Raw genomic sequence first — 115,343 nt, 5'->3', positions numbered from 1 at the left:
GCGGTCGTTCGCCTACGTGGATGCTCGAACGGCGCCGTTAATGCTGCTTGCGTCCGGTGTGGATACTTAATTGTAGCCGCAGCGCGGCGGCTTCGCTTGGCAGCACCGCTTCAACGCGCCCGCACCGTGCGCGTGTACGAAGCGATCATGGTCGCGAGCTCCTGCGCGGCGGGCGTGAGCGGAATGGCCGCGCGCTGCAGCAGGCACACGTTCTGTTCGACCGCGCGCTCGCGCACGGGAATGGACGTGAGCGTGCCGGCAAACGGCCCACGCTTCGCCACGATCGACGACTCCAGCGACAGGCAGTCCGTTGCGCCCACCAGATGCAGCGTCTCGTACAAGCCTTCTACCGTCGCGACGATTTTCGGCGGCGGCAAGCCGTGGCTCTCGAACAGATGGCTCAGGCGATTGACTTGCGGATCGGCCGTGAGATTCGGCGAGCGCGTGGCCACCCACGTGCAGTCGACCAGTTCGGCCAGCGAGGTCGCGCCGGCCTTCGGATGCCCTTGGCGGCAGACGACCACCGGATCGGACGGATAAAGCGGCATGACCGATAGATCGGCGGTATCCGTGTGCTTCGAGACGAGGGCAACCGCGAAGTCCAGCGTGCCTTCGCGAATCCACGAAATCATCATGCGCGAGGTGCCCGTACGCAGATGCACCGCGACCCGCTCGAAGCGCGTGTGGAATTCCATCAGCACCGGCGCGAACGCATCGACGAGCGGTTCGGTTGTCATGCCGAACGTGACCTCGCCGACATAGTCGCCGCGCAGTTGCTGCACGTCCTGCTCCGCGCGTTCGCATTCGCCGATGATCGCGCCGGCCCGCTGCAACAGCCGCTGGCCGAGTGCGGTCAGCGCAATGCCCCGATTCGTGCGGGTAAAGAGCGTGGCGCCGAGCATCGATTCGAGGTTCTGCAATTGCTGCGTGATGCCGCTTTGCGCGATACCGAGCGCACGCGAAGCCGCGCGGATGCTGCCGTGCTCGGCCACGGCGGTGAATGCGCGAAGCTGGGAGATGGTCAACGCCATGAGGGCTGTGCCGTCCGGTGATCGGTAAAAGTGATCATGATAGTCTCAACGGGGCTTCTTTGATGCGCGGACGCGGCATAGGATGACGCGGTAGTTATCCGCCCACCCCACACTCCGTCCTCCCATGAAAATTTCGCTGATGATCTTGAGCGCCGCGCTGGCTTTCAGCAGCGGCGCGTTTGCTGCTGATTCCACCACGCTGCGCCTCGGCATCGATCCGACCTATCCGCCGATGGACTCCAAGGCGCCCGACGGCAGCTTCAAAGGCTTCGACGTCGATCTCGGCAACGAAATCTGCAAGCGCATTCACGCGCGCTGCCAGTGGGTGGAGCTCGAATTTTCGGGGATGATTCCGGCGTTGCAGGCGCGCAAGATCGACGCGATCCTTTCTTCAATGGCGATCACGGAAAAGCGCGAACAGCAGATTCTGTTTTCGTCGAAGCTGTTCCAGTTCAAATCGCGGCTAATCGCGCGCCAAGGTTCCGCGCTCGCGGGCGGCTTGAACGCATTGCCAGGCAAGCAAATCGGCGTGCAGTCGGGCACGCAGTTCGAGGGGTATGCGCTGAAGAACTGGGCGCCGCTCGGCGTGCATGTGGTGGCGTATAAGAGTCAGGAGGAAGTCTTCGCCGACCTGGAGAACGGGCGTCTCGACGGCGCGTTGCTCGGTTCGGTGGAGGCGGACTACGGATTCTTGCGCACACAGGCGGGCAAGGGGTTTGCGTTCGTGGGCGAACCGCTCTCGATGGGCGATCGCGGCGTGGGCATCGGCTTGCGCAAGGATGAGACCGCGGTGCAGGCCTCCATCAACGAGGCGATCGCCTCGATGCGCAAGGACGGCACGTACGCGCAGATCGCAAAGAAGTACTTCGACTTCGATCCGTACGGAAACTGATTCTCCGACTTTCTTTTAAAGACTCCCGCTCATGAACAGGCAATCCATTCCGCTTCTCTCGCCGGCTATCGGCACGCACCGCGAACTGGTGTCGTTTCATTTCGGCCCGGCGAATAGCGGGCAGAAGATTTATATCCAGTCGTCGCTGCATGCCGATGAAACGCCGGCGATGCTGACGACGGTCTTGCTCAAGCGTCGTTTGCTCGAACTGGAAAAGCAGGATGCGCTGAACGCGGAAATCGTCCTTGTGCCGGTAGCGAATCCGGTCGGGCTCGGCCAATACGTGCTCGGTCAATTTCTTGGCCGCTTCGATCTGGGCAGCGGGAAGAACTTCAATCGTCACTTCCTGCAGTTTCCGAAGCTGGTGGCGCAAGCCAAAGAAGCGTTGGGTTCCAATGCCGCCGAGAATGTGCGGATTGTTCGCCGGTTGATTGCCGAGGAACTGGCCGCTCAGAAACCGTTGACCGAATTCGAATCGCTGCAACTGGCGCTGCTGAAACTCTCGTTCGACGCGGATGTAATTATCGATCTGCACTGTTCGCTCGAAGCGGCAATGCACCTCTATACCAGCGAGGCCGCGTGGCCCGAGTTCGAACCGTTGTCGCGTTATCTTGGAGCGCAGGCGTCGTTGCTTGCCACCAATTCAGGCGGCGAAGCGTTCGATGAAACGCACAGCCTGTTATGGTGGCAGTTGCGACAAGCTCTGCCGGCCGACAAGCCGGTGCCTGACGGTGCGATTGCCGTGACCGTGGAGTGCCGCGGCCAGCGCGACGTTTCCTATGAGGTTGCTCAAGAGGATGCCGACGCACTTGTCGATTATCTGGTGTGGCGCAAGGCGATTCAGCTCGACGCCAGGCCTTTGCCGCCGTTGTTGACGCCCGCCACGCCGCTCGCCGGCAGTGAGCAGTTCTATGCGCCGGTGAGCGGGATTCTCATTCACCGCGCGAAGATTGGCGACACGATTCGCGTGGGGCAGGCGCTATTCGATATCGTCGATCCACTGACGGACGAGACGACGACGATCGTCAGCAAGACCGAAGGCGTGTTTTACATGCGCCGCGCGATTCGCTTTGTAACGGCCGGCGCACCGCTTGGGCGTGTGACAGGCACGCGGCCTTTCAGGACTGGCGTTCTGCTGGGCGCCTGACGTTCTTCTTTCGATTGGCGCGTGCCGTTTTTCAGGCCGCGCCTTACTGCTTCCTTCCCACCAGATACGTCACACCATTCGGGCCATAGCGCTCCGAATGCGGTTTGTGGGGCAGCAAGTGGAAGACGTCGCCGACGTGATACGCGCGTTCCTCGTCACCCACGCGTATGCTCATTTCGCCTTCGAGAATCAGGGCTTTCGCTTCGAACGGATGCTCGTGAACAGCCATCTCGGCGTTCGCCTCGCGCGTGACAACCACGGCGTCGGGGAAGCCTTCTTTCGTCAGGCTTTCGGTGAATGCGTTACGGTTCATTACGGATTCCTCGGCAATCGATTGGGGGTACTTCACTTTAACGCTGCGCGCGATTTTCTGCAGGCGAGGCTTCGAATGTCATGCCGATACGGTTGCAGTCGTGCTGACGTTTCAGTGCAGTTGGGTGCGCTTGCGACAGTCGCCAGTCAAGTCGTAAACTTCCCGGAATTCACTTCGACAAGCTAACTATTTAGTCGTGCGGCATTGGCTGCCACGCGCTCATGCTGGACAAGGCGGCGATTGCCGACTGACGGTCAGCCCGGATAGGCTGTCTTCATGATCGTGCCTGGATCGGCGTCCCAGGAAAGGTTGCAGGGCGCCACCTTTTTTATCACGCACATGCTCGCCAGATAGCCGGTCTCGTTCTCAAGGAACGTCGCCGGATTGTCGATCTGCGTCTGGGGGATGATCGCCGCCGGGTTGCTCTGGGCGCTGGTCACGACCTCGAATCCGGTGAACTGGTTGAAGATGCCATGCCAGCCGAACTTCGAGAAGCGGTAAAAGTCCCACGGCGCATCATGCACCGGCCACGACTGATGAGACTGGATAAAGCCGATACCACCGGTCTTCATCACCTTGTTCATCTCGACCGCGACTTTCCACGGCATCATCAGGTGTTCAAACGTGGAGATCGTGTAGATGTAGTCGAAGTGATTGGCAGGAAGTGTCTGAGAAAGGAAATGGGCATCGCCGACTATGTCGACGTTTTCGCCGGCCACGATGTCGAAACCCACATAGCTGGCCGAAGCAGGGAAGAGCGCACGGCGATTGTTGCCGCTGCGGGCGCGTGAGCCGATCTCGAGAATGGCAGGATTGTCGGCAGCTCGCACCGATTCGAAGAAAGCCGCCTCGGCAGCGCTTGATTCCGCGCAGTCCGCGTTAAGCACCTCGCGCGCCGGATCATCGACACGGAGTTCCGTTTTGCCGTCCGACAGGATCAGGCCAATTCTTCCATACCATCCGTCTCGCGCGTCGATGCGACATGACAGTCTGAATCCCCACTTTTCAGCACCTCGACCGAACGCGGCTGCGACGTCCGGCCGGTTGACGGCGGTGATGACAGGCTGATAACGCTTGCCGTCCAACATTACCGAGATCGATCCGCGACGCTCCGCAAGGCCGGAAAACCAGCCTTCACAGAATACGTGCGAACGAAAAGTTTCCAGACGGTCAATCGCATACGCCATCTTGTCGTCTCCGTTTGATTCTTTCAATGGCTGCTGTGGGGGCATATCGCAGCTCATCCTCGGGCTTGAGCCGTCCCAGACGACGGCATGACCGGCGCGACCTTATTGCCGGACGAGGTACGCGAGGATCGGGCGGGTCGGATTTGCGAGCGAGCACCGAGTTTAGCAAACACACCCGGGTGGCGTCGGCACGATGCCAATGCCGTCGTGAACGAGAACCTTCACGCGATCGGTGAAGGGAGAAGTCTGATTCGATACGCGCGTCGAATACTATGCCCCTCGCTAGAGGCCAGAGCGCTGAACGCCGGGCTATAAAAAAACGGTGGTGCCGTTGTCCGACCGGCGCCTTCCTCCATGATGGAGTTCACGTGTCCACCTATTTCAGGTGGACACGATGCTTCCAGGTCTTTCAGTGCAACTCAAGACGGTTTCACTTCCGCTTACTCTTAAATCGCCACCAGCACCGGCGCAACCGCCGCCGGATCACTAATGCTCGGCCGCCCATTCTCGACGTGACCCGCAAGACGGCGCGAGAAGCTCGCGTCGTCATTGCTCGTCACCGTCAAGTCGTACCAGTGATGGCTCGACGCCAGCACCCATGCTTCTTCGATTTGTGCGCCGGCCGGCACCAGCACCGGACGCGGACGGGCACCGTATGCGTTGTCGGTCACCGTCAACCGCGCAATACCGCCGCCCTTGTTGCTGAACTTGAGGAACACGTTGCCGTTCGCGACGTCGTATTGCACCTTTACTTCCGGTTCGGCCGGTTTGTTGTTGCCGTGGCCGCCGCCGAACTGCGCGTTCTGTGCCTTCGGCTGCTGCGTGTTGCCTGCGAACTTGCGCACGAAACCATTCGGGCCGAACACTTCGAACGTGTACACGCCGCTCGTCACGGTCAGATCGAATGTCTCGCTGAGCGACTTGCCCGCTTCGACCGTGTAACGCCACGGACCGTCCGTGCGGTTCATCGAGTACACGTAGAAATGCGCGCCCTGATCGCCGGTGTTGCCGATCGAGAGTTCGAACGTGTTCTTCTTCGAGTCCGCGTGTCCGTTCACATGCAGTTCATACGGCAGTGCGCGCGCGAAACGAATGCCGCTTTCCTGCGGATCGATCGCGCCCGGCGTTGCGGGAACGGTCGGCTTGGGCTGCGTCGCGCACTGGTTGTCGGCAATGCTCTTGTAGTTGCTCGTGTCCGGCAGCGGCGGCACCTTCGAGTCCGGCGTGCGGAAGTCGAATGCCGTGGTCAGGTCGCCGCACACCGCGCGGCGCCATGCCGTGATGTTCGGCTCATACACGCCAAAGCGCGCTTCGATGAAGCGAATCACCGACGTGTGGTCGAACACCTGCGAGCACACAAAGCCGCCCTTGCTCCACGGCGACACGATCGTCATGGGCACACGCGGGCCGAGGCCGTAGGGCAGGCCGTCGGCAGTGTAGCTGCCGCCGCGCAACGGATTCACCACGTTGTGAATCTCGCCTTCGGTGCTGACCGTGGACTGGCCTTGAGCGCCTGTCGTTGCGGGTTGCGGCGGCACGAGGTGGTCGAAGAAACCGTCATTCTCGTCGTACATGATGAATAGCACGGTCTTGCTCCAGACCTCCGGATTCGACGTCAGCGCTTCGAGAATCTGCGACGTGTATTCCGCGCCGTATGCGGGCGTATAGCTCGGGTGTTCCGAGTACGCGGCCGGCGGGCACAGCCACGACACTTGCGGCAGCTTGTTGGCCAGCACGTCGGCCTTCAGGTCGTCGATGGTGCGCACGGTTTGCGCGCGCTCATACAACGGCGAACCCGGCTGCGCGTTGATGAAGTTCGTGAAATTCTGCAGGATGTTGGTGCCGTAGTTGCCGTTCAGCGGATCGGCGCCGGTCAGCCCTTGCTGATACACCTGCCACGAGATACCCGCGGCTTGCAGGCGCTCCGGATACGTGGTCCACGAGAGCAATTGGTAATTCGGCGGGCCGTCGCCGTCGACGAAATCGTTGTTGTCGAGCAGCGGGCCGCCCAGCGTGCCGGACGGATCGACCATGCCGGTCATCAGATACGCGCGGTTCGGGTGCGTGGGCCCCGGCAGCGAGCAGAAGTAGGCGTCGCAAACGGTGAACGCATCGGCCAGCGCGTAGTGGAACGGAATGTCGCTGCGCAGGTGATAGCCCATCGTCATGTCGGTCTTGTTGGCGGGCCACTGGTCGTAGCGGCCGCCGTCGATCGCGGCGTGGGTCTTGTACCAGGAGTGATCCAGATCGCCGACGCATTGCGCGCTGGTGGTCGCCGTGTTCAGATGGAACGGCAACACAGGCTGAGCCGGATTTTCCTTCGACGGTTGATACCACACCGGCTTGCCGCTCGAGAGCGGAATCGGGAAACGGTCGTTGTAGCCACGCACACCGCGCATGTGGCCGAAGTAGTGGTCGAACGAGCGGTTCTCCTGCATGAACACGACGATGTGCTCGACATCGCGGATCGTGCCGGTGCGCGAAAACGCGGGAACGGCAAGCGCATTACGAATCGACTCGGGCAGCGCGGTCAGTGCGGCAGCAGCGCCGGCGGATGAAGCCACGGTCTGCAGGAAACGGCGACGGCTAGTTGATGTCATCGAATATCACCTTCTGCGTGGGGGAAGAATAGCGCGCCTCGCGCGCCGGGAGAAACGGGTCAGTTGCTGCTCGCGCTGTCGCCGGGTGCGTAATGCATGACGGGTGAGACTTGCTGGCTGTCCGCGGCGAGACTGGCTTGCATGTTCTGCGTGATCGGATCGGAGGCTGCGGCCGGGTTCGCCGCGAGCGTCGAGGATGCATTGAGCATTGCCGCGGCGGGCGCCATCGCCGCATCTGGCGCGGCATCGTTATTGGCAACGGCCGGCGATGAAGACGTTGCAGAAGGCGCGGAATCATCGGCACCGCAACCGCTCAACGCTACAGTTGCAAGCGCAACCAAAGCGGCACTCGCGAGGCGTTTGTCTCTTCTCATGTTTGCATCCAGTTTCGTGAAGGCGGATGCAGTCTCTAATCCTTTCAAGAAATAATTGTGAAACGTTTGCGAGTGGTAAAACTTGCGTGTTTGAGTTGGTCTTTCGAAAGGCAGTGGAAAGTGAGAAGTAGGAGAATGGTCACTGCAACGCCATGTGACCGGTAATCTTGGGCACACCGAACGATCGACGGCTATGTACAACCGGTAAGTTCATGACACGCATCGAACGACCTTTCGACATCACGCGTCTCGAAGACGAATGGCTGGAAGCGGACGGCTTCGGCGGTTTCGCGTCGGGCACTGTCGGCACGCTGCGCACGCGCCGTTATCACGCGTTGCTGCTCGCCGCAACGCGGGCGCCCGGCGGGCGCGTGGTGCTTGTCAACGGCGTGGAGGCGTGGCTTGAGGCGAACGGCAAGCGTTATCCATTGAGCATGCAGCGCTACGTGCCGGATCTGATTTATCCGGACCTGACCGCGAGTCTTATTGCATTCGACACCGTGCCGTGGCCGACATGGCGTGTGCAACTCGACACGCATCTCGCATTGACCGCTGACGTGTTTGTCGGCAAAGCGACCCGCGAAACGGTTTTGCGCTGGCGTCTGCAGAGCGCTGGAGATACGGCTGCAACAAGCGCGCTCACATTGAAAGTCAGGCCGCTAATATCGGGCCGCGACTACCACGCGCTGCATCATGAGAACACCGCGTTCAACTTCACCGCGCAGACGAGCGGCGATCAGGCGTGCGTAAGCTGGCAACCGTACGGCGATCGGCCGGTGATCCAGTGCGCGACGAACGGCGTCTACACGCACGCGCCGGATTGGTATCGCAATTTCTGCTACGTTCGCGAGCGGGAACGCGGCCTCGATTTCAGCGAGGATCTGGCGACGCCTGGCGTGTTCAGCTTCAATCTCGCCGATGGTGCAGCGGTGATGATTCTCAGCGCTTCCAGTGCCACGAGCGGCACGCAATCGGCAGGCGCGAAACCGGCATTCGCGCACGCAACAGAACTGGCGCGCATCGAGCAACAGCGCCGCGACGCGCTCGGCTCGCGCCTGCAACGCTCGGCCGATGCCTACGTGGTAGAGCGCAACGAAGGCCGCACGATCCTCGCGGGCTTTCCGTGGTTCACGGACTGGGGTCGCGACACATTCATCGCAATGCGCGGTTTGCTGATCGCATCAGGCCGGCTCGACGACGCCGAAGCGATCCTGCTCGAATGGTCAGGCACGCTGTCCGAAGGCATGCTGCCGAATCGTTTCCCCGACTATGGCGACACGCCGGAATACAATTCCGTCGACGCGTCGTTGTGGTTCATCGTCGCCGTGCACGACTATCTGGCGACGCATCACGCGAGCGCCGCCACGCAGCAGCGCCTGCAGCAGGCAAGCGAAGCCATCCTCAGGGGCTACACGGAAGGCACGCGCTTCAACATCCAGGCATCCGCCGCTGACGGCCTGCTCAGCGCCGGCACACCCGGCGTGCAACTTACGTGGATGGATGCGAAAGTCGGCGACTGGGTGGTCACGCCGCGTATCGGCAAGCCAGTCGAAGTGCAGGCGCTCTGGATCAACGCATTGCGCATTGCAGCAAGTTGGAATCCGCACTGGCAGCCGGCCGCTGACCGAGCGTTGCAAGCGTTTCATGAACGCTTCATCGATCCGTCCACGCAAGCACTGTTCGACAACGTGGACGTCGATCATGTCAAAGGCGCGATAGACCGCTCGATTCGCCCCAACCAGATCTTCGCCCTGGGCGGCCTGCCGTTTCCGTTGCTCGACGGCGCGGCGGCGCGCGCGGTGCTCGACCAGGTCGAAGCGCAGTTGCTCACGCCACTGGGACTGCGGACGCTGGCGCCTTCCGATCCTGCCTATCGCGGGCACTACGGCGGGCAGCCGCTGGAGCGTGACGGCGCCTATCATCAAGGAACCGCGTGGCCGTGGCTGCTCGGTCCGTTTGTCGAAGCATGGTTGCGAGTCCACGGCGGCGCGGCGGATGCCCGCATGCAAGCGAAAACGCGCTTTCTCGACCCGCTCTACGCGCATCTCGATCATGCCGGTCTCGACCATCTCTCTGAAATCGCCGATGGCGATGCGCCGCACGCGCCCGCCGGCACGCCTTTCCAGGCCTGGTCGCTGGGCGAGTTGTTGCGCATGGAGATGCTGCTGGCCCGGTTGCCGTCCGCCGGCGCCTAAACCGCGCTACGATGTGTGTCCCACCGCCAAGCCCGATGCAAGGATGTAGTCATGCCACCGCTGCGCGCTGCCAATCTGCTCGCCACCATTGAGGGTTCACGGCTCCATTCGGCCGACTGTGCGCATTGGCAACGCTGGGGACCGTATCTCAGCGAGCGTCAATGGGGCACCGTACGCGAGGATTACAGTGCCGACGGCACCGCCTGGGACTCTTTTCCGCACGACCATGCGCGCAGCCGCGCTTACCGCTGGGGCGAAGACGGCATTGCCGGTTTCGGCGACGACAAGCTGAGCTGGTGTGTTTCGCTCGCGCTATGGAATCGCAAGGACGCGATCCTGAAGGAGCGCCTGTTCGGTCTCACGAATGCGCAAGGCAATCACGGTGAAGACGTGAAAGAGTTGTACTTCTACGTCGACGGCACGCCGACGCATTCGTACATGCGCATGCTCTACAAGTACCCGCACTCCGCCTTTCCGTACGACGACCTGGTTCAGGAAAACGCGCGCCGCGGCGGCGACATGCCGGAGTACGAAATTCTCGACACGGGCGTGTTCGACGATTTGCGCTACTTCGACGTACAGGTGGAATACGCGAAACACGCGCCGGACGACATACTCATGCGCGTGACCATCGAAAATCGCGCGGACCAGGAAGCTTCACTGGATGTGCTGCCGCAAATCTGGGCGCGCAATTCGTGGTCGTGGAAAGAGAACAGGGACAAGCCGTCGCTCGTCGCCGGTACGGACCGCAATGGCAAGGCGTATCTGGTCGGGCATCAGCATGGCCAGGAGCCGATCGTCGTCACAGCCTGGTCGAAAGACGCAACGGTGACGTGGCTCTTCTGCGAGAACGACACCAACGTGAAGCGTCTCTTCAACATGGACGGCGCGGGCCCGTTCAAAGACGGCTTCAACGATTATCTCGTGCACGGCGATGAACACGCGATTCGCCGCAACGCGGGCACCAAGGCTGGCGCGCATGCGTCGATCGAACTCGAACCGCATGGACGCGCCGTGGTGTACATGCGCTGGCGTCCCCAATCGAGCCCCGACGATGCGCAACTCGACGCTGAAGCGATATTCGCGCACCGCATTGCCGAAGCCGACGAATTCTATGGCGCGCTGCAACAGGACATCACCGACCCCGACGCGCGTTTAGTGCAGCGTCAGGCGCTCGCCGGCATGCTGTGGTCGAAGCAGTACTACCAGTACGACGTGCAGCGCTGGCTCGAGGGCGACCCGCTTCAGCCGGCGCCGCCTGCAAGCCGCAAACGCGGCCGGAATATGGACTGGCGGCACCTGTGTAACGCGGACATCGTGTCGATGCCCGACAAGTGGGAATACCCGTGGTACGCGTCGTGGGACCTGGCGTTTCATGCCGCCGCGTTCGCCTTGATCGATCCGGCGTTCGCGAAACGGCAATTGCTGTTGCTGGTGAAGGACCGCTATCAGCATCCGAATGGTCAGATTCCCGCCTATGAATGGGCGCTCGGCGACGCCAATCCGCCCGTGCACGCGTGGGCCGCGTGGCGTGTGTATGAAATCGACCGCGCTCTCACCGGCAAGGGGGATCGCGACTTTCTCGAACTGATCTTCCATAAACTGCTGCTGAATTTTTCCTGGTGGGTGAACCGCAAGGACGCCGACGGCCACAATATCTTTCAGGGCGGCTTTCTCGGGCTGGACAACGTCGGTATCTTCGACCGCTCGTCGCCGCTGCCGACCGGCGGCCATATCGATCAGGCCGACGGCACCGCGTGGATGGCCGCGTATGCGCTCGACCTGATGCGCATCGCGCTGGAACTTGCGTACGCGAATCATGTTTTCGTCGATATCGGAGTGAAGTTTTTTGAGCACTTCCTGTATATCGCCGAGGCCGTGAGTTGCGACGACGGCTGCGATACAGGCCTGTGGGACAGCGAGGACGAGTTCTTCTACGACAAGCTGCGTCTGCCGGACGGCAGCAGCGTTCCCATGCGGTTGCGCTCGATCGTAGGTCTGATTCCACTGTTCGCCGTGCACGTGCTGGAAGAGCGTCTGCATGGCGGCCTGCCGGGTTTGCGTGAACGGCTGATCTGGTTCCTCGAACATCGCCCCGACCTGGCGAAGCTGGTCTCGCGCTGGAACGAGCCGGGCAAGGGCAACGCGCTGCTGCTCTCGCTGTTGCGCGGGCATCGGATGAAAGCATTGCTGCGCCGTGCACTCGACGAAAGCGAATTTCTTTCCGATCACGGCGTGCGCGCGCTTTCGCGAGTCCATCGCGATCAGCCGTTCGTGTTCAATCACAACGGAGACAGTTTCACCGTGAAGTATTTGCCGGCCGAATCGGATACGCGGGTGTTCGGTGGCAATTCCAACTGGCGCGGCCCGGTGTGGATGCCGGTGAACTATCTGCTCATCGAGTCGCTCTACGAATTCCACCGCTACTATGGCGACGATTTCAAGGTCGAGTATCCGACCGGTTCGGGCGAGGCGTTCACGCTGAGCCAGATTGCCGACGAACTGGCGCGCCGGTGCACCATGCTGTTTCTCAAGAACAGGGACGGCGAGCGGCCAGTAATGGGCGCTTATCCTCTGTTGCAGACCGACCCGCGCTCGCGCGATCTGATCCTGTTTCATGAGTATTTTCATGGCGATAACGGGCGCGGTGTCGGCGCTTCGCATCAGACCGGCTGGACCGGGCTGGTCGCCTTGCTGTTGCAACCGCGCGTGATGGGGGTGTCGGGCAATGTACCGTTGGCGGGCGAACCGGATCGGGCGCCGGTGCCGACTTCCCCTTCGGCGCACGCCACAGTGGCAAGCATGCCCGAATCTGCTTCCGCACCTGAGCCGGCGCACGCATCGATGAAGTAGGGCGCGGCGGCGCGAGCGGGCGTGAGGTTGCTCAGGTTACGTTAGCCATACAACGTCGCGTGGCGAACAGGTCGCTTGGCCGTTTTTGAACTGTGTGGGTACAAGCGTGGTCTTTTATGTATCACCACGTTCGTTCCATCGGTTTCCAAAAGTGAATCCCATGTCGACTACACCGAATACCCGAGCAACCGATCACCCCGTCGCCAGTCAACCGCCGAGCTGCAAAGTCAGCATGAATCCGCAGCAGGCGCCGGCATCGCCGGCCGGCAAGCGGCCCGCGCCGCCTTGCACGCTGGTGATCTTCGGCGCCGGCGGCGATCTGACCAAACGGCTCCTCATGCCGGCGCTCTACAACCTGGCGGTGGATAGCCTGCTCGACGGCGGCATGAAAATCATCGGCGTGAATCATGGCGCGCGCGAGACGAGCGAGTGGCGCGACGAACTGCACCAGTCGCTCGAGCAGTTTGCCGCCGACAAGGCCAGCACCTTTCACGCCGGCAAGCTCGACGACCAGGCATGGGACTGGGTCGCGCAACGGCTCGAATACATGGCCGGCGAATTCGAAACCGACGACACCTTCGCGAAGCTCAAGCAGAAGCTCGAGCAAACGCCGGGCGGCAACGTGATCTTCTATCTCGCGGTCAGCTCGCGGTTTTTCGAGCCGATCGTCGAGCGCCTCGGCAACGCGGGTTTGCTGAAAGAGGGCGACGGCGGCGGCTTTCGCCGGCTGGTGATCGAGAAACCCTTCGGTAGCGATCTCGCTTCGGCACGCGATCTGAACGCGCATATCCTGTCGTTCGCGAAAGAAACACAGGTGTATCGCATCGATCACTTTCTCGGCAAGGACACCGTGCAGAGCATTCTCGCGGTGCGCTTCGCCAATGCGCTGTTCGAACCGATATGGCGGCGCGAATATATCGACAGCGTGCAGATCACCGCTTCGGAAACGATCGGCGTGGAAGGGCGCGGCAAGTTCTACGAACAGACCGGCGCGTTCCGCGACATGGTGCCGAACCATCTGTTCCAGCTGCTCGGCATGGTTGCGATGGAGCCGCCCAATTCGTTCGACGCCGAAGCCGTGCGCGACAAGAAAGCCGAAATCTTCGACGCGATCAAGCCGCTGACGCCCGACGACGTCGTGTTCGGCCAATACGAAAAAGGCCCGGCCGGTGTCGGCTACCGTGAGGAGCCGAACGTCGCGCCGGACAGCAAGACGGAAACCTACGCCGCGGCGCGCGTGTTCGTCGAGAACTGGCGCTGGGCCGGCGTGCCGTTTTATCTGCGCACGGGGAAACGGTTGGCCGGGCGTCGCACGGAAATCTCGGTGCAACTGAAACCGGTGCCGTTCCGCCTGTTTCGCGATACACCCGTGGACGCGCTCACACCGAATGTGTTGACCCTGCGCATCGATCCCGCACACGGCACGAGATTCGACTTCAATGTGAAAACGCCTGGCCCGGTTATGCAGATCGGTGCGGTGCAATCGTCGTTCGACTACGGCGACTTTTTTGCGGAGCGCGCCAACGTCGGCTATGAGACCTTGCTCTACGACTGCATGCTCGGCGACGAGACGCTGTTCCAGCGCGCTGACAGCATCGAAACGAGCTGGTGCGCGGTGGACGACGTGTTGCACCCCGAATCCGGCGGCGCGATGCCGGTGCATGGCTATCCGGCCGGCAGCGAAGGTCCGGCGGAAGCAGACGCGCTATTGGCGCGCGGCGGTCACGCATGGCGGCCGTTGCAACGGGATGTCGTGGAGAAAAAGTAATTCGACGAGCCGCACCAACACAACCGGGGGACACCGTGGCAGCACGTAAGACGAAAGTGACAAGCACTACCGAACGAATTCTGGCGATCGACGTTGGCGGCACGGGTTTGAAAGCCGCGATCATCGACGCGGACGGCAAGATGAAAACCGAACGCGTGCGGGTGGCGACGCCGCATCCCTGTACGCCGGATCAACTCGTGGACGCGTTAGCGAAGCTGGTTGCGCCGCTCGTCGCGCAGGAGCCGCCCACGCGGATGTCGATCGGCTTTCCGGGCGTGGTGCGCAACAACCGTATTCTGACCGCGCCGCACTTCGGCGTTGAAGGCTGGCACGATATTGCGCTGGCTGATTCGCTGGCGCAGCGCCTGGGCGGATTGCCGGTTCGCATGATCAACGACGCCGAGATGCAAGGTTTCGCCGCGATCTCGGGTCAAGGCCTCGAATTCGTGCTGACACTCGGCACGGGTGCTGGTACGGCAATGTTTCGCGACGGAGAGTTGATGCCGCATCTGGAGCTTGCGCATCACCCGGTCAGCAAGAAGGGCGTGGCGTACGACGAATATATCGGCGATGCTGCGCGTAAAAAAGTCGGAAACAAGCGCTGGAACCGGCGCGTTCAGAAGGTTATCGGGATTCTGGCGGCGCTGGTGAACTACGACAAATTGTGGATTGGCGGCGGCAACGCCGCGCGCCTCACGATCGATCTCCCGGCAAACGTGGCGACCGTTTCGAACGATGCCGGCATTGAAGGCGGGGCGCGTCTATGGCATGCGAGGTCCATGCGTGAGACGCGCCAATTGCCGGAAGCGAATGAGCGGACGGGCCGCTTCAAATGACCTTCACGCGGCGCGGTGCGGGTTGCGCGGTTGCCGTCGCAACAGGTGACTCCGCTTAACGCGCCGCGTCGCCCCAACGGTATTCCACGCTCGCTTCATCGAGTTGCGTCTTGATCTGCGGATCGAGCACGAAATCGGTAGCCGCGAGCGTATCGCTCAACTGCTCGGCGCGGCTCGCGCCGATAATCGCTGACGTGATGAGCGGATTCGCCAGCACCCAGGCGAGCGAAACGCGCGTCAGCGATTCGCCGGTTGGCGCCGCGATGGCTTTCAGCTGTTCGATCGTTTCGAACTCGCGTTTATGCCAATACCGCTGGTGATACATTGCACCCGCCTTGCCGACGGTTTCAGTGAAACGGCCGGGCGCCGGCGTGACATCCAGTTGATGTTTGCCCGTGAGCAGACCACCCGCGAGCGGGTTGTACGGCATCACGGCTAATTGCTCTTCGCCGGCGAGCGGCAGCAACTCCCGCTCGATCTGGCGAAACAACAGGTTATAGCGAGGCTGCACGGAGACGAAGCGCGCCACGCGCAAAACATCGGCGCGACCCAGGGCGCGCGCGAGTCGATAGGCAAGAAAGTTCGATACGCCGATATAACGCGCCTTGCCCGAGCGCACGATCACGTCCAGCGCTTCGAGCGTTTCGTCGAGCGGCGTGTTCGCGTCGTCGGAGTGAAGCTGGTAGAGGTCCACGTAATCCGTGCCGAGGCGCTGCAACGACGCGTCGATGGCATCCAGCAGATGCTTGCGCGAGGCGCCCTGATCCCACGCAGACGGTCCCATCTTGCCCACCGCCTTGGTCGCCAGAATGAAGCGGTCGCGCTTGCCCTTCAGCCAGCGTCCGACAATCTCCTCCGTGCGGCCGGCAATACCCTCGCCGCCGCCGAGCGGATACACGTTGGCCGTATCGATGAAATTCACGCCGGCATCCGCCGCCGTGTCCAGAATGCGATGCGAGACGTCTTCTTCGGTTTGCAGGCCGAAGGTCATCGTGCCGAGGCATAGGCGCGAAACAGTCAGGCCGGTGCGGCCAAATTTGCGGTATTGCATGGTCAACTCCGGGGATGAACGGAACAGTTCGATATGCAGTGTTGCAAAAAGGATAAACCGTAGCGAGATTTAGTGTCGGCGGCGATTGCCACAAGCTGTTAGTTATTTGAAAGATTTCAGGTGACGTATTTGTCCCTTACGGCTCTGAAAGCCTTTTGTTTTCATGCATGTCGGATTACAAACAAGTAATAATCCGTGACGAAACGGGCATCAAATATTACATAAACCATACATGCGTAAAATATAGAAACAATTCTGTTACGAGGGGTAAGCGACTTCGCGATTGATGCAGATTTATGCGTGTGGAATGATAGCGATTCTCATTTAACCACAGCCAGCCATCCCGTCATCGGTGCCGTGCGCACGAGACCGGCAGCCAGCCAATTTGCGACTTCGTCATCGATTCCATCTCAGGTATGCGAATCGGGCAAGCGCATCTCTGACGGGATTTCCCATGTTCAACCACACGCCGCTTGCGACTGCGTTAGCGCTAGCCTTTGCCGTTCCCTTTGCGACTCCGGCGGTCGCGCAGACTGCTCCGCAATCCGCGTCGCAGCCGTCAACCGCGAATGCAAATTCAACCGCGACGACTACCGCCGACAGCGGTACCTTGCCGGCCATCGGTGTCTCGGCGCAGGCAGAACAACAGGACTTCCAGGCAGAGCGTTCCACGGTCGGCGCAAAGACGCCCACGGCGTTGCGCGATATTCCGCAGACAGTCACCGTCATCAACAAGGCTGTATTGCAATCGCAAGGCGCCACCTCGTTCCAGGACGCGTTGCGCAACGCGCCCGGCGTGACCATCGGCGCGGCCGAAGGCGGCCAGATCGGCAACAACATCAACCTGCGCGGCTTCACCGCACAGAACGACATCTATCTGGACGGTTTCCGCGATCGTAACCAGTACTATCGCGACACGTTCGACCTGGAAGAACTCGAAGTGCTGTACGGTCCGTCGTCGATGCTGTTCGGCCGCGGTTCGACGGGTGGCGTGATCAACCAGGTGAGCAAGAAGGCGAACCTGAAGGACTCCGCGGAAGTCACCGGCATGATCGGCACCGACGATAAATATCGCAGCACCATCGACGTGAACCACAAGCTGACGGATACGTCGGCGATTCGCCTGAACGCATTCGGCCAGAGCCTGGGTTCGACGCGCGATGAGATGAAAAACAAGGATTACGGCATCGCGCCGGAAGTGCGCTTCGGGATCGGCACACCGACCGAAGTCACGATCTCCGCGCTGATCCAGCACAACTACGACATGCCCGACTACGGCGTGCAGGCCTTGAACGGCCACCCGTCGCCGGTGCCGAAGAATACGTTCTACGGCTTGACCACCGACCGCACGATCCAGGACGTGCAGACGGTCACCGCCGCGGTCAAGCACAAGTTCTCGGACAACCTGATCCTGACCAACCAGACGCAGTTCTCACACTCGATGACCGACGCGCGCGAAACCGCCCCGCAATCGGTGTTGACGGGGCCGCTCGCCACCAGTCCCGCGTTGAGCAACGGCAATTTCACGAAGCTCTCGCCTTCGCAACTGTTCATCAAGTTGCAAAGCCACGACCGGGTGATCGAGAACCACTCGTTGTACAACGACACGATGCTCGAATACAAGTTCGTCACCGGCCCGATCAAGCACGACCTGATCGCCGGTGTCGATCTCGGTCACGACAGCTATTCGAATCAGGCGTACACGCGTAACAACCTGCCGGTCGTTTCGATGGTGAATCCGGCGTATCTGTCGTCGCCCGCGGGTGTGACGACGACGGTCGGCAACTACGCGGACTCCGGATCGAACGAAATCGGTGCGTACCTGAACGACACCGTTTCGATCGGCCGGCAGTGGAAGGTGATTGGCGGTTTGCGCTGGGATCGCTTCCAGGCGCAGATTCACAACTCGATCAGCGCGCCGGGCTACGCGACCCAAACCAACTTCTTCACCAGCGTGCGCGCTGGCGTGATTTATCAGCCGACCGACTGGCAGTCGTACTACGTGTCGTACGGCACGTCGTTCAATCCGTCGCTCGAAGCGCTGACAGTGACCAATCTCACGCAGAACCTTGCGCCCGAGTCGACCAGGTCGTACGAAGTCGGCGGGAAATGGGATCTGCTCGGCGGCAATCTCTCGGTGACGTCGTCGTTCTTCCGCGAAGAAAAGACCAACGCGCGAACGCAGGTTTCGCCGACCGAATACGAGCTCGACGGCGACGTCCGTGTCGACGGCTTCCAGGCCGGCGTGACGGGCCACATTACCGACAAGTGGCAGGTGTTCGGCGGCTACACGTACATGGACGCCGTCATCCTGAGCGCGCGCGACGGCACGCAGGGTCACGTGCCGGCCAACACGCCGCGCAATACGCTGACGTTCTGGACCACTTATGCGCTCACGCCGCATTGGGAAATCGGCGGTGGCCCGACCTATATGTCGCCGCGCTATGCGTCGAACACGAACTACGTGCAGGTGCCGGGCTACACGCGCTGGGATGCGACCGCCGCGTATCACGCGAAGAAATACGACGTCCGCCTGAACCTGCTGAACCTGACCAACAAGCAGTACTACGACGCGCTGATTCCGTCGGACGGTGGCCGTTCCGTGCCGGGTATCGGACGCACGTTGCTGGCGACGTTCGACTACCGCTTCTGATACGCGCTGGGCACATGCGTTAGGCTTGCCGTTTTCGAACGCGGCAAGCCGACGCGAAGGAAACATCATGTTGCTGCATATCCCGAATGTACTGAATGCCGAGCAGTTGCGTATCGTGCGCGAGCGGCTCGACACGGCCGGCGACGCGTGGGTCGACGGCCGCGCAACCGCCGGCTATCAGGGTGCACCAGTCAAGCGTAATCAGCAGATCGCCGAGCACACGCCGATTGCGCGCGAGCTCGGCGACGTGATTCTCGCGTCGATCGAGCGCAACCCGCTGTTCATCAGTTCGGTGTTGCCGAACCAGGTGTACCCGCCGCTCTTCAATCGTTACGAAGGCGGCATGCAGTTCGGCAGTCACGTCGACGGCGCAGTGCGCGTGCTGCCCAACGGCGTGAAGCTGCGCACCGACGTCTCGGTGACGCTGTTCATTTCCGACCCCGCGGACTACGACGGCGGCGAACTCGTGATCGAAGACACGTACGGCGTGCAGCAGGTCAAACTGCCGGCCGGTGACATGATCGTCTATCCGGCGACGAGTCTCCATCAGGTCACGCCGGTCACGCGCGGTGTGCGGGTCGCCAGTTTCTTCTGGGTGCAAAGCCTGGTGCGCAGCGACACGCAGCGCGCCATGCTGTTCGACATGGACACGGCCATTCAAAGGCTGAATGCCACCAACGCCGACGACGCCGCGCGCCGCAGCCTCGTCGGCATCTATCACAATCTGTTGCGTACCTGGAGTGAACCGTGAGCGTACCCGAGGCAATCGACATTCAATCGCCCGCGGGCATCGATCACGCGTCGCGTGAACCGCAGCGGCTCGACGAGGGCCAGTTGAAAGCACGGCAGCAGCGCTCGCGCCGCGCCACCTTCGTCAAATGGTTGCGCAAAGTGCATGGCTGGATCGGCCTGTGGGGCGCGGCGCTGGGTTTGCTGTTCGGCACCACGGGGTTTCTGCTGAACCATCGCGGTGGCCCGCTGCGGGTATCGACTGGCGAGCCGCAAGTCGCGCTGTTGCAGGTGCCGTTGCCGCAACCGGCGCCGCAAACGCCGCGCGAGCTCGGCAAATGGCTCAAGCACGAACTGAAACTGGCGGGCACGCCGGGGCGCGTACAGAAAGAGCCGGCGCATCCGGTCGCGTGGGGCGATCGCAGCATCGTGCAGCCGGAGCACTGGCAGCTCAACTTCGCGTCGCCTCGTGAGAACACGTCCGCCGAATATTGGGTGGGCAACGGTTATGTGACCGTCAAGCGCAGCGAGAACACCTTTCTCGCGATGCTGACGAATCTGCACAAAGGCGTCGGCTTGAGCGTCGGCTGGGTGCTGCTGATCGACACGCTGGCCGGCAGCATCATTCTGCTGTCGCTCACCGGTGTGCTGCTCTGGACGGAGCTGAATAAACGCAAGACCGTCGGTGCGGTACTGGTGCTGGGGTCGATCGTCGCCGCGTTGTGTGTCGGGTTGATATAAAAGCCGCTGCGGGCAGGGCCTGGTCGGGAGAAATCGACCGCCCTGTCTGACCTGCGATCGGGAAGATCGCCAGGCCTGCGCCTTTGCGTCAAGGTACGTTTTACCGGTATTTCAGTTCGCTTCGCGGCATCTCTCTCCGCCGACGCCGCCCCGTTCTGCATAAGCCTTCGCCGCGTGCCGCGAAAGGCCGGCTCATCGGGCCGCGGCGTAACCTCTCACCTTCCTCCCTCATCCCGCTACGTGCGAGAATCGCGCTACATCGGTTGCGCGATGATCGTTGGCCATCCGTCGTATCAGGCATCGCTTTTGCAACGGCGGTTTGCACGAATATGAGCCGTCGCGTCGAGGAGATCGCGTTGAAAGAGCCGGACCGCTTCGTGTCGGATGCATTGCCCGACGGCTTTGCCGCGCCGTCCTTCCTCGCCGGCGGCGGCGAGCTGGGTGCGCTCATCCGCGCTTACGACTGGACGCAGACTGCGCTTGGCGCGCCCGAGAACTGGCCGCAAGGGCTGAAGATCGCGATCCGTATCATGCTCACGTCGCGCCAGCCGATCTGGATTGGCTGGGGCGACGAGCTGCTCTATTTTTACAACGACCCATATAAATCGATCATCGGCGGCAAGCATCCGGCCGCGCTCGGCCAGCCGACCAAAGTCGTGTGGCGCGAAATCTGGACCGATATCGAGCCGCTTCTGAACACCGCGCTGGCGGGCGCCGAAGGCATCTTCGTCGAACAGAAGCTGCTCATCATGGAGCGCAACGGCTTTCCCGAGGAGACGTATTACACCTTCTCGTACAGCCCGATTCCCGGCGACGACGGCGAACCCGGCGGCATCATCTGCGCCAACAGCGACGGCACGGCGCAGGTGATCGGCGAACGGCAACTGGCGTTGCTGAAGGAACTGGCGGCGGTCAGCCCGAACGGCCGCGACTGGCGCGAGGCTTGCGAACTCAGCGCGCGCGCCTTGCAGGCTAACCCGCAAGACCTTCCGTTCGCCCTGTTATATGCCGCCGAGCCGGGCAGCGACACGCTCGCGCTGGTCGGCGCGTGCGGCATCGAGCCGGGCCACGCGGGGGCGCCGCAAACCATGAAGCTCGACGGCGAGGCGCCTTGGCCCGTCGTCGACGTGCTCGATACGCAAGCGCCGCTGCGGGTGGGCGATCTGACACAGCGGTTCGCCACCGCGTTGCCGAGCGGTCCGTGGCATCTCCCGTCGCAGCAGGCGGTTATCCTGCCGGTGTCGCCCGGCAGCGAGTCGGCGCAAACGGTGGTTCTGGTCGCTGCGCTGAATCCTTGCCGTCTTTTCGACGACGCCTATCGCAGTTTCCTGAACCTGGCCGCCGGTCAGATCGGCGCGGCGATCGGCTACGCGCGGGCGTACGAGGAGGAGCGGCGGCGCGCGGAAGCGCTAGCCGAAATCGACCGCGCGAAAACCACGTTCTTCTCCAACATCAGCCACGAATTCCGTACGCCGTTGACGCTGATGCTCGGCCCACTCGAAGAACTGCTCGCCAAGCCGCAGCTTGCCGCAGGCGGCGACCAGGCGCGGCTAGGCAGCGACATCGAGGACCGCGCGCTGATCGAGATCACGCATCGCAACGGCTTGCGGCTGCTGAAGCTCGTCAACGCGCTGCTGGACTTCTCGCGCATCGAGGCGGGACGCATGCAGATTCACATGCAACCCACCGATGTCGCATCGTTCACGGCCGAACTCGCGTCGCTGTTCCAGTCCGCGATCGAAGCGGCCGGCCTGCGCCTCGAAGTGGAGATTCCGGCCGCGCCCGTGGTCGCGCAGCTCGACCGCGAGATGTGGGAAAAGGTCGTGATGAACCTGCTGTCGAACGCGTACAAGTTCACGTTCTTCGGCACGATTCGCGTCGCGGTTCGCGTGCTTGCCGGCGTTGGCGTCGAGGTCAGTGTGACGGATAGCGGCATCGGTATTGCCGAGGAAGAAGTGCCGCGCCTCTTCGAACGCTTTCATCGCGTGGCGGGCGCGCCGGGACGCTCGGTCGAAGGCAGCGGCATTGGGCTCGCAATGGTGCAGGAACTGGTCAAACTCCACGGCGGCGCGGTGCGGGTGGACAGTGTGCCCGGCGAAGGCGCGTGCTTCACCGTCTCGCTGCCGCACGGCGCCGTGCCGGTCCAACCTGATGAAGAAGCCGTGCATGCCGCCATGAGCAAGCACGCGCGCACCTATGTCGATGCGGCGTTGCGCTGGAGTCCCGAGAACGAGATCGTCGCCGACGCGCCGGCTGGCGCGACACCGGCTGGCGCGGCGCCGCCCGTGGTTGCGTCAGTCGCCGCCGCGCGGCTGCTGGTCGTCGACGACAACGCGGATCTGCGCGAGTACATGAGCCGTATCCTGCGCGCGGCGGGCCACGACGTGCGGCTTGCCACCGACGGGCAGGCCGCGCTCGAAGCCGCGCGGCAGGAGCGCCCCGATCTCGTGCTCTCCGACGTGATGATGCCGCGCCTCGACGGCTTCGGCCTGCTGCGCGCGTTGCGCGCCGATCCGGAGTTGCGCGACACGCCGGTGCTGATGCTGTCCGCCCGCGCGGGTGAGGAAGCGCGCGTGGACGGCATCGAGCACGGCGCCGACGACTATCTGACCAAGCCCTTCTCGGCGCGCGAACTGCTGGCCCGCGTGTCGGGCAACCTGCAACTCGCGCGCCTGCGCCGCGAGACCGAGACGAAGCTGCGCGAAGAATCGCGCACGCTGGAGATTCTCAATCGCGTCGGCTCGACGGTGGCCGCCGAACTCGATCTGAACCGCGCGGTGCAGATCGTAACCGACGCGGCCACCGAACTGACCGGCGCCGCGTTCGGTTCGTTCTTCTATAACGTGCTCGACGATAAGGGCGGCAGCTACATGCTTTACACGCTGTCCGGCGTGCCGAAGGAAACCTTCGAGCAGTTTCCGATGCCGCGCAACACGGCGGTGTTCGCGCCTACGTTCATGGGCGAAGGCATCGTTCGTGTCAGCGACATCACGCAGGATCCGCGCTATGGCCACAACGCGCCGCATCGTGGCATGCCGGAGGGTCATCTGAAGGTGCGCAGCTATCTGGCCGCGCCCGTGCAGTCGCGCAGCGGTGAAGTGGTCGGAGGGCTGTTCTTCGGTCATCCCGAGCCCGGCGTGTTTACCGAACGCGCTGAGCGGATCGTGGCCGGCATCGCCGCGCAGGCGGCCATTGCCATCGACAATGCGCGTTTGTACCGGGCCGCGCAAACCGAAATCGCCGAGCGCACCAAGGCGCAAAGCGCGCTGCGCGATCTGAACGAAACGCTGGAGCGCCGCGTGATCGAGACGGTGGCGGACCGCGACCGTCTGTGGGAGTTGAGCGAGGATCTGCTGGTGGTGGCCGATATCGAAGGCCGCTTGCAGCGCGTGAGTCCGTCATGGAGCAATGCGCTCGGTCACAATACGCATTGGCTGATGTCGCGTTCCTATGTCGATCTGGTTCACCCGGATGACGTAGAGGTGGTCCGCACCCATCTGGCCGAACTGCGGCGCACGGGCGTGCCGGTGCGTTATGAAAACCGCTTCAGGCGGATCGACGGCACGTGGCGCTGGGTTGCGTGGACGCTCGCGCTCGATCCCGACACGGCGCGCATTCACGGCGTGGGCCGCGACGTCACCGCCGACAAGGAAACCACCGAGGCCTTGCGGCACGCCGAAGAAGCGCTGCGCATGGCGCAGAAGATGGAAGCGATCGGCAAGCTTACGGGCGGCGTTGCGCACGACTTCAACAACTTGTTGCAGGTGATAGGCGGCAATCTGCAACTGCTGGCGAAAGACGTCGCCGGTTCCGAGAAGCCCGAGCAGCGCGTGCGCAATGCGCTCGCAGGCGTGGCCCGCGGAGCTAACCTCGCCTCGCAACTGCTGGCGTTCGGGCGGCGTCAGCCGCTGGCGCCGAAGGTCGTCAATCTCGGCCGCTTCGTGCGCGGACTCGACGACATGCTCAGACGCGCGCTTGGCGACGGCGTCGAAATCGAAACGATCGTGTCGGGCGGCTTGTGGAATACGCTGGTCGATCCGTTCCAGGTCGAGAACGCGCTGCTGAATCTGGCGATCAACGCGCGCGACGCCATGAACGGCCACGGCAAGCTCACCATCGAAGCCGGCAACGCTGCGCTCGACGACGCCTACGCCAAGCGCAACGCCGAGGTCACGCCGGGCCAGTACGTGATGCTGGCGGTCACCGACACGGGTGCCGGGATGCCGCCGGAAGTGCGCGAGCGCGTGTTCGAGCCGTTCTTTACGACCAAGCCCGAAGGTCAGGGCACGGGCCTCGGCTTGAGCATGGTGTATGGCTTCGTCAAACAGTCCGGCGGCCATGTGAAGATCTACAGCGAAGAGGGTCACGGCACGACGATTCGCATCTATCTGCCACGGGTGCGCCAGCAGGAAGACCTCGAAACGAATATCGACGCCGGTCCTGCCAAGGGCGGCACGGAAACCGTTCTGGTGGTCGAGGACGACGAGGAAGTGCGCACGACGGTGGTCGAAATGCTTTCCGATCTCGGCTACCGTGTGCTGAAAGCGAAAGACGCGCAAAGCGCGCTCGCGATCGTCGAAAGCGGTGTGCCGATCGACGTGCTGTTCACCGACGTGGTGATGCCTGGTCCGCTACGCAGCACCGAACTCGCTCGCAAGGCGCGCGAACGGTTGCCGGCGATCGCGGTGCTGTTCACGTCGGGCTATACGGATAACGCGATCGTGCATTCCGGGCGGCTCGACGAGGGCATCGAATTGCTCAGCAAGCCCTACACGCACGAAGCGTTGGCGCGCAAAATTCGCTACGTGCTGCAAACGCAGAATCCGCAGGCGGCTGAAATCGCCGAGGCCGGGCAGCATCTTCTAGAGATCGATCCGCTGGCTGTACCGGATAGCGCCGGCAGCGTCGCCGCTCAGCCGCGGCTGCGGATTCTACTGGTGGAGGATGACGAGCTGATTCGCGCAAGCACCGCCGAATTGCTGCGCATGTTCGACTTCGACATTCTGGAGGCCGAAGGGGAGCATGACGCGAAGCAGATTCTGAGCGAGCATGCGATCAGCGTGATGCTGACCGACGTGGGGCTGGCGGGTAAGTCGGGTGTGGATCTCGCGCTGGAGGTATGTGCCGTGCGACCCGATCTGCGCGTGATCTTTCTGACCGGCTACGACCTCGTGCTGACGCCGGCGCAGCGCAAGGTCTTGCCGCACGCTATCCTGCTGCGCAAGCCGTACGATCTGCTCGATCTCATCGACGCGCTGAAAACGCCGCTGCGCTAGAGCCGCTGCGCAAAGCTAGATCCACTGCGCAAAGCCGGTGAGGCCCGGCAGCGCTTGCCGGCCTCTCAGCGCACAAGTGCGCGCTCGCGCTAGAATTCCCGCAGACCGCCACATGCTCGCTCAGCCGGAATTCGCCGATGACCATACCCGCTAACGCCGTCGACACCGCGCTCATCACGCGGCGTTCCATTCGGGCTTTTCTGCCCACACCGGTGCCGCACGCCGATATCGAAGCCATTCTCGAAGCCGCCAGCCGCGCGCCTTCCGGCACCAATACGCAGCCGTGGAAAGTCTACGTGGTGACGGGCGAATCGCTCGCGCGTCTTTCGCAGGCCTTGCTTGCCGCTTACGACGATCCGCAGCGCGATGCGCTGTACCAGGAAGAGTACCCGTACTACCCGCATCAATGGGTTTCACCATACATCGACCGGCGCCGCAAAATCGGCTGGGATCTGTATGGCCTGCTCGGCATCACGAAGGGCGACAAGGCGCGCATGCATGAGCAGCATGCTCAGAACTACCGCTTCTTCGGTGCACCGGTGGGCTTGTTCTTTACCATCGACCGGGTCATGGAGCGCGGCAGCTGGCTCGACTACGGCATGTTCCTGCAGGCGATCATGACGGCCGCGCGCGGCCGTGGTCTCGATACCTGTCCGCAGGCGGCGTTTACGCAGTTTCATCGGGTGATTGCGGAGCATCTCGGCTTGCCGCCCGAAGAACAACTGGTGTGCGGCATGTCGCTCGGTTTCGCCGACGAAGGCGCGCTGGTCAACACGTTGCGCACCGAGCGCGAACCGGTTGAGCGGTTCACGCGATTTCTCGATTGACGGCAATTGATCGCGATCGAGGCAAGTCCCCACCCCCAATCGGACCTATATGAAAACATCGCGCCGCCATTTTCTGCTGCTGGGCGTGAGCGCGGGCTCAGCGCTCGCACTCGCCCGTACTGCCTTCGCCGAGCCTGCGAACACGCTCAGCGAAAGCGATCCGAAGGCGCAAGCCGTCGGCTATAAGGAGGACGCTTCCAAGGTCGACAAAGCGAAATTCTCCGGCTACGCCGCCGGACAAACCTGCGGTAACTGCTCGCTGTTCCAGGGTAAAGCCACGGACGCATACGGCGGTTGCACGCTGTTCGGCGACAAGCAGGTCGCCGCGCGCGGCTGGTGCAGTTCGTATTCGAATATGTGACGTGCAAGGGGCGACGTGCTATCCAGTTCGCTGCGCGTCGCATTCACGGCGCTCAGTTCAGCGCGCTCAGTACCAGTTCGTGTGAATGGCCGATCCATACGGCTGCGTCGCGGTGATCGCGGAGCGCGTCGCCGGTATTCGGGTGCAGGAAGATATCCAGTGCGCCGTGATTCAGCGTGAGCCAGCCCACCAGGTCGGCGAACTGCTCCTGCGTGAACGCGAGCTGATACGACCACATGGGATGCGGTCCCACCGGGCGCTCATGAAAGCGGCCCAGTTGCAGTTTGCCGCTCCAGCGCGCTTCGATCTGCTCACGCAAGGTCCAGGCGGCGTCGCGGCTGCTCGCATCGAAATACACGTGGGCATGCCAGCTTGCGATGGCGGAGGTGTCGCGAAAGGTCATAACAGGTCCGTTGCGTATCAGTCTTTATCCGACATTCATTCTGCTTCAATTTCCGTCGACGCGCGTGGCGCGCGGCTCATGTAAAACTGTCTGTCATCTTCGCCGACGATCTCGAAGCCGAGCCGTTCGTACAGGCGCTGCGCGGGATTGCCTTTGAGCACCTTGAGGGTGACTGGCAACGCGTCGGCTTGCGCGGCGCGCAACACCGATTGCAGCGCGCGTTCGCCGATGCCGCGCCCTTGAAGCGATGGCGTGATCTGCAATTGCACGACGACCCATTCTGCTTCCGTGCGATGCGCTTTGAGCAAACCGGCCGGCTCGCCGTCGATGCAAATCACGCGCGCCGTGTCATAACGATGCAGCAGACGCGCGCGATGCTCGATATCGTCCGATGGTTCGCCGACGCGCGCCAGGTGCTCCGTCATGGTCGCCTTGCGCAGATCGAACAGGAAGGCCTCGTCCGTGTCGAGTGCCGGGCGCAGGGTGAAAGCAGGTTCTTGAACGGACATGTGGGTCACGTTGCCGGTGTGCCGGCGGCTAGTAAGAATGGTCGTGAATTGTCGCGCCAGCAGCGCTTTTTTACCACGCGGTTATGTTTGTGCCTTTCGACCTGACTGTTCACCGGTCGCGCCAATGCCGAAAGTGGGCAGTCCACGCGGTTGCGGATTCGCATGCTCGCGCGCGCGCCGCCTCAGGCGCGGCCGATGTTTGCGGCGCGCCGGACGCGGGGCGCGGCCTGTTTGCGGTGTGCGCGCTACGGTTCATGCTGCGCGGTTTGCGTTGATTGGCATGTGCTTTGCTTTTGCCTCATCCGCGAATTGCTGGCGGTGTGGGCTCGAAGCCGAACCGTCAGGCAACGATGCCGGTCTGGCATAACAACGACACATGCTGCATACGACGAAACCACACATTGTCACGTACGGGGTTGATGGCGACGCGATGACGCTCGTCTTTTATCCCGACACCGGTTGTCTGCGCTTTGCCATGCGCGCGGCATTGCCACGAGCGCCGGCCGCCGTATTCCTGGTTCACGACGTTTTCCGCATGGCGAGGTGCGCACTGTGGCTTTGCGTAGCTATTCAGTTTCTTCCGGTGTCGTTCGTTCAACACGGCGAGCGGCTTAACGAACTTTGCGAGGTGGGCTATGGAGATTATCGAGCTCGAACCAAGCGTCTCGGCAGACGGACGCGCGGTGATTTTCCAGCTTTCGACGCGAGGACGGGATCTCGAGTGCGCCGTCACGCGTGAGGCATTGGAACAGCATTTCTGGTTGCAACGCGACGCCGGCGAGGAACGCGTCTTGAAGACGTTCGCGGACGGACGCAAGCGCATTACCGCCGTGGCGGAAAGAAAAATGCTGGCACGTCCGGGCGAAAAAGTGCTGCTGACGATCGCCGATTTTGCCGCCCGGGGTTGACGAGCCAGCTCGATGCGATCGCGCGTTTCGTTTGCGTTCGCGTGATATGTCGTCGTGCAACCGTACATCCCCGAGATTCAGCAAGCGACGGTGAAGGTGCCGCTGCTCGCTGAACCTTGCCGATTTTTGCCGGTTCGATCCACTTCCTATAGGTCCGGCCGCTGAAGTCGGCGGCAACGATTCCGCGCAGTAAATAGCCGCATTTATCGCTGTGGGCGGCGCAGCGCGCATCCGTTCACGTCTGAGGAAATCGGCCTGTTACGCCGATTCGCCAAACTGGCCTGCCAATTCCCCTCGCTTCGCGCAATTGCATTCGCAAGTGCGCGCATACACTGTTTTTCATGGAGCGACAGATGACCGAGCCCCATCGACGCGGTCTTCCCCCGCGTTGTTTTGAACCGTACCGTTGATGGCAGTTTGCCGCGGTTGTCGAACGCGGCGGAGCAGTAACGCAGTAGGTAGTAGAAGCAATGCGAATAGCGCGCGATCCATGCAATTAGCGCGTGAATCAGCAGGGGGTTGCAGCCAGGTGATGTTGAAGGCGAGGGACCAGGTTGTGATGCAGTGGCAGTTCAAGTAACAACAGCTTTGCAGATGTAGTTCAAGTAGCAGCTCTGATAGTTTGTGGTGGGTAAAAGTCGGCAAGCATCCACGCGCGAGTACGACTGTTCCATCCTGTCCGGCCCTGTTCCTTCGCGGGAACAGGGTTTTTTTCGTCTCGTTGCGCGGCACGACTTGCAATTGGCGGGTTCGAGCCGATATGCGGGCGTTGCATCGCGTTTTGCGGTTTTGTCGGTGAATATTCGACACCCGGCCGGCCGCGTGGTGTGAGACGCTGCACATGAACGGGACTTGATGTAGTTTAAGTCTGTCTTAATAGTTGCTTGCCATGATGGCTGCACAGACTCACATTAGGGCCTGTCAAGCCGCCGGCGTATCGGCGGCGTTTGCCACCGTAGAGCAAACGCATCCGGTGGCGAAGCCGAAAGCTAGAGAAGGAGTTTGAACCGATATGTCCAGTAAATCGCGAGTCCGCAGGCACAACCAGTCGGCCATGTCTCCGCTGTTGCGCGCGTTGACCTATAGCCGCACTGCCCATGAGCCGGTTACGTCGGCGATGCTTCTGCAGTGCTATACCGCCCTCGATGCATTCCGGCACGGCCACGGCTCGCGGAATCTGCATATGACCTTGAGCCGGCATTTGCTGGTGTCGCAAGAGCTCGCGCGGCTCGGCCTCGGCGAGGACGTGCTGTCAGACATCGAAAGTGCGCATGCGGCGATGGTTCAGATCGACACGCGTGAACACGGCGAAGGCGCATGGGCACTGCAACATGGCGAATACGCCCGCCTGTGCACGGCGCTGGCGATTCTCGACGGCCAACTGAGCGTGGCATCGTTGAGCGAGATTGCGAGCGCGGAAGCCAGGATGATAGAGGGATTGATGAGGTCCGCGCAGGTTCAGGCAATTGCGGAAGCCGTGGTCTGAGTCGCCCGCACGGGTTTCGCCTTTCTCCGGCACACAAATGAAACGCCCCACGTGGGGCGTTTTTTCGTTCAGCCGAGCAGATGCGCCGTTGCGTGGCGCTAATCGTTGTACTTCGTAATGTCGTAGAACGCGATCCCGTTCTGCCCGCCGCTCAATTGCACGAGCCGCGAATTCCCCGAGATCAGCGGCGGGAATGGGCAATTCGAGCAAGTCACCACGCCGAGCGAATCGACGCTTGCGCTCACCGTCGTTTGATACTGGCCGAACGTAGTGTTGTTCGGCGCGCCGACAGAAAAGCCGTCCACTTCCGTTACCGAACCCAAGGCCGTCAGACCGGTTGCCTGAATCTGCACGGACGTCACCGGATACGCGAGATCCCGTCCGTTCACGAGGCTCGACCACGTCACGCTCATCGCGTACTGAGTGCCCGCGAGCGAGCCGGCCGGCGTCAGGAATTCAGTCGCGAAATCCGGCAGCAGCGTCGGCCATGCGACCGAGCTGCCAGCCGCCGCGCTCAGCGGGCTACTTGGATTGATGATCGACGACTGGCCGAGTTGCGCGCCATTCCTGTCGTAGAACGTCACCGTGTAGGTCGAATAGAGCGGCACGCCGCTCGCATCGATTGATTGCGGCGAGTAATAGCCGCTCGCGGCAGGCGCCGTGAAGTTCGCCGTCGACGAAAGCGATTGCCATGACCAGCGGTACAGCGACGTGTTGCTGCTGGTCGTGGCAGGCGACACCGGCGCGGCGTTCAGAACTGCGTCCGAGAGACCCAGCGTGTTGCTGCCCACGGTATCGCGCTGCATCAGCCAGACCGGCGCGGCGAGACCGGGGCCGGTGACGGAGGCCGAATAAACCGTGGGATTCGACGCGGTCGGGATCGCGATCGTGAGGCCCGACTCATAACGGTTCACGTCGCTCAGTCTCGAATCGAGGAAAGTCCGCCGCGCGATCTGCGAGTCGATCGACACCGCGAATTGCGACTGATTGCCGATCAGATCCCAGTCAAGCTGCGTGCCGTCGGCTAGCGTGACGGGCGTCGCGCGTTGTTGCGCGATGCTGTAGAGCACGCCGGCCGCCGTGCCGCTCGCGAGCGTGAACGGCAATTGCACGAGCGCCAGCTGTTTGCCGTTGCGCGTGAAGAAGGCTAGCGTCTTCGGCGATCCGAAGACGGCGCCGGTCAAGGCCGCGTCCGTCACGCCGTGGCCGACGGCGAGATCGGTCGAGCCGTTTTCCAGATACGTGGCGTCGATGGCCGGCGAGCACGACGTGTTGAGCGTGCCGTTTGCCGCGCAGGCGGTGAGCAGCGTCGCGAGCGGGGCCAGATAATTCGCGGCCACTGGCGGCGCGGCGAGCGTTACCGATTGCGCGGTCTTGTTGTTCAGCGCCACGGTCATGCCCGGCGCGGCATTCGACAGCAGCGATAAGCCACCGTTAGCGGACGTGACGAGCGATACCGTGTCGATGACCGCGTCCGCGCCGGTATGGTTCGGTGTGAACGCTACGCCGATGGGATCGAAGCCGGCCAACTGCAAGCCGTTCTGCGCGAGGATGTTCGCCAGCATCGTGTCGAGCGTGATGGTCGCGATCTGCACGGCGGGCAATGTGACCTTGGTCAGCGCCGCGGTCGACGCAAGGTCGAGCGGGTTGCCCGAGGCCGTGAGCATCGCCGTAATCGCGGTGGTCAGCGTGGTGACGTTGACGACAGCCGGCGCGGTGCCGGTCGGCAACTGCGCGAGCACCGAGACGAGCGGGGCGGACAGACGGGCGGCGTCGCTCGCGATGATCAGGAACGGTGCGGTCATGCCCTTCACCGGGATCGAGTACGCGCCTTGCGCGTTGGTGGTCGCGGTGGCCTGCGCGCCGGTCGCATCGATCAGCGTGACGTTCGCGCCGACCAGGGCGCTGCCCGCGGCCACGGTCCCGCCGACTGCGGTCGCCGTAACGGCAGGCGGGTTCGACGATCCCGAACCGGAGCCGCCGCCTCCACAACCGCTGAGTTGGAAAAAGGCAAACGCCACAGCGGCGGCAACGCTGCTGCGCACTAACGATCGATGCATGAATTTCCCCGACGCTTTGATTATTCGATTGCTTGTGAATGGTTATAGATGGCCGGCAGCTTTTGCCGATGATTGCGCACGATCCGAATCGTGCGGCGTCGTTAAATTGAAAGCTGATTCCCCGCGCCTGCTAAAACGATAAAACGGCATTTTCACGACGCATCTTTAGCGCGAAGGGAGAATACTTCAACACGGCACTATCGTGTCGCGCGGTAAAAAAACATTGACTATGCCGCGCGGATATTACGGGTCTCCGTAAGGCGTCTGGCTGAGTGCCTCGCCAGCGCCGGATCAGGTTTGCCGGAGTCTTTCATGCTTGTTAGACTGCCTCTCGCCAACTCACCGCGAGCGCGATTTTTGCCTCTTACGCTTCCAGGGCGTTCACGTCTGCGGCGCGATCAAATCGGAGACGCCATGTCTTATATGCTGCTCATTGTCGAACCCCCGAATCAGCGCATTGAACGCGGTGAAACTGCGGGCCGCGAAGTTTACGACCAGATGGTCCGTTTCGCCGCCGATCTGAAAGCGCGCGGCAAACTGCTCGCGGTCGAATCGCTTACGTCCTCTAGCGACGCCGTGCGCGTACAGGTCCGCGACGGCCAGCCGAAGCTGCTCGACGGCCCCTTCGCCGAAGCCAAGGAAATGGTCGGCGGATTCTTCCTGCTCAATTGCGAGAGCCGCGAAGAAGCCGTGGCAATCGCGCAGGCCTGCCCCGCGGCAACGTGGTGCACGGTCGAAGTCCGCAAGCTCGGGCCTTGTTTCGCCTAGCCGGTTCGCGCATCCACAGCATGTGTTCTCGGGGTTTTCCCTGGCGGATCGACGCGCTTGTCGATCCGCCAGCGCATTGTTCGTCGTGTGAGTAAGAAGTCCAGCAACGTGCGCGGCTTTCCGTCTCACAACAAAAAGGAGTAACGGCGATGCGATTCATGATCCTCGTAAAAGCAACGGCTGCCAGCGAAGCCGGCGAGATGCCGGAAGCGTCCCTCATGGCCGCGATGGGCGCCTATCACGAAGAACTGGCCAAAGCCGGCGTGCTGCTCGACGCCACCGGCCTGCAACCGAGCTCGAAAGGCTGGCGCGTTCGCTACAGCGGCGGCCAGCGCTCGGTCGTGGACGGACCGTTTGCTGAAACCAAAGAGCTGATTGCCGGCTATACGCTAATCCAGGTGCGCTCGCGTGAAGAAGCCGTGGAATGGGCGCGGCGCTTTCCGGCGCCTTTTGGCGAGCAAGCCGACGGCGAAATCGAAGTGCGTCAGTTGTTCGAACTCGACAACTTCGAACCCGGCCCCGAGTTGGACCGGTTCCGCGAACTGGAAGCGGGCAAGCGCTGAGGCGCGACCGACCGGAACTCCGCTGAACGCGGCGCACGGCGGCTGAAGCGGCGCGACGCACTGGGCGTGGTGCGCTGAAGCCGTCCGGCTACAACCTCATCAACGGACTGCATCATGCATAAGCAGATCTACGTCAATCTCGCGGTGGACGATCTCGAACGGTCGAAGGCCTTTTTTAGCGCGATCGGGTTGAGCTTCGAGCCGCGATTCACGAACGGGCAGGCGGCCTGCCTGATCCTCGGGGAAAGCATCTACGCGATGTTGCTGGTCAAGGAGCTGTTCAAGTCGTTCACGCGCAAGTCGCTGTGCGACCCGAAGGAGAGCACGGAAGCGCTGGTGGGCCTGTCGTGCGAAAGCCGGCAGGAGGTGGATGCGCTGGTCGCCAGGGCGCTCGCCGCCGGCGGCACGGTCCCGCGCGCGCCGCAGGATTATGGTTTCATGTACGGGCACGGCTTCGAGGATATCGACGGCCACATCTGGGAGCTCATCTACATGGATCCGAACGCCAGGGCGGCGGGCTGAGGCTGTGACCACGACAGTCACTCACCGTGCCATCGAGGCAGTCTGGCGGATCGAATCCGCCAAGGTCATCGCCCACGCCGCGCGAATCGTGCGCGACGTGGGGCTCGCCGAAGAGCTGGCGCAAGACGCCCTGGTGGCCGCGCTCGAGCATTGGCCCGATGCGGGCGTGCCCGACAATCCGGGAGCGTGGCTGATGGCGACCGCAAAGAACCGTGCTCTCGACCGCTTGCGCCAGGAGGCGCTGCATGCTCGCAAGCATCAGGAGTTGGGTCACGATCTCGACGCGCGGGAGGCTCATCTCGTGCCCGATTTCGTCGATACCCTCGATGCCGCCCGCGCCGACGATATCGGCGACGACCTGCTGCGACTCGTGTTCACCGCGTGCCATCCGGTGTTGTCCGCCGACGCGCGCGTCGCGCTCACCCTGCGCCTGCTAGGCGGCCTCACCACGGAAGAAATCGCGCGCGCGTTTCTCGTGCCTGAGCCGACCATCGCGCAGCGAATCGTGCGGGCCAAGCGCACGCTCTCGGCGGCCAGGGTGCCGTTCGAGGTGCCCCAGGCGGATGCGCGCGCGCCACGGCTCGCCTCGGTGCTGCAGGTCATCTATCTGATTTTCAACGAAGGCTATTCGGCCACTGCCGGCGACGACTGGATGCGTCCGGCGCTATGCGAGGAAGCGCTGCGGCTTGGCCGCGTGCTGAGCGGTCTCGTGCCCGATGAAAGCGAAGCGCACGGCCTCGTCGCGCTGATGGAGATTCAGGCGTCGCGCACGCATGCACGCACGGATGCGCAGGGCCGCCCCGTGCTGCTGCTCGATCAGGATCGCGGCCGCTGGGATCCGCTGCTGATCCGCCGTGGGCTCGCCGCGCTCGACAGCGCGCATGCATTGGGCGGCGCGAGCGGCCCCTACGCGCTGCAGGCGGCGCTCGCGGCCTGCCACGCCCGTGCGCGTCGTGCGGACGACACCGACTGGGTGCAGATCGTGGCGTTGTATGACGCGCTGTCACAGGTGGCGCCTTCGCCGGTGGTCGAGCTGAACCGCGCGGTAGCGGTCGGCATGGCATGCGGTCCGGCTGCGGGTCTGGAGATTGTCGACGTGCTGGCAGCCGACGCCGCGCTCGCGAACTACCACTGGCTGCCGAGCGTGCGCGGCGACCTGCTGGCGAAACTCGGCCGCGAGGAAGAGGCGCGTGCGGAATTCGAACGCGCTGCCGGCATGACGCGCAATGCGCGCGAGCGCGAGTTGTTGCTCGAACGCGCGCGCGGCATTGCGCATCGAGATTGACGGCATGCGATGCAAGCGCAGAACGCCGTGTCAGACGGCGCACGCCCGCAGCAGATAAAACTCACGCGGGCCATACGCTTGCGGCGGGTCGCCGAGCGGCTCGACATAGCGGGTAATGCCGATCCGATCGAATCCCGCGGCCACGCAGGCGGCCTCCAGTGCCGCTGCGTCATGCACGGTGAAGTCGTACTCGGCGAAAGGCATCTCGATGGCGGCCTCTGGCGTGATGGCCGCGATTACCAGCGTGCCATCCACCTGCAACACACGACGAATTTCCGCCAGGCCGGCCGTCAGGTCGGACCAGAAATAGGTGCTGTTGATCGTGACTGCCTTGTCGAACGAGGCGGCTGCGAATGGCATGGCGACGACATCCGCCGTTTCGAGTCTGACCTGGCCGTCGCGCACGAAAGCCGCGTTGCGGCAACGAGCGACGGCGATCATGGTGGGCGACAGGTCGATACCGGTGAAGCGCAACCGCGCGGCCTGACCGAGCACGTAGGCGATATGGCCGCCGTTGCCGAGGCCAACTTCGAGAACACGCTCGTTTGCGTGCAGATCGAGCAGATCGAACGACGTTGCGATAACCGCGCGATTCGAGCGCTCCAGCATATCGCCGACCGCTATGCCGACCTTGCCCGCGGGGCAGCCGAGTTGGGGAAGGAGAATGCTTTCCTCGAGGTTGGCGGCCGCCACCTCGCCTGACAATTCAGTAGTTTCTCTCACAGCGATTCCTCCATGACAGATCGTGCCGGATGCGGTGCTCGCCGTGGAAGCGAGAACAGTAATACGGCATCCTTAATTTATGTCATGAAGCCGCGCGGCGCTTATCTATTTAATGCCCGCGTTGATCGGGGCGGGATGGCGTGCAAAACAGTATTAACACTCATCCATCAAGCATCCATCAAGCCGAGAAAAACGCCAGGGCGCCGGTGATCACGCCGGCTCCCGCCACCACGAACGAGAGATTGCGCAGCCATTTCTTGCGGGTCAGCAACGTGATCGCGCACAGGGCGATCGCCACCTGAATCAGCGTGGTGGCCTGCGCCCAGCGATGGTGGCCGTGCAGGAGCGCTTCACTTCTGGCGTCGTTATCCACGACTTCCTTTTCGATCGCTTCAGCCTTCGCGCGGATCGGCTCTTTCTGCTGCTTGTACTTGTCGACGTCGGCGAGGAATTTCGCGTGCGCATCCGCGTTGCCGGCGGACAGCGCGGCGCCGAGTTCAGCGAGATTTTCCTTCTCGCCCTTCGCCTGGTAATAGTTCCACTGGTTCGACGCTTCGGTCTTCCTGATGGCGGCCTCGTTCTTGTAGTACAGCGCGAGGTTTTCGCTGTTGCCGCTCTGATAGGCGCACAGCGCGCCGATCGTCGCGAGGATGGCCGTGATCACGGCCATGCGGCTCGCGAACGGATCCGCGTCATGATGGCCCGCGTGTTCCACGGCATGGTCGTGCGGACCATGTACTTCGTATTCTTCAGGCATCTGATTCTCCGAGGCAAAGCTTTTCTTGTCGTTCCCGGACGGCGCACGGGCCCGTCGGGGCTCAATCTTAGCGTGCGGCGCACGGTGACAGAAAAGGTGACGGCCTGGAGAGCCTGAAGACGCGGTCGCGTTGGCTCTTTTGATCAACGCGCTGAGCTCAACGCGAACGACGCGCGGCGGCATGCAGCGTGTCAATGAATGCCCGACGCCAGCCACGTGCGCACCAACGGAATCACATGTTCGCCGCCCAGCATACCGAGCAGTCCGACCAGCGCGATGGTCGGCGGAGCGGGCGATTTCACTTCCATCACGCTGTAGAGAAGGCCGACCACCACACCGGCGGCCAGCGAGATCAAATACGCTTTCATGACTGTTGTACCCTGGTGAGACGCCTCGTAAAAAAGCGGGCCGCCACGCCTGCCAATCGCGACGGCGATTACATCGTGATCACGACCCGGCCGCGCGTGCCGGCGGCAACGGCGTCGTACGCTTCGCGAGCACGTTCGAGCGGGAAGGCCTGCGCGATGACCGGTCCGGTCAGCTTGCCGGTTTCGAAGCCCTCGACCAGCGCCGTCATCAACGGCGCCGAGTCCGCAACGCCGAGCTTCGCGCTATCCACGCCGAGCAGTTGGGTCTCGTTGTGATAGAAGTCGATCAGATCGAATTCGACGCGGCGCTTGCCGGTCGCGCTGATTTCCAGCACGCGGCCGCGTCGCTTGACGAGGCTCAATGCGGTCTCGAAGGCCACGCCGCCGACTGTGTCGTACACCACGTCCGCACCAGCGCCGCCGGTCAGCGCCCTCAAGCGATCGGTGACGTTTTCGTCGAACGGCACGTAGTCGTCGATCAGGCGGCCCGCCGGCGTATCCGCGTCGAGCGGATGACGGTCCACGGCGATCACACGGGCGCCGCGTGCCTTGGCGATCTGGACCACCGCGCCGCCCACGCCGCCGCCCGCGCCGATCACCGCGATGGTTTCGCCCGCTTGCAGGTGCGCGTACTCGACCGTGCCGAGCCACGCGACCACGAAGTTCACGCCGATCGCGGAGGCTTCGGCGTGGCTCAGCGTTCTGGGTTTGCGCGAGAGTGCCGCGAGCGGCACCTTGATGAATTCGGCATGTGTGCCGTCGCGCGTGAAGCCGATGTCGCCGCCCGTGCCCCACACTTCCGCGCCGAGCCATGTTTGCGGGCCGTCCACCACCACGCCGCTGAAGTCGCGCCCCGGCGTGCGGGGTAGGACCGTGTGTCCGAAATGCCCGGAGACGTTCTTGACGTCGCTCGGATTCACCGAGGCCGCTTTGACCTGTACCACGACGTTGTCCGCATCGGCTTGCGGCATCGGCAGATCCAGGTGTTCGAGCACCTCGGGGCTGCCAAAAGTTTTGAACTGGATGGCTTTCATTGTATGTCGCTCCTTGCTGGATTCAGGGCTGTTTCGCGCAGCTGGTGAAACCTAGTCTAGATGACCGGCACTAAGGCATTAGGACAAAGACTTTCGAATTTCGGACAAGGCGGTTTGGTGATCCCTCGCGCGCGTGGCGGTGCGGATTGTGCTCGGTGCTACGGACTGCACAGGTGATCAGCGAAGACTGCTTTTCACCGGTTCGGGCGAGACGGCGTAAGCCGCTTCGCTCAGCGTGCCGCCCGGATCGAAGCCGGTCGGCGGCGCGCCCAGTTCGCGCCGGAACATGTCGCTGAAGCTGCTCGGCTGAAAACCGAGCGAGCGCGCGATGCTGCTCACCGGGCGTCCCTCGGCGAGCCAGGAAACGGCGACCGCCAGTTGCACCTGGCGGCGCCATTCGGCAAAGCCGACGCCCAGCTCCCGTGTGAAGAGTCGCGCCAGCGTCCGCACGCTCGCTCCGACCGATGCCGCATGCTGCTCGAAACTGATCGTGATCGACGGATTGTCGATCACCGCGCGGCATAGCGCTTCGAGCCGCCGGTCCGAAGCATCGGGCAGTGCGATGCGCAGCGACGAACGCGGCGCGTGCCCGAGTTCCAGCATGGCGAGACGGTAGGCGGTGTCCAGATAGGTTTGATTGCGCGCGCCGGTGCCTTCGTATTCCGCGATCGAGGTGATCAGTTCGCGCAGCAGGCCGTTCACCTCGAACACGTCGCTGCGCCGGCTCAGATGGCCGACGTTGCGCTCGTGAAGGTAGAGGTTGCGCATTTCCACTTCGCTCATCATGTGGATGGAGTGCAGCGTGCCGGCCGGCAGCCAGACCGCGCGTTGCGGCGGCACGACCAGCGCTTCGCGGCCGACTTCCACCCACATCACGCCCGATACCGCATACAGCACCTGCGCCCACGTGTGCGAATGCGGGTCGATGCGCAGCCCGCGCGGATAGTGCCGCGCGAGCGAACGGGCGTCGGCGTCGTCGTGGAGTTCGGGTGGGCGGGCTTTGGGCACGGCGGGTCGGTTCGGGCTTCGCGCGAGAAGGTCGCGGACCGCGGCGGTCCGTGTTCGAAGCATAACGCGAGGCGCGCGCCGCCGGATACTCGCGCGCCGGCCGGCGCGCTCAGATGCGCTCAGGTTCGATGGCCCATCAGCAGCAACAGCAACGACAGGGTCGCGATCGAGCCCACGGTCGACAGCAGGATCGTCCGCGAGGTGATGTGCGCTTCACGTTCGTAGAACTCGGCGAGCATGAACGGGCCGGTGCCGGTGGGCAGCGCGGCCAGGACGACCGCCATTTCGACCAGTGTGGGCGGGAGTCCGAATACGCGCGCCGCGAACCACCACGTCAGCGCCGGCTGCACCAGCAGCTTGACGCCGGTCAGCAACCAGGAAATGCCGCGAGCGCCAGCCTCCGACGGGCGTTTTTCCGCGAGGAACAGGCCGAGGCTCACCAGCGCGCACGGGCTCGCCGCGCCGCCCAGCAGCTTCAGGAAAGTCTCGACGCTGGCCGGCATCGCGACATGCAGACTGGCAAACAGCACGCCCACAATCGGCGACACGATCAGCGGATTGCGCGCCAGCGATCCCAGCACTTTCAGAGCCAGCTTATGCGGCGTGCGCTCGCTCTGCAGGCCCACCTCGATCAGCACGATCGCAAACGCGAACAGCACGCAGGCGACGAGGATCGTGGCGATCGTGGTCGGCGTCAGACTGGCCGGACCGAACGCGATCACGCCCAGCGGGAAGCCGATGTAACCGGTGTTCGGATACGAGGCCGCGATCGCATCCACGCTCGCATCGGCGAGATGCCGGCCGTTTATCAGGCGCAGCGCGAGAATCAGCACGAACACGCTGACGCACGCAATCGAAAATGTGGCGACGAAGGCCGGTTGATAGAGCTGCTGCCAGGTGGCGTGCGCCATGATGTCGAACAGCAACGCCGGCAATGCCAGCCAGACCACGAAGCGGTTCAGTTCCGACGCCGAGTTCGGCCCGAGCACGTTACGCCGGCGGCATGCAAAACCCGCGAAAATCAGGCCGAAGACGGGAAGCAGAATCTCGAGGGTGGCTAACATCGACGCGGGAAAATTTCGGAAAAAAATGGCAATCCGCCAGCTTAATGACTGGCGTTGATACAATCCAATACTGTTTTTCGCACCCGATAATACCTTTTTTGCATTGTCGTTTTCGCGTGAGTGCATCGTGATCGATATCAAGCCGCTGCGCTACTTCGTGACGCTTGCCGAGACGCGCCATTTCGGCCGGGCGGCGGCGCGTCTGAACCTGTCGCAGCCGCCGTTGAGCCGGCAACTGGCGGCGCTGGAGGCGAGCGTCGGCGTGACGCTGGTCGAACGCAGTCCCCGCAGCGTCACCTTGACCGCCGCGGGCGAGCGCTTTTACGCCGACGCGAAGGCGATTCTCGCCGCCGTCGAACAGGCGGTCAGTAACGCGCAAGCCGCCGCGCAGGGCGATGCGGGCAAGCTCGCCATCGGCTTCACAATGTGTGCGGCGTATAGCGCCGTGCCGGGCTATGCGCGGGCCTTCGGTGCCGCGTTTCCCGAAGTCGCGCTGAACCTCCGCGAGGTCGTCTCGAACGATCTCGCCGAACAGGTGCTCGCCGGCCACATCGACGCGGCCATCATGTTCCCCAACGTGCCGGACAAAGGGCTCGCCACGCGCACGATTGTCAGCGAGCCTTTGTGTGTCGCGCTGTCGCGCAGCCATCCACGCGCCCGGGCGCGGCGCCTGAAGATCGCGCAACTGGCGGGCGAGCCGTTCGTGCTCGCGTCGGCGGAAGTAGCACCCATTTTGCGCGCGACGATCCTCGAACATTGCCGCTCCGGCGGCTTCGAACCCGACATACGCTTCGAAGTGCAGTTGCAGCAAACGGTGCTGAGTCTCGTCGACGAAGGGGTGGGCGTGGCGCTCGTGCCGGCGTCGATGCGCAAGGCGCAGCTCGCGGGCGTGGTGTTCCGGCCGCTGGTCGATGCGCCGTTGATCGAGCAGGTGCTGGCCTGGTCGCCGGCGAATCGCAATCCTTGTCTGGCGCGTTTTCTCGAACTGGCGTGAAGGTGGTGCTGGTCAACTGGCGAGGTGGTTTGCCTCGCTCACGGTGTCGTCCGGATAGCGCAGCGCGTCGCGTTTGATGAGCCGGCGGCACCAGAAAGTCCAGGCCGTCAGGCCGGCATAGACGCCGTACCTCAGCACATTCGAGGCGATGGCTGAGCGCGGGTCGCCGGGCCATTGCCAGACGATCAGACTGCGCAGGACATTCTCGCCCGTCATGCCGATGCCCCACACGAGCGTCATCAGGCGGATATAGGCGACGAGCGTGGGCCGCTCGCGCCAATGCCGCTCGAAGCTCTCGACGCTACGATAATCCTCGCGTGACATGGTCGAGCGGGCGAGATAAAACACCAGTGGCCGCGGCAGCGCGAGCGATACCAGGAACGACACGCCGACCATGCCGGATACCATCGGTTCTTCGATCGCTCGCAGCCGGGTGTTGCCGGCGAGGCTGATGCTCATTGCCAGCAGCGAGAGCACGATGCCGACCAGCACGAGCGCGCTGAGCGCGTCGAAATGGCGATAGCGCAGCAGCTCCCAGCTCATCCACGCGAGCAGCGGCAGCGCCGATGCAGCCAGCGCGCCGAGGTGGCCCCAGTGCGGGAAGGCGAGCCGGTACACGAGCCAGGGCAGGGCGACGTTGACGATCAGCGCGGTGAGGTAGCGCGGGCGGAGTTTCATCGGCGGAGCGTGGTGAGCGGCGCAACGATGCGCGAGGCGCGCGACCCGTATCGATGCGCTTATCGCGCCGACCCGGTTGCGCAGACGTACCGGGGAGTGTATGGCGAAGTCTCCTCTCCTGCCATAGCTTGCGGCGTGCGCGATCAGGAATTTGGCCACGCCCCTCACGCGGAAAAAATCTGCGATCATCGAGCGCACTGCTTGCCGGGCCACTCCAACCACTATCCGCTCCTACGCAATGTCCACCCGTCCCCCGTTCCTCACCACCCCGCGCCTGTCCCTGCGTCCGCACACGCTCGACGATTTCCTCGATAGCTACGCGATGTGGTCCGATCCCGAGGTGATCCGCTACATCGGCGGCAAGCCCTTTACGCGCGAAGAAGTCTGGGCGCGTCTGCTGCGCTACGCGGGACATTGGACGATGCTCGGCTATGGCTATTGGGTCGTGCGGGACAAACAGAGCGGCCGCTTTCTCGGCGAAGTCGGCTTTGCCGACTACCATCGCGAGATCGAGCCGTCATTGATGGGAACGCCTGAGGTCGGCTGGGCACTGGACCCGGCCGTGCATGGCCACGGCTACGCAACCGAAGCCGTGCGTGCCGCGCTGGAGTGGGCCGATCAGCAATGGCCGGGCGGCGAAACGGCCTGTATCGTCGCGCCGGAAAACCTGCCGTCGCTGCGGGTTGCCCACAAGTGCGGTTATCGGGAGCAACTTCGCACCACGTACAAAGGCAAACCGACCATCGTGCTGCGTCGCCCGGCACCCGCGGTCTGAGCCGCCGCGCGACGGGCGACGCGGCTTGTTACGGCCCGATTGCGTCGAGCTAGCCGTTTGCCGGCCGGCTCGACACGCGCCCTATTACGCGTCGTTGCTCGCCGCTGCCCGCTGCTGTGCGATCAGATCCGCCAGCCGTTCAACCTGCTGGCCTTGCGCATCGAAGTTGCCGGCATCGAGCCAGCGCTCATAGCTGGACCGCAGCGCGGGCCATTCGCTGTCGATGACTGAAAACCACGCAGTATCGCGATTGCGCTCGCGATAGACGATCGCCTGCCGGAAGATCCCTTCGAACGTGAACCCGTAGCGTAAGGCCGCCGCGCGCGACGGACCGTTCAGCGAATCGCATTTCCATTCGAAGCGCCGATAGCCCAGTTTGTCGAACACTTGCGTCATCAGCAGGAACATCGCCTCGGTGGCGATGCGCGTGCGCTTCAGCCGCGGCGAATACGTAACGTGGCCGACTTCGATCACGCCGTTGGTGCGGTCGATGCGCATCAGCGCCAGCGTGCCGACTGCCTTGCCGGTCGCCAGATCGATTACGGCGTAGTGGAGCGGATCGGTGGACGCGGCGGCGCGCGTCAGATGCTCGCGATAGGCGGCGAGACTCTCGAACGGACCCACTGTCAGATAGGTCCAGTCGCGACCATCGGCGGCGGCGCTGTACGCCTCGTACAAGTCCTCGGCATGACGCTCCACGTCCACCGGCTCGATCCGGCAATAGCGCCCCACCAGCGGCTCGCGGCCGGGCGCCTGAGCGCCGTTCCAGCCCGGCACGGGGGCGCCGATCGGCTGCTCGAACGCGTTGCGTCTGGGTTGCATGGCTCTTCTCCTCTCGGTTGCGAATGATCGTCGTTGATGGAGAACGATACGGCAAACGTGGTATGTTAAAAAGATCCATCGCTAACCCATTTGATAGATCCAGCCACGATGATCGAGATCATTGGCCCGCTCACCAGCCCGCTACGATCGGCAGCCGCCGGCAGCAGTGCGAAGCCTGAGCCGCTGCAAAAACAGTTGATCGAGCGCTTGCAGCGGGCGATTCTCGCCGGGCGTTTGCCGGCCGGATCGCTGCTGCCTTCGTCACGGTTGCTGGCGGCGGAAATGGGCGTGTCGCGCAATACGGTGGTGATCGCATACGAGCATCTGGCCGCGGTCGGTTACGTGGTTGCCGACCAGCGGGGCACGCGCGTGAGTCCGCTCTCCAGCCCGTCCGCGCGTGGCGAGCCGCAAGCGCAGCCTGCCGTGCCGGACGTGGCCTACGCCGCGCGCGTCGGGCAGTTCGCGGCTACGCTCAGCTACGCCGACAACACCTTGCCGCTGACGCCGGGCACGCCGGCGCTGGACCGCTTTCCGGTGACTGCGTGGCGGCGCGCGCTCGAACGCTCGATGGAGCGCACGTTGCCCCTCGCGCTCGGCTACGGCACGCCGGCCGGCGAGCCGGCGTTGCGCGACGCGATCGCCGCGCACCTTCGCATGGCCCGTGGAGTGCGCTGCGAAGGCTCGCAGGTGGTGATCACCGAGGGCGCGCAGGAGGCGCTGAACCTGTGCGTGCGACTCTTCACCAATCCCGGCGAGGTCGCGTGGGTCGAGGATCCCGGTTATCGCGGCGCGAAGGCCGCGTTCAATCAGGGCGACCTGACCACGCTGCCCATGCCCGTCGACGCCGAAGGCATGGCAGTGCCGGCCGACGCGTGGCGCACGCAGCCGCCCAGGCTGATCTACACATCGCCCGCGCATCAGTATCCGACGGGTTCGGTGCTGTCCGTGGCGCGCCGCCTGGAATTGATCGCGCAGGCGCGGCAGAGCGGCGCGTGGCTGATCGAGGACGATTACGACGGCGAGTTCCGCCACACCGGCGAGCCGATCGCCAGCATGCAAGGGCTGGTCGAGGACGCGCCGGTGTTGTACGTCGGCTCGTTCAGCAAGACGATGTTTCCCGCGCTGCGCACCGGTTTCGTGGTGCTGCCGCGCGCGATCGCCGTGCATACCGCTGTCGCTTTGCAGGAGATGCTGCGCGGCGGGCACCGGCTGGAGCAACTGGCGCTTGCGCATTTCATCGAGAGCGGCGAGTTCGGGCGCCATCTGGGGCGCATGCGGCGCCTGTATCGCGAGCGCCAGCAGGCGTTGCGCGACGCGCTGACCGCGCATTTCGCGGCGTCGCAAATCCTTGGTGGGAATTGCGGCATGCATTTGACGCTGCGCCTGCCGGCTCGCATCGACGATCGAGTCCTCACTGAACACGCGCTTGCCAAAGGGCTCAATCCGCGCGCGCTGTCCGGCTTCGCGTTGCAGCCGCGCGCCGAGACCAATGGATTGGTGATCGGTTACGGCAATACGCCGGCCGAGCAACTTGCGCCCGCTGTGCATGCGCTGGCCGGGCTCGCGGGCGAGATGGACGGCAAGCCGAAGCGCCGGCGCACCGCGGCGCCGGCCGCGACGCTTCGCGTATAACTTTTGCGTTTGTCCGCGCGGCCCATGTCGCGCTATCGTGTCGCTTATGCGCGGCGATTTCGAGGTGTGCGAGATCGACGGATCGCCCGCAACTCATGCCGCGCGCGCCGCACTGCAACATCGCGTGACATGCGGTGCTCCCGAGGCGCTTCCTTGCGGCGTGCGCCCGCAGGCCGTGGTTGGCCTCGGCATGAAGAATGCCTTTGTTGTAGTTATCTATGACGATTTATCCGAACGGAGACGACATGAAGGAAATCGAACCGACCCCGTGGTTTGAGCTTGCGGCCCACACGCCCGTCCGTGAAGGCTGGTATGAGGTGCAATTGACGAGCGGGGACACGGCTTTTGCAAAGTTTGGCGACGGCGCATGGACCGAGAAACCGTTGCTCGTGTTTACGCACTGGCGCGGCTTGTCCGCTGATCCATCGAAAGCCGGCGATGGCGAAGCTGAGTCGATCGGCGCCGAGGCCACCGCCGCCCAAGGCGTGCGCGCCGCGTGGAACGCGTTCTTCCCCGGACTCGGCGAAGAACAGCACAAACCACTGGACGCCATACCCAACGGTAAAGCGCCCCACTGAGGGACGCCGGGCGGCGGCTCGCGGGTTGCCGCCCTGATTTGCCTTACGTGCGCTTGAGCGCCCCGGCAGCCAGTCTGCCGATTTCTGTATCGATGTCCGGCATCTCGCCCGTTTCGAGAATCCACGCCGCGGACAAACCGGACCACGCCAGTATCCATTGCAGCAAACGGTGCCGGTCGAGCCCTGCAATCCGCGCGACCCGTTCGACGCGACGCTCGAACCATCCCGGTATCAACGCCACCTCTTCGTCGGGATTGCAGAAAATGTTCGCGTAGTCGAATCCGCGTTCGCCGTAGAGACCTTTCGGATCGATGGCCAGCCAGCCGCGCGGGCCGAAATCGAGTACGTTCCCGTGATGGATGTCGCCGTGCAACACCACCGGGTCTTGCGGTGCGGCAAGCAGCGCTTGCGCGACGGTCGCGCTGTCCTGCAACCAGCCGCCGTAGTTTTGCCCGGCGGGCCGCAGACTCGCAAACCAGCGCGGCAAACCGGTCAGATCGGGCAGCGCCTTGCTTCGCGGCGCGTGAAGCCGCGCCGCGGTGGCGCAGAGAATGTCGATGGCGCGGTCGTCGGCATCGCTGTTGCCGGTGCGTGACAGGTCTGCCAGCGCGTGACTGTTTTGCGCGCGTTCGAGCAGTAGTGCGTCTTTATCGTGCGCAAGTACGCGGGCCGCGCCTTCGCCGTCCCACCACACCATCAACCGCGCGCCGGATTTCTCTTCGGGTTCCTGCGCGATTTTCAGCATTGCCGGTACGCCGTTCTGGCGCACGGGCAGCAGCCGGCTGCTATGCGTGCGAATCGGCTCGCCGTCCTGCCGCAGATTCCATTTGACGATGTATTCGGTGAACATTGCGTGTCAGCTCGTGAGCGCGGCGGCGAGAGCTGCTTCGCCGAATACGGCGATGTGGTTATCAGCGTTATGCAGGCGGACGACGGGCACGGCCTCTCCAACGAGCTTGATGGTGTTTCATTCTCGCCTGGATCGACGGGAATGGCACGCGCAGCGCGCATCGAGCCCCAACGCTACAATCGCTCTCATTCATCTGACGCGGAACATACGTATGAAAGTCACCCGAGAACCCGTGGCGTTGCCGCGGGCCACGCAGTTACTCAATCATGGACCGGTCACGATCATTACCAGTGCGTACGGTGGCCGGTCGAACGTGATGGCGGCGTCATGGGCAATGCCGCTCGACTTCAATCCGCCGAAGGTGGTCGTGGTTGTGGACAGCCGCACCCTCACGCGGCAACTGATCGAAGCGAGCGGCGTATTCGGACTGCAACTGCCGAGCCGTGGATTCGCCGCGCAGACGTTGGCGGTGGGCACGAGTGCGGGCACCGAGCTCGACAAGTTCTCCGCCTTCGGCCTGGAGACGTTCCCCGCGCAACAGATCGACGTGCCCATGCTCGCGGGGTGTATCACGTGGATGGAGTGCAAGGTGATTCCGGACGATAGCCAGCGTCACGATCTGATCATCGGCGAAGTTGTCGCCGCGTATGCGGATAGCCGCGTGTACTCGAATAACCGCTGGCATTTCGGCGACGATCCGGACTTGCGCACCTGCCACTATGTGGCCGGCGGGACGTTCTTTGCCACCGGCGACGCGTTCGAGGTGAACGCCGTGGCGAATGGCGCGGTGGATGAGTGAGGCCCAGACGAACTAACGCGCTGCTTACGCTTCACCCTCCGCAAACTTCTTGAGCGCATCTCCCGCCAACCGATAGCGCACCCATTCGCTTTGCGCGCTTGCGCCGATCGATTCGTAGAAGCCGATGGCCGATTCGTTCCAGTCGAGCACGCTCCATTCGAAGCGGCCGCAACCGGTGTCGCACGCAATGCGCGCGAGGTGGCGCAGCATCTGTTTGCCCGCGCCGCTGCCGCGCGATGCCGGCGACACATACAGGTCTTCCAGATAAAGCCCCTGTTTGCCGAGCCAGGTCGAATACGAAAAAAAGTAGACACAAAAGCCGATGGGCTCGCCGTTCATCTCGCAGATCAGCGCCTTCGCACTGGCGCTTGCGGAAAACAGACTCGCTTCGATGTCCTTCACGGATGCGACGACTTCGTGCTCCGCCTTTTCGTACACCGCGAGTTCGGTGATGAAGCGAAGAATCAATGCGGCGTCGGCTGCGTGAGCGGGACGAATATGGATAGTCAAGGTCAAGAGCTCGGTAGATCAGTTGAGTTGCAGACCCGGGTTTCGCGAACGTGCGTGTTCTTCGGGTCAGACATGCATCGTATCGTTTAACGTGCTGTTCTGGCCAGCAAGTGACGTTCTCGTTTGCCGATGGTGTCGAGCATCTGAGGCTGGCCGCGCGCCAAACCCGCGCGCACGCCTGAGCTCGCAGCTGAAAGCAAGCAGGGAAACGAGACCAGTGCGGATAATCGTCGGGCTCGGGTCGTACCCGTTGATGTCGGTCTATCCGCTCGAAACCCGTCACTCAGCGCAACAACCCTGCGGCGGATTCCAGAAAGCGAAAACGCGCAGATAAATCTGCGCGTTTTAACGTTATTCCCTCAACAGACCAGCGACGTCTGCACACCGCCCAATCAGCTGCACGAGACTGTAATCAATCCGGTCGATTTACGCGCCACCGAAAAATACGGGCTTCATTCCATCATTCGGATCGGGGCGAATGGAGCCTTGAATTTTATGTTCCAGGTGGGACACAGCGGTGCCGAACGAACGCAGGTGAGGATGGCTGCCTGACGCTGAAGTACCGTCAGCGACGCCGCCACGGCTAGTTTGTGCGGCCTGAACATTGGTCGGAGCGACCGCGTCGTTCGATTGGGCAAAAGACGACACGGCGGGAATTGCAAGAGCAGCTGCGACGATGAGCGATTGAACGAGTTTCATGATGCTTACCTCCAGACTTTGTTTGTCCGCAAACACCCGTTTGCGTTTCAGTGATTGCAGTCTAGGCCGGGGGCCGCTCGCAATTAAGTATCTGCAAAACAAAACAATGTTGTGGAAATAAGTACAAACCCTTAGAGCCGACCGCGGCGCGCGCAGCAGCTCGCGTTCGTCATCACACCAGTACTCCCTCGCCGCCGATGTTTGCCGGGCGCTTAGCGCTTAGCCTCCTCTGGCCTGGAGCCCGCGGTCGCGGCAATGCGGCCCTGCGCCGAGACGAGTTGATCATCAGTCGTCGCCACCAGCCACAGACGTGCGTGCTCCGCGATCTGGCGGTTATGGTCCTTCAGCGGGCCCAGCGCGGAGGCGGCCTTCCAGACCACCGAGCCGACGCGACTCTGCCTGCCCGACGGCGCGCCCACGAGCAGGCAGTAAGGTCCCAGCGGAAGCGATACAAACGGGAGTGCAGGGCTGATGCGCACGCGCCAGTCGATGAAGGGCGACTCGCTGATCAGCAGCGGTGTGGGCAAGCCGTAAAGCACGCTGAAATCGTACAGCGCCAGTTGTTCCGGCATGCCGGCGTAGATGCGCCGGATATCGTCGACAACGGCCGCGCGGATCTCGTCCTCGAACATGGGTTCTTCCGCGTAGCGGGCCAATGCCTCACGAGCCGCATGTTGATATGCGCTGAACAGGCCGAGTTCGATGCAGTCCTGCACGGCGCGTTGAACCTCCGCTACAGAACCGGCTTCCGCTGGCGTTCCCAACTGCGCGGCTCGCAGAAATCGGGCGAGTCCCGCTTCCTGGATCGCGGGACTATCCTTGGATGCATCGTCTTGAGCGTCCTTACCAACGGGCACGTAGGTGTATTTCTCGGCTGCGAAATGCGATTTCTTGCCTTCGTCGAACTTGATCTCGCCATCGACGCAGTCCAGATAGCGAGTGCCGATTCGTCCATGCTCCCAAATCCAGTTTTTCAGGAACGGGCGTAGTGGATGCGGTTTTTCGTGATCGGCCATTGGCACCTCCAGGTGTCCCAGTATAGTTCCAAGTTGAAGTCGGCCTGTGGAGGGCATGGCGATGGTTCAAACCGACGGCCTGGTTCTTTCCATCAAGTCAGGCGGGTTTTTCGCTCAGGCTTAGCGGCGGCCGGCGCTAAGGGCCGACATCACATCCTTTGCCGCAGCCTCAGGTGGCTTTCGTTAGAATCTGTTGTAGAAACTTATATTCGTCCATAACCGGAGACAAACGTGCCAGGCTTACTTCCCGATGTCGACCGCGAGGGGCTCCTCGAATATTCAGTCGTTTACACCGACCGATCACTCAATCATATGTCGCAGCTCTTTCAAGGAGTCATGCGCGATATTTCCAATTCTCTGAAGAAGGTCTACAACGCGAAGTCGGCCGTTGTCGTCCCCGGCAGCGGGACTTTCGGCATGGAAGCCGTTGCCCGGCAGTTCGCAACGAACAGGAAATGTCTTGTCATCCGCAATGGCTGGTTCAGTTATCGCTGGACGCAGATTTTCGACATGGGCGGCATTCCGTCTGAATCGATCGTGCTGAAGGCGCGCCCGGTCGAACAAGGCAGACAGGCCGCCTATGCACCGCCGCCGATCGAAGAGGTGGTCGCTGCGATCAGGGAAAACAAGCCGGATCTGGTCTTTGCGCCGCATGTCGAAACCGCATCCGGGATCATGCTGCCGGACGCTTATTTGCGTGCGGTGGCCGACGCTGTGCATGCCGTCGACGGTATGTTCGTACTGGATTGCATTGCGTCCGGTACGGTCTGGGTCGATATGAAGGCGAGCGGCGTCGATGTCCTGCTCAGCGCGCCGCAGAAGGGATGGAGCGCGTCGCCTTGTTGCGGGCTGGTTATGCTTAGTGAGCTTGCTCGTGAAAGAATCGAAGGGACGACTAGCACTAGCTTCGCTTGTGATCTTCGCAAGTGGTTGCAGATCATGGAAACCTACGAGAACGGTGGATTCGCGTACCACGCGACGATGCCCACGGACGGGCTTGCGACGTTGCGTGATGTTATGAGGGAGACTGAGGCTTATGGCTTCGATAAGGTGAGGGCGGAGCAGGTTGAGCTTGGGAGGCGGGTTCGGTCAGTTCTTGCGGATAAGGGGTTTAGGAGCGTGGCGGCTGAGGGGTTTGAGGCGCCGGGTGTTGTTGTTAGTTATACCGATGATGATGGGATACGGTCTGGGAAGAAGTTCGCTGATGCCGGGTTGCAGATCGCGGCTGGGGTTCCGCTTCAATGTGATGAGCCGCAGGATTTTAAGACCTTTCGGATTGGGTTGTTTGGGTTGGATAAGCTGCATGATGTTGAGGGGGCGGTGGGGAGGTTTGTGAAGGGGCTGGGTAGTATTCTTTAGGGTGAGTTTTTGCGGAGGATGTACGTGTTGTTCGTTATCGTAAACGGCTCGGGGAGGAACCCGAAACCTAGCGGAGAGGCTATGCGTAATATCCGGCCAAAGCGGTCGTTCCTCGTTTAACGGTGATCGCGATGAATGTCGGTTTTCAGGTTGTTTGGCGTGGGGCAGCAGTCGGCCATGAGCAGCCATTCGACGTCGGCGTCCACATCGCCGACAATCAACCATGACTCCCCTTGGAAGCCGAAGCTGTCGGTCCGGCATGGAGTGTGGTGCACCGGGACTGGGTCGTTGACAGGATGAGGGCATGGAACGGAAAGTTATGTCTCAAACTGATATCCTCGACCGCGTCTGACTGACTGAGGGATGGCTACGCTGGGTGTTAGTGGCAAAGTCCGTCTGATAACGCTGAAAGCTAACAAAATTCAATTTCCAAACATCGTGATTAATAGGCAAAAGATCTATTTCATTTCTTCGACATTTGCGGCGGCAACCCTGGCCGCTTGCATATTTTCCGGAAACTGTGTTTTCGAAATTCGCCAGCTTCCTGGTGTTTCGATTGCAGTTGTCGCGATGCTCTGTGCGATAGTTATCGCCGCGTCCTGTCTGTTCGCATTGTGGTTTTTTGTAAGATTATTTGGCGAATTCCTACGCGGGCGTTGGGTCGTCCCCGCAAAAACTGGATTCATATTTGCCTCATCTTTTTTTGCATATTTTGTCTTTGCTCTATTTGCCGCGAAAAAATATTGCGGCTAGCAATTAGAAGAGTAACGATTACAAACAGCAGACGCGCTATGACCGGAGTCATGAATCGCCCCCGCTGTGAAAACCCTCGGACTTGCCGCGCGTGCTTCTTTGTTTCTGTTCATGCTGTCATCTTGACGTGGGGCACACGATCGGGCGCGCTCGCTGATTGTCCGTTCTTTGAAAATGCGACCGGCGGACGGCCGACCGTCCGCCTGTGAAAATTTATTTAATGAACCATGCAAAATAGGGGGCTTCAAGTGACGATCCGGGTAGCGCCATCCAATTGATCAGTATGTCCTTGGGATCGGTGAGCAGACAGTCGGCTTCTCTGTCCCATTCGAATTGGGTGTCCTGAAGACGACCTGCTCCGCTAAACACCGAGAGTGCTCCGAAGCAAAAGTCTGTCCACGCCCCGGCAGGTCCGATCCGACCACGAACGTAAATCTCCTGTGTCCTCAAACTGCTGCGGAATTCAACCACCAATTGATCGTCGTACGCAAGAACGTCTGCCAAGGTCAATTTTCCGAGAGGAATGTCGGTGACAAATCCCGGGGACGAGCCCAAATAGACCTGATCTTGGATCAACGCGACAATGACGTCATTGACGGCGTCGTTGTCGTTAAAGGAAATCTCGACCTGAGTTTCCTCATAGCGGTAATAATTGTAATTCGTGGAGACAAAACTTGGGGTGCCGAGGATGTCGTATACGCGCTGTTTCGGTACACCCGGCTCTATGTGTTGCAGAAGATTCCTTGGAGTTCTCGCATGCTCGACTACCAAGTCCCCGGCGTCCTCCATTCTTCCTTCTGCTGATAAGCTGGCTATTCGTTCCCGCGTAATCGCTTCGTATCTAAGATTGACCATGAGTGGTCTAATTGTCCCGCCTTCCCAGGTCCGAGACGCTCGCTTTGTTTCTGTCTCGCGGTATGAATCCCAGGCCGATTGCGACTGCTGGAGCAGTAGGCGATCCTCTTCGCCGAATTCTCGCATCTTGCTAGTGACTATCGCTGCCAACTCGTCATCTGCCTGCGATGCCTTTTTCATCGACAGAATATTCATGTCCGTTTGCGTCAATGCACTATCCCAATCGGGGTCATGCTCCGCATTTTCGGCGTCTCCAACCAATTGTGAAGCGACTTCTGTATATTGCTGCGCAGTGACTACAGCAGCACTGGCTGTCCTACCGAGAGCCTTGACGCGGAAGTGCTGAAGTTCCTCCAGAGTTGTTCCACTCTTGTCGAGCTTTTCCTTAAGGTCGGCAAGCTGGTTTAGCTGCGCAATATTTTCTGTTTCCGGCTTTCCTTCTATCCTCCGCTCAACCAGATATTTCCCAAAAAGGTAGATTCCATAGACCGTTGGGATAGCCAGAACTTTGACCCAGTCATTTTGAAGAAACACGTTGATGTGCTTCTGGATTTCAGTGATTTCCAAGCCCGATCCCCATTTTTGCAGGCTGCTAGGTACCAGAACTATTGACGCAGACGACACGCCCGCATCCTTATTCAGGGCCTATTCGTAAAATTGGGGGAGTCGCGGTGTTCGCCACTCCCTGTCACCCAACGGTCTGCAGACCACTGGTCTCAAACCATGATCGGTCCGAACATGCCGGTCCAGATCAACGCTTCCCAGATCTTTTTGAGGGCTTGCCCTGCTTCTTGGTTGATGAACAACGATGAGCGGCTGCCGTGCGGGCGCCCCAGAAAGTAAGGGCGCATGGACTCCCATGTTTCGGCGACTTGAGCTCTCCAGACGCACGGCAGTTCTTTTTCCAAGAGTAGAGGCGCCGCGATACTCAACGGGATCGTGCCGTCTGGGTTTAGGGGCTTCTCCCATACGCATCTGACCAGTATCGGCGTACAACTTGGGTTGTAGAGCTTGACGTCGAGTCGCTCCGCAGTGATCTGCGCGATGGGATGGTATGGCAATGCATTCACCGAATCGAGCACTTCCTGTCCGTCGGTGTATGGACAGGTGATGAAGCCATTGACGAAGTACCGGGTGTGGTCGAGCCCGTGGTATCCACACTCAGGGCCTGGACGTGTGGCCGGGCTGCGATGGTCTTTGTAGTTTCGGACGAGTGGATGCCAGCTCGGATAGCTTTCAACTACGGGGCCGAGTGAATCGGCAAGATCAAGCAGTGTCTCGCGGCTGCGCGCCCTTCCATCTTCGTCGAGGTATTGGGCGCGCGGAACAAGATAGTCCAACACACTCGCGAGTCCCGCCCGCGCTGATTCGTCTGCCCGGAAAGCCATAGTCGGTCCCGTAATTGTATTGATTCATGCATGATATCACACGTCTGCGCATAATATTCATGTTTTATGCGCAGAATGATGATCTGTGGGAGGGTGGCTATAGCGGTGCCCGAAGCACGGGCGAAGCGCCTATTCTGGCGCTTCAATGATCTAGCCCGCGAACTCGCCGAAGCGAAAGACCTCAACGGATGCAGGTGTCGTCATGTGCATGCATTGCCACGGCATTGGGCGCTGAGTGACCGTTGATTATTCGACAGCGGCCACAACTAGTGCAATGACCTAACTGACCGAAACGGGTGGCGCGTGCAGCCGATCGTCGACAGGCAGAGACCGGCCGAGGGTGTGTGAAAACGCATTGATCGCCTAGACTGAATCAACGCACTGAGACCGGGTGACTCATGAAGCGATTCGTTGAAGGCGATGACCGCAAGCAGGTCGCACTACTTCCCGAATGCGTCGATGACTACATCGGCCAGGACAATCCGGTCAGAATCGTCGACGTGTTCGTAGACGAACTGGACCTCACGACGCTCGGCTTCAACGGTACCACGCCCGCAATCACCGGCCGCCCGTCCTACCATCCAGGCGTGATGCTCAAGATCTATATCTACGGGTATCTGAACCGCGTACCCTCCAGCCGGCGTCTTGAGCGCGAATGTCAGCGCAATGTCGAGCTGATGTGGCTGACAGGACGTCTGGCGCCAGACTTCAAGACGATCGCCGACTTTCGCCGCGATAACGGCCCAGCCATTCGCAACGTATGCCGTCGTTTCGTCGAACTGTGTCGCGGACTGAAGCTGCTATCCGGCGACATGGTGGCAATCGACGGCAGCAAGTTCAAGGCTGTGAACAGCCCTGACAGAAACTACACCGCAGGCAAGATCGACAAGCGTCAGCAACAGATTGAAGAAAGCGTTCAGCGATATCTCGACATGATTGAGACTGCAGACCGGACCAGTCCAACAGGTTTCGATGTTAAGACCGTGCGCCTGTACGAGAAGATCGCGATGTTGCGTCAGCGGATGCGTGAGCTCGAACAGATCAAACAGCAGTTGAAGAATGAACCGGATGGCCAGCTGTCGCTTACCGACCCGGATTTCCGCTCCATGACCAGCGGCGGCAAGAGAACCGGGACGGTCGGCTACAACGTTCAGGCTGCCGTGGATACGAAGCACCATCTGATCGTAGAGTACGAGGTGACGAATATTGGTAGCGATCACGGACAACTCAGCAGAATGGCAAGTTCTGCGAAGAGCGCGATGGGCAAGTCGAAGCTAAAGGTGCTCGCTGACCGAGGCTACTTCAGCGGTCCGGATATCCGCACGTGCGAACTGGCCGGGATCAAGGCGTATGTCCCGAAACCACTCACCTCGGCATCAAGGAAAAAAGGGCTCTTTACCAAACGCGACTTCATCTACGTTGCAAGGAACGATGAGTATCGATGCCCCGCCGGCGAGCGCGCAATTCTTCGATTCACGACCGTCGAGCATGACATGAATCTGCGGGTGTACTGGCCCAGCGCCTGCCCGCGTTGCGATCTCAAGGAGCGATGTTCGCCCAGCGACTATCGCCGTATCCGACGATGGGAGCACGAACAGCTACTGGAGGCCATGCAGCGTAGGCTTGACCGGAAACCAGATGCAATGACCATTCGCAGAAGTACCGTTGAACACGTATTCGGTACGCTCAAGCACTGGATGGGGGCCACGCACTTCCTGACTCGGACGCTCGGGCGGGTGAGCACCGAAATGAGCCTTCAGGTGCTGGCCTACAACCTCAAGCGCGTCCTGAATATACTCGGGGTTGCCGGAATGATGAAGGCGATGAGGATGGCGGCAAGCTGAGGCCCTGAGGGGCTTTTTTGCGCTCGCGATGTTCGATTAACGCAAGCTCGACGCATCTAACTTGATCGACCCGACCGGCAACCTCGCCCTCAGCGGCGAAAATGGAGTTTCTACACACCCTCGGCCATTTTGAGACATTCGACAACACCCCATCAATCGTCGACAATCACCGCGCGAGATTCCGATACCGATAAATGCAATCGAAAGGATACCGAAATAGATGGGCAAAAGTGTAGACGAGCTAGTCACCGACTTGGCCGAACAAGACATACATCTACCTAAAGGGTACGTTCGAGTTGGTGGATTTGGGGATTCGGAAGCACTTTCGGAGTCGCTGATCGCACTCATTCGTGCTGGCGTAAAACGTGGTACCTGCAGTCTGGCTTGGTCGTGGGACTTCGACGGTGAGTCAATTCCTGAGGCTGGAGACATTGAAATAGTGCTTGACTGGCATGGTCGACCGGCGCTCGTTTTACGAGTCACTGAAGTGCATATCGTGCCTTTCGATTGTGTCGGTGCTGAATTCGCGGTTAGCGAAGGAGAAGGCGATCTTTCACTAACGTATTGGCGGACGGAGCACTGGCGCTTCTTCACAGATGAGTGCAGCCGAATTGGTCGGGTGGCTGACAGTTCGATGCCTCTCATATGCGAGAGCTTCGAGGTCCTTTACACGCTTACGCCCATTCAGCGACGCGAATGACTGCTCACGGAGATACTGAACGTCCCTTCCGTCGACTACGGTCCCACGAGGCGCTCTAAAGCGGCCATGCGCAATCAACAGACAAGCCAGTTATGGATGACCGCTTAGGCTGGCATCGGTCCAAATGCACGAGCCCACGAACGGTAGGTCACGAACCGAAATCAAGCAATCGCCGCCGGCCTCTAATGGGCATCCATGCCGAGCAACCGGTCTTCGCGGTGAGTTGGTACAGCGCAGTCGATCCACCCACTTCGGCCTCCGCCGAATGCCAGCCATTCTCTTACCGTTACGCTTATCCTTCCGGCTAAATCAAACATTTAGCCTACTCAGTTGGCAGCAACCCGCCTGCCCTGATTTATAATTCCGAAGTCGTCGGGAAACACCCAGCGACCGGGTTTGACAGCCTGATTGTTCTAACCGCACACCCGCCTAGGCGGGTCGTGCGTCTACCTCTGCACGTCCATTTTCTATGGGCGGGCCTTGGTGGGGGAGCCGCAAGGCTCGCCGGCTCGTTATACATGGACGCCCCCAGTTTGCACAGCCGTCATTCGGTGATCGTTAGCAGATGAAGGATTGCAGCCATACATCCGGACTTGTGAGGACTTGCCTCTGTCCCTGATGGAATGTGCAGATCGGTTTCTCGTTAACCCATCGCGCTCGAAGCGCGTGGCAGACCACAGAATTTTCCCGATCCCGGTCTCACCTGTTTTGCCATCACGTCATGATTGCCCGCGCAATCGCTGGAAGCTACCACCTATTCATTAGTTAGTTATCCTGTATCATCTAATATCCGTGTCCATGTGTCAGACGACCGGTGCTGCGCGCCCATAGTCGGAGCAGAACTCCCGGTGATGTGCGAGTAAGGCCCAGGCGATGCGCGCATTGCGGTTGGCAAGTGCCACGGTTGCGATGTTCGTATGTCGCCGTGCAAGCAGACGACCTAGCCAGCTTGTGGAGGTGCCGTCTTTTTGGCGTACGGCGCTGATCACAGCCCGTGCACCGTGGACAAGCAGGCAGCGCAGATAAGCGTCCCCACGTTTGCCGATGCCGAGCAGCACCTGTTTGCCGCCACTTGAGTGCTGGCGCGGCACCAGACCGATCCATGCCGCTAGTTGCCGGCCGCTTGCAAAGCATCGCGCGTCGCCCACTGATGCGACCAGCGCAGTAGCGGTGATGGGTCCGACGCCGGGAATCTGCGCAAGTCTGCGGCTTGCTTCGTTCTCCCGATGCCAGGTCTTTATTTGCGCTTCGAGCAGTTGCACCTGGTGGTCCAACTCCCGCAGATAGTCGAGCTGACGCATGACCAGTTGCCGGAATACGCCCGGCAGTTCGTTACTGGCGTCTTCCAGAAGATCAGGGACATCCTGATGTAGATGATGAATACCTTGCGGCACAACCAGACCGTATTCTGCGAGCAGACTGCGGATCTGGTTGGCGTGGGCGGTACGCGCGGTAACAAATCCTTGCCGGACCCGGTGCAGTGCCAGTATCGCCTGCTGCTCGACGCTTTTGACGGGTACGAACCGCATGTTCGGTCGCGAGACGGCTTCACAGATTGCCTCTGCATCCGCGGCATCATTCTTGTTGCTCTTCACGTAAGGTTTGACGAACTGTGGCGCAATGAGCTTCACCGTATGCCCATACGCCTGCAGCTTTCTCGCCCAGAAGTGTGCACCGCAACAGGCTTCCATGCCGACAAGGCAGGGTTCCAGCGTGGCGAAGAATGGCAGCACCTGAATGCGTTTTAGCTGCTTCCTTAAGACGGGGACGCCGCGCGGGTCGACGCCGTGGACCTGAAAAACGTTCTTGGCAAGGTCAAGGCCAATGGTCGCGATCTTCATGATGCTCTCCTTCGCGCTAACGTTTGAGACCCTTACTTTGGCATATCCGTACCGCAGGAGAGGGGGCGTCCATTCCATTAACCCTACTTCGTGCCCGCTCACCCCTTTGCAAGCGAGTGTCGGGCGATCCAAGGAACCACCAGGGAGACGCACCATGACCAAGTCCATCAAAAACCAAGCAGCATCCCGTCCGCCCGTCGACGCCCTCCAATACGAAAAACTCGCCCTATCCGCATTCGACTTATGCGATCGACAAGTAGGTCAATTGGACACCTTGATCACACTTGCGTCCTCGATATGTAGGAATCCTGCCATCACGAGCGATGAGAGAAAGCGTCGTCAGACGCTCCTTGTCACGGATCGGCGTAATGACGCCGGGGATGATCGCCGTAATGGCGCCAGTTTGAAGTGAAGTAAAACGCGGATTCGAACGGACTCAAGGATGCGTTTTTTTGGTTGATTTCGCAAGTCGTGTCTGGTCGGGTTCAGGCATTGGCCTGGGCGTGCGGAAGCTGTCACCATCGAGCACGATACGATAGGCGCCGTGTCGCAGGCGATCGAGTGTGGCGGCGCCGAGGATGCGGTTGCCGGCAAACGCATCGCCCCATTCGCTGAAGTCGAGGTTACTGGTCAGGATCGTCGCAGCGGTCTCGTACCTTTCCGCGATCAGGTCGTGGAAGTCTTCATCTTGCGGCGAGCGCAGCGGCTTGAGCGCGAAGTCGTCGACGATGAGAACCGGTACGCAGGCAAGCTGTTTCAGTTTGCGCTCATAGGTACCGGTCGCGCGCGCTGCCTGCAGACTGTTCAATAGCCTGGTCTGCGTGGCGAACACGACATCACGTCCTTGCCGGGCGGCGCAATTGCCGAGTGCCTGGGCCAGGTGTGACTTGCCCGTACCTGTTGGCCCGGCAATGAGAATCGCGACCTTCTCATCGATATAGCGGCCGGTAGCAAGGTCGTGGATATGGGTACGATTCAGGTTCGGCAGCCGGTCGAAGTCGAACGTTTCGAGGGTCTTGCCCATTGCGAAGCCAGCGCGGGCCAGGCGGGTGCGCAGCTTCTTCTGGTCGCGCCGGGCGACTTCGTCGTGCAGCAGCATGGCGAGGAACTCCGTGTACGCGAGCTGGCCGTCAATGGCCTGCCGGTTGCGCTGCTCAAGGGAATCGAGCACGCCGGACAGGCGCAACTGCTTGAGGGTTGCGTTCAGTTCAGGACTGGGATTCATGGGCGTTTAGTGGATCAGCAGGGATTGGAGATTGCGACCGAAGCGGCCGCCGTTGACGTAGGTATCGGTGAGCGTTTGCGGGGACTCTGCGATGGGCTCGCTCTCCAGACCTTTGTCCAGAATCGTCTTGACGGTTCGCCACCTGGGGCTGGCATGCGCCAGCGCCCGTTCGCATGCGGCCTCCAGGCGCGCGTCACCCACCTTGCCGCGAAGCCGTACGATGCCCTGCGCACCGCGCAGGTTGACGAGCACCTCATCGTTGAAGAGCGCCAGAATCAGCGCGTGGCAGGCAGGACCGATTTCTTTGGCCTGCGCCAGACACCATTGCGGATCGTGTTCGAGCCACGCCTGTGCTGCCGGCGGCTGATGATCGCGGACGGTTGAGCGTGCGCCTGGCTTGCGCAGCCGGGGATGGGTGGCAACGAGTTCGTGCTGATGGAACAGCTGCACGACCGTGTCTGTCGCCTTCACCCACAGCGTCTTGCCGACCAGGGCGAACGGCACCGAGTAGAGCGCCTTGTGATGCTGGATGTGAGCGTCACGATGAACGTTGACCGTGGACCATGCGGCGAGCACGGGCGGTACATCGGGCAGCGCCGTCAATAGCGGCTTCTCGATGGCGAAGCGCGCCAGAGGCTGTTCGCGTGTCGTGCCGTGTTCACGAACACTGGCCTCCTGCATGATCCATTCACGCAACTGCCGGTTGGCGTCCGGCAGATCACGAAACGTGCGCAGCGGCATGAAGGACTTCTTGACGTATTTGACACCCGATTCGACGACGCCTTTCTTCTGCGGGTCGTGCGGCGGACAGGCATCGATCCTGAAACCGTATCCCTCAGCGAGGCCTGCGTAGGAACGCTGGACCTCGGGGTCGTACGTGCAGGCCCTGATGATCGCGCACTTCGCGTTGTCGATGATGATTCGCCCCGGGCAGCCGCCAAACCACTCGAAGGCGCGACGGTGGCAGGCAAGCCACGTCTCGACGGTCTGATCGAAGACGAGTTCGACGTACTGGTGACGCGACCAGCACAGCGTCATGACGAAGAACCACGTCTTGAGCGTATGACCTGATTCGTGGACGAGCGCGGGACCGGCGCCAAAGTCGACCTGCGCGGCATCGGCCGGCGGGAAGTCCAGAATCGTTGTCGCGGTGACGTTACGTTCGGCGCCCAGATGCTTCAGGAAGCGGCGCACCGCCGAATAGCTGCCGGTGTAGCCATGGTTGCGCTTGAGCGCGCTGTGAATCGACGTGCCCTGTACGTCAGCGTCAAACCAGCTACTGATCTGCTCGCGAAAGGGTTCGAGTGTCGACACGCAGGTACTGGGCAGGTGCGGCGTGCGGCCGAACTGACCTGCAATCACGGTGTCTTGCGGCAGGGGTTGCGCCGGATCGAGCCAGCCGAGCTCTTGCGCGGTGCGCCTTACGGCGGTGAGTTTCTTGCGGCCCATGAGCCCGGCGCGCGCTATGTCGCGGTCGGAATCGCCTTGCCGCATACGGACAAGGACTTGGCGGTACTCAAACAATTCGAACCTCCGGTTGGCCATGGGCGCTCCGCTCAGAAAAGAGCGAAGCGTACCCAGTTGGGAAAGTTCGAACCGCGTTCTGCTACACGGCGCAGGTGGCGCCTATACGCCGATCATCGGGTGGCGCCATTACGGCGATCATGGACTGGCTCCATTACGCCGATCCTGCGCTGGCGCCTATGCGCCGATCATCAATTGGCTCCTATACGGCGATCCGTGACACTCCTTGAATTGCTGGTGGACACGGCCGAGCAGTATCAGCAGGAACTCGAATGCGACCGCGAGTTATTCCAGGTAATCGCACTCGACGCGAAGGGCGTCCCGCATAGCCGCATCACCGCACGCCATGCAGCCAAGCTGCTGGCCGAAGCATCGCAGAGAGCGAAAGCCTCCGACGCCTCCGCCAACGCGCCACAGCCCAAAAGCGCATCATCAAAAAGTGCAGCGACGTTAAGACCCGACGCGATTCAGCAACCGGCCGCCGCGCCACACTAAGCGTCGCAAAACGTCAGCAATCGGCATGGGCGATAGACTGAACGATTAAAAGAAGGTGGCGCAACCGTACGCCACCGCTTGACCTGATTCGCCATCACGGCGAAGCCGCGGCCCGCATTGCCGGCGCGCGCCGCTTCGATCAAGGTGTTCAGCGCGAAAAGGTGGTCTCGCGATTGATCTCGTTGACATCGGGCGCGTGCATCGTCGTGACAGGCGCGCGAGTTCTTCAACTCTTCAACGGCAACCAGATCTCAAGCCCGCCCATCCCACTGACGGGATCGAACTTCCCGTCGTAGCGCTCAAAATTCGGCGCATCGGCGGGAATATGTCCCGATGCCGGCAGCCACTGATTCCAGATCGTATTCCACGTGCGGCGGATAGTCGAAACATGCTCGCGATGGCTAAACACCGCATACCGCTGCGGCGAAATGCGCAAACGGCTCAACTCCGCAGGCAAAGCCGAGAAGTCGCTGACTTCAACGCCACACAGATAATCGAGGTTGCCGTTGTCGTCCGCGTTATAGCAAACGCCATACGCCACATTGCCCATCTGCCCCGGCACCTTGCCGAAGTAATCACCCAAACGCTGCCACTGCGACGGAATCGCGGCACAGGTTTCGCTGGTGTAGCGCTCGCTCAGGCCCGCGACAAGAAACGCTTTGCCGTCTTCAAAGCGCGGTGGTTCGAGACGGGTAAGCAGGGTTTCGTCCATTTTGATCGGCTCCACGAGGGCGAGATTGTCGAGATGACCACGCGCGCGCAGCGCGTCGGGCGTGAGCCCGAATTGCTCGCGAAATGCACGCGTGAATGCCTCGTGAGAACCGTAGCCGGCGTCGATGGCGACCGCGAGGATATCCGGTGCGCCGCTCGCCAGCCGACGCGCTGCTTCGCTCAAGCGACGCCCGCGCACATAGCGCATCACCGAAAACCCCGTGGCCGCTTCGAAGGCGCGCGCCAGATGAAAGCGCGACACGCATCCGCAGTTGGCGATCTCGTCGAGCGTCAACTCGCGGGCAAAGTGGCTTTCGATAAACCAGAGCGCTTTTCCAACCGGGTTCATATGGGCTCTCATGTCAGCATGGAACCAGCATAGCGGGACGCGGGTAGCCGCGTTTGATCGGAATTGCGGTTTTCAAATGCAAAGCATGACGAATGACTGCCGTCACTGCGAAACTCGTCTGCATCGCGAGACGTCAACGTACCTGCTCATCATAAACGACGCGCGAGCCGTCTCTCTTTGAAGAAGTGCTGCTGCGGATTCCAGGCGTTCTGCCATTCCCAGAGTCAACGTCGTGATTCGGCCATCTCTGGCGGCGAGGGGACCAAGCTAAGTTTGTCGTAGCTGGCCGCTCAATAACTTTCTGTTGCAGTCTTATCTGTGGGCGACACTTGCTGACCGTGGCCAACTTCCTGAACCGCAGTTCCTCCTGCTCGCCCCGTCCGCAACAACACCCCACCCAAAATCCCCGCCGCCGCCGCAAAAATCGCCCCAAACAAAAACGCGACGTGATACCCGCTATTCAGCGCGGCCACGGCATCTCCAGACGACGCCTGCACCGCCTCACTCCGCGCCGCAGCGAGACTGGCCAGCACCGCGAGCCCAAGCGCCCCACCCATCATGAACGACGTATTGACGATCCCCGACGCGAGCCCTGAATCGCCAGGGTCAACATCGCTCATAGCCGCCAGCAGCATCGGATTAAACGCAATCCCTGCGCCGAAACCAAGCAGCATCATCCCTGGCATGACATCGAGCACAAAGCTGCCGCCAACCGGCGCGCGAGCGAACAACGCAAGACCGCAAGCCGCGACCAGCAGCCCTACGGCCAGCGGAACTCGCAGCCCGAAGCGCATCACCACACGCGCCGACAACCCAAGCGAAAAGAACCCCATGATCAGATTAGCCGGCAGGAACGCGAGCCCGACTTGCAACGGCCGATAGCCGAGCACCCGCTGCAGATACAACGCGGAAATAAAGAACCAGGCAAACATGGCAGCCGCCCACAGCACGCCGACCACATTCGCCGTCGCAACATTGCGCAAGCGAAATAAACCAAGCGGCATCAACGGATGCTGAACGCGCGATTCGATCACCAGGAACACAGCAAGCAGCGCCAACGCAGCGAACAGCAAGCCGAGCGTCTGCACCGAAGTCCAGCCGGCTTCATTCCCATTCACCACGGCGTACACGGCCAGCATCAGCGAAACGGTGACGGATACCGCGCCGGCCACATCGAGCTTCTCTCCATGTGCATGACCGCGCGCGGACGGCAACAGCGCGACGCAAAGTGCATACACGGCAATACCGATCGGCAGATTGACGAGAAAGATCCAATGCCAGCTCAGCAGATTGGTGAGCAGGCCACCAAGCAGCACACCGATACTGCCACCGCCCGCGCACACAAACCCGTACACGCCCATCGCTTTCGCGCGTTCGCCGGGTTCGGTGAACAGATTCATGATGAGCGACAACGAAACCGCCGAGACAATCGCGCCTGCCACACCCTGAACGGCCCGCGCACACACCAGCAGCACCTGCGAGTTCGAAATGCCGCAAGCAAGCGACGCCGCCGTGAACAACGTAATGCCGATAAGAAACAACTTGCGGTGCCCATAAAGATCACCGAGCCGTCCACCCAGCAGCAGGCAGCCGCCGAAGGTCAGCATGTACGCATTGACCACCCACACGAGCGACGTTTCGGTAAAGCCGAGATCCGCCGCGATGGACGGCAGCGCAACGTTCACGATCGTGGTATCGAGCACGATCATGAGCACGCCGAGGCACAGAACGATCAGTGCGATCCAGCGTTTGTTGCCGTGGATGGAATGGGTCATGCAGGCGGCTCCTTGGCCATGGTCGATCGGATGCCGGACGCGTTGCTGCTGAAATTGGCACCGCGCCGAAAGAGACGGAATCCGGCGCAATGCCGACCAACCGGCTGGCAACTCGTTGACGACAATGGGATTTTCCAGTCTAGCATCCGCGACTTTCGAGCGACAACTACGAGTTCCAGGTCGCCGCGGACGTCAATCGCCGCCGAGCAGTTCGTATTTGCCGCCGCGCTCCAGCGCCCGCTGATAAGCGGATCTCGCATGAATGCGCTTGAGAAAATCGACCACCGCCGGAATCTGCCCGTCCATCCCGCCGCGCGCCGTGGCGGCTTCGAGTGGAAAACTCATTTGCACGTCCGCCGCGGTGAAGTCGTTGCCGACAAACCAGCCGGTCTTGCTCAACTCCTGATTGATGTAGCCGAGGTGCAGCTTCAACTGCGGATCGATAAAACTCGATTGCAGCGTCGCGGCGATCTTGCGCGCAATCGGCCTGGCGAAGAACGGCATCGGCGCGCTGGCAATACGCAGCGCCACGAGTTTGAGCAGCAGCGGCGGCATTGCCGAACCTTCCGCGTAGTGCAGCCAGTAGGTGTAACGCAGCCGCTCCGGCGTGCCGGGCGCCGGCGCAAAACGTCCCTGCCCGTACCTGTCGATCAGATACTCGATGATCGCGCCCGACTCGGCGATCGTCTGGCCATCGTCGGTAACGACGGGAGACTTGCCGAGCGGATGCACCGCGCGCAGCTCGGGCGGCGCCAGCATCGTTTTCGGATCACGCTCGTAACGCTTGATCTCGTACGGAACGCCGAGTTCTTCGAGCAGCCATAGCACGCGCTGCGAGCGGGAGTTGTTCAGATGATGGACGGTCAGCATGGGTCGAGAGATGTTGGCCAATGGAGTGTCACATCATAAGGAGGTTGTGCAGAGGCAGGCCTCTAGTCGCAATTCATACGCGCGATTTGCCGCCCATCAATTGGTTCGACGGCAGCGTTTCGTCTAGCAGCTTGCGCGCGCTTTCGATGCCGGCAACCGGCAGTCCCTCGGGGTTCAGCAAGCCGACCTGCACGAGTACGGAAGCCTGATCCCAATAGATGTGCTCGTTATAGAGCTTGTCGCCGCGAAAACACACGACAGCCAGCATCGGCACCTCGAAATATTTACCGGTGGGCGCGACGCCGGGCAGCAACCAGTCGATCTCGCAGCTATGCGTGCAGCTAAAAATGAATTCATCGACGATGCGATCCGCGCCGATGGTGCGTGAAATCGGAATCAGCTTCGTATCGACGGGATTCGAGTTGACGAAGTGATGCGTATAGAAACGCTTGAGGTTGTCATGGCCGACACCGCCGGTCATAGTCGGAACGTGATTGACGTAGGGCTGCGCGACCATGGTCGGCATGACCGCATCCACGTCGCGCGTGGCGAACTCGTAATAGCAATGCGCTTCCCACAGCGCGTTGAGATCGTAGACCGGACCGAGCACTTTGCGCAGCAGCGCGAGCGTGCGCGAATACGCCATCATCGCGGCGGGCTTGTCGTATTGCGCACGCGCCGGTGCGGCGAACGCATGATCGCAACCTGGGTACACGTATTGCTCGATTTGCGGCCGCCTGCGCAGCGCGGGGCTGATCCGCTCGCGGGTTTCCGGCGGGCAGAGCGAGTCGTTTTCGGGGAAGTGAAACACCATCGGGCAGCGAATTGCCGGCACTTCGTCGAGATACGCTTCGAGGCCCACGCCGTAATAGCTGACCGCGCAATCGACATCGGTACGCGCGGCGCTCAGGAACGCGAGCTTGCCGCCAAGGCAGTAACCCACCGCGCCGACTTTGCCCGCCTGTTCGGGCAGGGCGCGCAATGCCGCGATGGCGGCGGCGATATCGTCGACGGCGCGGTCCGTGTCGAACTGGCTGAGATAGCCGAGCGCCTGTTTCATGTCGGCTTCGCCGTAACCGAGCGCGATGCCCGGTTTGATCCGCCAGAACAGATCCGGCACCAGCACCACATAACCTTCTTCAGCGAAGCGGTCGGCCATCGCCTTCATGGTGTCGTTGATGCCGAAGATTTCCTGCAGCAGCACGAGTCCCGGCCCGGACCCTTGCGCCGGACGCGCAACGTAGGCGTTGAACCGGCCGCCATCCTGGGCGACGACTTCGATGAAAGAGGCGGCCATGCGGTGTGTCTCCCATGCAAATGGTTGCCGCGGAAAACGCGGGCTAGGCAATCGTGCGCAACTCGAAGCGTTTGAGCTTGCCGGTTTCGGTGCGCGGCAGTACATCGACGAAAACGATCTCGCGCGGATATTTATACGGCGCCACGCTATTTTTCACGAAATCCTGCAGTTGCGCGATCAGTTTGTCGTCCGCGACGTAACCGGGATTGACCACGACGAACGCCTTGACGATCTGCCCGCGGGTTTCGTCTGGCGCGCCTATCACGCCGCATTCGGACACCGCGTCGTGTTGCAGCAGCACGCTCTCCACTTCGGGGCCGGAGATGTTGTAGCCGGCGGAGACGATCATGTCGTCGGCGCGCGCCTGGTAGAACACGTAGCCGTCTGCGTCGAGATAGACGGAATCGCCAGGCAGATTCCAGCCGTCGCGCACGAACTTCTGTTGCCGTTCGTCGGCGAGATAGCGGCAGCCGGTCGGGCCGCGCACCGCGAGTTTGCCGATAGTGCCGGGCGCGACCGGTCGCATGTCGTCGTCCACCGCCTGCACGACGTAACCCGGCACCGCGCGGCCGATGGCATGCGGGCGGATCTCGTCGCCGTGAGCCGAAATGAAAATGTGGATCAGCTCAGTGCCGCCGATGCCGTCGATCATGTCGATGCCGGTCGCGTCGCGCCACAAACGCCGCGTCGAATCCGGCAAGGCTTCTCCCGCCGAGACGGTCTTCTTCAAGGTCGAGACGTCGTGATGCGCAACCAGCGGCGCCATTTGCCGGTAGAAGGTCGGCGCGGTGAACATGATGGTCGCGTGAAAACGCTCGACGGTCTGCAATAAAGTCTCGGGCGTGAGCTTCTCGATCAGCACCGTGGACGCGCCCACTCGTAACGGAAAGCACAGCATGCCGCCAAGGCCGAACGTGAACGCGAGCGGCGGCGTACCGCAAAAAATATCGCTCGACGTGGGCTTGAGCACGTAGCGCGGGAACAGATCGCACATGGCCAGGACGTCGCGATGAAAGTGCATGCAACCTTTCGGTGCGCCGGTCGTGCCGCTGGTGAAGGCGATCAGGCAGACGTCGTCGGCGGCGGTGTCGCACGCGGTGAAGTGGTCGGGCTTGTTGATCGCGAGTGTGTCGAGCGAATCGGCGGCGTCGTCGTGGAACAGGCGCGTTTCTTTCAGGCCCGCGCAGTAGAACTCGTCTTGCGGATCGGTGCAGCGTGCCAGTTCGGCGGTCAGGCGGGCGTCGCACAACGCCGCGCCAACTTGAGCTTTGTCGATGATCTGCTTCAGTTCCTTGGCACGCAGCAGCGGCATGGTCGGCACCACGACGAGGCCGGCCTTGAGTGCCGCGAGTGCGGTTACGGCCATATGCAGCGTGTTCGGGCCGCGCAGTAGAACGCGGTTGCCGGGCCGCAGTCCCATTTCGTCGACCAGCACGTGTGCGCTGCGGTTCACCAGAGCCAGCAGTTCACCATAACTCGTGGCGCGCGGCGTGCCGTCCACGTCGGACCAGATCGCGGGATGATCGCGGTGACCCGCTTCGATGGTTCTGTCGAGCAGCTCCGTCGCGCAGTTCAGGCGCGCCGGATAGGCAACGTCGGGGTTGTCGAGCAGAAAGACAGGCCATTGATCCTGCGGCGGAAGATTGTCGCGCGCGAAGGTATCGACGTGTGCTGACGGTTCCATCATGGTCTCCCGGGCGTTGAGCCGGCTAGATGCGCTTCGGTTGGCTTGGTGGTTTGGCAGGTTCTTTTCGTGTGCTGTGTTGCTCGGTTACTGCGGGACCACGGCAGTCGCCTCGATTTCGACTTTCGCTTCGTCTTCGATCAGCGCGACGACCTGCACCGCGCTCATCGCGATGTCGTAGTCGCCGACCAGCTCGCGAAACGCGCGGCCAATATCCTTCAACGACACGAGATACTCGCGTTTGTCGGTGACGTACCACGTCATTCGCACCAGGTGCTCGGGCTTGCCGCCCGCTTCGTGCAGAACGGCGAGCACATTCTTGAGCGCCTGGATGGCTTGCGCGGCGAAGTCGGTCGTCTGGAAACGCGCCTGTTCGTCCCAGCCGATCTGGCCGGCAATGAATACCTGCATGCCGGTTGCCGCAACGCCGTTCGCGTAGCCACGCGGCTTGACCCAACCGGCCGGAAGAAGAGCTTTTTTCATGAGCGATGCGCCTCAATGGAATCGGGCTGCGGGGCGAACGTCGCGAGCGCGCTCGCGATGTCGGTGGGGATATCAATGGATGTGCCGCTTTCGAGCGAAGTCGTGACCAGCACCTGTTTCGTGCGAAAACGGGTTTCGCCGTTGCAATGGCCGACGATCTCGATGCCGATCGAGCGCCGGCCGATCGCTACGACGTCAAGCGTCAGCGTGATCGTTTCGCCCATCTGGCTCGGCCGTGAAAACTCGCAATCGAGTTTGACGATCGGCAAGCCGACGCGGCGCTGCGCAATCATCTGCGCATAGTCGATATGCAGGCCTTCGTTGAACCAGTCTTCGACCAATGCGTTGGTCATCACCAGATATTGCGGAAAGAACACGATGCCCGCCGGGTCGCAATGCGAGAAGCGGATACGCACGGGCCGTTCGAAAGACGCGCTCATCTGGCGTTTGCTCCGGCAGTTGCGGCAGCATGCGCTTTCAACAGATCACGTCCGACGATCAGTTGCTGCACTTCGGTCGCGCCTTCGTAAATGCGCAGCGCGCGAATCTCGCGATACAGCATTTCGACGGCCGTGCCGCTTTGCACGCCCATGCCGCCGTAGAGTTGCACGGCGGCGTCGATCACCTGTTGCGCGCCTTCGCTTGCGTGCCATTTCGCCATTGCCGCTTCACGCGTGACGTTTTCGCCTTGATCGCGCAGCCATGCCGCGCGATAGACCAGCAATGCGCTGCTGTCGATGGTCAAAGCCATTTGCGCGAGTTTGGCCTGCGTCAGTTGAAAATCGCCGAGCGTCTGCCCGAACATTTTGCGCGACGCGGCACGCGCGAGACCTTCGGCCATTGCATGACGCGCGAAGCCAAGCGACGCAGCCGCCACCGACGTGCGGAAAATATCCAGCGTGCGCATGGCGAGCTTGAAACCTTCGCCGGGTACGCCGAGCATCTGGCTGCGCGGCACGCGCGCGCCGGCAAAGTGCAGACGCGCGAGCGGATGCGGCGCGATCACGTCGATGCGTTCCGCAATCTCCAGCCCCGGCGTATCCGCATCCACAATGAACGCGCTGATGCCACGCGCGCCCGGCGCTTCGCCGGTTCTCGCGAACACCACATAGAAATCGGCGATGCCGCCGTTGGAGATCCACGTCTTGTCGCCGTCGAGCACGTAGGCGTCACCGTCTTCGCGTGCAGAGAGCGTCATGGCGGCGACGTCCGATCCCGCTTCGGGCTCGGATAGCGCGAACGCCGCGATGGCCGTGCCGTTGGCGACGCGCGGCAGATAGCGCGTCTTCTGTTCATGCGTGCCGCCGAGCGAGATGGCGCCCGAACCGAGGCCTTGCATCGCCAACGCGAAGTCCGCGAGGCCTGAGTGTTTCGCTAGCGTTTCGCGCAGCAGGCAGACGGCGCGCGTGTCGATCGTGTCGCCGTGGCCGCCGTAGGCTACGCCGCCCACGCCGTATTTCAGCCAGCCGGCCGCGCCGAGTTCACGCACCAGGTGGCGGCAGGTGGCGTCCACGTCCTCGTGGTTTTCGTGCGCGAGGTTCGCGCGGCACCATGCCTCGATACCCGCGGCCAGTTCGCGATGACGCGGCTCGAAGAATGGCCAGGCCAGCGCACTATGCAGATCCAGTTCGGTGTTGGCGCTCAACTCAATCTCCCTCGAACACCGGACGCGACTTCGCCGCAAACGCGCTATATGCGCGCTCGAAATCGCGTGTGCTCATGCAGATCGCCTGGGCTTGCGCTTCCGATTCGATCGCTTCGTCGATACTCATGCTCCATTCCTGATGCAGCATCTTCTTGGTGATGCCGTGCGCGAAAGTCGGACCGGCGACGAGATCGGCGGCGAGCTTGTGCGCTTCTTCAACCAACGCGGCCGGTTCGCATAGCCGGTTATAGAAGCCCCATGCGTGGCCTTCGTCGCCGCTTGCCGAGCGACCGGTGAACAGCAGTTCGGCGGCGCGCCCCTGGCCGATGATGCGCGGCAGGATCGCGCAAGCGCCCATATCGCAGCCGGCGAGGCCGACGCGCGAGAACAGAAAAGCGAGCTTGCTGCGCGCGGTGCCGAACCGCATGTCCGACGCCATTGCGAGAATTGCGCCGGCGCCGGCGCAAACGCCGTCGACGGCAGCAATCACCGGCTGCGGGCAATGACGCATGGCTTTGACGAGATCGCCGGTCATGCGGGTGAACAGCAGCAGTTCCGGCATGGGCAGATCGATCAACGGCGCGATGATGTCGTGCACGTCGCCGCCGGAGCAGAAGTTCTCGCCCGCGCCGTGAATCACGACGGCCTTGACGTCGGTCGCGTAGGTCAATTGCCGGAACAGGTCGCGCAATTCCGCATACGACTCGAAGGTCAGCGGGTTCTTGCGCTCCGGGCGGTTCAGCGTGATCGTCGCGATCTTGCCGGCGACCGACCAGCCGAAGTGCCGCGCTTCGTAGCCGGCCAGCGTGAGGCGGTTGCCGGCCAGTAGCGCGTCGGCGTTGGATCGTGTCATGAGTGTCTCCTCGTTTCGATGCGGATCAGTCTTTCAGACTATCGAGCAGATGTTTCTTGAGTTTGCCGAGGCGCTGATGGGTACGCGATTTTTCATCGAGGCTCAAGCCGCCGAACAGTTCGACCACCCATTGCTCGTGCGCGACCGCCATCTTGTCGAACGCCTTGCGGCCTGCCGGCGTCAGGCACACGCTGATCGAGCGGCGGTCGTTCGGATCGGTGTCGCGCGACACCAGTCCTTCTTTTTCGAGCTGATCCGTAATGCCGGTGACGTTGCCGCCCGTCACCATCAAGCGGCGCGATAGCTCGGTCATCTTCAGACCTTCCGGATGACGCTCCAACTGCGCCATCAGATCGAAACGCGGCAACGTGGTGTCGAATTCGTTGCGCAAGCGCTTGCGCAATTCGGCTTGCACGAGGTTGGTCGTGGTCAGCATGCGCAACCACAGACGCAAACCCATATGACTATCCGCGCCCGTGCTCATTTCGAGGTCCACGACGTTCTCCGCGGGTTTGGCGACGCCTTTGCGCGGCGGTTTCGTTTCAGCCGCTACCGCAGGCTTCTTGATGTTCGATGACTTGGTCACATGACTTCTCCACCAGAGATGGAAATGGATTGCCCCGTGACGGCGTCCGAGCCGGGCTGGCACAGCCAGAGCACCGCATTGGCGACCTGGTCCGGACTCACGAAGCGATGTTGCGGATTCGAGCGAAGCAAGGTTTCGCGCGCCTGCTGTTCGGTGCGCGAAGTCTTGCTTGTGATCTGTTCAAGCGATGCGTGCAGCAGTTCCGTCTCCGTATAACCGGGACAAACCGCGTTGACCGTGACGCCTTTGGTCGCCACTTCCAGCGCGAGCGAGCGCGTGAGGCCGATCACGCCGTGTTTCGCGGCGCAATAGGCGGCGACGTATGCGTAGCCGATTTGTCCCGCCGTGCTCGCCACGTTGACGATGCGGCCATGACCGCGTTCGAGCATGCCGGGCAACACCGCGCGCGTGCCGAGAAAGACACCGGTGAGGTTGACGTCCAGCATGCGCTGCCAGAGCGCCAGGTCCGTATGCGTGAACGGTGCGGCTTGCGCCTGGCCCGCGTTGTTGATGAGGATGTCGACCGCGCCGGCCTCGCGGAACGCGCTCTCGACGGAGTCTTCCTGCGTGACGTCGACGCTGATGCGAGCCACGTCACCCAGCGCCAGGCATTTCTCGCGCTGCGCGTCGAGCCGCTCCGCGTTGCGGCCCATCAAGGTGACGCGCGCGCCGGCGCGTAGCAGCGCCTGCGCGACCGCCGCGCCGATGCCACTACCGCCGCCGGTGACCACCGCGTGCTGTCCCGTGAGCGTTGAATGGAATGTGTTCACGTGGTTCCTTCGGCGCGTTGCGCGCGTTCCTGCGGCGACAGACCGGCGTTCGCGGCAGCCTGGGTGCGCTCGCGTTCGAGATTCCGTTCGAGTTGAGACTTCGCTGCGGTGTAGGGCTTCGGCCAGGTCACGTCGAAATAGCCGATTTTCGCGGCTTCGTTCAACGTCCACGCAGGGTTCGCCAGATGCGGGCGGGCAATTGCGCACAGATCCGCGCGGCCTGCCGCGATGATGCTGTTCACGTGGTCCGCTTCGGAGATCGCGCCCACCGCGATCGTCGCGATGCCTGCTTCGTTGCGAACACGGTCGGCGAACGGCGTCTGGAACATGCGGCCGTATACCGGTTTTTCATCCTTGCTGACCTGGCCCGACGACACGTCGATCATGTCGGCGCCGGCCGCTTTGAAGGCTCGGGCGATCTGGACCGCGTTGTCGGGTGTCGTGCCGCCTTCTACCCAGTCGTTCGCGGAGATGCGCACGGAAATCGGCTTGTCTTGCGGCCAGACCGCGCGAATTGCCTTGAAGACCTGCAACGGGTAACGCAGATGATTTTCCAGCGAGCCGCCATATTCGTCAGTGCGATGATTGGTCAGCGGCGACAGAAAGCTCGACAGGAAATAACCGTGTGCGCAATGCAGTTCGAGCCAGTCGAAACCCGCTTCGGCCGACATCTGCGTGGCGCGGACGAATTGCGCCTCGATTTCCCGCAGCTCGTCTTGCGTGGCTTCGTGCGAATGCTGGCTGACGCCGCGCAGATATTGTTGCGGCGACGCCGAGACGAGCGGCCAGTTGCCTTCCGTGAGCGGTTGATCGATGCCTTCCCACGCGACGCGTGTCGAACCTTTCGCACCGGAATGGCCGAGCTGAATGCCGATCTTCGCATCCGACTGACGATGCACGAGATCCACAATGCGCTTCCAGGCGCTGAGATGCTCGGGCGCATACATGCCGGGGCATGCGGGCGTGATACGCGCTTCAGGCGAGACGCAGGTCATCTCGGTCATGACGAGTGCCGCGCCGCCCATTGCGCGTGCGCCGAGATGCATCAGGTGATAGTCGCCGGCAACGCCGTCGACGGCCGAGTATTGCGCCATAGGCGACACCACCACGCGGTTTTTCAGCGTGACGCCACGCAAAGTGAAAGGCGTGAACATCGGCGGGACGGAATGCTTTTCCGGCGCGCGATCGACCCCGGAGCGCCGGGCGAGCCAGTCTTCGAAACCGGACAGATAGGTTGCGTCGCGCTCGCGCAGATTCTCGTGAGAGATGCGCTGCGAACGCGTGAGCAGCGAATACGCGAACTGTTCCGGCTCGAACGACGTGTAGCGGTCCACGTGCTCGAACCATTCCGTCGAATTGCGCGCGGCATTCTGAATACGCAATACGTCGATGCTGCGTACGTCGGTGTAGTGCTTGAGCGCTGCGGCGAGATCGCCGGGATGCGCGCCGATGCTGTTGGCGAGTTCGATCGAATCTTCGAGGGCGAGTTTGGTGCCGGAGCCGATGGAGAAGTGGGCCGTATGCGCGGCGTCGCCCATGAGGACGACGGGCGTGCGCGTGCCGTCCGCGTTGTCGCGCCAATGCACCCATTCCTCGTTGACGACACGTGGGAAGCGAATCCATTGCGACGAGCCGCGCAAATGCGCTGCGTTCGAGAGCAAGGCGTTGCCGTCCAGATACTTCGCGAACAGCTTCTCGCAGAAGGCGATGCTGTCTTCCTTGCTCATTTCGTCGAGGCCGGCGGCGCGCCACACGCGCTCCGGTGTTTCGACGATGAAGGTGGAAGTCTGATCGTCGAAACGATAGGCATGCGCCTGGAACCAGCCGAATTCGGTTTCTTCGAAGGCGAAGGTGAAGGCGTCGAAAAGTTTTCTGGTGCCGAGCCACACGAAGCGGCAATCGCGCATGTCGACAGCGGGGCGATAGGTGTGCGCGTACTTCTGGCGGATCGCGCTGTTCGCGCCGTCGCAGGCAATGATGAGGTCGGCTTCGTAAGCGCTGTCGTCCGTGACCTGGGTTTCGAAAACCAGCTTCACACCCAGTTCTTCGCAGCGTGCCTGCAGGATATTCAACAGACGCTTGCGGCCGATGCCGCAAAAGCCGTGGCCCGACGAACGGATTTGCCGGCCACGGAAATTGATCTCGATGTCGTCCCAGTGATTGAAGGCGTCGAGGATCGCATCGGCGCTGGGGGCGTCGGCGGTGCGCAGATTGCCGAGCGTCTGGTCGGAGAATACGACGCCCCAGCCGAAGGTGTCGTAGGGGCGGTTGCGCTCGATTACCGTGACGTCGTAGGCCGGGTTCCGGCTCTTCATCAACAGACCGAAGTACAACCCGGCCGGCCCGCCGCCAATACAAACGATGCGCATGCTTGTTCCCCATATGTGGACGCCGCTGTGTGAGATTAATTTAGGCCTAGATAGTTTAGATGTCAAGTAAATGGAGATGTAGATGCACGAGGGAGGCGGGGGTAATGATCCGAAGGAATAACGTCCGTCACGCGAGGCGCCCCGAACTTCCGTAACGCGCCCAAGCCCTTTGGTTCCACGCACGTCCTTGCTCTGTATCAGGGAATGTACTGATTAGAGTACTTGTGTATACAGAAGTATTCTGAAAACCAGACTTCGATAGCGTAATGCAATGTCCACCACGCGTCGGGGCTCCCCGATCGGATACCGCGGGAGTTTCCGCGTGCTGACATGGACAGCTTGCGTGCCTGCTTGCTCTGCAACATGTCTACGAGAGGAGTGACTCAATGGCGGACTATGACGTGATCGTGGTAGGGGCCGGCAATGCCGCGCTGGCGGCGGCAGTGTCGGCGCGCGAAAACGGCGCCGCACGCGTCGTCGTGCTGGAGAAGGCGCCGCGCGCGATGCGTGGCGGCAACACCCATTGGAGCGGTGGTGTGTTGCGCTTCGCGTTCGAAGATCCGCGCGAAATCGGCCCGCTGGTACCCGGCGTCGAGAAAGAATTCGAAGATTTCTACGCGGGCATTCAGCCCTACACCCGGGACGACTTTCACGGCGATCTGATGCGTGTGACGAGCGGTCAGACGGACCCGGTGCTGTCGCGCGTGCTCGTGGACAACTCGAAAGAGACCGTGTTCTGGATGCACGAAACGGGTCAGATCAAGATGGAACCGGCCGTCAGCCTGACGGGTGTTCGCAAGGGCAATCAGATCATCTGGGCGCGTGGGCTCGTGGTTCGCGCGGAACATGAAGGCGTCGGGCTGTCGCGCAGCTGGTTTGCGACGGTCGAGCGGATGGGTATCGAAGTGCGCTATGGCGCCGCCGTGATGGCACTCCTGCAGGACGAAACGGGGCGCGTCTGCGGCGTACGCATTCGTGACGACGAAGGCATGCGCGAACTGCACAGTCACGCCGTCGTGCTCGGCTGCGGCGGCTTCGAAGCGAACGTGCAGATGCGCACGCAGCATATCGGTCCGCTCGTGGGCGGTGCGAAGGTGCGCGGCACGCCGCACAACCAGGGCGACGGACTGCGCATGGCAATGGACATCGGCGCCATGCCGTGGGGGCAGTGGAGCGGCTGTCACGCAACGCCGATCAGCGCCGACTGGGGCAATTTCGCGCCGCGCGAAATGACGGACCGCAGCAACCGGCTGAGCTACCTGTACGGCGTCATGATCAACCGCAAGGGCAATCGCTTCGTCGACGAAGGTGAGGACGGCGCGATGTTCACCTACGCGAAGTACGGCCGCGCGATTCTCGCCGAACCGGGCGCGAAGGCCTATCAGTTGTTCGATTCGAAGACGGTCCATCTGCTCGAACCGCGTTATTCGACGAGTGATCCGTTACAGGCCGACACGCTCGAAGCGCTGGTCGAACAGCTCGATATCGACGACAAGCCGCGCGCGCTGAAAACCCTGCAGGAATACAACGCGGCGGCGCACGAGGTATCCGACGGTTTCGATCCGACCGGCAAGGACGGCCTCGGCACGCAAGGGCTCGGTGTGGACAAGACGAACTGGGCGCTGAAACTCGATGCGCCGCCGTTCTACGCCTACACGGCGACGGGCGGCATCACGTTCACCTTCGGCGGCGTCAAGGTCGACGAACAGGCGCGCGTGATCGGTACGGACTGGCGTCCGATCCCCGGCCTGACGGCCTGCGGCGAGATGGTCGGCGGCCTTTTCTACGACAACTATCCGGCCGGCACGGGCCTGGTTTCGGGCGCGACCTTCGGGCGGATCGCAGGCCGCACGTCAGCGCGTACCTAGCGCGCAGCGGACACTCCGCAGCGAACGAACAGGGGAATGGAATGAACATGACATCACATACGGCCTCTGACATCCCCGACGAACGCGACATGCCGATCACGCTGCGTCTTGCGCATCGCATTCACGCGTTCGGTGCGGAGCACATCACGCCGCGCGCATTGGCGGTGGCGCGCACGGCATTCATCGATACGATTGGCGTCACGCTCGCCGGTTCGGCGGAGCCATGCGTGCGCATTCTGCTGGACACGCCGGGCGTCGCTGAAGCACCTGGCAAGTGTTCGGTATTCGGCACGGCCCGCAAGACGTCCGCGCTCGACGCCGCACTCGTGAACGGCACCGCCTCGCATGCGCTCGATTACGATGATTTCAGCCAGCCGATGGGCGGACACCAGTCCGTGCCGTTGATCTCGCCGCTGCTCGCGCTCGCGGAAGAGCGGCGACTGGGCGGCGAAGCGGTCATCGCGGCCTACGTGATCGGCATTGAAACGGAGATCCGCCTCGCCCGCGCGGTCAATTACCATCATTACGACAAGGGCTGGCATCCGACTTCGACGCTCGGCGTGTTCGGCGCTGCCGCCGCTGCCAGCCATCTGCTCAAACTCGACGTGGACAAAACCGCCACGGCGCTTGCGATCGCGGCGTCGCTGGCAGCGGGGTTGAAGGCGAACTTCGGCACGATGGTCAAGCCATTGCATGTCGGCCATTGCTGCCGCAACGGCCTGCTTGCCGTGCTGCTCGCGGAACGCGGCTTCAGCGCGAATCTCACGGCCCTTGAGCACAAACAGGGCTTCTTCAACGCGTTCAACGGTCCAGGCACCTACGACGCCACGCGGATTTTCGAAGACTGGTGTGCGCCGCTCGAAATCGAAAGTCCGACAATGGGCCTCAAGCAGTTTCCCTGCTGCGGCAGCACGCATCCGGCGATCGCGATGGCGCTGGCGTTGGTTCGCGAAGACGGCGTAAAGGCCGACGACATCGAAGCGATTCATATCCAGCCGCATGCCCGCCGCCTGCCGCATACGAACAATCCCGATCCGCAGACCTCGCTCAACGCGAAATTCAGCGTGCAGTACGCGGTTGCACGAGCGTTGCTGGACGGTGTGGTGCGTCTCGAGCATTTCGAAGGTGACGCACATCGCGATCCGCGCATCCGGCGTCTGCTTGCGATCACGCGCACAGACCCGCATCCCGGCATGCCGGAAGATTCGCCGCTTCAGTTCGGCGCCGAAGTAACGGTGACGATGCGCGATGGCCGCGTGCTGTCACGCCGCGTCGACGATCTGATCGGCCGTGGCGGCGATCATCCGATGTCGGGCGAAGAACTGTGGGAGAAGTTTTCCGATTGCAGCAAGCGCGCGATCGGCTCCTCGGAAGCGCTGGCGCTTTATGAAAGGCTCGAATCGCTGGAAGCTGTGACGGACGTCAGCCAGCTCGCGCGGTTGATGACCAGGCGCACGTTGCCCGGCGGCGCTGAAGCCGAGCGCGACCTGAAGGTGGTGGCGGCGCCTCGCAATACCCTCGTGGAAACGTCGTGGGTGCCGTGACGGACGCGCAGTAACGTTTGTATCGCAGCACGAAGCAGGACCGCGGGTGACATTAAAACTACGGATGGAGACAAACATGCTGAACGCTTTCTTTGCGTTTGAGATAGCAGGTGCGGTTCGTAGTGGTCGCGAATGGGTCGCGGCGCGGGAGGTGTCCCGTGAATGACGAACTGATTGCCGCGCGGATCGACCGCTTGCCGGTGTCGCGTTTTCACCGGCGTTTGTTGCTTCTCGTCAGCTTGCCGTTTTTCTTCGATATCAGCGACATCTTCACCTTTTCGTATGCTGCGCCCGCGCTCGTCAAGGAATGGGGACTCACGATGTCGAGCATTGCAATGCTGACGTCGGCGGGCTTTTTCGGCATGTTTCTCGGCGCGACGCTGGGCGGCATGCTGTCGGACAAGATCGGCCGCAAGCGCGCGTTGATCTGCTACGTCATCGCCTATTCGGTGTTTTCGCTCGCCAACGCGCTCGCACCCGACATTCCAATGCTGATGATCACGCGCGTGCTGACCGGCGTCGGCATTTCGTCGGCGACGGCGGTCGTGATGGCGTACATCGCCGAACTCTTTCCCGCAAAAACGCGCGGTACGTGGCAGAGCTGGGCGATGGTCATTGCGCTGATGGGCATTCCGATCACGAGTTGGGTCGCGCGATTGGTGGTGCCGTCCGGCCCCGATGGATGGCGCTGGATTTTCGTGTGGGGTGCGCTCGGCATCGTGTTCCTGGTTTTCACCAAGCATTTCCCGGAATCGCCGCGCTGGCTCGCGCGGCAGGGCCGCATGGAAGAAGCGGACCGCACGCTGAGCCTGATCGAAGCCGAGGTCGTGCGCACAACCGGTCCATTGCCCGAGGCGGTCGCCATTAACCGGCCGGCTGAAGTGCGCGCGCCCTGGACGTCGATGTTCAAAGGCCAGTACATTGGCCGCACGATGACGCTGTGGGCGATCTGGATCTTCCAGACGCTCGGCTTTTACGGCTTCCAGGCGTGGGTGCCGACGCTTCTCGTCCAGCACGGCATCACGATCGTTCACAGCCTCACCTACATCACGCTGATCAACATCGGCGCGGTGCCTGGCGCATTGATCGCCGTATTTCTCGCCGACCGTTTCGAACGCAAGTTCAGCATCGCGGGGGCGGCCGCGCTGATCGCCGTGTTCGGGCTGCTGTACGGGCTGAGCTTCCAGCCGGTGCTGATCGTGTCGTTCGGGTTTCTGGTCGGCATGCTGATCCAGACCTTCGCCGCGCTGTGCTATGCGTATACGCCGGAACAGTATCCGACCGATATCCGCAATACCGGCGCGGGCTTCGCGTATGGGATGGGGCGGCTGGCGAACGTCGGCAACTCGTTCATCGTCGCGGGGATCTTCATGAACTTCGGTTATGTGTGGGTCTTCGTGTATATCGCAGGCGCATGGCTCGCGACTGCCGCCGTTACGCTGCTGTTCGGCGCGCGAACGACGGGACGCCGGCTCGAATCGATCAACCCCGTGCTCGCGCAAGCGGCGGACAACCCGCTCGATGCGCCGATCCTCCGGCCGGGAGATCGTTGATGATTTCCGATTCAGCTTCAGACAAGGACGCGCGACTCATGACGACAGCCCGTTCGCTCACAGCCGGCGAAACGCCGATCGCCCGCATGCTGGCGGAATTCGCCTGGGCGCTGGAACCGTCGGCATTGCCCGATGAACTTCGGCGCAAGGCGACGCATCACATCACGGACGCAATCGGTCTCGCGTTCGCGTCTCATCATTTTCCGTTTGCCGCGCCGGCGCTGCGCGGTTTCGAAGCGGCCGGCTCGCGCGGCGATGCCACCGTGATCGGCGCTTCGCTGACGCTCGCGCCGCGCGATGCCGCGCTCGCGAACGGCTTCCTGATTCACGGCCTGGATTTCGACGACACGCATCCGCTCAGCATCGTGCATCCGACGGTCGCCTGCCTGCCGGCGGCGCTCGCCGTGGGCGAAGCGGTCGACGCGGATTGGGATACGTTGCTCGCCGCTTACGTCGCCGGCATGGAGACGGCGATCCGGATCGGCGCAGCCGTGAAGGGCGGCTTTCATCACGCGGGTTTTCACGCGACCGGAATCGTCTCTCACTTCAGCTCGACGATCGTCGCCGGAAAGCTGATGGGACTCGACGTCGCGCAACTGATCGCCGCGCAGGGCATCGCGGCCAGCACCGCGTCGGGCGTGCAGGTGTTTCTGGAGGAGGGCGCGTGGACCAAGCGCATGCATCCGGGCTGGGGTGCGCTCGCGGGCATCACTGCGGCCCATCTTGCGCAGAACGGCTTTGCCGGACCGTCACGGCCTTATGAAGGCCGTTTCGGGTTGTTCGATTCGCACTTGCAGCAGCACGCGGCCGACGTGGATAGCGGGTCGATAGGCGCCGGGCTGGGTGAACATTGGGCCATGCTCGGTACGGCGATCAAACCGTATCCCGTGTGTCATTTCATTCACGGTTGTGCGGAAGCCGCGCTGTTGCTGCAACCGGGTTTATCGAACGCCGCCGATATCGACGAAGTGATCTGCATGCTGCCCGCGCCGACCATGCCGATCGTCGCCGAACCGGCCGCGTCGAAGATCCTGCCGCGCAGCGACTATGAAGCGAAGTTCAGTACTCAGTTCGTTGTCGCGGCGTGCCTGCTGCGCGGCCGTTTTGGTCTCGCTGAACTGGAAGCCGGGAGTCTCGCGGATCCGCGGATTCTTCAACTGGCGAGCAAGGTGCGCTGCGTTGTCGATCCGGATACGGAATTCCCGAAGTATTTCTCGGGGCGTGTGACGGTTCGGCTCAACGATGGCAGCGAGCGGAGCGAATACGTGCCGGTCAATCTCGGCAGTGGCGCTCGCGTGCTCGACGAAAATGCGATTGCTGCAAAGTTTCGCGGAACCGCCGGGTTGCGTCTGTCGCCGGATAGAGTGGATGCGCTGCTCGAGGTGCTGCTCGCGCCGGGGCGGCGCAAGGTGCGATCGTTGACGCGTCTTTTGCGCGACGCGTGAGCCGACCGCCAGTCAGCGCCCGGCCTTGTGCTCAGACGCGGGCGCCTGAACGCGCCGCGGCGCTCGCGTCCGCTTCGGCGCCGAATAGCATCTGCAAACGGAGTTCGGTGGCCGCGGCGACGTGCTGATGCGCGGCGCGCTCCGCACCGTCGGCGTCGTGCTTCGCAATGCACGCGACAATCTCCTTGTTCTCCTTCAGCCCGCTTTTGATTCTCCCCGGCATGGAATAGGTCGTCGAGCCGAGCAGGCCAAGTGCGTCGATCAGCACGTTCGAGGTTTTGTACAGATACTCGTTATGTGCGGCCGCAACGATGATTTCGTGCAGCCGCCGATTCAGCGACGCTACCTCGTCAGCGCTCTTCGCGCGTTCGAGTTGCCCGATAACCTGCTGCATCGAGAGGATCTCGATCGGCGAAGCCTGTTCCGCCGCGAAGCGGGCCGCCGCGCCGACCAGCACCTTGCGCATCGCGTACAGTTCCATCACCTGTTTCGGCGACAGTTGCACGACGACGAAACCGCGGGGCGACGCGAAGCGCACGACACCCTCGGCTTCGAGCCGTTTCAGGGCTTCACGAACCGGCGTGCGGCTCACGGCGAGACGTTCGGCGATATCGGTTTCGCGCAGCCGGTCGCCGGACGCGAGATGGCGGTCGCGAATCTCCTGACGCAATTGTGCGTACACGTATTGCGCCAGCGAGCCTTGCCCGAAATCCGTTGTCAGTTCGGCGTCGCCGATCGTTGCACTGGATTTTTCACTCACAGATCTAACCTTCGATGTCATTGTGTCCGGAACGGTTTGCCGTAAGGCCCGCCATACGGCAGACGGTACGACAAGTATAGTCGGCAGCGACGGCGCTCAGCGCAGACACGCCATCAGCGCGCGTACGCTCAGAAGCCGCGGTGGCTGCGTGACCGACTTCAGCGTGTGATCCGCGCGCTCGTGACCGAGCGTGCTTTCCAGCAGGCTACGCGTCTTCTTCGTTACCGCTTCGGCGTCGACCGGGCGGCTCCAGCTTCCGGGCGGGGCGTCGCAGCGTGAGGTCACGGTGCGGCCGTCCTTCAGATGCACCGTGATCTCTACGTGCATCTTGTCCAGCGCGCCGGAAATGCCCGGGTCGGCAGACAGTGTGAAGCGATTGAGCAGCGCCTGCGCGTCTTCGGCGAAACGACGGCTGTTGGTGAACGACGCCGGGTCGACCTTACCGTCGAGCAACGCAATCGTCGCCGTGTATTGCCACGAGAATTTGCCGTCGAGTCCGGTTTCCGGAAACGGCCTGTCGATGTACGGCATTGCCGGCGCATGCAATTCGATTCGCGTTATGTCGTCTGCGTGGAATGTGGCGGACACATCGATTTGTGCGCGGACGTCGAGCGCGGCTGCGATGCCGAAATGTGTCGCGAATTGCGACGGGAACAGCTTCCACGACGGACCCGGCACCAGCGCACGGCCCACGCCGAGCGGCGCCAGCAGCGGTTCAGTTGTGAAACGTTCGCCGAAGTAGGCATGGCCCCAGCCGCGCGGGCCGCCGAGCGCGTCGGGGTTCGCGGTAAAACCGCGACGCGCGAGTAGCGCGGCTTCGAGACCATGTGCGGCGGCGTCGCCGCAATGCAGCGCTTTCGTTTGTGAGCCGATGTTGGCCATCACTCCGCTACTGCGCGACGCAGCGATGCAAAGCGCCGTCGTCGCGGACAACGTGTCGAGCCCGAGCAGATCGGCGCATGCGAGCGCGGTCGCCAACGGCCCGACAACGCCCGGCGGATGCAGGCTCAACTGGGCCGGCTCGATCTGCGCCGAGGATAACCGCAGCCGCCCCTGCGCTTCGATACCTTTCGCGAACGCGCGCAGCAGCGCCTCGCCCTGTGGTTCACCTGACGTATGTTCCCGTTGCTCGGCCAGTGCGAGTAGCGCCGGAAGCAGCGGCGACACCGCATGATTGGGTGGATTCCACATCGGTTCGTAATCGAGCACGTGCATCGACATGCCGTTGATGCGCGCAGCGATTGGCGGTGGCGCGCTAAACCCGTGGCCAATGACGGTGGCCGGCCCGTTGCATTCGGATTGTTCTTGCGACAACTGCGCCACGTGCGTCGGTCCCGGCTCCGACGCGCCGGCCGCGGCCACTGCGACGCCGTCCATCAGCAGCAACTGGCAGCGCTCGATTAACGCCGGATCGTCCGCAGACCAGCCGAGGATGAGTTCCGTGAATTCGCGCGCAAGATTGGTCATGACGTCACGCCTCCATAAGTCCTGATGTCGCTGCGGCTGACGAGGCGGCACCAACTGTCGCGACACCCCGGTGGTGGCTAAAAGCGCTGGCGTTATACAGTTTTTTATATTGAGTACGAGTGTATACCAATGTACTCTAGCGCGTAAAACGGTTTTCGGATCCGGGTTTTCGGCGCGCGGAGTTCTTTCCGCGGCTTTCCGCGGCGGCGCCGTCCTGACATGCAATGGAGAATTGATTTGAAAGCGATACGCATCGTTAACTATGGCGGCCCGGAAGTCCTGTTGCGGCAGGACTTCCCCATTCCTGCGCCCGGTCCCGCTGATGTGCTGATCAAGGTGGCCTTCGCCGGCATCAACTTCATGGATGTTCACACACGCCAGGGCAAGTACGCGAAGTCCACGACCTATCCGGTACGTTTGCCGGTCACGCTTGGCATGGAAGGAGCAGGTGAAGTCGTAGCGGTCGGTCGGGAGGTGACGTCGTTCGTGCCGGACGATCGGGTCGCGTGGTGTATTGCATGGGGCAGTTATGCCGAGTTCGCGGTCGTGCCGGCGGCCCGCGTCGCGAGAATCCCGGATGCAGTCGGCTTCGATCTCGCAGCCGCCGCGATCTTCCAGGGATCGACGGCGCACTACCTCTGCCACGACGTCGGTCAACTTGCGTCGGAACGCACCTGCCTGATTCACGCGGCGTCCGGCAGCATTGGCCAGTTGCTCGTCCAGATGGGCAAGCGCGCGGGAGCGACGATTTTCGCCACGGCGAGTTCGGAGCAGAAAGCCGAGGTCGTGCGTCGGCTTGGCGCTGACCATGTGGTGCTCTACGACAACGGGCGCTTTGCCGATGCCGTACGTGAAGCAACCGGCGGAAAGGGCGTTGACGTGGTCTTCGATCCGGTGGGAAAGGTGACGCTACGCGACAGTTTTCGGGCGACGCGAACGCGTGGGCTCGTCGTGAACTACGGGTCTGTGTCCGGTTCGCTGAACGACCTCGATCCGATCGAACTAGGCGAATCCGGTTCGCTGTATCTGACGCGGCCGCGGCTGGCGGATCATCTTGCCGATGCGCAATCCGTCCAGCGCCGTGCCGACGATGTGTTCACGGCTCTGCTCGACGGCTCGCTATCGGTTTCGATCCAAGGTTCTTACTCGCTCGATAACGTCGAAGACGCGCACGCGGCCCTCGAGGAGCGGCGTCAGATCGGAAAGGCCGTGCTCGATCTGGGGAAGCCGTTAAAGAAGGACTATGTGTTGCCTTCAGACAGCGCATAGCGAGAAGCAGGAAACGCCACCCGGATCAATCCGCCAGCATTTCGTCATCCCCACTATCTCCGTTACAGAGTGCCGCGACGCGCACACGGTTACGGCCTTCGCGCTTCGAGCGGTAGAGCGCCTCATCGGCGCGTTGCAGGATTGTGTCGAGCGTGTCGTCGGCGAGGCTGCCGGTAGCGATGCCGACGCTCAGTGTCGGCTGGACCGCAAGCGCAACGAGCGCGCCAGTCGCATTCGCGAACGCGACGCGGATCCGTTCGGCGAGCGCAAGGGCTTCGTCGCCGCCGGTGTGCGGCAGCATCGCGACGAATTCGTCGCCGCCATAGCGCGCAAGCGTGTCGCCGGTGCGCAGGTCGTCGCGCGCGGTGGTCGCGAATAGCCGCAGCACATCGTCGCCCATCGTATGGCCATGTGTGTCGTTGATTGCCTTGAAGTGGTCGAGATCGATCACGATGAGCGACACGAGGCCCAACATCGTGTCGTCGTGTCGCGCCATGCCGCGAGCGGCTGCCACCCGCTCATACGACAGGCGCAGGCCGCCGCGATTCAACGCACCCGTCAAGGGATCGCGCTGCGCATGGTCGAACAGCAACTGGTGGCTGCGTTCGGCGGCCATCAGCAGCAACGTGAAGCCGCGCAGCGTGATGAACACCTCGCCAGTCGCAGCCATCCACTGGTAGATCGGCGTGGGGGAAGAAAACAGGGTCGTGCCGCCGATCGCACCCCGTGTGGCCATCGCTGCACGCACCGAAAACAGCAAGGCGGTCGCACCGAAGCATCCGGCGAGCAGCCACGCGGACTTGAGCCGATGCCGCCGTGCCAGCCGCACTCCTTCGACGACGATCGCCGCGTCGAATAGCGCGAAGAGCACGGATTCGAATGCGATACGCTCGCGGAAGTCGCCCGGCGCGGACCAGAACGTGAAGAGCAGCACCTGCGACGCAGCAATGCACACTATCAGCCACCAGGGCAGTGGCGGTCGCTGCGCGAAGGCACGCACGGACACGAGCAGCAACAGAAACGCGGCTACCGTCACCACGTTCGCCAATTGCACGGTCACGAAATCAGGCGCCATGCCGCGCAGCGCGACGCCGAGCGTTCCCAATCCCAGCAGCACATTGCTGAGGCCCCACCATGCCGGCCAGCGCTCAAACCGTTGTGTACCGTAGGCGACCAGCTGCAGCGCGCCGAGTACGAGACAGGCGACTGCAGTGACAACGTAAAGTGTCCGGATATCGAGAATCACCTTGCTACCCCAGGTAACGGAAATGCGCCGGTAGCGCCGGCTACAGCGGCGTTACGCTCCGCGATGCTAGCAGCAATCCTCAGATGTTACGCATGCAATGCAGTTGCTCATTGCCCGGCCGCAAGTCGATAACGGCGCTCCAAGGCTAAGGCGCGCCGACGCGCGCCTGTTTGCCCAACACTTCGTCGCATATGGCGAGCCACGCACGCGCGGCGTGTGACATGTAGCGATCCGGGGACCAGATGTGCGTGAGCGTCCAGTCGAGCGCGGGCTCCGTTACCCGCGCGATCGCGAGATTGCCGACGTCGAGGCGCGCCAGAAACGGTTCGGGCAGGAAGGTGGTGCCGAGCCCCGCTGCCGCCATCGCCGCAAGAAAGTCCCAGTGTCCGCTTCTGGCCACCACGTGCGGCTCGATGCCGGCCTCCTGAAATGCCGCGTGAAGGCGCCGGGTCAACGCAAATCCGTCGTCCAGCAGGATCAGCGGCTGATCCTTCAGCGCGGCGAGCTTCACGGTGCGGCGTCCCGCCCACGGCACCTCGCGCGGTCCCACGGCCCAGATCGTGCAGCGCGCAATCACGCGGGTCGCGAGCTGCTCCTGGCTGCTTCCCGGCAATAGCACGGTTGCGCCTACTTCCAGTTCACCCGCGATCACTTTCTGTTCGAGCAACTGCCCGCCGTGTTCGGCGAGCCGCAGTTCGAGCTTCGGGTAGCGTTGCTGAAAGGCCCTGACGGCGGCCGGGAAGAACAGGTTGCCCATTGGCGGCATGCCCACGGTGAGCTGGCCGCGACCGAGCTGCGCAACGTCGGCGACCTCTGTTTGCAGTTCGCGAATCACGGAGAGTGCCTGCAAGCCGCGCTCGTAGACCACACGCCCCACATCGGTGAGCTGCACCTGCCTGCCGTCTCGGATCAGAAGCGGTTGACCGACTTCGTCTTCGAGCTGCCGCACCATCTTGCTGATTGTCGACTGGGTGACAAAGACAGCGGCCGCCGCCTGGGTGAAGCTGCCCAGCTGGACGGTTTCCACAAAGTAGCGCAATGCGCGGATATCGATCGGCATGTCCGTACCACGAGGTCATGAAAAAAACGACTGGAATTCATGACATTAAATCACGTTATGCATCGATGAATCTTCATTAAACTTGATGACATATAGAGCCGGATAGGCGTCATTCATCGAACGGAATGGCGTCGTGTCGGCATAAAGTCCCGTATCAAAGGAGGCGGAAGTGTTTGAGGAGCGGATTCGCCTGTCGCAGCTTCGCGACAGGATTGTGACGGCAGAGGAGGCCGCATCGCTGATTCACGACGGCATGACCGTCGGCATGAGCGGCTTTGGTGCCGCCGGCGACTGCAAGGCAGTCCCTCTCGCGCTGGCTGCGCGCGCCCGCGAGCAGTCGTTACGGATCACGCTGATGACAGGCGCATCGGTGGGATACGAGGTCGACGGGGTGCTCGCCGATGCGGGTGCAATTTCCCGGCGCATGCCTTTTCAGTCGGACAAATCCCTGCGCAACCAGATCAACGCCGGCGAGGCGATGTTCATGGACCTCCACCTGTCGGAGATGGCGGAGCAACTGCGAGACGGATTCCTCGGACCCGTCGACGTCGCCGTGATCGAAGCCGTGGCGGTTGGCGAGGCCGGTATCGTGCCGACCATGTCGGTCGGCAATTCGGCGGTGTTCGCCGCGCTCGCGAAGCAGGTTATCGTCGAGATCAACCTGGATATGCCGCTCGAGCTCGAAGGGCTGCACGACGTCTATCTGCCGCTGTCACGTCCCGCCCGGGAGCCTATCCCGCTCACGAACGCGGCGCAAAGAATCGGCCTTCCGTATATTCCTCTGGACCCCAGAAAGATTGCTGCGATCGTCGTCACGCGCAAGGGCGACAGCCCCAACAAGGTTCTGCCGCCGGATGCCGACACCACGCAGATTGCCGGGCATCTGAGCAGCTTTTTCTCGCACGAGGTTCGCGCGGGTCGGCTGGGTTCCTCGTTGCAGCCGCTTCAGGCCGGCGTCGGCTCGATCGCGAACGCGGTATTGCATGGGCTCGTCGATTCAGGTTTTAGCGGCCTGCGCATGTATTCAGAGGTGCTTCAGGACGGAGCAATCGAGTTGCTCGACGCCGGGTGTGTCGACTTCGCGTGTGCGTCTGCGATCATGCTGTCGAGTGAATATCAGACACGCTTTTTCGAGGGGCTGGCGCGCTACCGGTCACGCGTCCTGCTGCGGCCGCAGGAGATCAGCAATCATCCGGAAGTCATTCGCCGGCTGGGCGTCATTGCGGTGAACACCGCGCTCGAATGCGATATCTATGGCAACGTGAACTCGACGCATGTTGGCGGCACGCACATGATGAACGGCATTGGGGGCTCCGGCGACTTTGCACGCAATGCGTACCTCTCTGTGTTCGTGACGAAATCGCTGGCGAAGAATGGCGATATTTCGAGCATCGTGCCGATGGTGTCGCACGTCGACCATATCGGACAGGATGTCGACGTGATCGTCACCGAGCACGGCTTGGCCGACTTGCGCGGACTGGCGCCGCGCGAACGCGCGCAGCAGATCATCATGCATTGCGCGGACCCGCTGTACCGCGACGCGCTGCGCGATTACGTGGTAAAGGCGGGTGCGCGCGGCGGACAGACGCCCCATCTGATCGAAGAAGCACTCGCGTGGCACGCGCATTATCGTGAGCGCCACAGCATGCGAGATATTCAGACGTCGCCTCCGGCTTCGCCGCGCATCCCCGAGCCTGCCTGACAGCGAGCGGCGGAGCCGGGTTCTACTGCTTCCGGCATGGCGCAGAACATCGTGCAGTTGGTGCTCGGTGTTCTTGCATACGTGGCGGCTGCCCATAGCGACCTTGCGCCCCGCCATCCCGACGACGCGGCGCCTGCCGCGCATCGGGCGCGCTACGAATACCTCGCGCTCATCTTGAAAGGCTGGAGCACCGAACTTTCGATCGACGTGACGAGCCTCGGCGTGCAGGCTCATGCCGCACGGGCTTCATCGAGGAAACGGGCGCCGTGCAGTTCTGCCGCGACGCGCGCATCCTGCCGATTTACTAGAGCATAACGGCCGTTAGGCTAACGATCTGGTCGGCCGCAATACGCTGCACGACGGCGGGACGGCCGCGCAAGCGCTCATGCCGAGCGGCCGGCAGATGGCGCGCGCAATGCTGTGGCGTCGGCGCGGCCGATGCAGACCGATCCGAAGTTCCACGGCGCGTAGCGCGCGACAGCGCGGTTTTGCGCGGAACATGTGCTGTCGCAGGCGGCGGCGCTCGAAGCGGCGATCGTCAGCGTGGAGAGTGCAAAGGGCGTGTCGGCGCTGTCAGAAGATCGGTCCTGGTGCGGTGAGCGTGTCTGGGACGTTGTGTAATTGAGGAGGATGTGAGTGAAAATTCTTGTGCCAGTCAAAAGAGTAGTCGATTACAACGTGAAAGTCCGGGTGAAGTCGGACGGCACGGGCGTCGACATCGCGAACGTGAAGATGTCGATGAATCCGTTCGATGAAATCGCGGTTGAAGAAGCGGTGCGGTTGAAGGAAGCGGGTGTGGCGACCGAAGTGATCGCCGTGTCGGCGGGCGTCACGCAGTCGCAGGAAACGCTGCGCACGGCGCTGGCGATCGGCGCGGATCGCGCGATCCTGGTCGAGTCTTCCGAAGAACTGCAACCGCTGGCCGTGGCCAAACTGCTGAAGGCGCTGGTGGACAGGGAAGAGCCTTCGCTGGTCATTCTCGGCAAGCAGGCTATCGACGACGATTCGAACCAGACCGGTCAGATGCTGGCTGCTTTGGCCGGGTTGCCGCAGGCGACGTTCGCCTCGAAGGTTGTCGTGGCTGACGGCAAGGCGACGGTTTCGCGTGAAGTGGACGGCGGCGCTGAAACGCTGTCGCTGACGCTGCCCGCAGTGATCACGACCGACCTGCGCCTGAACGAGCCGCGCTACGTGACGCTGCCGAACATCATGAAGGCGAAGAAAAAGCCGCTGGAAACGATCAGGCCGGAAGATCTCGGCGTTGACGTCACGCCGCGCCTGAAGACGCTGAAGGTTGTCGAGCCGCCCAGGCGCTCCGCTGGTGTGAAGGTGCCGGATGTGAAGACGCTGGTCGAGAAGCTGAAGACCGAAGCCAAGGTGCTTTAAGTAAAACGCGGAGACGGACGAAATGACGAATCTGGTAATAGCAGAACACGACAACGCGTCGATCAAGGCCGCGACGCTGAATACGATCGCAGCGGCACAGAAGATTGGCGGTGACATTCACGTGCTGGTGGCCGGTCACAACGCACAAGCCGCAGCAGATGCCGCAGCGAAGATTGCCGGCGTGACCAAAGTGCTGCTGGCCGACGCGCCGCAACTCGAAGCGGGCCTCGCGGAAAACGTCGAAGCGACAGTGCTGAACATCGCAAAGGACTACACGCACATCCTCGCCCCGGCGACGGCGTACGGCAAGAACATCGCCCCGCGCATCGCCGCGAAGCTCGATGTTGCGCAGATCAGCGATATCACGGCGGTGGATAGCGCCGATACGTTTGAACGCCCGATCTACGCGGGCAATGCGATCGCAACGGTGCAATCTCAAGACCCGATCAAGGTCATCACGGTGCGCTCCACCGGCTTCGACGCAGTCGCGGCCGAAGGCGGCAGCGCATCGGTGGAGAAAATCGAAGCGGCAGCGGACAGCGGTATCTCGCAGTTCGTCAGCCGTGAAGTGACGAAGCTGGATCGTCCGGAACTGACGTCGGCGAAGATCATCGTCTCGGGTGGCCGCGGTCTGGGCAACGGCGAGAACTACACGAAGGTTCTCGAACCGCTGGCCGACAAGCTGAACGCGGCGCTGGGCGCATCGCGTGCCGCCGTCGATGCGGGCTTCGTGCCGAACGACTATCAGGTGGGACAAACCGGCAAGATCGTCGCACCGCAACTGTATGTGGCGATCGGCATCTCGGGTGCGATCCAGCATCTGGCCGGCATGAAAGACAGCAAAGTGATCGTCGCAATCAACAAGGACGCGGAAGCGCCGATTTTCAGCGTCGCCGATTATGGTCTGGTGGGCGATCTGTTTGCGCAGGTTCCTGAACTGGTACGCGAGTTGAACTGAGACGGATGACAGCCGTGGCAGCGATGGTGAGAGTGGCCACAGGCGACCCGCACCTCGCCTGTGGCCTACGGGGCAGACGGCGGTCGAACCCGTCGTCGCAAACTGCATGCAAAAAGTCTGATTGCAAATGTCTTGTGCGAGCGGATGGTGATTGGCCGGACTGAGCCGCGCTTATGCAGATTGAACTAGGCTCTGTCTACCGCACAGAAGACATTTTCGAGCCACAGCAAATCCAATGCCGGCTTTCAAAAATAAAATACCCCCCCGGCACAGCCGGCGGCTTGAGCCGGTGAGCACCTCAAATGCGGCTATAAAATGACGAACCGCCGTTGGCCGCTGACTCAGTAAAGAGCCTTATCTGGGCCGTGCCGCGCGTCTTTATCCTCCTGATTCCGGACGTATAGGCCCGGACTATCCACCTATCCGACTCGACCATAGAGACAAAATAGCCTCGGGCCTCTAAATACAGTAAGACTGGTTATGCAACAATTGTGGCCAGGATACTCGAATAGATACGGTATAACGCTCTCGTAAGGTGAGACTATGTCCGATTGGCCCAGCAAAGCGCGCGAGTTCGTGGACGGCATTGCGATCAGCGTCGCCATCGTCGGGCGCGATGAGCGTGGCGAACTTGTCGTCACCGCTTGCAATAACCACTTCTTGCAAATGACGGGCGGAGAGCGTGCGGATAATCAGGCATTTCCCATCCCGTTCGATACGCTAATTCCGGACCACGTGCGGCTTGAGTTCCGCGAGAAACTCCAGCAGTGCTTTGCGTCCGAAGGAGCGCAGGAGTTGGAGCAGGCTTACGACTTCCGTAAAGACACTCAGTCGTGGCGCCTCTCGCTCAAACCGATCAGGCACGCGAACGGCGGCGCGAACGTGGTCGAAATTCTCGTGACGGGCTTCGACATTGCGCCGAAGATGCATCTGACGCACGAACGGGAAGTCAACGCGTCGCGTTATCGCGCGGTGGTCGACTCGGCTTACGACGCGATTGTCGCCATCGATCAGCAGCACAACATCACACTGTTCAATCGCGCGGCAGAGAATCTGTTCGGCTATACGTCGGCCGAAGTGCTGGGGCGGCCGATCGAAACCCTGTTGCCGGAAAAGTTTCGCGCACATCATTCTCGGCACGTGCGGCAGTTCGCGGACTCACCGCTGACGAGCCTGCGGCAGTCGACGGCGCCGCGCATGGACGAGAGCAACAGTGTGTATGGGCAGCATCGCGACGGTTCGATCATTCCGGTTGAAATCGCGATTTCTAAAATCGACGTGGACGGTGTGACCGAGTTCACGGCGGTTGTCCGCGACATTACCGATCGCGCCCGGCAGATGGAGTTGCTGAAGAAGCAGGCCGTGACCGACGCGCTGACAGGCCTGCCGAATCGCCGCGAGTTTCTGGAATTCGTCGATAAAGTACTCGGCACCGACGATGTTCTGTCCGTGTTCATTCTGGACATTGATTTCTTCAAGAAGATCAACGACAGCTATGGCCATGATATCGGCGACGAGGTTCTGCGTGTGCTCGCAAAGGTCGGTATGTCGATTACGCACGAATCCAATCTGTTCGCCCGCTGGGGAGGCGAGGAGTTTGTCGCGGCACTGCCCGGCGCAGATGCCGATCTTGTGCGTAGGTTCGCGGAGGAACTGCGCCAGCGTATTGAACAGCAGGATTTCGAGCATGCGTGGCATCTGAAGCCGATTCCGTTTACCGTTAGCATCGGCGTGGTCACGCGCGCGGAAGGCGAGCGCGACGTAGATGCGTTGATGAAACGCGCGGATAGGGCGCTCTACAGGGCGAAGAAGTTGGGCCGTAATCGTGTTGAGGTGGGATAGGAGGTGGGTGTGGGATGCGGTGTGGCTAGCCGGGGGCTTCTAATCGGGGTCTCATTCGCACATGGACGTTCGGGCGTTAGTTCCGCTCTGGCAGCTGACAGCCGTCTGCCCCGGTTACTGGGGCTTCGTCGGCCTGAGCCGACAATCGCATGTTGATGTCGGCGTACCCGCTCACTCCAGCACTGCGGTCTTCGAGAGCGGCAATCGTGAACGGCTGCTGTGATATCGGCGAATGCGTACTTTCGGCCCGGAAGGAACCGTCAACTCTATCGATAGCGAACGGTCGCCGCCCCGACAACGGCTCGGCTCGTTGATCCCGCGTACGGACCTACTATGTCGCATCGATGTCGCGTTCAACTCAAATAGTGCTCATGCACGGGATGCCTCATCCTGTCCATCGGCGGCCATATCCGCAGCAGCCTGAATTCGCTTTCCCATCTCGAATGCACGAATTTCGTAGCCAAGCTCCCCGTACAAATCGACCGCCTGTTCGTTAAAGGCCCAAACGGCCAGCCTGACGTCGGTGGCACCGCGTTTCCGCGCCCACTCTTCTGCGAGTTTCATTAGTGTGCTGCCGATTCCGCATCCCCGCAGTTGTTCGGAAACAGCGACCGAGCCGATGCGGCCAACGGCCATCGGCTGCAATAACGGGCTTATCGGCTGCACCACCTGAACGGTGATAAAGCCGATCGCCTTGCTACCAAGCTCGGCAAGAAACGTAGCTCGATCTTCTTCCTGAAGGCTGGAGAGCCAGTGCGGTTTGTCCCGAGCCATCACAGTTGTGGCATCGGCATAGATATCGGGGCGTGCCAAGTGGTGAATCGCGTTCAAGATTTGACCCAGCTCGCAAATTTTTAAAATGTCGTCGATAGTTGCGCGGCGATAGCTTATCGAGTCGGTCATCTTCAGCTCTTGATGGTGGAGCGATAAAAAAAGGCGCCTTAAGCGCCTTGGTCGTTTGCACATGGAATGGACCGTGAGGTCGAATTCCTTGCTATGGACGTAACGAACCACGGCGCAACGGACAGCGACCGTGATGATGGTGGTGAGCCTTGCTCGGGACGTTACGAAGTTCCATGCTGTCAATATTGACACAAAAACAATTTCTGCGTGAGCACATCATTTTTTTGAGTGGTGGCTGTGTTTAACCCGCCATATCGGCCAGCAACGCCCATCGCTCGTGGTCTCGCCATTTGCCATTTATGCGGAGATAGCTTGGCGAAAGGCCTTCCTGTCTAAAACCCAACCGACGCACAAGTGCAATCGATGCTGTATTTCCTGGTTGAATGTTTGCCTCCAGCCGATGCAATCCAAGTTCGCTGAAGGCATAGCCAACAGCCGCCCGCAGTGCCTCGGTCATCAACCCGGACCGGGCGAAGTTCACCATCCCGTAATACCCGAGATATGCACTCTGGAAAGCGCCTGCGACTATCTCGCTAATATTTACTACGCCGACGATTCTATTCGTTGCTACGTCACGCGCAACGAGACTGACGTTCGGTCCGGTGAGTCCACGCGCAAACCAGTTATCGAATCCCGTTTGATCGGTAAATGATGTGACCCAAGGCAAATGGTAGTCCTGACTTGCCAAGTTCGCGGCGATCAACTCGGCGGCGTCGACGCGGATCACGCGGCGTATCTGAATGACACTCATGAGGCTCCATCTGATAAACGGATGCGGGCCTGGATTGTCGCCGATTCGGCAGCGCCGGATCAAGGTCCGGTTGGCCGAGCTCTGCTTTATTCAAAAAGCATGAGTTTCCCGGATTTCGCGGGAATCGCAGTGGACTGGGCACGACCCGGAGCGGTCCTTCAATGTCCTTGATAGCGGCCCTTCATCCGTCTCGTGATGCTCCACGCGGGCCACCGCTGTTGTCCCTGCGGCTAGTTATCGGCCGCTTTTCTGCTCGTTCTGTGAACAGAACAAACTTTCTCCACATCAAGTGACGGCGTCACGCGGTAAGCAATTATCTCCGTGTTGGCTTCTCCTTCGTCCCAGAGAACGGCGTAAGAGCGGCTTCGCCACGTTTCGAAGTAGACGAACGATCTGCCGCAGTACCCGGCTTCTTGAGATAAATCATCGAGAATCGAGTTGCTCATCAAGCGGTAGCCATCGGCAGCGCGGGTGAGATAGGTATCGCGTACGCAAGAGGCCGTTCCCACACGCCGCGAGATTCTGACGATAGGCTGGGATCTGCCGGGTATCGCTATTTCTGTCGAATAACCCGTCGTATCGGCGTATTGAGTCAGCTCAGTTCGGATGGCGTCGGCCGAAGCCGGTGCAGCTTGTTCCCAGTACCGAGCAGCCCGGGTCTGGTCTCCTGTGCAGTTGTCGAAACATAATTCTTGCGAGCCTAGGTTCGAGATATCGACATGCGGATGCTGCCGTTGTAACCGGGACAATTGTTTTTCGAAGTGCGCGCATGGTGTTTGTGCTTCGACTGCGGAGGGGTAAATGCTGAGGCACGCCAGGCAAGCTGCAAGAATAAGGGCAATCGGGTGTTTACGCATTTGCGGAACAATTCCTTTGAACGTCCAGTTTCGTCGCTTCAACCTGCCTCTGGTTTGCGACTTAATCTCGCTCGAACAGCCCTATGATCCAGGCGCAAAGGTGCGCCGGCGGCCGATCGCCACGAGTTCTGCCGATTATCGTGATCGCGTCGATTGTCGACGGTCTTGCAACTGCTGTCGACTGTCCCCTTGTGGCCGCTGCGGGACTCATGCGTCTTGCATCGGAACGTCCGCAGGCGGCCAATCAGTTCGGATGGCGCACGTAGTAGATGTCCCATTCTGCTTCGTCAGTCTGTATGAAGCCATGCCGCTGGTAAAAGCGATTCGAATCACTGCCGCGCAAGGCACCAAGGCGGACTGGCATGCGCTGCGCGTCGGCACGCTTAAGGACATCGCGCAAAACGGCTGCGCCAATGCGTCTGCCCTGGTGCTCGGGCAGGATATATAGATGGTCGAGAAGCCAATGATCTTGCTGCGGGCGGACCAAGATAAAGCCTGCCTGAATACCATCGACCTCGATAAAGCAGCACAGAGCGGGATCAAATGATGCCAAAAACCGCTCGCGAGCGCAGCATTGGCCCGGTCGTTTGACGATGCTTCGGCAAGACATCCTCCAACGCGGATCCAGAGCCACCTAGTTAGTGGCCGACAGCAATCAATCCCTCCGGGTTCGAAATCAGTCGAAATTGTCAGCGATCTTCGGGTTCGTACCGAACGGCCGAAAGTGGCCGGGAGCACGCATTCCCCCCGCCAACCGCAAAACCGCCGCTGATCAGTCCAACGTCCGCTCCAGAAAGCGCTCGCTGAGCTGATGCTACCGGCCAGGAACCGTCACTCGCCGTCTGTTCGCCGACCCCGCACGGGAACGCCCGGTGCGCCAGTGCCCGCCTCGCTTCCTGGCCTGCGGCCCCGCAAAGCGAAAGCCATTCTTCACCCGCGCGGCCAGAAAAGAGGCAGCTCTGTACGTCCGGTCGGCTATCATGCCTATCTTCTCCGAAGTAGCCCCTTATGATTTCCATCCGTAATGTCACGCTGCGCCGTGGCGTCAATGTCGTACTCGACCGCGCCTCCGTCACCTTCACCCCCGGCGAAAAGATTGGCCTCGTCGGCCGCAATGGCGCCGGCAAATCGTCCTTCTTCGGCCTTCTCAACGGCACGCTGCACGAAGACGGCGGCGAGTTCTCGATTCCCGCTGCATGGAAGATGGGCCAGGTCGCGCAGGAGATGCCGGAGACCGAGCAGAGTGCGACCGACTTCGTCATCGAGGGTGACACCGTACTGCTGGCCGCGCAGGCGGAAGTAGCCGCCGCTGAGGCCAGCGACGACGGCATGCGCATGGCGCACGCCTACATGGCCCTGCATGACGCCGGTGCGCATGATGCCCCCGCGCGTGCCCAGGCGCTGATCCTGGGCCTTGGCTTCAGTGCAGCGCAGCTTAGCCAGCCGGTCAACAGTTTCTCCGGCGGCTGGCGCATGCGACTGCAGCTGGCGCGCGCGCTCATGTGCCCATCCGACTTGCTGTTGCTCGACGAGCCGACCAATCACCTCGACCTCGACGCGCTGGTCTGGCTGGAAGCGTGGCTTAAGCGCTATCAAGGAACCTTGGTAGTGATCAGCCACGACCGCGAATTTCTCGACGCGGTAACGCAGGTGACGGTACACGTCGACAACGCCAAACTCGTGCGTTACGGCGGCAACTACAGCAAGTTCGAAGAGATGCGCGCTGAGCAACTGGTGTTGCAACAAGCCGCGATGGCAAGGCAAGCGGACAAGATCGCCCACCTGCAGAAATTCATCGACCGTTTCAAGGCCAAGGCCTCGAAGGCGAAGCAGGCGCAGAGCCGGGTCAAGGCGCTCGAACGCATGGAGAAGATCGCACCAGTGCTTGCCGACGCGGAGTTCACCTTCGAGTTCAAGGAGCCGCTCAATGTCCCGAACCCGCTGTTGTCGATGCTGGACGCGAGCTTCGGCTACCCGGCGCCGACCGACGCGCCGCCGGGCACGCCGCCGACGGTCATCGTGCGGGGCATCAACCGGTCCGTGCTGGCCGGGCAGCGCATCGGCATTCTCGGTGCCAACGGCCAGGGCAAGTCCACTTTGGTGAAAACAGTGGCGCACGAGCTGGCGCCGATTACCGGCGAAATCAGCGAAGGCAAAGGCCTGAACATCGGCTACTTCGCGCAGCAGGAACTCGACGTGCTGCGTCCTCTCGACACGCCGCTGGAACACATGATCCGCCTTGCCAGGGACACGCCGGCGCACATGCGTGCGCCCGGCCAGAGTGGCACCGAACAATCGCTTCGCACCTTCCTCGGCACCTTCAGTTTCAGCGGCGACATGGTCCATCAGGCAGTCGGCACGATGAGCGGCGGCGAAAAGGCGCGGCTCGTGTTGTGCATGATCGTGTGGCAGCGCCCCAACCTCCTGCTGCTCGACGAGCCGACCAACCACCTCGACCTGGCCACTCGCGAAGCGCTAGGCATGGCACTCAATGAATTCGAGGGCACAGTGCTGCTGGTCAGTCACGACCGGTCCCTCCTGCGCGCGGTATGTGACGAGTTCTGGCTCGTCACCAAGGGTGGCGTCGAGCCCTTCGACGGCGATCTGGACGATTACCAGGAGTTCCTGCGCGACGAAGCCCGTCGCATGCGCGAGCAGGCTGCGGGGGAGCAGAAGGTCATCGCCTGAGCTAACTATTGCCCCTTCCAGTTTGGAAGCCACCAGGGCGCTTGCATCGAGTCGAAGGGGGACTTAGGCCGAACGCGAGCCCCTATCCGCCGATGCCTCCGAGATCCTCGCCAGTAAGCTCGACCCGCTCACCGGTGGACGGAACCGCCTTGCGCTCCGCCGCTGCCGAAAGTCTTGGTTTGCCAAGCTGGAAAGCGAGCAACAATTGCTTGGGGCTGTCGTTTGCGGCCCCGAGGTATTGGCAAACCACGTCAGATTTAAGCTCGTAGCCGCAGTATCCCCACCCGAAGCCGTACGCGGAGAACCACAGTGCTGACTCGTCGGCGAGGACCGGAGTCGTAAGCTGTACGTGTGCGTGTTCCATACCGTTCACCCTTTGGACTGGTGGCTAGCGAATCTGATTGTCGCATGGCAATCATGTCAGGCGTGTCAGGTGATCGATCCGGAATCCGCCGTGACACTAAGCACGGCTTGAATGGTCAATCGCCTGTCCATAGCGCGCCGACACGATGCGATATTGTTCTTTGCCGGTGTACATGCGTTCGTCCGCAACGGCATGTAACTGAATCTGGGTCAATCCGTCGTCGGGATAGACTGACGCACCGATGCTCGCGCTGGCATGGTACGGGCCGTCCGCGAGCATGATCGGAGCGTCGAGCGATTTGCGCAGCGCATCGCCCACGGCCTCGGCATCAGGCAGGTTACTGACACCGTCCAGGATCACGGTGAACTCGTCCCCACCGGTGCGCGCAAGCGTATCAATGCCGCGCAAGACGCTACGGAACCGTTCGCTGACCGCCTTCAACACGTTGTCCCCGGCCTGATGACCTAGCGTGTCGTTCACCAGCTTGAAGCGGTTCAGGTCAATCACCAGAAAGCCGAATCCAGAGCCGTCGCGGGAAGCTCGGGCGACGGCCTGGTCGAAGCGTTCCGCATAGAGGCGGCGGTTCGGCAGACCTGTGAGTTCGTCGTGAGCGGCGAGATGTGTAGCTTGCGTCACCCGCTCTTCCAGCAGCACGAGAACGACAAATGAAACGAGTTGTTGGAATTGTCCAACTATCGGATTCCGGCGGCGGAAATCAGGTTGATATTGGTCGGGCTGTGGATGGGGAACATGCCGGCAGGAGCCGCTTTCTCATGCAAGTGGCCGACGACGGACACAGAACCGCGAACTGCCTGCAAGACCGCATTTCGTCTGGCACCTCGTCGCGATGTACATGCTCATAGCCGGCTCGTTCAAACATATGTTCCGCAGTCGTTGTCAGCAACCAGACTTCGTGTTGGCGGAGTGAGCGCGCGCTAGCTTCGAGTCGCGCGACCAGTTCTCTCGCGATGCCTCTACCGCGCAGTTCCGACGTGACGGCGAGCGATCGCAAGAGCACGCTTGAACCGAGTTGCTCGAGTCCACCGCTACCGACAATCGTTCCGTTTGCATCTTCGGCAACCAGGAATCCTTCGATGAGTCCGCTCGAAACATCCTCTACCGGTAAACCATTCGCGTCCAGGAGCTTCCGGATCTCGCCCAGGTCGGCGGCTTCTGCTTTTCTTATTTGCATGGCTGCATGCTCACTCGAAATTGACTTGATGCTCGCCGAGCGTCTTCCCGGAAGCAAGGCGAATGGCGAGGATAAACGCAACAGCCGAAACGAGCGACACCGCCAGCACGGTCCATTCGACAGGGACATAGTTGTTGCCTGCCGTCCAGATCGCCGCAGCCGAAATCGGCGCGATGCCTTTGGCAATGTTTGACGGCATCGAAAGCATTCCGCTCACGGCTCCATAACCCTCGGTCCACATCACGTCCTGCACGATCGTCCCGCGCAGGATTGTCATCATGCCGTTTGCGCCGCCATAGACGACGGCGAACAGGATCAACATTGCCGGCGACGTGCCCGCACACATGAGAACAGGAACCGACGCCGGAAACGCCGTTGTAATCACCACGCCGACAATCGACGGACGAAGATTGCGGCCGAGCGTGAACCACAGCACGCGCGCGAATACCTGCGCCGGCCCGATCACGGCCATCGTCGTCAGGATCAGCGCCGGCGACACCCGCCGTTCCGCCATGAGCGGTACCAGGTGGAAGGTTAGCGCCGCAAATGTCGCGTAGTAGGCCGTGAAGCACACGGCAAGTGCCCAGAACGTCGGCGTCCGTAGCGCGCGCCTGGTTGCTTCCGCATGGGTCGCCTTCAGCGCGGTTTTGTAATCCAGATCGTCTCTACGCGGCGCATCGCGACCAATCGCGAAGACATGGATAGGTACGCAGATCGCCAGATTGAACCCGGCGAGCGCGAGGAGCGCACCTCGCCATTGGAGCCAGTCGACGAGAATCTGAGTTAGCGGGATAAAGACGGTGCTGGCGAAACCCGCCACCAGCGTGATCAACGTGATCTTTGTGCGAAAGCTGCCTGGATAGTCTCGCGTGATCACCGCGAAAACCGGATCGTAGAGCGTCGCGGCCATCGCGGCACCGAGGCCGATCCAGACGATGAACAGCGTCACGAGGCTATGCGCCTGAGACCACAGCGCCAGCATTGCCGCGGCCAACACGGTCCCGCATACCATGACGCGCCGGCCATGACCGTGATCGATCCAGGTTCCGACCGGATAAGCCGCCAGCCCGGAAATCAGAAGGCCAACAGAGAGGGCCGCGTTGGTCGCGGTCCGGCTCCATCCCATCGTTCCTTCCATCGGAACGACGAACAGCGAAAACGCGTAATAGATCGAGCCCCAGGAGACGAGCTGCGCAACCGCGAGCGCCCATGTTGCGACAGTGCCGCGACCGCCGTGTCCGTCACTCCGTTTCGCTGTCGTCAGTGTCTGCATTGACGGTCACCGCGTTCTGGTTCATGGCGGCGGCCGCCAGTGTCGTTGCTAGCGCCGGGTGCGCTTCCTTGCGCTCACTGTAGCGATCGGTCAGGTAGTCCGAGCGGTCACGCACCAGCAACGTGAACTTGTATAGCTCCTCCATCACGTCGACGACACGATCGTAGTAAGCCGATGGTTTCATGCGCCCGTGTGCGTCGAACTCCTGCCAGGCCTTCGCCACCGAAGACTGATTCGGGATGGTCACCATACGCATCCACCGGCCGAGAATGCGCAGCGCGTTCACCGCGTTGAACGATTGCGATCCGCCGCACACCTGCATCACCGCGAGCGTGCGGCCCTGCGTCGGGCGAACGCCGCCGCTTTCGAGCGGCAGCCAGTCGATCTGGTTCTTGAATACCGCCGTCAGGGTTCCGTGACGTTCGGGGCTGCACCATACTTGCCCTTCGGACCATGCCGAGAGCTCGCGCAGTTCGACCACCTTCGGATGGTCGGCAGGCACGCTATCCACCAGCGGCAGGCCGTGCGGATCGAATACCCGTGTTTGTGCGCCGAAATGGCGAAGGATGCGTTCGGCTTCGAGCGTGAGAAGCCGGCTGTATGAGGTGGCGCGCAACGAGCCAAACAGCAGGAGGATTCGCGGCGCGTGTTGCGAAACCGCGCGCGGTTCGAGTTTCTGCAGATCAGGTGTCTCGAGGTGCGCAGCGCTGACGTTCGGCATGTCCTGCGTCATCAGAGAAGCCTCCGTCCTTTGCTATCGACTACCTGCTCGCCGTCCTCTTTGCTGAATGAACCCTTCTGCCCGGTAGGGAGTATGTCGAGCACGACCTCGGAAGGCCGGCACAGGCGCACGCCAAGCGGCGTGACGACAAACGGGCGGTTAATGAGGATCGGATGTTCCATCATCGCATCGAGCAACGCCCCATCGCTCAAGGACGTATCGTTCAGCCCAAGCTCGGCGTAAGGCGTGCCCTTTTCGCGCAGCACAGCGCGTACCGTCAGGCCGGCGCGAGAGATCAGGCCTATCAATGTTTCCCGGTCGGGCGGGGTCTTCAGATACTCGATGATTTCAGGTTCGATGCCCGCGTTGCGGATCATTGCCAGCGTGTTGCGCGACGTGCCGCACTCGGGGTTGTGATAGATCGTAACGCTCATAGCGGTTTCTCCTTGGTGCTGTGTTTGGCTTCGTACCAGTGCTGCGAGCGGTTGACAACGCCAACGACAAACAGCATCACCGGCACTTCGATCAGCACACCGACCACCGTGGCGAGAGCTGCCCCGGAATGGAACCCGAACAGACTGATTGCCGTGGCGACCGCCAGCTCGAAGAAGTTGCTGGCACCGATCAGACTGGACGGCCCCGCGACACAGTGGGCGACGCCGAGCTTGCGATTCAGCAGGTAGGCAAGGCCCGAATTGAAAAACACCTGTATCAGGATTGGCACCGCGAGCATGGCGATAACAAGCGGCTCTTCGACAATCGCCTGGCCCTGAAAAGCAAACAGCAGTACGAGTGTCGCGAGCAGTGCGCTGATCGAATACGGACCCAGCCGTGCGACCGTCTGGCGGAAATGTGCGTCGCCCTTGGCGAGCAGATGCCGACGTAACAACTGGGCAAGAATGACGGGAATGACGATGTACAGCCCAACCGAAATGATCAGCGTGGCCCACGGCACCGTGATGGCCGACAGACCGAGCAGGAGCGCGACGAGCGGTGCGAAGGCCACGATCATGATGGAGTCGTTGAGCGCCACTTGCGATAGCGTGAAGTAGGGATCGCCCTTGCAGAGTTGCGACCACACAAACACCATTGCCGTGCAGGGGGCGGCGGCCAGCAGGATCAGGCCGGCGATGTAGCTGTCGAGCTGGTCGGCGGGAAGCCACCGCGCAAACACGTGACGGATGAAGATCCCGCCTAGCAACGCCATCGAGAACGGTTTGACGAACCAGTTCACGAACAGCGTGACGCCGATGCCGCGCCATTGGCTCCCGACCTGGGTCATCGCCGAAAAGTCGATCTTGACCAGCATCGGGATGATCATCACCCAGATCAGCACCCCGACCGGAAGATTGACGTGCGCCACTTCCATGCGGCCGATTGCCTGGAAGAGCTGGGGAAGCAGCTGTCCGGCCAGAATGCCGCCGACGATGCAGAGGACAACCCACACCGTCAGGTAACGCTCGAAAAACCCGATCGCGCCTGGCGTGGCGCCGTTCGCTGTATCAGTGCTGCTCATTTGATCCCTCTGCGCGTTTCTCACCGATTGCGTGTATTTCGCGCTGAATCGCATTGCGATCAAGCACATGCAGCGACAGGTTCACGGGCGGCTCCCGAGCTTGACGGTAGTGTCGACCGGCACGCAGCATGCGGCAGAGGGTTGCGATTGCTCGCGCGAGTGGCCGTAGACCGGCGCGGCTTCAAGGGTTCTGAACGTTTCCCATGCAACGCCTTGCGGATCTGTCGTCCACGCCTTGTCCGACCGTGCATAGCAGCACGTCGTGCCCGTCTGGGCCTGCACCGGCAGTTCGGCAGCGGTAAAGCGCGCATTCATTTCGACCAGTTCCGCGTCGGTTTCGACCTGAATGCCGAGGTGGTCCACGCCCGGCTTCGCCCCGCGTTGTGAAATCGCAAAGTTGACGGCCGGGTTTGTCAGCTCCCACTTGCAGTAGTCGCTTTTGATGACGGTGGGCTCCGCGTTGCCGAACATCGCGCGATAGAACCGGATGCTTTCGCCCAGATTCTCAACCGACACATGGATGTGCATGCGTTTCATGGTTTATCTCCGCAACAGTTTGGGAGATCGCTCGCGGCACAGGCCGCGCCGGCGCAGCAGTTCTCCGTGAGGAAGCCGATCACGCCTGTCATGGCGTCGAAGTTCGCGGTGTAGAAGATGAAACGCCCCTCTTGCCGCGGCTTCACCAGATCTGCATGTGAAAGATCTTTCAGATGGAACGAGAGGCTGGAAGGGGAAAGCCCAAGGTTCTGGGCGATTTCACCGGCAGCCATGCCATCGGGGCCAGCCACGACTAGCAGGCGGAAGATCGCAAGGCGCGACTCGTGGGCGAGCGCGCTCAGGGCGCGTACAACGAGGTTTGAGTCCATGCCTGAACATTAACCCATTCGTTTTTATATTTCAAGTATTGTTGAAATGAAGGGGCTGTTGAGGCAGTGAGACTCGATATGCGAACGGACAATCAATGGTCACCGATCTGGAGCGGATCTCACACCGCTCCAGATCTTCATGCGTTAGAAAAAGCCCAACGGCTGTTCGCTATAGCTGACGAGAAGATTCTTGGTCTGCTGATAATGGTCGAGCATCATCTTGTGATTCTCGCGGCCAATGCCAGACTGTTTGTAGCCGCCGAATGCGGCATGCGCCGGATAGGCATGATAGCAATTGGTCCACACGCGGCCTGCCTGAATCTGCCGGCCGAAGCGATATGCGCGCGTACCGTCGCGCGTCCATACGCCGGCACCGAGGCCGTAGAGCGTATCGTTGGCGATTTCGAGTGCCTCTTCTTCGTTCCTGAATGTCGTGACGGAGACGACCGGTCCGAAGATCTCTTCCTGGAAGATGCGCATCTTGTTGTTGCCGCGAAATACGGTCGGCTTCACGTAATAGCCTTTGCTCAACTCACCGCCAAGCGTACTGCGTTCGCCACCAATCAGACATTCGGCGCCTTCCTGTTTGCCGAGATCCACATATGAGAGGATTTTTTCGAGTTGTTCCTGCGAAGCCTGTGCGCCGATCATCGTTCTGGGGTCGAGTGGATGTCCTTGCGCAATCGCCGCGACGCGCTTTAGTGCGCGTTCCATGAAGCGGTCATAAATCTTTTCATCGATCAATACGCGCGACGGACAGGTACACACCTCGCCCTGATTCAGCGCAAACATCGCGAAGCCTTCGAGTGCCTTGTCGAAGTAGCCATCGTCCTGATCGACCACGTCGGCGAAGAAAATGTTCGGGCTCTTGCCGCCGAGTTCGAGCGTGACGGGAATGATGTTCTGGCTTGCGTACTGCATGATCAGGCGCCCGGTCGTGGTTTCGCCGGTAAATGCGATCTTGGCGATACGCTTGCTCGACGCGAGCGGCTTGCCGGCTTCGAGGCCGAAGCCATTGACCACATTCAACACACCCGGCGGCAGCAAGTCCTGAATCAGTTCGATCAGCACGAGGATCGACGCCGGTGTTTGCTCGGCAGGCTTGAGCACGATGCAGTTTCCCGCAGCCAACGCCGGCGCGACTTTCCACACCGCCATCAGGATCGGGAAGTTCCACGGAATGATCTGGCCAACCACACCAAGTGGTTCATGAAAGTGATAGGCCACGGTATCCGCGTCGATCTCGGAGAGCGTTCCCTCTTGCGCGCGAATGCAACCGGCGAAATAGCGGAAGTGGTCGATCGCGAGTGGAATGTCAGCGGCGAGTGTTTCGCGGATCGGCTTGCCGTTGTCGATCGATTCGGCAAACGCGATGCGCGAGAGGTTCTGCTCCATGCGGTCCGCAATCCGGTTCAGAATATTCGCGCGCAGAGCAGGCGCGGTATCGGCCCAGGCTTTGCGGGCGCGGTGAGCCGCATCCAGAGCGAGTTCGATATCTTCTTCTGTTGAACGCGGAATCGAAGTGAAGGGTTCGCCGGTGATCGGCGACACGTTGTCGAAGTATTCGCCGCGTACTGGAGGAACCCACTCGCCGCCTATGAAATTGCTGTATTGCCGCGCATACGGAAATTCGACATCGAGAAACTGCATGTCTGCGTGATTCATGTGTGACCCCTCCAACGATTGTCTGAATGGTGACTGGGAAACCCTGCTTTGACGTGACGTGACGTGATGTGACGTGTGCGCGTCGGCGGCGGCTCTCCATCCTGCGGAGCATTCAGCGAGAAGCGTGCCATTGGCCCCGAGCGTGCGAAATGCATGGAGACGTGCGCGGTTCATACGCGCGCCGTTTGCTTCATCGGCCGGGCAACTGTCATTTTTAGCAACACATGAGCGCTCGAATGCGTCACGGTGCAACACCGCTGTCACGCGTCAAGGGCCGCTCCTTCGCGCGATCGCATCGCACGGTCATCGACCATCGTGGCCCGAGGCGGCGTTGCCGCCAATGGCACGCGACTTGCCTTGAATGGCCCCGCAGCCAGGCTGCGTTCACTAGACGAAGGCGCCGCCGCACGGCCGCGCGTCGACAACTCAACAGGAGACAAGAATGAAAGCACGTTTAGCTTCGGCGACGCGGCCCACGGCGCTTGCAATGAGCGTGGCCGTTGCCGTCAGTCTGGTACTCGGATCGGCCGCAGCCGCCGACGACTACCCAGCCGTCACCTATGAGCGTTTGACCGCTGCGCAGAGCGACCCCGGCTGGCTCACGTACTACCGCACGTACAACGGCCAGGCGCATTCGCCGCTCAAGCAGATCGACACCGCGAACGTGAAGAACCTCAAACAGGTCTGGAGCTACAAGTTTCCCGCTGATCTGCAGCAGGGTTTCGAAGCCACGCCGATCGTCAACGGACGTTACCTCTTCGTGACCACGCCGAAGGACAACGTCTATGCATTCGACGCGTCAACCGGCAAGCAGTTGTGGAAGTTCGAACCCAAGCTAGGTGCGGAATCGTTCAAGACGGCATGTTGCGACGTGATCAATCGCGGTGTGGCACTGTACGGTAAGAATGTCTACGTCGCGATGCTGAGTGGCGACGTCGTCGCGCTCGACGCGCAGACGGGCGCGCTCGCCTGGCGTAAGCAGATGTTCGAGCCGGGCGTCGGCTATGCGTTCTCGCTGGCGCCGCTCGCGCTCGACGGCGCACTGGTGGTGGGTAGCGCAGGCGGCGAATACGGCGCGCGCGGCTTTATAGCGGCATTGAATCCAGACGACGGCAATGTGCTATGGAAGCGCTTTACGGTGCCCGCGGCCGGCGAGAAAGGCGGAGATACGTGGCCGAACGGCATGCAGGAACACGGCGGCGCGCCGGCCTGGCTGACGGGCACTTACGACGCCGCATCGAAGACCCTTTACTGGGGCGTGGGCAACCCTGGCCCGTGGCTTGCCGATCTGCGTCCGGGTGACAACCTCTACTCGGATTCGCTACTCGCACTCGATCCGAAAACCGGCGATCTCAAATGGCACTACCAGTACACGAAACATGACACATGGGACTACGACGGCGTGAATACGCCGGTGCTCGCGACGATCAAGTATGAGGACAAGGAGTACGACGCCATCATTCACGCGGACCGCAACGGCTTCTTCCACGCAATCGACCGTGGCACCGGCAAACTGATCTATGCAAAGCCGTTCGTGACGGCGACTTCGGTGACCGGCTATACGGCGGATGGCGTGCCGATTCAGGATGCGTCGAAGTACCCGAAGGCCGGCACGACGATCGAAACCTGCCCGAGCTTCCTCGGCGGTAAAAACTGGTGGTCGGTTTCATACGACCCGGACAAGCACATCGCGGTCGTTCCGGCTTTGCACGCATGCATGTCGCTGTCAGGCAAATCGGTGAACTACATGGAAGGCTTGCCGTATCTCGGCGAGGGCTTCGAAATCAAACCGGAACCCGGCAGCAAGGGTTATGGCGAACTGCAGGCGATCAATGTCGACACGGGCAAGAAAGTCTGGAGCCACTGGAGCAAGCTGCCGTGGAACGGTGGCGTAGCGACCACGGCCGGTGGTCTTGCCTTTAGCGGCTCGCTCGACGGCCACCTGTACGCATTCGATGAAACGACCGGCAAGGTGTTGTGGCAGAGCCCGAAGCTGGCAAGCGGGATCGTCGCTCAACCTTCGGTGTTCGAGGTCGACGGCAAGGAGTATGTCGCCATTCTCGCGGGCTACGGCGGCGCGAATCCGATCTGGGGCGGCCCGATGGCGAAGGCGGCGGAGAAGGTTCCACGCGGCGGCACGTTGTACGTGTTTGCGCTCAACCACGGCTGATATCCACGCGGCTGTCACGACAACCTGGCTACGCCCGCGCGGGTGCAGCCATCCGGTCGTGACGGTCCGGCCTTTTCTGGAAACAGGATCATGAAGACTCGACTCAATGGGTTCGCTATCGCCGGCGTCCTGCTGGCCACCGCCGCACTTGCACCGGGACTCGCCAGCGCAGGTGTGCGCGTGTGCACGTTTCCCGGCAGCCCTTCGACCGCGCTCGACGAAGCGGTCACACGCGAAGCGTTTCGCACGGCCGGGATCGCGCTGTCACTCGCTCCTGGCGGATTCGACAGTGGTGACGACGACGGCGTTTCGCTGAAGGAACTCAACGCGGCGCTGGCGCGAAAATGCGATGTGATCGCCGGCTTTCCGCGTTCGACGGTTGCAGATGGCTCCGGCAGCAAACTGACTTTCTCGCGCGGCTATCTGCGCTCCGGCTATGTCAGCATCACCACGCGTGAATCGTCCACGCCCTCTGCCGGGAACGACGTGGTTGCTGCAACTTATGCGAGCCCTGCGCAACTGATTGCCGTGCAGCAGCCGAACGTCAGGCTCGATCTGGAGAACACTGCGGAACTGACGGTCGATGCCGTGGCGAGCGGGCATGCGCAACGCGCGATCGTCTGGTATCCGGCGGTCGTGGCCTATACGATCAAACATCCCGAGAGTCACTTCCGGATTGTCAATGCCGCCTCGCCGTATGCCGACTGGCAACTGGTGTTCGCGTTCGGGAAGAACGGAGCGGCATTGCAGCCGCGGATCGACGCCGCGCTTGAAAAGATGGCAGCGGACGGGCGCCTGGTGGCGTTGTCCCGCCACTGGATTCTCCCGGAAGCGGCTCAGGCCGGCAGTTCATCCGCGCCCGCATTTGCCTATCGCGATGGCCCCGGCCGTGGCAGTGCGACGTGGCGCATGACATTGGCATCCGGACACGCTTCGCAGCCGGGTCGCTTCATCAAGGTCGATGCGAGCACAGCCGCCGACGCGCCGGGCTTTGACCGCACTCAGGTCGCGCACGGCAAAACGCTGTACTCGAGTTCGTGTGCGAAATGCCACGGTCCCGATCTGCAGGGTCTCAATGCGCCGGCGTTGCGCGGACCGGCTTTTGCGCCGGCGGCCAATGCAAAGCTGACCATCGGCGGGGTATATGGATACATGGCGAACAATATGCCGGCCGACCGCCCGGGCAAGATGAAACCGCAGGAGTATGCGGACATCATGGCTTTCCTGCTGTATTCCAACGGCTATAGCGCGAGCAGCATCAAACTGACCGACGATAACGCCAAGGCATCCACGACGCCGCTCAACGCGCGCACGCCGCAATAGCCCCGGCATCTTCCTTCATCTAGTTGGCCGCGATGAAACACGACGGCCCGGCAATCCCCAGTCATTCACAGGAAGCGCCGGGTCGTATCGGTTGAAGTCGACGAGGTTCTAGCAGAATGCGCAGCGGTAAGTGAGCTTCGACATCTGCCTCGGCCGCGCCGACGGGCGCTTGCCAGAATCGCCGGCCGCAGCAGTCACGTCAATCCAGCCAGCCGCGTTGCCGCGCATGGTCGATGAAACGGTACACGTCGGCGGCGAGATCGGACGCGCTGAACAGATCTTCCAGTTCACCGATGATGTCGTCCAGTTCGCGTGTCCCGTCGCAGCGCGTGAGAATTTCTCCCGCGCTCGGATTAAGCTTGACCATGCCTTCGGGATACAGCAGCACGTACGCATCCTGAACGTCTTCCCACTGCAGGCGGAACATCGTGCGCAGACATGGCCGAAGACTGGCGTCGTAGTCGTGGTGCGGGGCATTCATACGGGAGGCCTTTTCGATCGCGTCGGGTGTTCTGAACTGGCTGAGCGTGACTTCGAGTCCCGTGCGCCAGGCGCCGTCACGCGCACTCATATACGGCGAGAGGCGTGCGGCGTTTTATCGTTGCTTCAGCGATTGGCGATATACATCGTGATTTCAAAACCGAAACGCAGGTCGGAATAAGCGGGGGTGGTCCATTGCATGACTGTCTCCTTGAGTACGACATTTGATTGAGGAACCGCGTGAGTCAAGCGGTCGAGCTGATTAATGCAAAGTCTGTGCCGGGTGCATAAAAGCATACTTCGAAGACATTCGGGTTTAGCTAAATGATTAGCATCACGAATAGACATGAAATAAAAGGGGAGAGCGGGCGCTCCACTAAGTTCCGTATTCCGCGCTCGCGCAGAGCGCGGAACACCTGTTCAATTCAGCCACAGCACTGTTGCAATTTGGAGCACTTGTGACATCTGCGAGTCAGGCCGCGTCTTCCGTGTCGCTCAAGCCATGCGACGGCAGCTTTCTATAGATCGTGTTGCGCGAGATGCCGAGCGCGCGGGCGGCGGCTGACACGTTGCCGCCATGCTGCGCAACGGCTTGAGCAATGACGCTCGCGGCAACGTCTTCGAGACGCCCGCTTGGCAGCGGCAGCGTGTCGGCGTTGCCCGCGCACGCCGCTGTGGTGGTGCGCAAGCCGTCGAAAAAGTCATCGGGCAAATGCTCGCGGCGAATCTGGCCGTCCGCGTCGACCATCGCAGCAGCCGTGCGCAGGAGATTGCCGAGTTGCCTGAAGTTGCCCGGCCACGCGCACTGCTCGAACAGCGTCATCACGTCCGGGGCGACGCTCAGGCGCTGCCCTTCAGCGTTTTCGGAAGACGCGCATTGCAGCATCTTGTGGATGACGGCGGACAGATCCGTGCGCTCGCGCAGCGGCGGCAGTTTCACCACCATGCCATTCAGGCGGTAGTACAGATCCTCGCGAAACCGGTTCTGGGCGATCATTTCGCGCAGGTCGCGATGGGTCGCGCAGATGATCGCGATATCGACCGGTATCGATTTCGACGAGCCAAGCGGATTGACCAGGCGTTCCTGCAGCACGCGCAGCAGCCGCACCTGCAACGGATAAGGCATGTCGCCGATTTCGTCGAGAAACAGCGTGCCGCCATTGGCTTGCAGCAGCTTGCCGCTGGCACCTTTGCGCCGCGCGCCGGTGAACGCGCCTTCCTCGTAGCCGAACAACTCGGATTCGATCAGCGATTCCGGTATCGACGCGCAATTGACCGCGACAAACGCGCCGGAGCGTCGCGGTGAGTCGTTATGAATCGCTTGCGCGAGGAGTTCCTTACCGGTGCCGGTCTCGCCGGTGATCAGGATCGGAATGTCCTTGCCGATTACTTTGCGGACTCTGCCGATGACTGCCGCGATCTGCGGGTCGCCCGTATCGAGATAGCTGAGCTTCGACAACGCACTCGCGGCTGGTGCCGGCGGTTCCATGCGGTGTGCCGTGCGTGGATCGCGGCGTTCCTGTGACGGCCAGCTTTCATCGGCGCGCGCGGCACGCCGGAATTCGACGTGCGCACAGACCACCGACCCATTGTGCAGGTTCAGCGATAAATGCCGGGCCTGGCTGACTCGCAACCGGTCGATCAGTTGCGCGCTGGTGAGGCCGAATAACGACGGCAGCGTATGCGCGCGCAGGCCGGCGAGCGGCATGCCCAGCTGGAATTGCGCACTGCGATTGGCGGACAGGAAACGACCGTCGCAGGTGAACGCGACGATGCCTTCCATCAGCGTGCCGAGAAATTCAGGGCGGCCGTGAAAGGCGATTTGCAAGGTCTCGCGAAAGGTGTTGGTAAACAGATGATTCTCGATCATCTGCACCGACATTTTCGCCAGCGCCATGGTGTGCTGGTGATAGCTGCGATAGTCGCCGGTGACGTCGAGCACGCCGATCAGATCGCCGTACGGATCGAGGATCGGCACACTGGAGCAGGTCAGAAAGCGATTGGCCGCCAGATAGTGCTGCTCGCCATGAACAGCGGTGGGGGAGCGCTCCGCCAGCGCCGTGCCGATTGCGTTCGTGCCCTGGCGGTCCTCGGCCCAGTTCGCGCCCGGACGCAGCGCGACTTTCTCGGCCCGCCGCAGAAAGTCATCGTCGCCGATCGAATGAAGGACCAGGCCTTCGGCGTCGGTCAGCACGATCATGCTGTGCGTGTTGACGATTTGCTCATGCAGCGTTTCCATGACCGGCGTGGCATGCGCGCACAGCACACGGCTTTGTTCCAGCTTCAACGAGAGTTCGGCGGCGGGCAATACGTCATAGTCCGGCCGCATTGAAGCGCTCAAGCCGAATGTCTCGGAGCGCTCATGGGATTTCTGAATCGACGGTGTGAGCCAGCCAGGCTCACGTACTGCCATTGGCGTTACGGCGTGACAGACCTCATCGCGCATTGTCTCCTCCTGATCAGCCGCGGTCGTTTTGCCGGGGTCGTGCGGGTGTTACAACAGGCAAGTCCCATGCCAGCACGGAGTGATCTACGCGGTCGGACGTCGTTCGTGGCGCGGCCTCGTTGCCGCTTCCGGTCTTGATCTGAAATGGACGGTGTCGTTCGGACACGATGGGCAATGGGGATATTCATGCGGAAACGCATAATCGGCTTGATTTGAATCAAGGCCGGCCGGTAGCGTCGCGTGTCGTGTAAGGAGTGCCTACGGAGCGCCCGCAGCCGTAGGGGAAAACATCTAGCAGCGGTGCGGTCCGACGATGCCCAGCTTCGCGATACGCCGGTATAAGGTCGCGCGCGAAATCCCCAATGATTGCGCGGCCGCGTTGGGCCGCCACTGATGCCGCGTCAGCGCTTCAACGATACGCGCACGCTCGTCGCGTGGGTCTTGCCACGCGAATGCCGAAGTCAACGCGCGATTGCCCGCGCCTCCGGGTTCCAGCAATGCGATGACGTCGGGCGCAATATGCCGCAATTCCACGCGCGCGGAATCGCACATCGCACACGCGTAGCGCAGTACGTTGCGCAACTGGCGAATGTTGCCCGGCCATGCGAAGGCCATGAGGCGTTCGGCAAGGCGCGGGTCGAGCGTGAGAACGTGGCCGGCCATTTGCGCTTCTTCTTCGAACACGGCCGCGATCACGTCGCCGATATCCGCGCGCTCGCGCAGCGGCGGCATTGGCAAGCTGGCGCCGCTCAACCGGTAGTAGAGATCCTCGCGGAACGATCCTTCGGCTACCATCTGCGCGAGATCACGGTGCGTGGCGCAGATCACGTCGATATCGACACGCACGGGCGCATCGCCACCGAGCGGCACGACTTCGCCTTCCGCCAGCACGCGCAGCAGCCGCGTTTGCAGATTGAGCGGCATATCGCCTATTTCGTCGAGAAACAGCGTGCCGGTATGCGCCTGTGCGATCTTGCCGCGAGCCCCGCGACTGCGTGCGCCGGTAAAAGCGCCGGGCGCATAGCCGAACAGTTCGCTCTCGATCAGCGATTCGGGAATCGCGCCGCAATTCACCGCAATAAATGGCCGTGTACGCCTCGCGCCGGAATCGTGCACTGCGTGCGCGAAGACTTCCTTGCCGACGCCGGTCTCGCCGAGGATCAGTATCGGCAGCCGTTTGCCGATAATGCGCAGCGCCACAGACGCGTTGTGCGCGATGCGTGAGTCGGCGCTTTTCAGAAAGCGGCTCAAGGCGCCGACATGCAGACCGTCCTGAGTCTCGTTGTGCGATTGCGGGCCGGCACCGGCCGCCGTGCGGTTTGCTGCGCGTGAAATGCGTTTGAGCGGCGCACGAATGCGCGCATACAAAGTGGCACCCGTCGCGCGCAGGCGCAAGCAGACAATCGCATCGGTACGCGCGACGTCGTGCAGATGCACGTCGGCCGTGTCGAAGATATCGTCGATGTGGCGCGGACCGTTCAACGCCGGAATGCATTCGCGCGCCTTGCGATTGGCGGCGACCAGATTGCCGCATTCGTCGAACGCGATCAGTACCTCGGGTTGCGCTTCGACGAAGTTACGGCTCGAATGGCCGAACAGAATCCAATGCTGCGCGGTTTGATTGAGGAAATAGCCGTCTTCGATCAGGCCGGCGCTCTGGCGCACCAGTTGAAACACGAGCCGCTGACTGTCGCGGTTATCCGGCGAGCGCACGGCGGAGGCGTCGAGCACGCCGATCATTTCGCCGGTCGGCGCGAAAATCGGTGCGGCGCTGCAGGTCAAGGTCGTGAAGGCGGCGCGGAAGTGATCGGTCTTGTGCACAGTGATCGGCGCGAGGTCGGTCAGCACGTTTGCCACGCCACATGTGCCTTCTTCCCGTTCCGACCAGCATGAGCCGATATACAGCCCCGCATGCTTGAAATCGCCGCGGCGTTCGCGTTCGATCCGGTAATCGATCGTCACGCCGTGTGCGTCCGTGAGCATCACGCAATAGTCGGCGACGCGAATCATGTCGTGCAGGCGGGTCAGGCACTGGCCCGACGCACGCAGGAAAGCTTCCTCCTTGCCCTGCACTTCGCGCAATTCAGCAGACGTAAGAACGCGTGGGCCGATCACCGCGCCGGGATCGAGCCGGTATTGTTCGAACGAGCGCTGCCACGACGATACGAGGCGCGTGGAATCGGCGGGCGCCGGAAGCCGTCCTTCAATGGCGCCTCTCACGCGTTCAATGTGCTGGTTTTGCGAAACGTAGGGCATGGTCGGCTCCAGTCGAGCGACACACAGTGAGGTCAGGCTGTTCTTGTAGCACATCCCGTTGGATCAATCACATTGCAATGCAGCACGCGAGACGCGTGAGACGTTTGTCTCATCACCGGTTGAGACGTCATCTCACATCGCTTCGATGCAGGCGGCGCGTGGGTTTGCACGATGCCTTCCGAAGTCGATGCATGACGCCGAACGTCCCATACCGTGCGCTTGAGACGCGCTGCCCATTGCAGCGCACGGGGTAAGCGGCGTGCACGGCAACGCTCTTTACGCGAAAAACCCTTTAAACAAGGTACTTTCGCGTTGTCCTGCGTTTGCCTCGTGAAATTGGCATACCCCTTGCAGTGTCCTGCTCATGACAAAAGCGCCGTCGCCCGAACACGGCGCGCCCGATATGAGGCCGCGCAAGACGCGGACAGGAGACAAGCCAGGTGCCATCGCCCATCACCGTCGGCGTGATTGCGAACCCCGCGTCGGGTCGCGACATTCGCCGTCTCACCAGTTACGCGTCCGTGTTTCCGACTGCCGAGAAGGCCAACATGGTCGTACGCTTGTTGGCGGGACTGGGCGTGCTCGGCGTGGATCGCGTGCTGACCTTGCGCGACCGGACCGGCGTCGCCGCACTGCTGCTGCGTGCACTCGATACCCATGCAGCGGTCGCCTCGCAGCAACGCTGGCCCACGGTCGATTTCATCGATCAACCGATCACCGATAGCGCCGCCGATACGCATGCGGGTGTCGC

100 protein-coding genes and 5 pseudogenes (1 of these 105 cut by a window edge) are annotated in these 115,343 nt (G+C 61.8%); 43 read left to right on the top strand and 62 right to left on the bottom strand.

Annotated elements, in window-relative coordinates; translation table 11 throughout:
• Window positions 1-110: 110 nt before the first annotated feature.
• Window positions 111-1,031 (bottom strand): LysR substrate-binding domain-containing protein, encoded by a 921-nt coding sequence (locus PDMSB3_RS35220; protein ID WP_007178525.1) that lies wholly within the window; start codon window positions 1,029-1,031, stop codon window positions 111-113.
• 124 nt (window positions 1,032-1,155) lie between these two features.
• Here PDMSB3_RS35220 and PDMSB3_RS35215 point away from each other — a divergent pair, with 124 nt between their 5' ends.
• Both PDMSB3_RS35215 and PDMSB3_RS35210 read left to right on the top strand, forming a co-directional pair.
• A complete protein-coding gene (locus PDMSB3_RS35215) occupies window positions 1,156-1,923 on the top strand; it encodes a transporter substrate-binding domain-containing protein (protein ID WP_007178524.1) in 768 nt (255 codons plus the stop codon).
• 31 nt (window positions 1,924-1,954) lie between these two features.
• Window positions 1,955-3,070 (top strand): succinylglutamate desuccinylase/aspartoacylase family protein, encoded by a 1,116-nt coding sequence (locus tag PDMSB3_RS35210; protein WP_007178523.1) that lies wholly within the window; start codon window positions 1,955-1,957, stop codon window positions 3,068-3,070.
• Between the two features lie 43 nt (window positions 3,071-3,113).
• On the opposite strand, the gene PDMSB3_RS35205 is transcribed toward PDMSB3_RS35210, so the two are convergent.
• The 4 genes from PDMSB3_RS35205 to PDMSB3_RS35190 form a co-directional block, all read right to left on the bottom strand.
• Window positions 3,114-3,383 carry a cupin domain-containing protein gene (locus PDMSB3_RS35205; RefSeq protein ID WP_007178522.1) on the bottom strand — a complete coding sequence of 90 codons (270 nt, stop codon included), beginning with the start codon at window positions 3,381-3,383 and terminating at the stop codon, window positions 3,114-3,116.
• A 254-nt stretch (window positions 3,384-3,637) separates the two neighbouring features.
• On the bottom strand, window positions 3,638-4,570 hold the full coding sequence (locus tag PDMSB3_RS35200; protein WP_007178521.1) for a methyltransferase domain-containing protein: 933 nt from the start codon (window positions 4,568-4,570) through the stop codon (window positions 3,638-3,640).
• 446 nt (window positions 4,571-5,016) lie between these two features.
• Window positions 5,017-7,170, bottom strand: coding sequence for a phosphocholine-specific phospholipase C (locus tag PDMSB3_RS35195; RefSeq protein ID WP_007178520.1), 2,154 nt, complete (start codon window positions 7,168-7,170; stop codon window positions 5,017-5,019).
• Between the two features lie 59 nt (window positions 7,171-7,229).
• Window positions 7,230-7,544, bottom strand: coding sequence for a hypothetical protein (locus PDMSB3_RS35190; protein WP_084747703.1), 315 nt, complete (start codon window positions 7,542-7,544; stop codon window positions 7,230-7,232).
• Window positions 7,545-7,756: 212 nt separating this feature from the next.
• Between PDMSB3_RS35190 and PDMSB3_RS35185 the strand changes: the two genes are divergently transcribed.
• The 4 genes from PDMSB3_RS35185 to PDMSB3_RS35170 all read left to right on the top strand — a co-directional run bounded on the left by PDMSB3_RS35185 (window position 7,757) and on the right by PDMSB3_RS35170 (window position 15,196).
• Window positions 7,757-9,739 carry an amylo-alpha-1,6-glucosidase gene (locus tag PDMSB3_RS35185; RefSeq protein WP_007178518.1) on the top strand — a complete coding sequence of 661 codons (1,983 nt, stop codon included), beginning with the start codon at window positions 7,757-7,759 and terminating at the stop codon, window positions 9,737-9,739.
• Between the two features lie 51 nt (window positions 9,740-9,790).
• The gene (locus PDMSB3_RS35180) at window positions 9,791-12,592 is read left to right on the top strand and encodes an MGH1-like glycoside hydrolase domain-containing protein (RefSeq protein WP_165189536.1); all 2,802 of its coding nucleotides are present in this window, start codon (window positions 9,791-9,793) and stop codon (window positions 12,590-12,592) included.
• A 160-nt stretch (window positions 12,593-12,752) separates the two neighbouring features.
• Window positions 12,753-14,360 carry a glucose-6-phosphate dehydrogenase gene (zwf, locus tag PDMSB3_RS35175; RefSeq protein WP_035516847.1) on the top strand — a complete coding sequence of 536 codons (1,608 nt, stop codon included), beginning with the start codon at window positions 12,753-12,755 and terminating at the stop codon, window positions 14,358-14,360.
• 35 nt (window positions 14,361-14,395) lie between these two features.
• The gene (locus tag PDMSB3_RS35170; protein WP_165189534.1) at window positions 14,396-15,196 is read left to right on the top strand and encodes an ROK family protein; all 801 of its coding nucleotides are present in this window, start codon (window positions 14,396-14,398) and stop codon (window positions 15,194-15,196) included.
• A gap of 55 nt (window positions 15,197-15,251) precedes the next feature.
• Here the strand turns inward: PDMSB3_RS35170 and PDMSB3_RS35165 are convergent, their stop codons facing one another.
• Window positions 15,252-16,247: an aldo/keto reductase gene (locus PDMSB3_RS35165; RefSeq protein WP_165189532.1), complete on the bottom strand. Its 996-nt coding sequence runs from the start codon at window positions 16,245-16,247 to the stop codon at window positions 15,252-15,254.
• Between the two features lie 454 nt (window positions 16,248-16,701).
• Here PDMSB3_RS35165 and PDMSB3_RS35160 point away from each other — a divergent pair, with 454 nt between their 5' ends.
• From PDMSB3_RS35160 to PDMSB3_RS35135, 6 genes are all read left to right on the top strand, one after another.
• Entirely contained in the window at window positions 16,702-18,900 is a 2,199-nt protein-coding gene (locus PDMSB3_RS35160) for a TonB-dependent receptor (RefSeq protein WP_007178513.1), read from the top strand.
• 67 nt (window positions 18,901-18,967) lie between these two features.
• Window positions 18,968-19,651, top strand: a complete 684-nt coding sequence (locus PDMSB3_RS35155) for a Fe2+-dependent dioxygenase (protein ID WP_007178512.1) — start codon at window positions 18,968-18,970, stop codon at window positions 19,649-19,651.
• Window positions 19,648-20,370: a PepSY-associated TM helix domain-containing protein gene (locus tag PDMSB3_RS35150; RefSeq protein ID WP_007178511.1), complete on the top strand. Its 723-nt coding sequence runs from the start codon at window positions 19,648-19,650 to the stop codon at window positions 20,368-20,370. The genes PDMSB3_RS35155 and PDMSB3_RS35150 overlap by 4 nt, the downstream gene beginning before the upstream one ends.
• Window positions 20,371-20,699: 329 nt before the next feature.
• Complete coding sequence (locus tag PDMSB3_RS35145) at window positions 20,700-25,646, top strand: response regulator (protein ID WP_165189530.1); 4,947 nt, start codon at window positions 20,700-20,702, stop codon at window positions 25,644-25,646.
• A 137-nt stretch (window positions 25,647-25,783) separates the two neighbouring features.
• Window positions 25,784-26,473, top strand: a complete 690-nt coding sequence (locus PDMSB3_RS35140) for a nitroreductase (protein ID WP_165189528.1) — start codon at window positions 25,784-25,786, stop codon at window positions 26,471-26,473.
• Between the two features lie 49 nt (window positions 26,474-26,522).
• On the top strand, window positions 26,523-26,834 hold the full coding sequence (locus PDMSB3_RS35135) for a high-potential iron-sulfur protein (RefSeq protein ID WP_007178508.1): 312 nt from the start codon (window positions 26,523-26,525) through the stop codon (window positions 26,832-26,834).
• Window positions 26,835-26,886: 52 nt separating this feature from the next.
• Here PDMSB3_RS35135 and PDMSB3_RS35130 read toward each other — a convergent pair whose 3' ends face one another.
• The 3 genes from PDMSB3_RS35130 to PDMSB3_RS35120 all read right to left on the bottom strand — a co-directional run bounded on the left by PDMSB3_RS35130 (window position 26,887) and on the right by PDMSB3_RS35120 (window position 28,269).
• The gene (locus PDMSB3_RS35130) at window positions 26,887-27,237 is read right to left on the bottom strand and encodes a DOPA 4,5-dioxygenase family protein (RefSeq protein WP_007178507.1); all 351 of its coding nucleotides are present in this window, start codon (window positions 27,235-27,237) and stop codon (window positions 26,887-26,889) included.
• A gap of 35 nt (window positions 27,238-27,272) precedes the next feature.
• Entirely contained in the window at window positions 27,273-27,746 is a 474-nt protein-coding gene (locus PDMSB3_RS35125; protein WP_007178506.1) for a GNAT family N-acetyltransferase, read from the bottom strand.
• 340 nt (window positions 27,747-28,086) lie between these two features.
• Window positions 28,087-28,269, bottom strand: a complete 183-nt coding sequence (locus PDMSB3_RS35120) for a hypothetical protein (protein ID WP_035516845.1) — start codon at window positions 28,267-28,269, stop codon at window positions 28,087-28,089.
• Between the two features lie 112 nt (window positions 28,270-28,381).
• Here PDMSB3_RS35120 and PDMSB3_RS35115 point away from each other — a divergent pair, with 112 nt between their 5' ends.
• Together PDMSB3_RS35115 and PDMSB3_RS35110 are read left to right on the top strand one after the other, a co-directional pair.
• Window positions 28,382-28,654 carry a DUF1488 family protein gene (locus tag PDMSB3_RS35115; RefSeq protein WP_007178505.1) on the top strand — a complete coding sequence of 91 codons (273 nt, stop codon included), beginning with the start codon at window positions 28,382-28,384 and terminating at the stop codon, window positions 28,652-28,654.
• A gap of 1,012 nt (window positions 28,655-29,666) precedes the next feature.
• Window positions 29,667-30,140, top strand: a complete 474-nt coding sequence (locus tag PDMSB3_RS35110; protein ID WP_165189526.1) for a hypothetical protein — start codon at window positions 29,667-29,669, stop codon at window positions 30,138-30,140.
• Between the two features lie 98 nt (window positions 30,141-30,238).
• Here PDMSB3_RS35110 and PDMSB3_RS35105 read toward each other — a convergent pair whose 3' ends face one another.
• The gene (locus PDMSB3_RS35105; protein WP_165189524.1) at window positions 30,239-32,200 is read right to left on the bottom strand and encodes a hypothetical protein; all 1,962 of its coding nucleotides are present in this window, start codon (window positions 32,198-32,200) and stop codon (window positions 30,239-30,241) included.
• A 414-nt stretch (window positions 32,201-32,614) separates the two neighbouring features.
• Between PDMSB3_RS35105 and PDMSB3_RS35100 the strand changes: the two genes are divergently transcribed.
• From PDMSB3_RS35100 to PDMSB3_RS35085, 4 genes are all read left to right on the top strand, one after another.
• Window positions 32,615-32,968: a YciI family protein gene (locus tag PDMSB3_RS35100; protein WP_007178502.1), complete on the top strand. Its 354-nt coding sequence runs from the start codon at window positions 32,615-32,617 to the stop codon at window positions 32,966-32,968.
• 149 nt (window positions 32,969-33,117) lie between these two features.
• Window positions 33,118-33,531, top strand: a complete 414-nt coding sequence (locus PDMSB3_RS35095) for a YciI family protein (protein ID WP_007178501.1) — start codon at window positions 33,118-33,120, stop codon at window positions 33,529-33,531.
• 114 nt (window positions 33,532-33,645) lie between these two features.
• The gene (locus PDMSB3_RS35090; RefSeq protein WP_007178500.1) at window positions 33,646-34,053 is read left to right on the top strand and encodes a VOC family protein; all 408 of its coding nucleotides are present in this window, start codon (window positions 33,646-33,648) and stop codon (window positions 34,051-34,053) included.
• A 4-nt stretch (window positions 34,054-34,057) separates the two neighbouring features.
• On the top strand, window positions 34,058-35,338 hold the full coding sequence (locus PDMSB3_RS35085) for an RNA polymerase sigma factor (protein ID WP_007178499.1): 1,281 nt from the start codon (window positions 34,058-34,060) through the stop codon (window positions 35,336-35,338).
• A gap of 30 nt (window positions 35,339-35,368) precedes the next feature.
• Here the strand turns inward: PDMSB3_RS35085 and PDMSB3_RS35080 are convergent, their stop codons facing one another.
• The 6 genes from PDMSB3_RS35080 to PDMSB3_RS35055 form a co-directional block, all read right to left on the bottom strand.
• On the bottom strand, window positions 35,369-36,061 hold the full coding sequence (locus PDMSB3_RS35080) for a class I SAM-dependent methyltransferase (RefSeq protein ID WP_165189522.1): 693 nt from the start codon (window positions 36,059-36,061) through the stop codon (window positions 35,369-35,371).
• Between the two features lie 178 nt (window positions 36,062-36,239).
• A complete protein-coding gene (locus tag PDMSB3_RS35075; protein WP_007178497.1) occupies window positions 36,240-36,818 on the bottom strand; it encodes a DUF4337 domain-containing protein in 579 nt (192 codons plus the stop codon).
• 191 nt (window positions 36,819-37,009) lie between these two features.
• Window positions 37,010-37,186 (bottom strand): DUF1427 family protein, encoded by a 177-nt coding sequence (locus PDMSB3_RS35070; RefSeq protein ID WP_007178496.1) that lies wholly within the window; start codon window positions 37,184-37,186, stop codon window positions 37,010-37,012.
• Window positions 37,187-37,254: 68 nt separating this feature from the next.
• Complete coding sequence (locus PDMSB3_RS35065) at window positions 37,255-38,220, bottom strand: quinone oxidoreductase family protein (protein ID WP_165189520.1); 966 nt, start codon at window positions 38,218-38,220, stop codon at window positions 37,255-37,257.
• Between the two features lie 177 nt (window positions 38,221-38,397).
• On the bottom strand, window positions 38,398-39,228 hold the full coding sequence (locus PDMSB3_RS35060) for an AraC family transcriptional regulator (RefSeq protein WP_035516842.1): 831 nt from the start codon (window positions 39,226-39,228) through the stop codon (window positions 38,398-38,400).
• A gap of 119 nt (window positions 39,229-39,347) precedes the next feature.
• Window positions 39,348-40,292: an AEC family transporter gene (locus tag PDMSB3_RS35055; RefSeq protein WP_007178493.1), complete on the bottom strand. Its 945-nt coding sequence runs from the start codon at window positions 40,290-40,292 to the stop codon at window positions 39,348-39,350.
• 127 nt (window positions 40,293-40,419) lie between these two features.
• Here PDMSB3_RS35055 and PDMSB3_RS35050 point away from each other — a divergent pair, with 127 nt between their 5' ends.
• Window positions 40,420-41,286, top strand: coding sequence for a LysR family transcriptional regulator (locus tag PDMSB3_RS35050; RefSeq protein WP_007178492.1), 867 nt, complete (start codon window positions 40,420-40,422; stop codon window positions 41,284-41,286).
• Between the two features lie 12 nt (window positions 41,287-41,298).
• Here PDMSB3_RS35050 and PDMSB3_RS35045 read toward each other — a convergent pair whose 3' ends face one another.
• Window positions 41,299-41,964, bottom strand: coding sequence for a VC0807 family protein (locus PDMSB3_RS35045; protein ID WP_035516841.1), 666 nt, complete (start codon window positions 41,962-41,964; stop codon window positions 41,299-41,301).
• Window positions 41,965-42,202: 238 nt separating this feature from the next.
• Here PDMSB3_RS35045 and PDMSB3_RS35040 point away from each other — a divergent pair, with 238 nt between their 5' ends.
• A complete protein-coding gene (locus tag PDMSB3_RS35040; protein WP_165189518.1) occupies window positions 42,203-42,739 on the top strand; it encodes a GNAT family N-acetyltransferase in 537 nt (178 codons plus the stop codon).
• Window positions 42,740-42,823: 84 nt separating this feature from the next.
• Here PDMSB3_RS35040 and PDMSB3_RS35035 read toward each other — a convergent pair whose 3' ends face one another.
• Entirely contained in the window at window positions 42,824-43,561 is a 738-nt protein-coding gene (locus PDMSB3_RS35035; protein WP_007178489.1) for a GNAT family N-acetyltransferase, read from the bottom strand.
• 108 nt (window positions 43,562-43,669) lie between these two features.
• On the opposite strand from PDMSB3_RS35035, the gene pdxR reads away from it, so the two are divergent.
• Together pdxR and PDMSB3_RS35025 are read left to right on the top strand one after the other, a co-directional pair.
• Window positions 43,670-45,193 (top strand): MocR-like pyridoxine biosynthesis transcription factor PdxR, encoded by a 1,524-nt coding sequence (gene pdxR, locus PDMSB3_RS35030; RefSeq protein ID WP_007178488.1) that lies wholly within the window; start codon window positions 43,670-43,672, stop codon window positions 45,191-45,193.
• A 245-nt stretch (window positions 45,194-45,438) separates the two neighbouring features.
• Entirely contained in the window at window positions 45,439-45,771 is a 333-nt protein-coding gene (locus PDMSB3_RS35025) for a hypothetical protein (RefSeq protein ID WP_007178487.1), read from the top strand.
• A 43-nt stretch (window positions 45,772-45,814) separates the two neighbouring features.
• On the opposite strand, the gene PDMSB3_RS35020 is transcribed toward PDMSB3_RS35025, so the two are convergent.
• The gene (locus PDMSB3_RS35020; protein ID WP_007178486.1) at window positions 45,815-46,621 is read right to left on the bottom strand and encodes an aminoglycoside phosphotransferase family protein; all 807 of its coding nucleotides are present in this window, start codon (window positions 46,619-46,621) and stop codon (window positions 45,815-45,817) included.
• Between the two features lie 211 nt (window positions 46,622-46,832).
• Between PDMSB3_RS35020 and PDMSB3_RS35015 the strand changes: the two genes are divergently transcribed.
• The gene (locus tag PDMSB3_RS35015; RefSeq protein WP_007178485.1) at window positions 46,833-47,420 is read left to right on the top strand and encodes a flavin reductase family protein; all 588 of its coding nucleotides are present in this window, start codon (window positions 46,833-46,835) and stop codon (window positions 47,418-47,420) included.
• 24 nt (window positions 47,421-47,444) lie between these two features.
• Here the strand turns inward: PDMSB3_RS35015 and PDMSB3_RS35010 are convergent, their stop codons facing one another.
• The 3 genes from PDMSB3_RS35010 to PDMSB3_RS35000 all read right to left on the bottom strand — a co-directional run bounded on the left by PDMSB3_RS35010 (window position 47,445) and on the right by PDMSB3_RS35000 (window position 49,645).
• Window positions 47,445-47,930, bottom strand: a complete 486-nt coding sequence (locus PDMSB3_RS35010) for a GNAT family N-acetyltransferase (RefSeq protein WP_165189516.1) — start codon at window positions 47,928-47,930, stop codon at window positions 47,445-47,447.
• 426 nt (window positions 47,931-48,356) lie between these two features.
• Window positions 48,357-48,629: a hypothetical protein gene (locus PDMSB3_RS35005; RefSeq protein ID WP_165189515.1), complete on the bottom strand. Its 273-nt coding sequence runs from the start codon at window positions 48,627-48,629 to the stop codon at window positions 48,357-48,359.
• A gap of 212 nt (window positions 48,630-48,841) precedes the next feature.
• Entirely contained in the window at window positions 48,842-49,645 is an 804-nt protein-coding gene (locus PDMSB3_RS35000) for a hypothetical protein (RefSeq protein WP_007178482.1), read from the bottom strand.
• Window positions 49,646-49,876: 231 nt separating this feature from the next.
• Here PDMSB3_RS35000 and PDMSB3_RS34995 point away from each other — a divergent pair, with 231 nt between their 5' ends.
• Window positions 49,877-51,004: an aminotransferase class V-fold PLP-dependent enzyme gene (locus PDMSB3_RS34995; RefSeq protein WP_165189513.1), complete on the top strand. Its 1,128-nt coding sequence runs from the start codon at window positions 49,877-49,879 to the stop codon at window positions 51,002-51,004.
• Window positions 51,005-51,367: 363 nt separating this feature from the next.
• Window positions 51,368-51,757 (top strand): hypothetical protein, encoded by a 390-nt coding sequence (locus tag PDMSB3_RS34990; protein ID WP_165189511.1) that lies wholly within the window; start codon window positions 51,368-51,370, stop codon window positions 51,755-51,757.
• A 213-nt stretch (window positions 51,758-51,970) separates the two neighbouring features.
• Here PDMSB3_RS34990 and PDMSB3_RS34985 read toward each other — a convergent pair whose 3' ends face one another.
• Window positions 51,971-53,179, bottom strand: coding sequence for a lysozyme inhibitor LprI family protein (locus tag PDMSB3_RS34985; protein ID WP_165189509.1), 1,209 nt, complete (start codon window positions 53,177-53,179; stop codon window positions 51,971-51,973).
• 149 nt (window positions 53,180-53,328) lie between these two features.
• On the bottom strand, window positions 53,329-53,955 hold the full coding sequence (locus tag PDMSB3_RS34980; protein WP_232064405.1) for a hypothetical protein: 627 nt from the start codon (window positions 53,953-53,955) through the stop codon (window positions 53,329-53,331).
• A 443-nt stretch (window positions 53,956-54,398) separates the two neighbouring features.
• On the opposite strand from PDMSB3_RS34980, the gene PDMSB3_RS34975 reads away from it, so the two are divergent.
• Window positions 54,399-55,844 (top strand): IS1182 family transposase, encoded by a 1,446-nt coding sequence (locus PDMSB3_RS34975; protein WP_165189503.1) that lies wholly within the window; start codon window positions 54,399-54,401, stop codon window positions 55,842-55,844.
• Window positions 55,845-56,064: 220 nt separating this feature from the next.
• Window positions 56,065-56,544, top strand: a complete 480-nt coding sequence (locus tag PDMSB3_RS34970) for an ASCH domain-containing protein (protein ID WP_007178480.1) — start codon at window positions 56,065-56,067, stop codon at window positions 56,542-56,544.
• An 803-nt stretch (window positions 56,545-57,347) separates the two neighbouring features.
• Here the strand turns inward: PDMSB3_RS34970 and PDMSB3_RS34965 are convergent.
• Window positions 57,348-58,385 carry an IS110 family RNA-guided transposase gene (locus PDMSB3_RS34965; protein ID WP_007175844.1) on the bottom strand — a complete coding sequence of 346 codons (1,038 nt, stop codon included), beginning with the start codon at window positions 58,383-58,385 and terminating at the stop codon, window positions 57,348-57,350.
• 154 nt (window positions 58,386-58,539) lie between these two features.
• Here PDMSB3_RS34965 and PDMSB3_RS34960 point away from each other — a divergent pair.
• Window positions 58,540-58,737: pseudogene (locus PDMSB3_RS34960) on the top strand (hypothetical protein); the annotation flags it as partial.
• Between the two features lie 84 nt (window positions 58,738-58,821).
• Here the strand turns inward: PDMSB3_RS34960 and istB are convergent.
• Together istB and istA are read right to left on the bottom strand one after the other, a co-directional pair.
• Entirely contained in the window at window positions 58,822-59,610 is a 789-nt protein-coding gene (gene istB, locus PDMSB3_RS34955; RefSeq protein WP_165184212.1) for an IS21-like element helper ATPase IstB, read from the bottom strand.
• Window positions 59,611-59,616: 6 nt separating this feature from the next.
• Entirely contained in the window at window positions 59,617-61,134 is a 1,518-nt protein-coding gene (gene istA / locus PDMSB3_RS34950) for an IS21 family transposase (protein ID WP_232064078.1), read from the bottom strand.
• A gap of 207 nt (window positions 61,135-61,341) precedes the next feature.
• Here istA and PDMSB3_RS34945 point away from each other — a divergent pair.
• A pseudogene (locus tag PDMSB3_RS34945) lies at window positions 61,342-61,629 on the top strand (hypothetical protein); the annotation flags it as partial.
• A 77-nt stretch (window positions 61,630-61,706) separates the two neighbouring features.
• Here PDMSB3_RS34945 and PDMSB3_RS38505 read toward each other — a convergent pair.
• The 13 genes and pseudogenes from PDMSB3_RS38505 to PDMSB3_RS34880 form a co-directional block, all read right to left on the bottom strand.
• A pseudogene (locus tag PDMSB3_RS38505) lies at window positions 61,707-61,819 on the bottom strand (methyl-accepting chemotaxis protein); the annotation flags it as partial.
• Window positions 61,820-61,855: 36 nt separating this feature from the next.
• Window positions 61,856-62,689 carry an AraC family transcriptional regulator gene (locus PDMSB3_RS34935; protein WP_165189500.1) on the bottom strand — a complete coding sequence of 278 codons (834 nt, stop codon included), beginning with the start codon at window positions 62,687-62,689 and terminating at the stop codon, window positions 61,856-61,858.
• 290 nt (window positions 62,690-62,979) lie between these two features.
• Complete coding sequence (locus PDMSB3_RS34930; RefSeq protein WP_165189497.1) at window positions 62,980-64,464, bottom strand: DHA2 family efflux MFS transporter permease subunit; 1,485 nt, start codon at window positions 64,462-64,464, stop codon at window positions 62,980-62,982.
• Window positions 64,465-64,656: 192 nt separating this feature from the next.
• Window positions 64,657-65,334: a glutathione S-transferase gene (locus PDMSB3_RS34925; protein WP_007178475.1), complete on the bottom strand. Its 678-nt coding sequence runs from the start codon at window positions 65,332-65,334 to the stop codon at window positions 64,657-64,659.
• A 73-nt stretch (window positions 65,335-65,407) separates the two neighbouring features.
• Window positions 65,408-66,631 (bottom strand): dienelactone hydrolase family protein, encoded by a 1,224-nt coding sequence (locus tag PDMSB3_RS34920; protein ID WP_165189494.1) that lies wholly within the window; start codon window positions 66,629-66,631, stop codon window positions 65,408-65,410.
• A gap of 43 nt (window positions 66,632-66,674) precedes the next feature.
• Window positions 66,675-68,315 carry an AMP-binding protein gene (locus tag PDMSB3_RS34915; RefSeq protein WP_165189731.1) on the bottom strand — a complete coding sequence of 547 codons (1,641 nt, stop codon included), beginning with the start codon at window positions 68,313-68,315 and terminating at the stop codon, window positions 66,675-66,677.
• An 87-nt stretch (window positions 68,316-68,402) separates the two neighbouring features.
• A complete protein-coding gene (locus PDMSB3_RS34910; RefSeq protein WP_007178472.1) occupies window positions 68,403-68,798 on the bottom strand; it encodes a RidA family protein in 396 nt (131 codons plus the stop codon).
• Window positions 68,795-69,238, bottom strand: a complete 444-nt coding sequence (locus PDMSB3_RS34905; protein WP_007178471.1) for an acyl-CoA thioesterase — start codon at window positions 69,236-69,238, stop codon at window positions 68,795-68,797. The genes PDMSB3_RS34910 and PDMSB3_RS34905 overlap by 4 nt, the downstream gene beginning before the upstream one ends.
• Window positions 69,235-70,443: an acyl-CoA dehydrogenase family protein gene (locus PDMSB3_RS34900; RefSeq protein WP_165189491.1), complete on the bottom strand. Its 1,209-nt coding sequence runs from the start codon at window positions 70,441-70,443 to the stop codon at window positions 69,235-69,237. Before PDMSB3_RS34900 ends, PDMSB3_RS34905 begins: the two co-directional genes overlap by 4 nt.
• Before the next feature lies 1 nt (window position 70,444).
• The gene (locus PDMSB3_RS34895; protein WP_165189488.1) at window positions 70,445-71,296 is read right to left on the bottom strand and encodes an enoyl-CoA hydratase family protein; all 852 of its coding nucleotides are present in this window, start codon (window positions 71,294-71,296) and stop codon (window positions 70,445-70,447) included.
• Between the two features lie 25 nt (window positions 71,297-71,321).
• A complete protein-coding gene (locus PDMSB3_RS34890) occupies window positions 71,322-71,882 on the bottom strand; it encodes a MarR family winged helix-turn-helix transcriptional regulator (RefSeq protein WP_007178468.1) in 561 nt (186 codons plus the stop codon).
• Window positions 71,879-72,652: an SDR family NAD(P)-dependent oxidoreductase gene (locus PDMSB3_RS34885; RefSeq protein WP_007178467.1), complete on the bottom strand. Its 774-nt coding sequence runs from the start codon at window positions 72,650-72,652 to the stop codon at window positions 71,879-71,881. The genes PDMSB3_RS34890 and PDMSB3_RS34885 overlap by 4 nt, the downstream gene beginning before the upstream one ends.
• Window positions 72,649-75,021 carry a bifunctional salicylyl-CoA 5-hydroxylase/oxidoreductase gene (locus PDMSB3_RS34880; protein ID WP_007178466.1) on the bottom strand — a complete coding sequence of 791 codons (2,373 nt, stop codon included), beginning with the start codon at window positions 75,019-75,021 and terminating at the stop codon, window positions 72,649-72,651. The genes PDMSB3_RS34885 and PDMSB3_RS34880 overlap by 4 nt, the downstream gene beginning before the upstream one ends.
• Window positions 75,022-75,407: 386 nt before the next feature.
• Here PDMSB3_RS34880 and tcuA point away from each other — a divergent pair, with 386 nt between their 5' ends.
• The 4 genes from tcuA to PDMSB3_RS34860 all read left to right on the top strand — a co-directional run bounded on the left by tcuA (window position 75,408) and on the right by PDMSB3_RS34860 (window position 81,431).
• Entirely contained in the window at window positions 75,408-76,889 is a 1,482-nt protein-coding gene (gene tcuA, locus PDMSB3_RS34875) for an FAD-dependent tricarballylate dehydrogenase TcuA (protein WP_011492937.1), read from the top strand.
• A gap of 47 nt (window positions 76,890-76,936) precedes the next feature.
• The gene (locus PDMSB3_RS34870) at window positions 76,937-78,433 is read left to right on the top strand and encodes an MmgE/PrpD family protein (protein WP_232064404.1); all 1,497 of its coding nucleotides are present in this window, start codon (window positions 76,937-76,939) and stop codon (window positions 78,431-78,433) included.
• A 158-nt stretch (window positions 78,434-78,591) separates the two neighbouring features.
• Window positions 78,592-79,986 (top strand): MFS transporter, encoded by a 1,395-nt coding sequence (locus tag PDMSB3_RS34865; RefSeq protein WP_011492935.1) that lies wholly within the window; start codon window positions 78,592-78,594, stop codon window positions 79,984-79,986.
• 38 nt (window positions 79,987-80,024) lie between these two features.
• Window positions 80,025-81,431: an MmgE/PrpD family protein gene (locus PDMSB3_RS34860; RefSeq protein ID WP_007178462.1), complete on the top strand. Its 1,407-nt coding sequence runs from the start codon at window positions 80,025-80,027 to the stop codon at window positions 81,429-81,431.
• 31 nt (window positions 81,432-81,462) lie between these two features.
• On the opposite strand, the gene PDMSB3_RS34855 is transcribed toward PDMSB3_RS34860, so the two are convergent.
• Window positions 81,463-82,191, bottom strand: coding sequence for a GntR family transcriptional regulator (locus PDMSB3_RS34855; RefSeq protein WP_007178461.1), 729 nt, complete (start codon window positions 82,189-82,191; stop codon window positions 81,463-81,465).
• A 96-nt stretch (window positions 82,192-82,287) separates the two neighbouring features.
• The gene (locus tag PDMSB3_RS34850; protein WP_165189482.1) at window positions 82,288-83,658 is read right to left on the bottom strand and encodes an MmgE/PrpD family protein; all 1,371 of its coding nucleotides are present in this window, start codon (window positions 83,656-83,658) and stop codon (window positions 82,288-82,290) included.
• A gap of 219 nt (window positions 83,659-83,877) precedes the next feature.
• Here PDMSB3_RS34850 and PDMSB3_RS34845 point away from each other — a divergent pair, with 219 nt between their 5' ends.
• Window positions 83,878-84,927 (top strand): quinone oxidoreductase family protein, encoded by a 1,050-nt coding sequence (locus PDMSB3_RS34845; protein ID WP_165189480.1) that lies wholly within the window; start codon window positions 83,878-83,880, stop codon window positions 84,925-84,927.
• 25 nt (window positions 84,928-84,952) lie between these two features.
• On the opposite strand, the gene PDMSB3_RS34840 is transcribed toward PDMSB3_RS34845, so the two are convergent.
• Window positions 84,953-86,173, bottom strand: coding sequence for a GGDEF domain-containing protein (locus PDMSB3_RS34840; protein WP_007178458.1), 1,221 nt, complete (start codon window positions 86,171-86,173; stop codon window positions 84,953-84,955).
• A gap of 145 nt (window positions 86,174-86,318) precedes the next feature.
• The gene (locus PDMSB3_RS34835) at window positions 86,319-87,233 is read right to left on the bottom strand and encodes a LysR family transcriptional regulator (RefSeq protein WP_007178457.1); all 915 of its coding nucleotides are present in this window, start codon (window positions 87,231-87,233) and stop codon (window positions 86,319-86,321) included.
• A gap of 169 nt (window positions 87,234-87,402) precedes the next feature.
• Here PDMSB3_RS34835 and PDMSB3_RS34830 point away from each other — a divergent pair, with 169 nt between their 5' ends.
• The 5 genes and pseudogenes from PDMSB3_RS34830 to PDMSB3_RS34810 all read left to right on the top strand — a co-directional run bounded on the left by PDMSB3_RS34830 (window position 87,403) and on the right by PDMSB3_RS34810 (window position 93,121).
• Window positions 87,403-88,935: a succinate CoA transferase gene (locus PDMSB3_RS34830; protein ID WP_165189477.1), complete on the top strand. Its 1,533-nt coding sequence runs from the start codon at window positions 87,403-87,405 to the stop codon at window positions 88,933-88,935.
• Between the two features lie 72 nt (window positions 88,936-89,007).
• Window positions 89,008-89,556, top strand: a pseudogene (locus PDMSB3_RS38350) (acyl-CoA dehydrogenase); the annotation flags it as partial.
• A gap of 15 nt (window positions 89,557-89,571) precedes the next feature.
• Complete coding sequence (locus tag PDMSB3_RS34820) at window positions 89,572-90,321, top strand: electron transfer flavoprotein subunit beta/FixA family protein (RefSeq protein ID WP_165186777.1); 750 nt, start codon at window positions 89,572-89,574, stop codon at window positions 90,319-90,321.
• A 22-nt stretch (window positions 90,322-90,343) separates the two neighbouring features.
• A complete protein-coding gene (locus PDMSB3_RS34815) occupies window positions 90,344-91,279 on the top strand; it encodes an electron transfer flavoprotein subunit alpha/FixB family protein (RefSeq protein WP_165189474.1) in 936 nt (311 codons plus the stop codon).
• Between the two features lie 543 nt (window positions 91,280-91,822).
• Window positions 91,823-93,121 (top strand): sensor domain-containing diguanylate cyclase, encoded by a 1,299-nt coding sequence (locus tag PDMSB3_RS34810; protein WP_165189471.1) that lies wholly within the window; start codon window positions 91,823-91,825, stop codon window positions 93,119-93,121.
• Window positions 93,122-93,490: 369 nt separating this feature from the next.
• On the opposite strand, the gene PDMSB3_RS34805 is transcribed toward PDMSB3_RS34810, so the two are convergent.
• From PDMSB3_RS34805 to PDMSB3_RS34790, 4 genes and pseudogenes are all read right to left on the bottom strand, one after another.
• Window positions 93,491-94,024, bottom strand: a complete 534-nt coding sequence (locus PDMSB3_RS34805) for a GNAT family N-acetyltransferase (RefSeq protein ID WP_165189468.1) — start codon at window positions 94,022-94,024, stop codon at window positions 93,491-93,493.
• 241 nt (window positions 94,025-94,265) lie between these two features.
• On the bottom strand, window positions 94,266-94,775 hold the full coding sequence (locus PDMSB3_RS34800) for a GNAT family N-acetyltransferase (protein ID WP_007178451.1): 510 nt from the start codon (window positions 94,773-94,775) through the stop codon (window positions 94,266-94,268).
• A gap of 230 nt (window positions 94,776-95,005) precedes the next feature.
• Entirely contained in the window at window positions 95,006-95,632 is a 627-nt protein-coding gene (locus PDMSB3_RS34795) for a hypothetical protein (RefSeq protein WP_165189465.1), read from the bottom strand.
• A gap of 244 nt (window positions 95,633-95,876) precedes the next feature.
• Window positions 95,877-96,200: pseudogene (locus tag PDMSB3_RS34790) on the bottom strand (GNAT family N-acetyltransferase); the annotation flags it as partial.
• Window positions 96,201-96,640: 440 nt separating this feature from the next.
• On the opposite strand from PDMSB3_RS34790, the gene PDMSB3_RS34785 reads away from it, so the two are divergent.
• On the top strand, window positions 96,641-98,320 hold the full coding sequence (locus tag PDMSB3_RS34785) for an ABC-F family ATP-binding cassette domain-containing protein (RefSeq protein WP_165189459.1): 1,680 nt from the start codon (window positions 96,641-96,643) through the stop codon (window positions 98,318-98,320).
• An 82-nt stretch (window positions 98,321-98,402) separates the two neighbouring features.
• Here the strand turns inward: PDMSB3_RS34785 and PDMSB3_RS34780 are convergent, their stop codons facing one another.
• From PDMSB3_RS34780 to adh, 10 genes are all read right to left on the bottom strand, one after another.
• Window positions 98,403-98,684 (bottom strand): hypothetical protein, encoded by a 282-nt coding sequence (locus tag PDMSB3_RS34780; RefSeq protein WP_007178447.1) that lies wholly within the window; start codon window positions 98,682-98,684, stop codon window positions 98,403-98,405.
• 96 nt (window positions 98,685-98,780) lie between these two features.
• A complete protein-coding gene (locus tag PDMSB3_RS34775; protein WP_007178446.1) occupies window positions 98,781-99,338 on the bottom strand; it encodes a GGDEF domain-containing protein in 558 nt (185 codons plus the stop codon).
• Window positions 99,339-99,399: 61 nt separating this feature from the next.
• The gene (gene arsN2, locus PDMSB3_RS34770; protein ID WP_007178445.1) at window positions 99,400-99,876 is read right to left on the bottom strand and encodes an arsenic resistance N-acetyltransferase ArsN2; all 477 of its coding nucleotides are present in this window, start codon (window positions 99,874-99,876) and stop codon (window positions 99,400-99,402) included.
• 10 nt (window positions 99,877-99,886) lie between these two features.
• On the bottom strand, window positions 99,887-101,149 hold the full coding sequence (locus PDMSB3_RS34765) for an MFS transporter (RefSeq protein ID WP_165189456.1): 1,263 nt from the start codon (window positions 101,147-101,149) through the stop codon (window positions 99,887-99,889).
• Window positions 101,118-101,882, bottom strand: a complete 765-nt coding sequence (arsH, locus tag PDMSB3_RS34760) for an arsenical resistance protein ArsH (RefSeq protein WP_007178443.1) — start codon at window positions 101,880-101,882, stop codon at window positions 101,118-101,120. Before arsH ends, PDMSB3_RS34765 begins: the two co-directional genes overlap by 32 nt.
• The gene (gene arsC, locus PDMSB3_RS34755) at window positions 101,882-102,304 is read right to left on the bottom strand and encodes an arsenate reductase (glutaredoxin) (RefSeq protein ID WP_007178442.1); all 423 of its coding nucleotides are present in this window, start codon (window positions 102,302-102,304) and stop codon (window positions 101,882-101,884) included. Before arsC ends, arsH begins: the two co-directional genes overlap by 1 nt.
• A complete protein-coding gene (gene arsB, locus PDMSB3_RS34750) occupies window positions 102,301-103,386 on the bottom strand; it encodes an ACR3 family arsenite efflux transporter (RefSeq protein WP_165189453.1) in 1,086 nt (361 codons plus the stop codon). Before arsB ends, arsC begins: the two co-directional genes overlap by 4 nt.
• Window positions 103,387-103,467: 81 nt before the next feature.
• Entirely contained in the window at window positions 103,468-103,923 is a 456-nt protein-coding gene (locus PDMSB3_RS34740) for an ArsI/CadI family heavy metal resistance metalloenzyme (RefSeq protein WP_165189450.1), read from the bottom strand.
• Window positions 103,920-104,252, bottom strand: coding sequence for an ArsR/SmtB family transcription factor (locus PDMSB3_RS34735; RefSeq protein WP_007178439.1), 333 nt, complete (start codon window positions 104,250-104,252; stop codon window positions 103,920-103,922). Before PDMSB3_RS34735 ends, PDMSB3_RS34740 begins: the two co-directional genes overlap by 4 nt.
• A gap of 144 nt (window positions 104,253-104,396) precedes the next feature.
• Window positions 104,397-105,917, bottom strand: coding sequence for an aldehyde dehydrogenase (adh, locus tag PDMSB3_RS34730; RefSeq protein WP_165189447.1), 1,521 nt, complete (start codon window positions 105,915-105,917; stop codon window positions 104,397-104,399).
• Window positions 105,918-106,359: 442 nt separating this feature from the next.
• Between adh and PDMSB3_RS34725 the strand changes: the two genes are divergently transcribed.
• Window positions 106,360-108,087, top strand: coding sequence for a methanol/ethanol family PQQ-dependent dehydrogenase (locus PDMSB3_RS34725; protein WP_007178437.1), 1,728 nt, complete (start codon window positions 106,360-106,362; stop codon window positions 108,085-108,087).
• Between the two features lie 90 nt (window positions 108,088-108,177).
• Complete coding sequence (locus tag PDMSB3_RS34720) at window positions 108,178-109,410, top strand: c-type cytochrome (protein WP_007178436.1); 1,233 nt, start codon at window positions 108,178-108,180, stop codon at window positions 109,408-109,410.
• Window positions 109,411-109,609: 199 nt separating this feature from the next.
• On the opposite strand, the gene pqqD is transcribed toward PDMSB3_RS34720, so the two are convergent.
• The 4 genes from pqqD to PDMSB3_RS34700 all read right to left on the bottom strand — a co-directional run bounded on the left by pqqD (window position 109,610) and on the right by PDMSB3_RS34700 (window position 114,592).
• A complete protein-coding gene (gene pqqD / locus PDMSB3_RS34715; RefSeq protein WP_035517439.1) occupies window positions 109,610-109,891 on the bottom strand; it encodes a pyrroloquinoline quinone biosynthesis peptide chaperone PqqD in 282 nt (93 codons plus the stop codon).
• Between the two features lie 125 nt (window positions 109,892-110,016).
• Window positions 110,017-110,091: a pyrroloquinoline quinone precursor peptide PqqA gene (gene pqqA, locus PDMSB3_RS34710; RefSeq protein WP_007178434.1), complete on the bottom strand. Its 75-nt coding sequence runs from the start codon at window positions 110,089-110,091 to the stop codon at window positions 110,017-110,019.
• Between the two features lie 271 nt (window positions 110,092-110,362).
• The gene (locus PDMSB3_RS34705) at window positions 110,363-112,336 is read right to left on the bottom strand and encodes a sigma-54-dependent Fis family transcriptional regulator (RefSeq protein ID WP_165189444.1); all 1,974 of its coding nucleotides are present in this window, start codon (window positions 112,334-112,336) and stop codon (window positions 110,363-110,365) included.
• Window positions 112,337-112,627: 291 nt separating this feature from the next.
• Window positions 112,628-114,592, bottom strand: coding sequence for a sigma-54-dependent Fis family transcriptional regulator (locus PDMSB3_RS34700; RefSeq protein ID WP_165189441.1), 1,965 nt, complete (start codon window positions 114,590-114,592; stop codon window positions 112,628-112,630).
• Window positions 114,593-115,032: 440 nt separating this feature from the next.
• On the opposite strand from PDMSB3_RS34700, the gene PDMSB3_RS34695 reads away from it, so the two are divergent.
• Window positions 115,033-115,343, top strand: the start of a protein-coding gene (locus PDMSB3_RS34695; RefSeq protein ID WP_007178431.1) for an ATP-NAD kinase family protein. Its footprint extends 754 nt past the window's final position; 311 of the gene's 1,065 nt are visible here — the first part of the coding sequence; its start codon is at window positions 115,033-115,035; its stop codon lies off the right edge, out of view.

The sequence above is a fragment of the Paraburkholderia dioscoreae genome (assembly GCF_902459535.1).
In the GTDB taxonomy this organism is placed as follows: domain Bacteria; phylum Pseudomonadota; class Gammaproteobacteria; order Burkholderiales; family Burkholderiaceae; genus Paraburkholderia; species Paraburkholderia dioscoreae.
Note: the sequence above shows the minus strand (reverse complement) of the source record. Positions and strands in the feature narration are given on the sequence as shown.

Bases quoted from the DNA above. Each gene is read 5' to 3' on its own strand.
- PDMSB3_RS34735 (WP_007178439.1), bottom strand. From the start codon at position 104,252: ATGGACTCAAACCTCGTTGTACGCGCCCTGAGCGCGCTCGCCCACGAG.
- PDMSB3_RS34895 (WP_165189488.1), bottom strand. From the start codon at position 71,296: ATGACACGATCCAACGCCGACGCGCTACTGGCCGGCAACCGCCTCACG.
- PDMSB3_RS34740 (WP_165189450.1), bottom strand. From the start codon at position 103,923: ATGAAACGCATGCACATCCATGTGTCGGTTGAGAATCTGGGCGAAAGC.
- PDMSB3_RS35025 (WP_007178487.1), top strand. From the start codon at position 45,439: ATGAAGGAAATCGAACCGACCCCGTGGTTTGAGCTTGCGGCCCACACG.
- PDMSB3_RS34720 (WP_007178436.1), top strand. From the start codon at position 108,178: ATGAAGACTCGACTCAATGGGTTCGCTATCGCCGGCGTCCTGCTGGCC.
- arsH (WP_007178443.1), bottom strand. From the start codon at position 101,882: ATGACGCAGGACATGCCGAACGTCAGCGCTGCGCACCTCGAGACACCT.
- PDMSB3_RS34765 (WP_165189456.1), bottom strand. From the start codon at position 101,149: ATGCAGACACTGACGACAGCGAAACGGAGTGACGGACACGGCGGTCGC.
- PDMSB3_RS35020 (WP_007178486.1), bottom strand. From the start codon at position 46,621: ATGTTCACCGAATACATCGTCAAATGGAATCTGCGGCAGGACGGCGAG.
- PDMSB3_RS35160 (WP_007178513.1), top strand. From the start codon at position 16,702: ATGTTCAACCACACGCCGCTTGCGACTGCGTTAGCGCTAGCCTTTGCC.
- pdxR (WP_007178488.1), top strand. From the start codon at position 43,670: ATGATCGAGATCATTGGCCCGCTCACCAGCCCGCTACGATCGGCAGCC.
- PDMSB3_RS35000 (WP_007178482.1), bottom strand. From the start codon at position 49,645: ATGGCCGATCACGAAAAACCGCATCCACTACGCCCGTTCCTGAAAAAC.
- tcuA (WP_011492937.1), top strand. From the start codon at position 75,408: ATGGCGGACTATGACGTGATCGTGGTAGGGGCCGGCAATGCCGCGCTG.
- PDMSB3_RS34920 (WP_165189494.1), bottom strand. From the start codon at position 66,631: ATGGCCGCCTCTTTCATCGAAGTCGTCGCCCAGGATGGCGGCCGGTTC.
- PDMSB3_RS34860 (WP_007178462.1), top strand. From the start codon at position 80,025: ATGACGACAGCCCGTTCGCTCACAGCCGGCGAAACGCCGATCGCCCGC.
- PDMSB3_RS34975 (WP_165189503.1), top strand. From the start codon at position 54,399: ATGAAGCGATTCGTTGAAGGCGATGACCGCAAGCAGGTCGCACTACTT.
- PDMSB3_RS35040 (WP_165189518.1), top strand. From the start codon at position 42,203: ATGTCCACCCGTCCCCCGTTCCTCACCACCCCGCGCCTGTCCCTGCGT.
- PDMSB3_RS34930 (WP_165189497.1), bottom strand. From the start codon at position 64,464: ATGACCCATTCCATCCACGGCAACAAACGCTGGATCGCACTGATCGTT.
- arsN2 (WP_007178445.1), bottom strand. From the start codon at position 99,876: ATGCAAATAAGAAAAGCAGAAGCCGCCGACCTGGGCGAGATCCGGAAG.
- PDMSB3_RS35105 (WP_165189524.1), bottom strand. From the start codon at position 32,200: ATGCATCGATCGTTAGTGCGCAGCAGCGTTGCCGCCGCTGTGGCGTTT.
- PDMSB3_RS34970 (WP_007178480.1), top strand. From the start codon at position 56,065: ATGGGCAAAAGTGTAGACGAGCTAGTCACCGACTTGGCCGAACAAGAC.
- PDMSB3_RS34870 (WP_232064404.1), top strand. From the start codon at position 76,937: ATGACATCACATACGGCCTCTGACATCCCCGACGAACGCGACATGCCG.
- PDMSB3_RS35200 (WP_007178521.1), bottom strand. From the start codon at position 4,570: ATGGCGTATGCGATTGACCGTCTGGAAACTTTTCGTTCGCACGTATTC.
- PDMSB3_RS35185 (WP_007178518.1), top strand. From the start codon at position 7,757: ATGACACGCATCGAACGACCTTTCGACATCACGCGTCTCGAAGACGAA.
- adh (WP_165189447.1), bottom strand. From the start codon at position 105,917: ATGAATCACGCAGACATGCAGTTTCTCGATGTCGAATTTCCGTATGCG.
- PDMSB3_RS35215 (WP_007178524.1), top strand. From the start codon at position 1,156: ATGAAAATTTCGCTGATGATCTTGAGCGCCGCGCTGGCTTTCAGCAGC.
- PDMSB3_RS35180 (WP_165189536.1), top strand. From the start codon at position 9,791: ATGCCACCGCTGCGCGCTGCCAATCTGCTCGCCACCATTGAGGGTTCA.
- PDMSB3_RS34965 (WP_007175844.1), bottom strand. From the start codon at position 58,385: ATGAAGATCGCGACCATTGGCCTTGACCTTGCCAAGAACGTTTTTCAG.
- PDMSB3_RS34800 (WP_007178451.1), bottom strand. From the start codon at position 94,775: ATGAGTGTCATTCAGATACGCCGCGTGATCCGCGTCGACGCCGCCGAG.
- PDMSB3_RS34795 (WP_165189465.1), bottom strand. From the start codon at position 95,632: ATGCGTAAACACCCGATTGCCCTTATTCTTGCAGCTTGCCTGGCGTGC.
- PDMSB3_RS34780 (WP_007178447.1), bottom strand. From the start codon at position 98,684: ATGGAACACGCACACGTACAGCTTACGACTCCGGTCCTCGCCGACGAG.
- PDMSB3_RS35090 (WP_007178500.1), top strand. From the start codon at position 33,646: ATGCATAAGCAGATCTACGTCAATCTCGCGGTGGACGATCTCGAACGG.
- PDMSB3_RS35130 (WP_007178507.1), bottom strand. From the start codon at position 27,237: ATGACCTTTCGCGACACCTCCGCCATCGCAAGCTGGCATGCCCACGTG.
- PDMSB3_RS34805 (WP_165189468.1), bottom strand. From the start codon at position 94,024: ATGACCGACTCGATAAGCTATCGCCGCGCAACTATCGACGACATTTTA.
- PDMSB3_RS35145 (WP_165189530.1), top strand. From the start codon at position 20,700: ATGAGCCGTCGCGTCGAGGAGATCGCGTTGAAAGAGCCGGACCGCTTC.
- PDMSB3_RS35075 (WP_007178497.1), bottom strand. From the start codon at position 36,818: ATGCCTGAAGAATACGAAGTACATGGTCCGCACGACCATGCCGTGGAA.
- PDMSB3_RS34880 (WP_007178466.1), bottom strand. From the start codon at position 75,021: ATGCGCATCGTTTGTATTGGCGGCGGGCCGGCCGGGTTGTACTTCGGT.
- pqqD (WP_035517439.1), bottom strand. From the start codon at position 109,891: ATGAATGCCCCGCACCACGACTACGACGCCAGTCTTCGGCCATGTCTG.
- PDMSB3_RS34990 (WP_165189511.1), top strand. From the start codon at position 51,368: ATGGCTACGCTGGGTGTTAGTGGCAAAGTCCGTCTGATAACGCTGAAA.
- PDMSB3_RS34905 (WP_007178471.1), bottom strand. From the start codon at position 69,238: ATGAGCGCGTCTTTCGAACGGCCCGTGCGTATCCGCTTCTCGCATTGC.
- PDMSB3_RS35205 (WP_007178522.1), bottom strand. From the start codon at position 3,383: ATGAACCGTAACGCATTCACCGAAAGCCTGACGAAAGAAGGCTTCCCC.
- PDMSB3_RS35015 (WP_007178485.1), top strand. From the start codon at position 46,833: ATGAAAGTCACCCGAGAACCCGTGGCGTTGCCGCGGGCCACGCAGTTA.
- PDMSB3_RS34705 (WP_165189444.1), bottom strand. From the start codon at position 112,336: ATGCGCGATGAGGTCTGTCACGCCGTAACGCCAATGGCAGTACGTGAG.
- PDMSB3_RS35100 (WP_007178502.1), top strand. From the start codon at position 32,615: ATGTCTTATATGCTGCTCATTGTCGAACCCCCGAATCAGCGCATTGAA.
- PDMSB3_RS34845 (WP_165189480.1), top strand. From the start codon at position 83,878: ATGCAATGGAGAATTGATTTGAAAGCGATACGCATCGTTAACTATGGC.
- PDMSB3_RS35190 (WP_084747703.1), bottom strand. From the start codon at position 7,544: ATGAGAAGAGACAAACGCCTCGCGAGTGCCGCTTTGGTTGCGCTTGCA.
- PDMSB3_RS35005 (WP_165189515.1), bottom strand. From the start codon at position 48,629: ATGAAACTCGTTCAATCGCTCATCGTCGCAGCTGCTCTTGCAATTCCC.
- arsB (WP_165189453.1), bottom strand. From the start codon at position 103,386: ATGAGCAGCACTGATACAGCGAACGGCGCCACGCCAGGCGCGATCGGG.
- PDMSB3_RS34910 (WP_007178472.1), bottom strand. From the start codon at position 68,798: ATGAAAAAAGCTCTTCTTCCGGCCGGTTGGGTCAAGCCGCGTGGCTAC.
- PDMSB3_RS35195 (WP_007178520.1), bottom strand. From the start codon at position 7,170: ATGACATCAACTAGCCGTCGCCGTTTCCTGCAGACCGTGGCTTCATCC.
- PDMSB3_RS34850 (WP_165189482.1), bottom strand. From the start codon at position 83,658: ATGACCAATCTTGCGCGCGAATTCACGGAACTCATCCTCGGCTGGTCT.
- PDMSB3_RS35135 (WP_007178508.1), top strand. From the start codon at position 26,523: ATGAAAACATCGCGCCGCCATTTTCTGCTGCTGGGCGTGAGCGCGGGC.
- PDMSB3_RS35065 (WP_165189520.1), bottom strand. From the start codon at position 38,220: ATGAAAGCCATCCAGTTCAAAACTTTTGGCAGCCCCGAGGTGCTCGAA.
- PDMSB3_RS34810 (WP_165189471.1), top strand. From the start codon at position 91,823: ATGTCCGATTGGCCCAGCAAAGCGCGCGAGTTCGTGGACGGCATTGCG.
- zwf (WP_035516847.1), top strand. From the start codon at position 12,753: ATGTCGACTACACCGAATACCCGAGCAACCGATCACCCCGTCGCCAGT.
- PDMSB3_RS35155 (WP_007178512.1), top strand. From the start codon at position 18,968: ATGTTGCTGCATATCCCGAATGTACTGAATGCCGAGCAGTTGCGTATC.
- PDMSB3_RS34700 (WP_165189441.1), bottom strand. From the start codon at position 114,592: ATGCCCTACGTTTCGCAAAACCAGCACATTGAACGCGTGAGAGGCGCC.
- PDMSB3_RS35035 (WP_007178489.1), bottom strand. From the start codon at position 43,561: ATGCAACCCAGACGCAACGCGTTCGAGCAGCCGATCGGCGCCCCCGTG.
- PDMSB3_RS34925 (WP_007178475.1), bottom strand. From the start codon at position 65,334: ATGCTGACCGTCCATCATCTGAACAACTCCCGCTCGCAGCGCGTGCTA.
- PDMSB3_RS35070 (WP_007178496.1), bottom strand. From the start codon at position 37,186: ATGAAAGCGTATTTGATCTCGCTGGCCGCCGGTGTGGTGGTCGGCCTT.
- PDMSB3_RS34935 (WP_165189500.1), bottom strand. From the start codon at position 62,689: ATGAACCCGGTTGGAAAAGCGCTCTGGTTTATCGAAAGCCACTTTGCC.
- PDMSB3_RS34915 (WP_165189731.1), bottom strand. From the start codon at position 68,315: ATGGAACCGTCAGCACACGTCGATACCTTCGCGCGCGACAATCTTCCG.
- PDMSB3_RS35110 (WP_165189526.1), top strand. From the start codon at position 29,667: ATGTCCAGTAAATCGCGAGTCCGCAGGCACAACCAGTCGGCCATGTCT.
- istB (WP_165184212.1), bottom strand. From the start codon at position 59,610: ATGAATCCCAGTCCTGAACTGAACGCAACCCTCAAGCAGTTGCGCCTG.
- PDMSB3_RS35115 (WP_007178505.1), top strand. From the start codon at position 28,382: ATGGAGATTATCGAGCTCGAACCAAGCGTCTCGGCAGACGGACGCGCG.
- PDMSB3_RS35140 (WP_165189528.1), top strand. From the start codon at position 25,784: ATGACCATACCCGCTAACGCCGTCGACACCGCGCTCATCACGCGGCGT.
- PDMSB3_RS35125 (WP_007178506.1), bottom strand. From the start codon at position 27,746: ATGTCCGTTCAAGAACCTGCTTTCACCCTGCGCCCGGCACTCGACACG.
- PDMSB3_RS35055 (WP_007178493.1), bottom strand. From the start codon at position 40,292: ATGTTAGCCACCCTCGAGATTCTGCTTCCCGTCTTCGGCCTGATTTTC.
- PDMSB3_RS34815 (WP_165189474.1), top strand. From the start codon at position 90,344: ATGACGAATCTGGTAATAGCAGAACACGACAACGCGTCGATCAAGGCC.
- PDMSB3_RS35045 (WP_035516841.1), bottom strand. From the start codon at position 41,964: ATGAAACTCCGCCCGCGCTACCTCACCGCGCTGATCGTCAACGTCGCC.
- arsC (WP_007178442.1), bottom strand. From the start codon at position 102,304: ATGAGCGTTACGATCTATCACAACCCCGAGTGCGGCACGTCGCGCAAC.
- PDMSB3_RS34785 (WP_165189459.1), top strand. From the start codon at position 96,641: ATGATTTCCATCCGTAATGTCACGCTGCGCCGTGGCGTCAATGTCGTA.
- PDMSB3_RS35220 (WP_007178525.1), bottom strand. From the start codon at position 1,031: ATGGCGTTGACCATCTCCCAGCTTCGCGCATTCACCGCCGTGGCCGAG.
- PDMSB3_RS34835 (WP_007178457.1), bottom strand. From the start codon at position 87,233: ATGCCGATCGATATCCGCGCATTGCGCTACTTTGTGGAAACCGTCCAG.
- PDMSB3_RS35165 (WP_165189532.1), bottom strand. From the start codon at position 16,247: ATGCAATACCGCAAATTTGGCCGCACCGGCCTGACTGTTTCGCGCCTA.
- PDMSB3_RS34725 (WP_007178437.1), top strand. From the start codon at position 106,360: ATGAAAGCACGTTTAGCTTCGGCGACGCGGCCCACGGCGCTTGCAATG.
- PDMSB3_RS35095 (WP_007178501.1), top strand. From the start codon at position 33,118: ATGCGATTCATGATCCTCGTAAAAGCAACGGCTGCCAGCGAAGCCGGC.
- PDMSB3_RS35210 (WP_007178523.1), top strand. From the start codon at position 1,955: ATGAACAGGCAATCCATTCCGCTTCTCTCGCCGGCTATCGGCACGCAC.